Below are 115,343 nucleotides of genomic sequence, written 5' to 3'. Positions count from 1 at the left end.
TGCTGTTCTCATCCAGAAAAGCGGCAACGGGATAGCGCTCGATTCCAAGTGCTTGCTCCAGCTCCGGATCTTCTCCCCTAGCCAGCACACGCAGGTGAATCAACGAGCTAAGTGATTCAATTTCACGAAGGAAGCCCTCCAGCTCCAAGGATTTCTGATTCGAGGAATCAACTACAGTGACAATCGTCATCTCTTTTTTCAGACGCTGGAATACCTGTGTAAGCTGTTCTTTCAGCTCACCACTCAAATAGGTTCCATCCGAAGCAGAGGCACGATTCTCCCCCTTCTCTTTCTTTTGTTCCGGTTCCGGCTCAGGCTCAGCCGTTGCCGCATGATCCTCAAACATCGGAAGACCTAAGCGTTCCTTTTCCTTGGTAATATACTTTTCAGCCGAGGTGGCCGCCACTGCACCGTCAGCCACTGCGGTAACAATCTGGCGAAGCAGCTTCGGGCGCAGGTCACCGGCGGCAAAAACGCCAGGCAAACTGGTGTGCATGGCGTCGTCGGTCAAAATGTAGCCAAGCTCGTCCATATCCACCTGTCCGCGGAACAGCTCGGTGGCGGGGTCATACCCTACAAAAACGAACACACCGAAGGTTCCCTTTTCCCCAGCATCGTACACGTTGGTTTCTCCCGTAAGCTTATCCTTAAAGTACGCCTTGCGCAGCAAGGTATCTCCTTCCACCCTTTCCAGCAAGGTATTATACTTTACAGTAATCTTTGGGTGTGCAATTGCTTTCTCCGCCACCGTTCTGGCACAGCTGAACTCTTTACCGCGAACAATAATCGTAACCGATTTGGCAAAGCGGGTCAGATAAATCGCCTCTTCGGCCGCGGCAAATCCACCACCGATCACAAAAATATCGAGTCCGCTGAAAAATTCGCCGTCGCAGGTTGCGCAGTACGCAACTCCGTGCCCACTATAAAGCTCTTCCCCTTGAAATCCGCCATGGCGCGGGGACGCTCCGGTCGCAATGATCACCGCGCGGCTTTGGTAGGTTCCGGAGGGCGAATAGAGCTTTTTAATCTCTCCGGATAATTCGACACGTTCGATTTCGGCCGTTTCAATTTTAACTCCAAAATCCCGAACGTGATTTTTCATTTCTTCCACGAGTTCCGGACCGCCGGTTCTGCGGATGCCAGGATAGTTCACAACCTCCGCTGTATTACCCACCTGGCCTCCCGGATTACTTTTTTCCAAAATCAGCGTCTTGAGCTTTGCACGTCCCGCATAAACACCGGCAGCCAGCCCCGCACTGCCGGCTCCGATAATAATCAAATCGTAAATCGGATTCATATAGAAACTCTCCCCCTTTAAAAAAGGGCCGCCGCCATTCCGGCAGCGGCCTGATCGTTATTTGTGATTACAGCTTACCAACCAGATTCAGGCTGGGCGAAAGTGTTTTCTCACCGGGCTTCCACTTGGCCGGGCAAACCTGGTCGCCGTGCTTGTCGACAAACTGGGCTGCCTGCACCTTGCGTAGAAGCTCTTCTGCGTTTCGCCCTATCCCAAGATCATTCACCTCATAGGCTACGATCTTGCCCTGCGGGTTTACAATAAAGGTACCGCGCAGCGCCAAACCGCCAGATTCTACATAGATGCCAAGCTCTTTGGAGAGCGCCCCGGCCCGGTCGGCCAGCATCGGATATTGAATTTTCTGAATGGTCTCAGAGGCATCTGCCCAAGCCTTATGAACAAATTGGCTGTCGGTCGATACAGAATACACCTCTACGTCAATTTTCTGAAAATCTTTATAATGATCTGCCAGATCGCCGAGCTCTGTGGGGCAAACAAATGAAAAATCAGCCGGGTAGAAGAAAAGGATACTCCACTGACCCTCCAGTTGCTCACGGGTAATTTCTTTCAGCTCGCCCTGATGGTACGCCTGCAGTTTAAAGTCCGGTAGTTCACGTCCAATTAAGTTTGTCATATCAAATTTACCTCCGATACGTAGTATGAATTTTGAAACCGTTTTAGCGGTTATCCTTTACTAACACCTATTATACAGGAAGAAAATTTGAATTTCAATAGATTTATGATAATAATTATTATTTTTAATATACTTTTTTCCGTTTACGCTAAAAACTCCGCCGAGGCCTCCAAAAACAGGTCTACATCGCGCTCCGTATGAGCACCGGATACAAAGATAGGCTTGAACTGAGATGGCATAATAAAAATACCGTTTTCCAGCATATGAGAAAAGTAGCGGACAAACTGTCCTTTGTCACTATTTCTGGCATCGCTGGCATTTTTGACAGGGCCAGCCGTAAAGAGCAGGCTGTTCATAGAGCCAACACCGCTGACTGTATACTGTGGGAACAGCTCTCGCAGACCCGCCCTCAGCTTCTCCCCTTCTCTAGCCAGATTTTCATATAAAAGAGGCTGGGCCAATACCGCACTCAGCTGAGCAAACCCTGCCGCCATTGCCACCGGGTTTCCATTACAGGCATCCGTCTGGTACACAGGCCCCACGGGGGCCAGCTGCTCCATGATCGCCCTGCTTCCACCATATGCGCCCACCGGCAGTCCTGCTCCGATGATCTCCCCAAAAACAGTCATGTCCGGCTTTACTCCATAGTATTCCTGAGCGCCACCAAGAGCCAGCCGAAACCCGGTGACCGTTTCGTCAAAAATCAGAATGGCTCCGTTTTGATTGCAGAGCTCCCGCAGCCCCTGTAAAAATCCTGGTTCGGGCTCAACGATTCCCATGTGTGCCGCAAGCGGCTCTACCATCACCGCCGCGACCTGACCCTTGTTCTTTTCAAATAAAAGTTCCACACTGCTTAAATCATTATATTGTGCCAGAAGCGCCCACTGATCACAGCCGCAGAGAAAAGAAACCTCAGAGGAGCTCTCCCTGCTCTCCACAGCTTCAAAGCAGCCATGGCAGCACCCGGCGAATTTAATCAGGTGCTTTCTTCCTGTTACGCTGCGAGCCACGCAAGCCGCACTTAAAACTGCTTCGGTCACAGAGCTGACCATTCGTACCATTTGAACAGACGGAACAAGCTGAACCATCAGCTTTGCAAGCTTCAGCTCCGCTTCGGCACAGGCCTCATAATTCAGGCCATTCTGTACCGCCTCCAGCACAGCCTTTCTCACTAAAGGAGGATTGTGCCCCAACAGCGCGGCACCCCCGGAACACACAAAATCAATATAGACATGACCATCCACATCATAAACGCGAGATTCATCCGCACGACGGATAAACCGCGGCGTTTGCCCCATTTCCACAAACGAGCGCAGCGGGCTGTTTACCCCGCCGGGAATGTACCGGGCTGCTTCCTCAAACAACTGCTCAGAACGTGTCATAAAATTGCTTCTCCCTTCGGTCAGTCCCTGCCCTGCAGCAAGATTTCACTGCCAATTTCAAAATTTTTGCCTATCTAATTAAAGCAGATGTGAAACAGATAATGGCCATTTGCATATTACCCATTTTGATACCATTGTTTTACTTCTTCCGCCAGGCGTTCCCCTAGCTTTCTCGCCTCTCCCAGTGGGCCGGTCAGCTGCCGCTTGCAGCTGCGCTCCCCGTCGCTGTAAAAGCCGATCATCTGAATTTCTTCGTCTTGCACTTGCGCAAACGCGGCGGTTGAGTTATGACAGGTATCCGGAAACAGACTAATAAATGTACGCTCCGCCTTTGCACAGCACCGGCTGAGAAAATCATCTACCGCCGAAAGGTAGCAGTGAACCTCACCCTCTCTGGACACAATTGCAAGAATTCCCTGCCCCGCCGCCGGAACAATTTCCTGTTGCGTAAAAATCCGACTGCTGCGATTGCGGATTCCCAAACGGGAAAGCGTATCACAGGGCAGAATCAGCGCAGAATAATCTCCACAATCCAGACGCTTAAGCCTGCTTGGAACATCCCCTCGGATTGGAGCGATATCAAAACGGGGATACAATACCCCGGCCTGCATACGGCAATGAGCTCCCGATACACCGATCGGCCTTCCCATATCTGGGGCTTCCATCCCTTTGGGCAGAACCAGCGTATTCCTTACATCCGACCGCGCGGAATACGCTGCAACTGAAAGCCCAGGCATGAGCTGCTGCGGAAGCTCCTTCAGATCATAGATTGCCAAATCGATTCTGCTCTCCAGCAGCGCCCGCTCCAGTTCTCCAGCCTGTGCTTCCTCGCCGCAGGCTGTTTCTTCCGGCAGTTCCAGCACCTGTTCCTCTGCCGCAGCAATCGGTATCATGTCTGGCTGGCATGAGGAATCCACTCTCTTTATTTCCTGAATAATCCACCGTGCATGAATTACCGCAAGCGTATTGTCATGGCAGCCAATTCGTACTCTTTGCATCTGCACCCTTCCGTTCCCCCAAGATTTCTTCCAATACTGCAAAACAGACAGGCCAGTAGGATGAACAGGCCAATCCAATTCATTTGCACATCCAACCATTTTTTCAGCGCTTTTACGAACAGGCAAAGCAACACTGAACACCGGCACATGGTATGGATCACCTTGTTCCTGATTTTACTGGATGCTATGTGAAAAGTCAAGCAGAGCATGCTTTTTTCGGGGGTGTCTAGCTCTTTTACAGAAATTTTTCTTGACTTTTTACGGCAATTGGAATACCATAACATTAAAATTTTTTAATTAAATATTTTTAACTATTCTGCAGTTTTCAGAGAAGAGGTTACAATCATGATTTTTGAAAAAATCAGGGATTTAATCGTGAGCAGAACCACCCTCAGTGAAAGCGTTGTAACCATGCAGGCCAGCCTGAAGGATGACCTGGGCCTGGATTCGTTCGATCTTGCGGAGCTGGGGATGGAATTGGAAGATACCTTTTCCGTCACCATATCAGACGATGAACTCGTCGGCTTTCATACTGTAAGCGATATTGTTACATTTATGAAAAACTACACAAACTAAGCAACAGATAATTTTGTTTTTATGACCGAAAGAAAGGAATAAGCCATGAGTCACCATTCCCCTCATTCGAAAATGACCTTATTCTCGATGCTTCGCCTGCCTACCCAAAAGGGCCGGAAGGAATCGAGTGAAAAAGAAGTTTCTGGCTTTACGACCTGCACCGGCTGCAAAAAAGAAATCTCGCGGGCGCATTTAGCAGAACGGCAGATGGTCTGCCCTCAGTGCGGGCATCATCTTCCAATCTCCGCACAGGAACGCCTAAGCCTGCTTGCAGACCCGGGAAGCCTACAGATTCTCGATCTGCCCGTCTGCCCGGAAAACCCTCTGGATTTCCCCGGGTACCCGGAGAAGCTGGAAGAAAACCGGCAAAAAACGGGGCTGCCTGAGGCAGCCATGTTTGCGTCACTGGAAATTGACCGCCAGCCCGCTGTTGTGGCGGTGCTGGACAGCCGCTTTTTTATGGGCAGCATGGGTGTTCAGGTGGGCGAAATCGTCACTAGCGCCGTGGAATATGCCCGCGAGGAGCAGCTTCCCCTGATTATCTTCAGTGCCAGTGGCGGAGCGAGAATGCAGGAAGGCATTCTTTCTTTGATGCAGATGGCAAAAACCAGCGCGGCTCTGGCCCGCTTTGCAAAGGAAGGGGGCCTGTACATTTCATACTTGACACACCCGACAACCGGAGGAGTCAGCGCAAGCTTCGCGGGCCTCGGTGACATCACCCTCGCGGAGCCCGGCGCTCTGATCGGGTTTGCCGGCCCCCGCGTAATTGAGCAAACCATCCGCCAGAAGCTGCCGGAGGGCTTTCAGCGCGCAGAATTTCAGGAGGAGCACGGTTTTGTAGACCGCATTGTGCCTCGCGGAGAAATGAAGTCTACCCTGGGCTTTCTCCTGCGGATTCATCAAAAAGGAGGGATGCCCGCATGATCAAAGAGATAGAGCTTCAGCTGGATCAGCTGGATCAGGAGCTTTCTTCCCTACGGGAGAAATCTAAAATTCCCCAGCTGCGCATTTGGCAGCTGGAGGGCGAACGCAAAAAGCTGCTCGGAGCCTACCCTGCGCTTGCCCCGGCCGACAAGGTTTATCTGGCACGACGGCCAAAGCGTCCCGGCATCCGCGATTACACTGCGGCGCTGTTTCAGGATTTCTTTGAGCTGAGGGGTGACCGCCTGAACAAAGACGATAAGAGCATTCTGGGTGGCGTGGCGTTTTATCATGGGATTCCCGTAACGGTGATCGGCCACTGCAAGGGAAAAAACCTGAACGAAAACCTGTACTATAATTTTGGGATGCCCGGCCCCGAGGGATACCGCAAATCTCTGCGCCTAATGAAGCAGGCGGAGAAATTCGGGCGCCCAATTATTACCTTTATTGATACTCCCGGAGCATTTCCGGGTTTGGAAGCGGAAACAAACGGCCAAAGCGAAGCGATTGCGCGCAATCTGGCCGCAATGAGCCAGCTTTCAGTTCCTGTGATTGCCGTCGTCACGGGAGAAGGCGGCAGCGGCGGCGCTTTGGCGCTCGGCGTGGCAAACCGCCTGCTGATGCTGGAAAACTCCGTATACTCCGTCCTTTCACCGGAAGGCTTTGCCTCCATTTTGTGGAAGGATTCTACACGCAGTGCCGAGGCCAGCGGCATGATGAAGCTGACCGCTCAGGATCTGCTGCGCTTCGGCGTGGCGGATGAGATCGTACCAGAGCCGCGCGGCGGCGCCCACCGGTCCCCAGACGCAGTTTACACTGCTCTGGACGAGGCTTTGCTGCGAAATCTGAACGAGCTTCTGCCGCTCAGCGGAGAACAGTTGGCCAATCAACGATATAACAAATTTAGAAAAATTGGCACGGCAAAGGAGGCCCTATGACCGGAATTCATATTTTAGGAACCGGGCGTTGTGTTCCGGAAAAAGTCGTTACAAATGACGACATCAGCAAGCTGACAGATACAAACGACGAGTGGATCTCCACCCGCACCGGAATCCGTCAAAGGCATTTTGTGCAAGGAGAAAGCAATGCGGATCTGGCAACTGCCGCCGCTATGAAGGCGATGGAGCGTGCCGGTGTTCGGCCGGAGGAAATCGGTGCCTGCGTGGTTGCCACCTTTACACCCGATCACATGTCCCCCTCTGTGGCCACACAGGTGCAATGCCGCCTTTCTTTGCCCGAGGACTGCCCTTCCTTCGACATCAGCGTGGGCTGCACCGGCTTTTTGTACGGCCTTACCGTCGTTCGGGGACTCCTGCTGCAAAGCGGCTACTCCCGCGCGCTGCTGATCGGCAGCGAGGTCATTTCCAAAGTGCTGGATTTTGATGATCGGAGCACCTGCGTTTTGTTTGGCGACGGCGCGGGCGCAGCGGTGATCGAGCTTTCAGAGGATCACTCCTTTACCAGTGTGCTTGGCTGCCGCGGCGATGACACGATGCTGGGCTGCACCAACGCATCGGGAGCGGAAAGCCACCGCATTTTCATGAACGGGAGCGACGTATTCCGCTTTGCGGTAGAAACGGTTCCCCACTGTATTGAAGAAACCTTGCAGAAGGCACAGCTTTCCGCTGACCAAATAGATTATTTTGTCTGCCATCAGGCAAATCAGCGCATCATTTCCAGTGTGATCCGAAAAACACATCTTCCCGAAGAAAAATTCTATATGAACGTACAGAACTACGGCAACACCTCTGCCGCAAGTATCCCCATCGCTCTGGATGAAATGGCAGAGCAGGGACTGCTTTCGCCCGGCACCCGGACACTTTGTGTCGGGTTCGGGGCGGGGCTGACTTGGGGCGGAGCAGTTCTGGAATGGTAAAAGGAGGAACCCAAATGAGACTCAACAACTGGCTCGGAATTGAATTTCCGTTTATACAGGGTGGCATGGCCAACATCGCCACCGGTGAATTTGCCGCTGCGGTTTCGAACGCTGGCGGACTTGGCTTGATCGGAGCTGGCGGCATGAATCTGGATTCCTTTCGGGAAAATATCCGGATCTGCAAAGGAAAAACCGATAAGCCCTTTGGGGTGAACATCATGCTGATGCACCCGCAGGCCAAAGAAATGGCGGAGTTGGCGGCGGAAGAAAAAATCCCCGTCATTACAACCGGCGCGGGCAATCCCAGTGCCTACATTTCCATGTGGAAGGACGCCGGTGCCAAGGTCATCCCCGTCGTGCCCGGTGTGGCTCTGGCCAAGCGGGTAGCAGACTACGGTGCCGATGCCGTCATCGCGGAGGGAACCGAGAGCGGCGGTCACGTTGGTGAACTGACCACCATGGCGCTGGTGCCGCAGGTAGCGGATGCCGTGAATCTGCCCGTGATCGCTGCGGGAGGCATCGCCAGCGGGCGTCAGCTTCTGGCCGCATTCGCGCTGGGAGCTATCGGCGTACAGCTTGGCACCTGCCTGCTTGTCAGTGAGGAATGCCCCGTCCACCCTAATTACAAGGCGGCGATTCTCAAGGCCAAGGATAACGGCACCACTGTTACCGGCCGTTCGGCAGGCGTTCCGGTTCGCCTGCTCAAAAATAAAATGTCCCGCGAATACCTGAAAAAGGAGATTGCGGGAGCGGATAAGATGGAGCTGGAGCACTATACGCTCGGTTCTCTGCGCCGTGCCGTGTTTGACGGCGATGTGGACAACGGTTCCCTGATGGCCGGCCAGGTTGCGGGGCAGCTGCACGAAATCAAGCCCCTACGCCAAATCTTTGAAGAGCTTTACCAGGGGTATCTCGATACCCTTACAAAGCTGGAACAGGAGCGCTAATATGGTTCTGGTCAAGGAACGGCCTTTGCTGCTGCCCATCATTCAGGGAGGCATGGGGATCGGCGTTTCTCTGGGTAATTTGGCAGGCCACGTGGCAAAGTATGGCGCGATGGGCGTCATCAGTGCCGCCAACCCCGGATTCTCGGCGCCGGATTTTTGGAAAAATTCTCTGCAGTGCAATCTTACCGCTTTAAAGGAGCAGATCCAAAAAGCAAAGCAGATTGCGCAGGGCAGCGGATGGGTGGCCATCAACGCTATGGTGGCTACCACCCACTATGAAGAAACCATTCAGGCCGCTGTGGAAGCGGGTGCAGACGCGGTGATTTCCGGTGCGGGTCTCCCCTCGGATTTGCCTGCCTACGTCAAAGGCAGCCAAACGGCGATTGCTCCCATCGTTTCCAGCGCAAGGGCCGCACACACCATCTGTCGCCTATGGGATAAACGGCACAAGGTCTGCCCCGACTTCATTGTGATTGAAGGGCCGATGGCTGGAGGGCACCTTGGCTTCCACGCGGAAGAACTGGAAAACGGTACCGCCCAAACTCCAGAGCAAATTCTGCCGGAGGTTCTCGCGGAAATCGCACCGTATGAGGAAAAATATCAAAAACAAATCCCGGTATTTGTAGCCGGTGGCGTTTATACCGCAGAGGACATTACCCGGTTTTTAAAGCTGGGCGCTGCGGGAGTGCAGATTGGAACCCGTTTTATTGCCACTGAGGAATGCGATGCTTCAGAGCGCTACAAAGAAATATTGGTGGACGCGACAAAAGAGGATATCTGCCTGATCAAAAGCCCGGTGGGCATGCCGGGCCGCGCGCTGAATTCTCCGCTGATTCAGCGTCTGCGCAGGGAGCTGCGTATTCCGGTAGAGAAATGTACTGACTGCCTGCACCCTTGCAACCCCGCCACAACGCCGTACTGCATCACCAAAGCGCTGTCGGAGGCCGTGCGTGGCAACTGGGAGGAAGGCTTATTCTTCTGCGGCAGCAATGCCTGGCGGCTGGATCGCATCCTGCCGGTACAGAAGCTGCTGGAAGAACTGAAACAAGGATGGAGGGAATTCCAATGAAATTGGCTTTTTTATATGCGGGTCAAGGGAATCAGCACGTTGGAATGGGAATGGATTTATATGAACAATTCCCGGCGTTCCGTCGCTTTTATGATACTGACGCCGCCGGTTTTAACATTAAGGAGCTGATACAGAACGGCCCGGAGGAAGAACTAAACCAAACACGCAATACTCAGCCGTGCATGGTAGCTTTTTGCTCCGGCATCACTACTCTGCTTGAACAGGAAGGCATTGTACCTGAAATGGCGGCCGGCCTAAGCCTTGGGGAATACTCCGCTCTCACGGCAGCCGGTGTGTTTGACCCCGACACCGCAATTGCTCTCACAGCGTTCCGCGGCAAAGTGATGGAAACTGCCGTGGGCGACCTGCCCTGCGGCATGGCTGCAGTCATGAATCTGGAACGCGATGCGCTGCAAAAAGTGTGCCGTGAGGCGTCTGCTCTGGGCGTAGTAGAGATCGCAAACTACAACTGCCCGGGTCAGATGGTGATTGCCGGTGAAAAAGCGGCGGTGGAAAAGGCAAGCGAGCTGGCGCTCGCGGCCGGAGCCAGACGGTGCATTCCACTTCACCTGCCCGGCCCGTTCCACAGCTCGCTGATGCACCCCGCCGGGGATGCGCTGGCCGGTTACTTTCAAAACATCCATTTTGGCGGCATGAAATATCCCATTATCTTTAATGTGACTGCAAAGCCCTTGCAGACAGGGGAAAGCATTCCCACCCTGATGGAGCGTCAGGTGCAGAGCAGCACCTACTTTGAGGATTCTATTCGCTACATGGAGCAGGCCGGAATCGATACTGCCGTTGAAATTGGCCCCGGCAAGGTCTTGGCCGGTTTTGTACGCAAAACAACCAAGAATATGAAAACGTACTCGGTAGAAGACGCAGAAAGCCTACGCGCCACAATTGACGCACTGAAAGGAGCCGCACAATGAGCCAGATTGTCAGAACCGCAGTCGTCACCGGGGGCAGCCGCGGAATTGGCCGCGCCGTTTGCAAGCGCCTCGCCTCCGAGGGCAAAAACCTTGTGATAAACTATGCGGGAAACCGCCAAGCCGCTGAAGAAACCGCCGCCGAATGCCGCGAACTCGGCGCAGAGGTGATTTTAGTACAGGCAGATGTTTCCAGCGTTGCAGGATGTGAAGAAATCTTTTCCAAAGCACAGGAAGCCTTTCAAACCGTAGATATTCTCGTTAACAACGCTGGCATCACCCGCGACGGGCTGATCCTGCGCATGAGCGAGGAAAGCTTTGACGAAGTAATCAACACCAATCTTAAGGGTGCATTCCTGTGCATGAAGCTTGCTTCGCGTATTATGATGAAGCAGCGTTGGGGGCGGATCATCAATATGAGCAGCGTCGCGGGCGTGCGCGGAAATGCCGGGCAGATCAACTATTCCGCCAGCAAGGCCGGGCTAATTGGCATGACGAAATCATTGGCTAAGGAGCTGGCCGGACGCAGCGTGACGGTAAACGCCGTCGCCCCCGGTTTGATTGAAACCGATATGACCGGCGTTCTGCCGGATGCGGTAAAGGAGCAGCTGGTGCAGGGAATCCCCATGTCGCGTGCCGGCAAGCCCGAAGAAATTGCCGCGGCCGTTGCCTTTTTTGCAAGCGAAGAAGCCGGGTACATCACCGGACAGGTGCTTTGCGTAGATGGTGGAATGGCCGTTTAACATTATTAAACAGACTTACCGCCCATGGGCGGACATTTTCAGGAGGTTACTATGACAGAACGACGCGTTGTCATTACAGGGCTGGGGGCGGTTACCCCCATCGGCCTGAATGCAGACGAAACCTGGTACTCCGCTAAGGCCGGAGTATGCGGTATTGCGCCAATCACTCTGTACGATACATCCAATCAAAAAGTCAAAATTGCCGGCGAGGTGAAAAACTTTCAGCCGGAGCAGTATATCGACAAACGGGAAGTCAGAAAGCTGGATCGCTTTACCCAGCTGGCAATTGCTGCGGCCGATCAGGCCTTTGCGGACAGCGGACTTTCGATGGAACAGGAAAATCCCTATCGCTGCACCATTTCCGTATCCAGCGGAATCGGCGGGCTCGGTACCATTGCAACAGAGCATGCACGCGGCGAGCAAAAGGGGTTTGACCGCGTTTCGCCGTACTTTATTCCCATGTCTATCGCCAATATGGGTGCTGCACATATTGCCATCCGTTCGGGCTTTCGCGGCATGGTGACCTGCCCGGTCACAGCGTGCGCAGGCGGCACCAACGCTGTTGGTGATGTGTTCCACCTGATTCGCAGCGGGTCTGCAGACGTTGCCATGTGCGGCGGTGCGGAATCCTCTATCACCCCGCTGGGCATCGGCGGATTTACCTCGATGAAGGCGCTGGCGGAATCCAATGATCCGGGCCGTGCTTCGATCCCCTTTGACAAAGAGCGGTCTGGCTTTGTGATGGGCGAGGGCGCGGGGATTCTTGTACTGGAAAGTCTGGAGCACGCACAGGCGCGCGGCGCAAAAATTTACGGAGAGGTAGTCGGCTACGGCGCAACCTGCGACGCTTACCACATTACCGCGCCCGACCCCGACGGCGAAGGCGCTAAGGAGTGCATGCGGCAGGCCATTGCCGACGCAGGCATTCAGCCGGAAGAGATCGACTATATTAACGCACACGGCACCTCTACCCCACTGAACGACAAAAGCGAAACGGGAGCTGTCAAGGCGGTATTTGGCAGCCATGCACACAAGCTGATGATCAGCTCCACCAAATCGATGACAGGCCACCTGTTGGGAGCCAGCGGAGCGGTGGAAGCGATTTTGACCGTTCTTGCACTGAAGGAGGGCTTTGTCCCCCCCACCATCAACTATCAGGTACCGGATGAAGAGTGCGATTTGGACGTTGTGCCTAACACAGGCCGTAAAGCTGATCTGCGCTATGCACTCTCGAACTCTCTGGGATTCGGCGGCCATAACGCCAGCCTAATTTTCAAACGTTGGGAGGAAGAATAACATGCAGCTCGATTCCAATCAGATTCAGGAAATTCTACCCCACCGCTACCCGTTTCTGCTGGTGGATAAAATTGTGGACGGCGAGCCCGGGGCATGGGCCAAGGGGATCAAATGCGTTACCGTAAATGAGCCGTTTTTCTGCGGACATTTTCCGCAGAAGCATGTGATGCCCGGCGTTCTGATCATTGAGGCGCTGGCCCAGGTAGGTGCGGTCGCAATTTTGTCCGTAGAAGAAAACCGAGGAAAAATCGGGTTTATGGGCGGCATTAAAAACGCCCGATTCAGGCAACAGGTGGTGCCCGGCGACGTGCTGGAGCTGACCTGTGAGCTTACCCGCCAGCGCGGGCCGGTTGGCTTTGGAACCGCAACGGCCACTGTAAACGGTAAGGTGGCCGCTTCCGCTGAGCTAACCTTTGCCATTGGGGACTGAGTCCTTTTAAGAACAAAAACGATGTAATGTGGCGCGGGCTGCCCGGTATCACCCACAAAGGAGATCACGAATGCTGGAACAAGCTTTTTCAGACGTATATACGAAATTTAAGCTACAATTTTATCGAAAGGTGTTTTCCCGGTTCGAAAGCCGCGAAGCAAGCCTGACCACAGTGGAAACCTACTGCATTGAAATTATTCATGCGCTGGAGCACCCAACGGTCAATGAATTTGCCTCCTTTGCTCAAATTTCACCCCCAAACGCGGCTTATAAGGTAACGAACCTGATTCAAAAGGGCTACCTAAAAAAAATACGCTCCAAAATGGATAAACGGGAGTATTTTTTAGAGGTCACCCCAAAATATTTTGAATATTACAACCTGAATCACGGCTATATTCTGACCGTGATCGAACGGATTCAGGATCGTTTTACGCCGCAGGAAGTTTCTTTACTGGAACACATTCTGACTGTGATGTATGATGAGCTGATGCCGGAGGTTCCCCTCCCCCGCAGAAACGAAGAATAACCTGAATGGCTGCATCACAATTCACTCGCGGGCATTGATTTTTTCCCTATTGTTTTCTCTGAAAAAGCGGCGTTAGCCGCTTTTTTTCTTATGCATTTGTTTGACCGTGGCTAGACTGGCGTGCTATAATGGGTTTTATATTATTTCCCGGAAATCTGGGAGAGCAACTACATAAATTTTAAATAAAGGCGCGAAATGATGGAAGAAACTTTAAAAATTGAACAAAGCATCTTAAAAAAATACCGCAAAGAAATCTGGCACCGCATGATTGGCGGAATCAAGGATTACCAGCTGATTTTGCCGGGCGACCGGATTGCCGTGTGCATCTCCGGCGGCAAGGACTCCATGCTCTTGGCCAAGTGCCTGCAAATGCTGCAGCGCCACACAGAGATTCCGTTTGAGCTGGAATTTTTGTCGATGGACCCCGGCTACAATGAATACAACCGGCAACTGATTGCTCAAAACGCCGAACAGCTCGGCATTCCCCTAACGCTGTTCTCTTCCCGCATTTTCGAGATTGTGAGCCATTCCGGCGGCAACCCCTGCTATTTGTGTGCCAGAATGCGGCGGGGCCACCTGTATGCCAAGGCGAAAGAGCTTGGCTGCAATAAAATTGCACTGGCGCATCATTTTGATGATGTGATCGAAACCACGATGATGAGCATGCTGTACGGCGCGGAAATCAGGACGATGATGCCGAAGCTCCCCAGCACCAATTTCCCCGGCATGGAAATCATCCGCCCGCTTTATCTGGTACGCGAGCGCGATGTTCTGGCATGGAAACGTTATAACTCACTGGAGTTCGTACGCTGCGGGTGCCCCTTGTCCGAGGCGACCCCCGTTTGCACAGAAAAAGAAAACAACGGTTCGAAGCGAGCAATGGTGAAAGAACTGATCGCTCGTCTGCGCAAGGACAACCCTCAGGTAGATATCAATATTTTTCGCAGCATGCATAACGTAAATCTGGATACTGTCCTTGGTTACCGGCAGGACGGACAAACCCACAGCTTTCTGGATGATTACAGACAATCGGCCAGCGACATACAAACCGAAGGTGACTCAGCGGAAGAATAGTGAAAACTGCTGATTATTTTAAGAAAGAAGGATTCTTTTGAAATACATAAAATATTATCTCCTGCAATTGATGATGATTGCTACTATGTTGGTGTTCGCATTCGCTTTCGCTCAGTTTGCTATGGGGCGCGATACCTCTATGGGGGTAATCTCCCTGTACATTGCGCTGTCTGTTTTCTATTTGTTTTCTTACTTTTTTCTGCGTCGCAAAATTCGCCAGGGAGGAAAAAGTGCCGAAGACATTTTTCACTTGCTGCAAACCGAAGAAATTTACAATATGCTTCATATCTTTAATGAAAAGGTCGGAATCGCGTTCACCTTTATCATGGCTCTCGGCAGTGTTCTGGTATATTTTTTAAAGCATTAAAAAATGGAAAGAGAACAACATACTATTCAGTACGATAACCATGATCGAATGCATATTATGTACATCATTTGGACAAGAGCCCTGCGGCTCTTGTCTTTTTTGATAGATGATTTTCATTCATTTGCATCCCGACTTGAATCAAACATATATGTAATTTGCAGCAGTGTAGACAGAAGTCGATTTCTGCGTTATACTAACGACAAACACAAGCAAAAGGAGTTGACCGCCATGGGAACGATTCCCACCCTGGAGCAGGCACAGGCTCTGCTGGAAGAGTATAATCAGGATGAATTTCATCTTCGCCACGCGAAAATTGTATCCGGCGTGATGGGGTATTTTGCACAAGAATACGACCCGGACAATGTGGAATTCTGGAAAGTGGTAGGATTACTTCACGATTTGGATTTTGAGCAATACCCGGAGCAACACTGTATAAAATGCCAGGAGATCATGCGGGAACGCAAACTGGATGAACGGCTGATTCGCGCGGTGGCCAGCCATGGGCATTTCATCCGTGTGGATATTCCCCCGGAGCACATCATGGAAAAGATTCTGTATGCAACCGACGAACTCACCGGCCTGATCGGCGCAGTGGCAATTATGCGGCCCTCTAAAAGCGTTTCGGATTTAGAGCTGAAATCGGTCAGAAAAAAATTCAAATCCACCGGCTTTGCGGCGGGATGCTCCCGCGACGTGATCGCAAGGGGAGCCGAAATGCTCGGCTGGACTTTGGATGAGCTGATGGAACGCACCATTCTTGCGATGCGCAGCCTGATGGGGACGATGGATATTTAATGCTTGCTTTCAAAGTGCCTGATTCCGGTACAGAATAAAGCTGCATACGCAATCGATCAAAAGCAAGGTTCTTCCCCCGCAGTTTCTCTGCATAGGAAGGGCCTTTTTGCTGCTAAGATTCCAGTCAAAAAGACATATTCAGGAGATTACAACCTTGTTCCATCATAATTTTACAGAATTCATAAAGCCTGACAGGCTGTTTCAAGCAGCCTGTCAATTGAATAATTTCTCCAATAATCGTATAATGATTCCAGGAATCCCCAAAATAACATGGAAACGGGCGTTTCTCTTGCACAGATCATGCGCCCCGGCAGAAGGAGCATCGTCATGACAACATTTGAAGAACTTTACAGCAGATTGGTCAAGGCCTCCGTACAGAATCATCTGGATGAGGAACTGGAACAGGTCAGGCAGGATGGATTTGACCCCCATCAGTTGGATTGCCTGCTGAATCCGTCGAAATACGCACCGGTCATTCGGATTGGCGACTGCGATTGTAGTGAAAAATCAAACGCATCCTGCTCAGGAAAATGCCTGTTTGATGCGCTGTACCGCGATGAAAACGGAAACACCTCCATTAACAAGGATTTGTGTGTCGGCTGTTCCGAATGCGTCAACAACTGCCACGCCAAAAAGCTGACGGAAAGCCGCGACATTCTTCCCGCGATGGCCGCCGTTCAAAACGCAAAAACACCGGTATATGCAATGGTGGCACCGGCTTTCATCAACCAGTTCAGCAGCGATGTTACTCCTGGCAAGCTGCGCAGTGCCTTTAAGAAAATCGGGTTCGACGGCATGGTAGAGGTAGCACTGTTTGCGGACATCCTCACGCTGAAGGAAGCTCTGGAATTCGACAAAAACATCCAGAAGGAAGAAGATTATCAGTTGACCAGCTGCTGCTGTCCCATGTGGATTTCAATGATCCGCAAAGTGTACAACCAGCTAATTCCCCATGTGCCGGGCGCTGTGTCTCCCATGGTGGCCTGTGGACGAGCCATTAAGACACTATACCCGGGTTCGGTAACCGTCTTTATTGGGCCTTGTCTGGCCAAAAAGGCCGAGGCGAGAGAGCCTGATGTATCGGATTCCACCGACTTTGTTTTGACATTTCAGGAAATTAAGGATGTTTTCGATTTTGCCGGGATTGATCTCATATCTATGCCCGAGGATGAACGTGACCATTCTTCTCGCGCGGGCCGTATTTATGCCGGCACCGGCGGCGTCAGTGAGGCGGTGCAGAGCACGGTAGCACGCCTGAACCCCGACCGTAAGATCTCTGTTCGTGCGGCGCATGCCGACGGTGTGCGCGCCTGCAAAGAGATGCTCAGCAGCGCTCTGGAGGGCAAGCTCACCGCTAACTTTATTGAGGGAATGGGTTGTGTCGGCGGCTGTGTCGGAGGGCCCAAGGCGCTGATTCCTAAAGAGGAAGGCCGAAAGAATGTATTTGAATACGGCAACACCGCTACCTACCCCACCCCCATCGACAATCCCTATGTCATAGAGCTTCTGCATCGCTTAGGATTTGATACGGTTGAAGATCTGCTCGAAAAGAGCGATATTTTCACGCGCCAGTTTTAAAACAATAAAAACCTCCACAAATCCGGAGCCGGAAATGTGGAGGTTTTTTCCGCTGTCAGGCGGAATCGTTAGCATGTTTCAAAAGGAAAATTCAATTTATAGTAAGCCTTACAGAAAGGCACTTGAAATTTGTCTGCCAGCCTGCGGACCGGTATTCCGACCAACCGCAGGCGATAAATGCAGTATTTTTTTACTGTCCTTAGTATATCGGTAAGTTATGTGAAAACTATGAACCCAATCAGAACAAATCAAAAACAACCTGTTCTAAAAATAAAAATACAGCCCAAAGCCAATGGCCTCGGGCTGTTGCACATCATTTCTTATTTATTGCACTGACCCATGTACTGGAGCAGCAGTTCAAACAAATCGTTGCAGTTCATAACGCAAATCTCCTTTATTATCGGTTATAGAATTTCATCTGACTTTTTTCGATCTTATTTGCCACACTGGCCCATATACTGGAGCAGCAGCTGAATCAAATCCTGACAATCCATCATCCACATCCTCCTTTTATTCGAGTTCATTCAAAATTCGAAACGTTTTTTGAATGTGGCTAAAGTGTAACACTCTTGTAACCTTTTTTCAAATGCAATTTCTGACATGGAAATAAAAACAAAATTTGTTATTTTGTATTATCAGATTTTTTGAAGTCATCCCCGGTAAGTCCTTCGCGGGCCAACATGACCTCTAAAACGGAAATATCGGAGGAAATATCCATTGTGGCATCCCCAAACAAACTATCCAGAAGATTTTCAAAGGCAGTATTAATCGTATCCAAACTCTCGCGAATCTGCTTTTTGGCAGAGGTAATATTCTCCCCCTGTACGGGCTGGCTATCGAAATGGCAGTAAGAATGAATCAGCTTTAATGTAGTCGGAAGATAATAGTCATTAAATTTACGGATCTGCGATTCCTTTTCCGGATGCTCTTCCACATAATTCAGTATTTTTTCCGTGACGCTCTCCAAACGGGAAATTTTCAGAAGGATTACTTCATCCGTAATAAAAATTTTCGCCTGACTGATCTGATTCAGCAATTCTCGTCCTTTAGAAGGTGCCGTACCTGCTTCCTGCTCTTCTTTCTGGTAATTCCGGCGTTCGCGCTCTTCCATAGACTGCTGCGCATGAAGATATTGCTGGTATGTTTCCTCCCCTAGCATCAGGCAGGTTTTCTGATCGTCCAAATATCCATCAGGCAGCATATTGGAACGGATCATCTTTTCCAGATCTTTCACCACAAATGCCGGGGTCTTTCTCACCAGCTTGGCCAGCTGATCAACAGAACAGAATTTCGCGTTGCCAACACCGCTTAAATAACGAACAATACGGTTTAATCTTCCGCGGATCCTACAGCCCTGCGTAATCATCCATGCGGAAATCCCACCAAACGGTATTGTTGTGGAGAGGGTAGCCCATATTAAATACGCGGCCTGCCCCGTTGCGGCCATTGTTATGACGCCAACCATCAAAAGAAGGGAAGTAAGAGCAAAGACTCCTCCAAATATCAAAAGGAGAATGCTGGAAACCTGCTTCCACGGGAAGCGAGAATCCGAATACCGCAGGGGGCGAATATCAGCCTGAACGGAAGGATCCGAAGAAATAGGCGGCTGGGGGGACCTGTGCCGGCTTCTTCTGCTCCGGCGTCGGGAACTCCCCTCGCCTACCGCATCATGAAAGGTGTCTTTCACCTCTTGCTTTAAATCCCGAAATTCTTCTGAATGAACCACATCACTCACACTATTGCTGATTTCTCTGCCCAGCATTGAAAAAAATCTCTCAAACATCTTAGATTCCTCACTATGTAGTTCTTAAAAGGTTATTAAGTATATTATACCTGAATCCTATCTAAATGACAACTAATCATCTCCGACGCTTTTTTCTATTTTTCCAAATTATAAATATAAATCCGCCATATTTCTTCCTCCAAGTTTTTTCAAAAAAACTAAAAATAAATTAAAAAAAGATATTGACAGAATGAATAAAACCAGATATAATAACTATCGTTGTCCCCGCAAATAGTTCCGTGTACTTACACGGCTCGGTAGTTCAGTTGGTTAGAACGCTAGCCTGTCACGCTAGAGGTCGACGGTTCGAACCCGTTCCGAGTCGCCAGTTTGCTGCTATGGCTCAGTTGGCAGAGCACGTCCTTGGTAAGGACGAGGTCACGCGTTCGAATCGCGTTAGCAGCTCCAATAAAATCCCGCTTAGTTTAAAGGCTAGGCGGGATTTTTTGTTGTTCATTTTCATTTTGTAAAATGCTGATTTTGGCAAGGATAATTCCGCGGCGATGCTCCACATCGCAGCCCACGGCTGCCGGCTGATTCTGCATTTCGGGCCGGTATAGATTCTCAACGCTTGTATAAAAGCTGTTGCAGTCTGAATGTAATATCATTCAATCCATACCCTCACCACCAAACACATGTTCTGTTTTTATCTTCATTATAGAACGTGTGTTCCGTCATAGCAAGAGGAAAATAAAAGCAAAATCCCGCTGTCCTATCTGGACTGCGGGATTTTATAAAAAACAATAACACAGACAAAATAGGCCTGTATTTGAACGCTACCTCTTCTAGATGAGGGGTTTTGGCTATTTCTTAATCAGAGAAAAATCGGAAGCATTTTCATGATTGATTGGCTGCTCCCTCTGCCGCCGCTTCGGTTTCCTCTGCATCATCAGCAACCACTGCCCTTACCGCCTTAATAACAGCGTAGACTTCACCTTCCGGATCGATCGTCCGTACTCCCTCGGGAAGATGGAAGTCGGCGGCAGTAACGCCTTCACCAGCCTTTTTATCGGAAACCTCAACCACAATTTCATCTGGAATCAGTGCAGCCTTACCTTCTACTTCGGCTTCGGAACGATACACCTGCAATTGCAGAAGATTGTGTTCCAAATCACCATGGCCGTGGAACTGAATTGGGAGCTGCATTTTAATGTCCTGATTCTCGGAGGTCATCTGAATGGACACATGAAGGGGCTTTCCGTCTACCGGGTTCCGCTGAAGCTCTTTCATAAATCCAAATTTCTTTTCACTGCCCAGCATGACCCATAATTTCGTGCTTGTGCCGTGCCGCGCGATCATTTTGTTCAGGTCGGTGCTTTCAAACTGCACAGGAGTGGATGCGGTGCCAGGGCCATTGAGGACCCCCGGAATAAAGCCTTCTCTTCTCACCTTTTTGGGCTTTTCTTCTCTAATGACTGCTTTTAAAGCAATCTCTTCCATAATAAAAACACTCCTTTTCTCATAGCATCATTCTTCGTCACCTTGATTTTATACCTATCCCGAAAAAAGTCAAACGCAGACTGTCCCACTAAAGTTGTGAGAACGGAACCAAACGCTCCCATGACCCAGATCAGGCACCAAATACGGCCATTTCCATCTGATTTTCCCGAAATCCCGGGCAGAATCGCGTCTGACCCATTTTTTACCTTTACACTGTCAGGAAAAACTTGTGTTATTTCATAGTGCCTGAACAATTGCGAGCTTTTTCTCAGAGAAAACTCACTGAATTCTAATTAAAGAATACCCCATTTAAACCGATATGATTTTTAGAAGGATTTTTACTCTATTTCAGTACAAAGGATAGTGATTGTTAATGAGTATTTCTGCAATTTCAGGTACAAGTAACTATACTACCACGACCAGCAGCAGCCAGAGCGAAATCAACAAGCTGCGCGCGGAGGAGAAGCAGCTGCAGCAGGAACTGACCCAGCTACAAAGCAATGTTTCGGGGGATGATTCCGAACAGGTTCAACTGCAAATTTCGACTGTACAGCAGCAGATTTCTCAGGTTGAGCAGCAGATTCAGCAGCTGCAGAACCAGTCTAACAAGCAGGCACAGGACAAACAGCAGACAACGCAGGCCAAATTTAATGTTGGTGATACCGCAAGCTTTTCAAACGACCACCTAATCGATATTACCGTATGATCAAATAAAAAGCCTTCTCTCTCAAGACCGGGTGAGAAGGCCTTTTGTTTTGGCCGGAGCTGTTTCCAACGCAGTCCAATTGATTCAAATCACAGAAAAAAAGCAGGCATCCTTTTGATGCCTGCTTTTTTGGAGAGTAATCTTTTAGAGGTAAATGAAATGATCTTGTGAATCCCCTCACCTCGCAAGCCAAAACGAAGCTTCGGGCGGCTAAGAGAGAACGGAAACTGTTATAGCAATGTTTGAAAAATTTTCTCGGAGGGGCGGGCGATTACCGTGGTGGAAAGCAGAAGCTCTGTTTCCGCCGTCGCCGCCGCAACCGCAGTTTTCACCGCTTCTACATCTCCTGTGAGAAGAACGACTCCCTTCCCTCCGATAGCATAGCCTATTTTTACTTCAATCAGTGTAATGTTTGCGGCCTTTGCGGCAATATCTGCCGCGCGGATACCCGACGTTACCGAGTAAAACTCCATTACGCCAATCGCCTTGATTGCTTCCACCGGATTCGTCAGGCCGATAGCGGGAATCAGCTGAGAATGAATGTTGGGAATCATCAAGCTGTCTACATAATATTCCTCCGCAGCTTGAATTCCTTTTTCCATAGAGGTTTTCACGTCGCTGGTACTTCCACCGATAATCACGATGTACTTACCGGGACACACCGTGGAAGCTTTCACCAATTCGGCGTTGGACACCTTGACCATCTGATCACTGACTTCGATTCCGCGGGCAATGCTGGAAAGCTCAATTGCTCCAATTGCTTCTTTCATTGTTCTTAAGCCTCCCTATCGCGGCGAATGCATGCGCCGTCCGCATTGATTTCTGTTACGATTCCGCTGATACTGGCGTGAATATTGGCGGAGAGTCCCTCCGGGGCGGCCGATGCCAGTAAAAAACCCTTATGTACCGTTTCTCCGACCTGTACAGCTGGAACGGCAGGCTTTCCAATATGCTGCCGGAATGAAATCCATACCTGCTCCGGAAAAAGCTCCGTACAATAGTCGCCAGCGTGCAGGTGATAATACTCTGAAAGCCCCAAACGAGCCACCAAGCGATCAGTCGGTACTTTGCCATACAAAGAGCCGTCTCTGGCCTTTGGAGAAAGATTACGCGGCGTCTGAATTTCCTGCTCGCGCAGCCGGCCTTTCAGGTAAGCGTTTACCTTGCGGGGCGAAAGCCCCATAGGACAGGAGAACATTTCGCACACACCGCAGTCGCAACAATTGGCAGCCTGCCCAAACACCTTTTGGTACTCGTCCTTATCGGTAATCAAATCCTCGCGAAACAGGTTACGCATCATTAAATGGGGCTGAATCTGATGCCCAATGAGGTACCGTGGGCACAAACTGGTACACATCCGACACTGAACACAGGCGCTTTTGGCCTGCACTTTCATTCTGTGAAGCGACAGCGCCGCCCGGCACGCGAGATAATGCTCCCTTGGCAGAACAATCAGATTCCCGGTTGTTTTCGTAACGGCCAGATGATCGATTTCGGCGGGGTCAGTCACAACGCGCCCCATCATAGGGCCGCCGAGTATCACGATATAATCCTGAAGCCGCGGGCGAGCACTGCTAATACATTCGCGCAGAGGGGTTCCCAGCGGAACCTTACGCATCACTGGGCGCTCCACCTCGCCAACGACAGACAAATATTTTTCGGTTACGGGAATTCCCTGCAAGGCGTCGTGAATATTCAGAAGAGTTCCCACGTTATCCACCACGGCACCCACATCGAGCGGGATTCCGCGCTCGGGAACCGAAGTGCCACACACCTGCTGAATGAGTACCTGCTCATCCCCGGCTGGGTAAAAGGACGACATCTCAAACAGTTCGATCTGCGCACCGGATGCCGCGATAGACTGCCGCAGCGCAGCGACCTCTTTGACATACTTCTTTTTCAGGGCAATCACGGCTCTTTTTGCTCCGACATGGGAGGCAACTTCGACGACCGCCTGAACGATCTGATCCGGGAAGGTGCGCATCAAATACTTATCTGTTTCGATCAGCGGCTCGCATTCCGCGCCGTTTACCACAAAACACTCCGCCTTGGCGGCAAGCTTCACATGTGTAGGGAATCCGGCTCCGCCTGCCCCTACCACACCCGCAGCCTTTACCGCTTCGATCAAATCCATACTATCACCATCCTGTTTCACTAATACTGATCTTCCATGAACATCACGCAACAAAACTCGTTCTCTCTTCCCCGCGTTTGGCGGTGAGAGACAACTATTCTGGTCCGTGATTCATACTACAGTACATTGGTATTGATTTCTTTATCGTCTACAATACCGACTACGGTCGCATCCACTGGGACATCCGGACGGCCAATCGCGGTTCGGGCAGAGCTTCCGCTGACGATGAGTACCGTTTCCCCAATTCCCGCACCAATGCTGTCTACCGCAATAATGGGGGTACCGGGCTTCCCTCCCTCCAGTAAATCCAGAGGGCAGACGACCAGAAACTTTAATCCCCTCAGGCTTTCTTCCTTACGGGTCGACCAGATATTCCCAATCACCTTTCCTACCAGCATAAAAAGCTCCTCCCGCTCCCATTGAGGGGTTATTTTTCAATACAGTTCATGGCGATCCCCGCCGGTGTGACCAGAAACGGGTTCTGCGGCTTATAGGTTGGGATTCCGGTTTCTTTTTCAAATACCGCTTCCACCCCGGCCAGGCAGCAGGTTCCGCCACACAGATAAATCGCGCTGACAGCTTCTTTACTCACATACTTTTTTACGATGGCCGCCATTTTCTCGATCACCGCTTTCACGACAGGGAAAATCTCCGCATGGCGGGAGGAATCGAGTTTAATGGCCTCCGCCTCCGCAATCGGGATTTGGTAGCTGCCGGCCAGCACAAGGGTCAGGTGCGTGCCGCCTGTCGGCTCATCTTCGATCTGAACCACCTTGCCGTCCTTCAAAATAGCAAGGCCCGTGGTGCCGCCGCCGATATCCACAACTACTCCTTCAGAAACACGGTAAATGGTGTTTGCGGCTGTCGGTTCATCAAGGACATTAACAACCTGCATTCCCGCACTTTCCGCAACATAGGTGTGCGTTTTCAGGCTACTGTCGGTTCCGGCCGGCATGGCGATGGCACATTGCTCCAGAGTTTGGCCCAGGCGGGCCTCCAGCTTTTCTTTCAGTTCGCGTACAACCCGGCAGGCGCCAACATAATCTACCACAACACCGTCGCGTAGGACGCTTGCCGCTCGTTTTTCACAGGCGATCGGGTGATCCTCGGCATCCAGTACCACAAGCACGATATAAGCGGTGCCCAAATCCAGCCCTACCTTCAGTTTACCGGGGCAGGGTTCAAAGGTTTCTGTTTCAGAGCGCTCTACCTGCGCAATATATTCATTGATTCTTTCAAGTTCCAACAATGCGGGTACGCCTCCGTTTCCGTTGATTTCTCTCCCCACTCAGCGGATATGCAGCGCATCTGACATGACGCAGCGGCGCTTCCGGCAGAAGGAGCGGGCAGTGGTCAGGCCTTCACCCGTTGGGCCCGCAATCGTAAAGGTGGTGCAGCCTTCCCCGCCCACGCCAATTCCGGCATAGGACGGCGCATTTTTGACAAAGATCGTCGTTTGCAGCAGCTTTGCCATCTTGGTCAGCTTGTCGATATTTTTTGAATGCATCATGGCGGTATGGCGGTTGCCGCGCTCGGCCACCAGCGCGATTTCAATGGCCTCATCGACATCCGCAGCGCGGACAATCGGCAGAATCGGCATCATCAGCTCTTCCATCACAAACGGATGATTCTTCTGTGCCTCCATAATAATCACACGCGCGTTTTCTCCGCCGCTGATCCCCAGCTTATTCAGAATATAAGGCGCGCTCTTTCCGACAAACTCCACCTTGGGGCCACCTTTTTCGTTTGTGACCAGCTGAAGCAGGCGGCTGATGGTGCTTTCTTCCTTAATCTCAAACGCACCGGCATTTTTCATATGCCAAATCAGGCAGTCCGCAATCGTATCGACCGCAATAACCTCTTTTTCCGCAATGCAGGGCAGGTTGTTATCGAAACTGCAGCCGTCAACAATGTCTTTGGCCGCTTTCTCAATGTCTGCCGTTTCATCCACAACAACCGGAGGGTTGCCCGCGCCCGCTCCAATGGCTTTTTTGCCGGTAGACATAACCATTTTTACGATCCCGGGGCCGCCCGTGGCGACCAGAACCCGAATTTTCGGATGCTTGATCATCAGATTGGTATTCTCAACGGAGGGTTCCCTCACCGTTACAATGAGATTCGCGGGAGCGCCGGCCTTTTCCAGTGCCTGATTCAGGGCAGTTACCAGCACATGGGTCACATTCTTGGCTCTGGGGTGGGGACTGAACACAACGGTATTGCCGCCCGCAAGCATCGCGATGGAATTGCAGATGATGGTTTCGGTTGGATTCGTTGCGGGAGTGACCGCGCCAATCACGCCGAAGGGGCAGTATTCCACCAGAGTCAGGCCGTGGTCTCCGGTCATGGCCTCGGTGATGAGATCCTCGGTTCCGGGGGATTTTTTCGCTGCCAAACTATTTTTGATCAGCTTATGTTCATAATTGCCCATGCCGGTTTCTTCTACCGCCATACACGAAATTTTCTGGAGCAGTTCCGGCTCCAGCACCGTCTGGCGAATCACATCGACATATTTCTGGCGATCCTCCATGGAAGAAAACAGGTATTTTCTCTGCGCCGCTTCGCTGGCCACCACCGCGTCATCCATGGAATCGAAAATCCCATTGCTACCGCAGGCCCCATTCTTCTCACACGCCGCGCTGCCTCCGGTTTTCATTTCTTCCATGACCAGACGAGCCACCTGCTCGATTAATTTATCATCTAATTTCATAGCTGTCAGCTCCTTATCGTAAACTCACTCTAAAATCGATTCATCAAAAAGTAGACATTTGTTTTTAAGTGAATCAATTATACTTTCCTATTCAGCGGCATTTGCGAATGAGGACAAAATCATTATTTTTGAGTCCGCAAGCATTTGCCTCATCGGTATCCACATGTATTTCCAGCGCAGATTTCTCTGAAACGCGGACCAGCACATTCCCGAGCACACAGCGCCTTTCGCCGCAGGTTTCTACCTCGACGATTTCTTTATCAAAAATTCCCATACGCTCCGCAATCTCCGGCGTAGCATGGATATGACGCAACGCCACAATGGCGCCGCAGGGCAACTCTAGCGTTCCCAATGGGCCGCAAAGCTGCAGGCCGGGCGTGTTTTCCAGCTGACCTGATTCACGGATGGGGGCCTTGACCCCCAAACGAAAGCTGTCCGAAAGAGAAATCTCTACCTGACTCTTAGGGCGTACCGGCCCTAAAATACGAACGTTCTCAAAGCTGCCCTTCGGCCCGATGATCGTAACCGTTTCTTTGGCCGCAAATTGGCCGGGCTGCCCCAGCTCCTTGATTGAAGTCAGCTGATACCCTGAACCGAACAGAGCTTCCAGATCCGCCTGGCTCAGATGCACATGACGGTTCGATACCCCTACCGGCACCATACAGGTCTGCATTTCGCGCAGCCGCTCCAAAACAAGCTTTGCAATGGTTTCCACTGTTTGATCTGTGTGCTTCAACCCTTGCACACCTCCCTGCTTTCGATTCCGGCCCGCCGCTAAGGTGCGGTCGGGCCGGTCATTCCTCGCCGCAGCTTACGGCAGTATTTTTTCTGTGTCTGCATGGGGCCGCGGAATTACATGGCGGGAAACAACCTCTCCCACCGCGTCAGCCGCCGCTACGCCGGCATCCACCGACGCTTTAACCGCGCCAACATCTCCGCGCACCATTACCGTGACTAAGCCGGAGCCAATTTTCTCATAGCCGATCAAAACAACATTTGCTGCTTTCACCATTGCGTCTGCCGCTTCGATCGCGCCGACAAGACCTTTGGTTTCGATCATGCCTAATGCTTCATTTGACATACTGCATTCCTCCTGTACTAAAAAAATGATAGTTCCTTTTTGACAAAACCTATCTTTATGCAAACAATCCGTTTACAAGGAACATGCTAAGCATGATTGTAAAGGCCGGCGGGTCAAAATGGGTATCGCAGTGGCTGTTAAAGGTTTTAGCCAGTGTATCACCCAAAACCGTGCAGAAAATGGCCACCAAAACGCCGATCCATACATTCCCGGTTATCACGGCCGCCGAAGCTGCCGGCAGAGTGATGTGGTGAGATGCCGGAGCCGCAAAGCCCGTCTGAACAAAAATTAAGCTGACCGCACTCAAGCCAAAGCAAGCAATCGGGAACATTGCCATCGCCTCTTTGGAAGCACCGGAAGAGAGAAGAGAAACCGCCACACCGCTGACCGCAACGCCGATACCTAAACCCAACACAATGTTATACACCAGCGAGCTGCCCGTGGGAACCCACGCTCTCTTTTCCGTCCCTTCATATTTGCCGAACAGGCCAGTGGTACCAAACACCAGGCGTGTAATAATTGCAAGTGTAATCACTGTGATTGCGGGCAGATCCGTTCTCAGATGAAGTATATTACCGTAGAAGAACTTGATGATATAGCCCATCATTCCAAACATTCCACCTACACAAAGCACAGCAGAATTACCCGTGCCGTTGAGGGAATACAGGATATCCGCGCCATTGGGAATCAGCTTCTTTTTGCCCGCAAAGGCTGCCGCGGCAACACCGCCTGCAAAAGCAACATGTGGCCCCAGCATTGCACCAAACGTAATACTGCCGACAGAAAGCTCAGCAATCCCTGCCATTCCCATCAAGCCACCTGTGACCGCAAATACACCTGTTAAAATAAATACCGGCAGCGCTCCCAGCATTGCGCCTAAAACTCCTCCGCCAAACGCTGCAACCAGCGCGAATAAATCCATACCCTTCAACCTTTCCTTTTTGAATTAAATAAATCTATTACTGATACAAGTCACCGCTTTTTTTCGTAACGATTCCGTTCGATCTGTTTTTTCCCACTGAAATCCCTGATCTTCGCGGCCAAAATGCCCATAGGATGCTGTTTTTAAAAACTGAGGCTTGCGCAGCTGAAGCTGCTCAAGAATCTGCGAAACCGAAAAAGAAAACTCTTCTCTGATTATCTCATTCAAATCATTGAGAGGAATCCGCTGTGTACCAAAGGGATTTACCGTAACCGCCTCGGGCTCCGGCAGGCCGATGGCGTAAGCCAGAGAAACCTCGCAACGCTCCGCCAGACCAGCGGCCACAATGTTCTTTGCCGCGTAGCGGGCCATATAGGCTGCAGACCGGTCTACCTTTGTCGGGTCCTTTCCCGAAAAAGCTCCTCCCCCATGACGGCCCGTACCACCGTACGTATCCACCATGATTTTTCTGCCGGTCAGGCCGACATCAGCCGCCGGGCCACCCGTAACAAAGCGTCCCGTGGGGTTAATATGTATTTTTGTATGATAGCTGAGCAACCCGGAATCAATCACGGAATGAATCACTTCATTTAAAATTGCGTCCTGTAAGTAATCATACCCGATTCCGTCGTCGTGCTGTGCCGAAACAATAATACTGGTAATTTCGAGCGGCTTTCCCTCCGAAGAATACCGCATGGTCACCTGGGTTTTTCCGTCTGGATACAGCCAGGGCAGCAGCTCCTGATGGCGTACATCCGCCAATCGTTTTGCCAGCTTATGGGCCAGCTCCGCCGTAAGCGGCATATAGCTCGGAGTTTCATTGCACGCATAACCGTACATGATTCCCTGGTCTCCGGCGCCAAGGCTTGTGCTGGTGCCGACCGGCTGATTTTCCCCGTCCACCCCTCTGGCAATGTCCGCAGACTGGGCGTTCAGATTTGTTAAAACCATACAGGTGCGGTAATCCATTCCCTTTTTCTCATCGGTATACCCAACGCTCTGCAGTATTCTGCGGGCCACATCCTCCACATCCACCTGTTCACTGGAGGTCACCTCGCCGGCGATCATGACTACGCCGGGTGATACCATGGTTTCCACCGCAACCCTGGCATTGGGGTCCTTGGTCAGGTAGGCATCCAGAATTCCGTCGGAAATCTGGTCGCACACCTTATCGGGATGCCCCTCTGTCACTGATTCTGAGGTTACCAAATAATCGCACATCACTGTCACCTGCCCCTTGTGCCGCTACCGTTCGGAGGATGCTCCGACGGCTTTTTTATATTGATAGACGGTTATGTTCTCATACTTCTTAAACACCTTGCTGAAATAGCCGCTTTCATTGTAACCCAGACGAAACGCCACATCCGCAACGGTAAGGTCTGTGGCCTGGAAGTATTCCTTCGCGAGCATTAGCTTCCTTAAGTGCAGATATTCCATCACGCTGACGTTGAGACAGTTCTTGAAAATACGGCTCAAATACCCCTGGCTGACCGCGCAGTTATCAATGATTTGCGTCAGTCCGATTTCCTCCTGAACGTGCGCATTGATATAAGAAAACACATTCTGAAGCAGCTCATACTTGCGAATGCTGATCTGCTGAAAAATATAATTCATAACGTGGAACAGCCAAACCTCCATACCGGCAGGTGAAGCAAGGGAAGCCTCGCTGAGCGGAAATAGCTCCGCACAAGGAACAGGGCGAGCCGAAACACGGCCCAGGTGATTAAACACATTCTGTCCCAACTGCTCTGCGGCCGCTTGTACCTGCTCATGGTTTGATCCGCAGCTCCGGTACAGCTCCTGTACGATCTCTGGAACCTGGTAATACATCTGCTTAAAGTCCTTTTCCTTCAAAACCTTTAAGGTCATATCCAAGTATATCTGCTCCGGCTGGCTGCTTCGGCTGTGCTTTTCCAGCAGGGTTCGGATCGTACCACAGGAAACAGGCTTTGAAATATACTCTTTTACCTTGGCACGCAGCGCTTCAATAGCAAAATCAAAATGATTATACGAAGACAATATGTAGATTGTGATTTCAGGATTGTTGGCATAGATTCGTTTGCTGGCCTCAATTCCAGACATGCCGGGCATCATAATGTCCATAAAAACAATATCCGGCTTTTCTTTTCGGCACAACTCCACTGCATCTTCCCCATTGCTGACGGAAAACGCGACCTCAAAGCCGGGTACCTTCTCAATCATGATCTGCAAAGCATCCCGCATCAACTGTTCGTCATCTGCAATCAATATCTTATACATGATCAATTAGCCTTTTCATCAAAGTTTTTCGGGTAGCGTACGGTACTGGTGGTTCCAACGCCATCTACACTTTTGATTACAGCATCGTACCCGGAGCCAAAGGAATTAACCAACCTTTGCCGGGAAAACGCGATACTGGCCTCGATTGCGCCGCCCTCATAAAAACCCTTGTACTGCTTAAACAGCTGGGCAATTTTCTTGTCGCTCAAGCCCGGGCCGTCGTCCTCAACCTGGAGCACCACGTCATCTTCCTGATACCGGGCGCTGATTCGCAGCGTACCAGGCTCCCGCTTTTGCCCAACCCCGTAAAAAACAGCTCTTTCCACAAACGGGAGTAAAATTCTGCTTGGAATCTTCTGCATGTTCAGTTCTTCTGACATATCGAGTACATACTGCAGTTGTTCGCCCATTCGTTCTTTCTGGATTTTCAGGTAGCGCTCCAGATTCTCAATTTCATCCGGCACAAAAACATTGTCCTTTGTTTCGGAAAAATTGAATTTCATAAACTCCGCAAACAAATTAATCGCCCGGTTGGTACGGGGGGCATCCTCCACCACAGAAAGATTGGAGATCGCATTCAGGCTCTTGAATAAAAAATAAGGATTCATCTGTGTTTTCAATGCGGCCAGCTCGGCCTCCATCTCTTTTTTCTGTTCATTGAGTGCTTCCAGCTCTTTATCCAAATTTTCCTTCTGCACTAAGCGGGACAATTCCTTTTCCGCAAGCTGGTTCACAATGAGTGAAACCAGATTAGCAATATGGAAAAACTTTTCATAGGGATAAACGGCGATCGACTGAAACAGCTCGTTCATCTCCGGGTCTTCTCTGTGATTGCGGGTATGATGCAGAACACTTTCCAGCCGGCAAATATCAGTTGGGGCATCCTCGCAGCGGATCTGACCGCCGATAAATCCCCCCAGATAGTGACCCCGCACAATGATCGGGATCGCAATCTCGATCAACCCGCACGGACAAAAATAGACATAGGTCTTTTGTGTTACCGCTGCCTGAATCGCACCAAACGCATCGGACGACATACAGATTCGTTTGGCGTTTTCATCCCTGCGAACCTGCCGGCAGAAAGGAGTAAAGGAAGTCATCTCTGTAATCGGTTCACCCCGGTAATCAACGGTTACAAAGGCAAGGCCGGTCGCTTTGGATATTTTATCCTGGATGTTTTCCAAAACCTTGATGCCAAAGAGACGTGCAATGCTAAAATTGCTGATGGAACCTTCCTCTTCAGAAATCGCATGGAAGCCAGGTTGAAGATTAGATTCAAATAAATTTTCCATACTTTACATCCCTTCCTTCAAGAATATATAAAACAAAGCTTTTAGCTTCATTATAATATATTCTTGTCTGATAAGGAAAGCCTAATAGACCGAATTTAATATTTTAACCACGTCTTCCGCTGCGATTTTTGTCGGATTTGACGAAACACACCAATCCCTCAGAGTGTTCAGAGCGAGTGTTACCATAGAATTGTCGTATTCTGCCCGGGAGATCCCACAGTCTCTGACCGTGCCGGGCATTTTCATCCGGAATTTTAAATCTTCAATATAGCGAATCAGATCCCAAACCGCATCCTCGTCTTTCTTTGCTCCCGCAGAAATACCTGTGCGCCGTACAAGGTCTGCATACTGGAAGCAAACCGCCGGGTCTTTGCTGTTAAACAGAATCACCTCCTTTAATACCAATGCGTTGGCCAGCCCATGCGGAATATGGAACACGCTTCCCAGCTGATGCGCCAGACTGTGGGATAATCCCAGCCCGGCCTTATCGAAAGCAATTCCGGCGAAGGTAGAGGCTTCGTGCATCCGGGTTCTTGCTTCCAGATCGCTTCCGTTGCTATAACAGGCTAAAAGCGAAGAATGAATGAATTCAACCGCTTTTTCCGCCAAAGCGTCACTAAACGGATTTGATTTTACTGCTACATAGGCTTCGAGCGCATGAGTTAAAACATCAAGGCCAGTATTAGCCGTAACATTCGGTGGCACCGACAGGGTAAGCCGTGCATCCAAAATTGCTTCGTCCGGAACAATAGCATCATCCACAATTATGTGCTTGATTTTAGACTCCGGATCGGTCAGCACCGTAGCGGAGGTTACCTCCGACCCGGTGCCGCTGGTAGTGGGCACAGCAATCAACTTTACGTCTGAACCGCCGGGCATCTGCTTTGAAAAATACAAAACACCCTTTGCGGTGTCGATTGCAGAACCGCCACCCATAGCGATCATTACCTGCGGCGCAAAGCGCTGGAACTGAACCAGAGCCTCTGCCACCGTGTCCATCGGCGGATCCGGAACAACCTTGTGGAAAATTTTGACCTGACAGGAATCATCTACAGACTCTAAGAGCTGCCTGACTCCTCCGCTGCTCAATAAGAATTCATCGCAAACCAAAAAGATTTTTTGATTCCGATAAGCGGAAAGCACCTGCAAAGAACCGATTCCGCTATGAATTTTCGTTTTCAAAAATATACTGTGCAAGGTGACCTCCTGTTCTTTCAGCGAATAGAAAATGCATTGGCTAGAGTACATCTCCGCCTTCTGCAGAAATGCCGGGCAGTTGTGGTTCCCTCTCCGGTTGCGGTGGCAATGGTAAAACTGGTATCGCCTTCCCCGTCAAATCCAATGCCCGCCAGAGCGGAGCTGTTTTTGACAAACACCGCTGTCTGCAGCTTTTGTGCGGCATAATTGAGGCGCTCGATCATCCGCGAATGGATGGTTGCCGTATGGCGCAGTCCCTGCTCGATCTCACAGGCAAATTCCACGGCCTGCTCGAAGTCCTTCGCACGCACCAGCGGAACCAACGGCATGAGCATTTCCTCCGTTACAAACGGGTGCTGGCGAACTGTATCCACCACAATCAGCCGTACCGAATCGTCGCATGCCATACCGGCTGCACGAAGAATCTGCGCCGCACCTTTGCCTTCCAGAGTTTTGTTCGGAACCATTTCCGGCGTTACCGCAGCCAGGGTAAGCTGAAGCATCTCCTGCTGATCGCTGACACAATGAACATGATTTTTCTTCAGCTCCCGAAGGAATTCGTCCGCGACCGAGTCGACAATGACCATGCATTTTTCTGTGATGCAGGTCAGGTTATTATCAAAGGAAGAGCTGAACACGATATCGCGCGCTGCCTTTTTCAGGTCCGCTGTCTCATCGATGATGGCCACCGGATTGGCCGGGCCGGCCCCGATCACCTTTTTCCCGCAGAACATCGCCTGCCGCAACATCCCCATTCCGCCGGTGGCGATCACCAGTGATATATCAGGATGCGTCATCAGCTCACGCGTAACCGCCATGGAGGTTTCGCTTAATGTGGAAACCAGATTATCAATTCCGCAGGTGCGGCTGATGGATTGACTAATCAGTTCTGTTACAAACTGAGAAACCTCAAGCGCTCTGGGATGCGGCACGTGAATCACCGCATTGCCGGCCGCGAGAAGACCAATTGTGTTGCAGATCAATGTTTCGCAGGGATTGGTACAGGGCTGCACCGCGCACGCAACGCCATAAGAGGAAAGCTCATACAGCGTCATTCCGCAGTCGCCGGTTTTCACTTCGGTAATCAGGTCTTCGGTGCCCGGTGTTTTTTGAAGGACAAGCAAAAGCTTCTGTTTCTTATCCTCGGCAATCCCCATGCCGGTTTCTTCCACCGTCATTCGCGCCAGATCACCCACTTTTGTAAGCAGATCCGCTCTGACAGCATCGATCACCTGCTGACGCTGATTTAAGGTAAGCAAAGAATACTGCCGGTATGCGCTGGCCGCGACTGCAACCGCATCATCCACGGAACAAAAAACACCGCTTTTTAATGTTCGGCTGTTTTTCAGGTAATCCTGGTAAATTTGGCCTACAAGAGCTTCCACTTGCTCTGCGTTCATCTACTCCCCTCCTCTGGCTGTTGTAAATTGGGATCCGCCGGTTTTTTCTTATTCTTGGCGGGACGTCCCGGCGATCTTGCCTGCCTGCCCTTTTTGGCGGGGGCTTCGGAATGCTTTTCCGGCACAGGACTGGCTGCGGAATCGCCCTGCGGCAGAGCTTCCATCTCTGCGGGCGGCGCGGCCTCTTTCACAGAGGACATCTCCACCGGCAACACTGGCTGCACTGTAAGTTCCGCCTTTTCGGATTCTTCCGTCCGCGCGCTCACTTCGAATTCTGTTTTCTCCGAAACCGCTTCCTCCAATGGAATTGCCGTTTCCTCCGGTAAAGCTTCCGTCAGCACCATATCTGCCGCCGGTTCTGTAACAGCCGGCATTTCGCTATTCTCGAGTAAATCGGTTTTTTCCATTTGTGCCAAGGGCTCGCTCCGCGAATTCTCCGGCGTCATATCTTCCGGAGGGGAGGGCTCACCCGGTTCAGAATCATCCGGAGGCGGCTTTTGCTCCGGCGCGGAGACCTTGCAGAACAGCTCACCGATGCTTGGTGCCGGACGCGGAATCACTTTAAAAGACACCAGCTGACCATTTTGCTCCGCCACGGCCCTGCCGGTCTGCACAGACGCGGTGACCGCTCCCACATCGCCGGAAACCTTAATCGTAATCCAGCCGAAGCCCCTTGCTTTTTCAATGCCAATCAGCCCCACATTTGCGGTTTTTACCATTGCATCCGCCACGGTAATTGCTCCGGCCAGCCCTTTGATTTCTACCAGACCCAATGCGTCGTTCATTTGGCCACCTCGTTTCCTGTTCTTTTAGATTACCCTCGGATGATCTGAATTCCCATTTCTGCGGCCTTTTCCTTTGCCAGCATGGTAACGATATCTCCTTGATGCAGAACCAGCCTTCCCTCCGTCAGGCTGAGGGCCAGATCCGCCTCTGTAATAACCCTTTTTTTCATGTTCTTTTCCGGTTCCGGATTCAAAGCCGGTTCTCTGTACGGCTGCGGCACAGTAAGCCGGTCGGTAAGCTTTATTCCAAAATCCGTTAAGGTTCGGATATACTGTTCTATTTTGATTCGATATGCTTTAGGTTCTTTGCCGCTGAACGGCTCCATCCCGCTTGAAAGCATTACCACTTTTTGCCCCAACGAAAAGCACCGCCCGATCCATCGTGTTTCGAAGGAATCCTCCAGGCACAGCGCCGTTTTTGCTACCAGAGCCCTGTTGGGGAACGGAAAAACCGTAATGAATTCGTCCCGCTGCTCTTCCCATGCCTGTTCCTGTTCCAGAACCAAACTGCCGGGAAAGAGTGCTTTGAGCTTTTGTATGTAAAAATCATTGTATCGTATTTTAGGCAGTACAAAAATCGCCTGCAAATTACCGGGAAGCAAAAGGCTGCCCAGTTTTTCAAAAGTATCGCTCTGCCAGCGTTCCGGCAGTAGAAGATAACAGACCTTCTGCTGTGGAAGCTGAATGAGACGCTCTTCTTCCAGTTGCCTGATTACCTTTAAAACCATCTGCTCGAGCAGCTTATGATCCAACAAAGGTAACAACCCCTTTCAGCAGATTGAATTTTTATTTCACGGCAATCTATGCGGACGAAAAACGTAAAGATCGGGTGCTTTCCGTCCGCATCTGCCGTGGAAATCAGCTAACTATTATTTGGAAGCCATTGTGGGAATAATCTTTTCCGTATCGGAATGCGGACGCGGAATTACGTGGATGGAAACAACCTCACCAACCTGTCTGGCGGCGGCGGCTCCGGCGTCTGTGGCGGCTTTTACCGCACCGACATCACCGCGCACCATCACGGTCACGAGTCCGGAACCGATCTTTTCGTATCCAACCAGAGAAACGTTAGCGGCCTTTACCATGGCATCGGCTGCTTCAATCGCTCCTACCAGTCCTTTGGTCTCAATCATGCCTAATGCATCAGAATTCATATGGATCCTCCTTTGTTATCATCCGGCTGTTCTGCCGGCGCTTAAATGTACGGCTGCGTTGTAGATTTGACTTCGCTGCCCAAAGCGCCCAGCAGCTTTTTCCCTACCTCAATCGCCGAGCGGACTGCCTGACGCACTGCACCGGAATCGCCGGTAAAGGTGAGAATAACTTCGTTTGAATAGCTGGTGCCCTGCGAGGGAGAGCTGTAACCGACGACTTCAACATTTGCGGCCTTTACGGCAACATCGGCCAAAACCGTGGCGATTGCCGCGGGCCCGGCGCACACCATGCCGAACGCTCTGCCAAGCGGGGTGCCAAAAGCCTTTTCGAGGCAATAGCTGGCTCTTGCCGTGTACTGGAATTCCAGATGCCCGGCCTCATTTCCATACACATCTCCAAAGTACTTATCCAGGCTGGCCAGAGCAATCTCAACCGCTCTTCTGGCATCCGACACATCATCAGCGCCGATGTAAATCAAACTGCCGTGGCCCGCTCCGCCTTTGGTATCTCTGGGAAGCTCGATGGAGATAACCTCCGTATTGGTTGCTTTTACGGCATCATCAACCGCCATAATCTGAGGGCCTGCGCCCACTCTTCCGCCGATGATTCCGATGGAACGGTATTTACCCAGATGCAGCTTTTCCACCAGCATTGGGTCTACGCTTGCAATCACCAGACCAATCGTATCACCGATGGCGGTTCCGACAAACTCCGTCACCCCCAAAGACCCACAGCAGGACGGCGCGGATTCCTCCGGCTTCTGCTTCAGCTCCTCAGCGACCTGATTGATCACTTTCTCAATTAATTGCTGATCCATTGTCTATCCTCCGTTTCTCATAAATTTGCTATCCGCCGATAACACAGTTCAGACCGCAGCCTTCCACAATCTTTTTTAGCTGCTCAACCTCTTCCGTAGACAGCGACGCCTTCGAATCCATTTGATACTCTCTTCCCAAAAGCCCGTATTTATTTTCCCCATACGTATGGTAGGGAAGCAAATGGAGCGTTTTTACCTGGTGCAGGGTAAGGACAAATTCGCAGATTGCACTGATCCCTTCGGGACTGGCATTCACTCCCGGTATGGTCGGCACCCGCACCACCGTCTCTGTCAGTTCAGAAATACGCCTTGCATTCTTCAAAATGATCTCATTGGAAACCCCGGTCACCCTTCGGTGAATCTCATTATTCAGGGATTTGATGTCCAGAAGGGCCAAATCGATGAATGGAAACACCTTTTCTATGGCTTCGGCAGAGGCATATGCAGTAGTTTCAATGGCTGTATGCCATCCTTTTGCGTGACAGGCCTTCAGCAGTTCGACTGCAAAACCGCTTTGCAGCAGGGGTTCCCCACCGGACAATGTAATTCCACCCCCGGACCTGCGATAATTAATCTCATCGCGCCTTAGCTCCTGTATCACCTGCTCCACGGTCAGGCGCTGACCCTTCATCGTCAGCGCACCGGCCGGGCACACATTCACGCATTCCCCGCAGGCAACGCATTTTGTGTGATTTATAAGCCCTGTATTTTGAGGATCGATCGCCCCATGTTTACAGGCCTTGATACATTTTCCGCAGTGGATGCAGAGAGAAGCCTGGTACATCACTTCCGGCTTCGCGTTCTGCGATTCAGGATTGCAGCACCACAGGCAGGACAGCGGACAGCCTTTTAAAAATACGATCGTACGGATTCCCGGACCGTCATGGATGGAGTATCGTTGCATATTAAACACGGTACCGGTGGCACTGTAATCGATTGGTGAAGGCATTCTCACAACTCCCTTGGCTTTATTGGCATCTGTGTGATGCTTTCCCGCGCAGCGCTTTCTCAAATTAACCCGACTGCCTGCCGATTAGAAAGTATGCGCCGTGCGGTTGATGATGTCATCCTGCACTTCTTTAGCCAGAACAACAAACTGAGCGCTGTAACCTGCAACGCGGACAACCAAATCTCTGTATTTTTCAGGTTCCTTCTGCGCAGCCAGGAGCGTTTCCTTATCGATTACGTTAAACTGAACGTGCATTCCCTTATGGTCAAAGTAGCTTCTGACCACAGAGGCAAAGTTCTTTAGTCCGTTATCACCCGCAACAGCGGAGGGGAGGAACTTCTGGTTGTACAGTGTGCCGTTGGAAGCAACAAAATGATCCAGCTTGGCAACGGAATTGGAAGCCGCCGTCGGGCCCTTGCAATCCTTACCGGAACGGGGAGAAACACCGTCTGCCAGAGGCTGCTTTGCCAAACGTCCGTCAGGCAGCGCTGCAACATCTTTACCGAACAGCACATTGGCGGATACCGGGTATACGCCGGCCTGGAACTGGCCGCCGCGAGGATTGCGGTACTTCTCTACCTCAAAGCAGTAGATCTGCGCACATTTGCGGGCAACCATGTCAACGTTGTCATCGTCATTGCCGAAGCTGGGCGTGCTGTCCAGCAGGCGGCGCATATGATCGTACTTGCCGGGATCGCCTGCACTCTCAGAGAAGTCCATTGCAGAGATTTTCTTCTGAATATCCGCCAGATTAATGGAGCTGGCATTGCCAAGAATCTTCTTGACTGCCTCGTATACCTTCAGTTCGGTCTCCTGGCTGGCGTTGCCTGCCGAAACGGCGGGTGATGCGCTGACCGGGTAGCCAAAGTTGGCGTCAAGCGCCTCCTTAAGCTGATCCATGGTAACGTCCTTATCCTCAAATACATGTTTCTGAATTGCGTATACGGAATCTCCCGTATCTGCTACGCCGAAAGCCTGTGGGCCGGTGAAGTTATAAATTGCACCGCCCTCCTGAAGAGATTTTCCACGGCCGATGCAATCTTCCACCAATGCGGAAAGGAACGGCAGCGGGGCTCTCTCTCGGTGCGCGATGTCGACGCAGTTGTCGGCCTCGGCCAGATAATGAACAAAATAAGACATTTGCTTTTTAAACGCGGCAAAGAAATCATCCATGCTCTTCCAGGATGTCATGTCGCCAGTAACCGGGCCAAGCTGCTTACCGCCGGCCTTTCCGTTGTTGAGAGTGATTTCCAATACTTTTGCTACATTAAAGAATGCAGCGTCGTGCCAGCCTTCGGTCTTGTGTGGGCACTGGGGCTCAACACAGCCGATAATGCAGTAATTTCTGGCATCGCGCAGAGTAACACCGCGGTTGACCAGAGCGGGAACGATGACTTCATCGTTGTACATGGCGGGAACGCCCATGCCGAGACGAGCCAGCTCGCAGGCCCTGTACAGGAATTCATCCGGAGTGCCCTGCCATACGCGGATGGAGAACGAAGGGGCAGGAAGACGAACGTGTGCGCAGGCTTCCATCGCCATATAAGAGATTTCATTGGTGGCGTCAAGACCCTCTTCGTTCTGGCCGCCGACACCAAGGTTCTGGAACACCGCGTAACCGGCGAATGCCTGAGCGGAAACCTCATCGCGGGTTTTATTGACATCGTTGAGCTTGATCCAGATACAGTCGATCAACTCCTGTGCGAATTCGGGGGTTATGTTTTTATCTGCCGCGTAGAAAGGATACATGTACTGGTCAAAACGACCGGGAGAGATTGAGTGGCCGCTGGATTCGATCTGCAGCATCATCTGTAGGAACCAGAACGCCTGGCAGGCCTCATAGAAATTGGTTGCACCGTATTCCGGCACACGCTCGCAGTTTTTGGCGATCTGCAAAAGCTCCTCTTTTCTGGTGGGGTTCTGCTCGGTTGCCGCCAGCTCTCTGGCCTTTTCCGCGTAACGATGCGCAAAACGGATTGCTGCGTTGTACGAAATAATCACAGCTTTGTAGAACTGCTCTTTGCGCACATACTCTGGGTCTGTCCGGTCAATGTGCTCCATCGCCTCTACTACTTCTGTAATGATGCCGCGAAAACCGATCCGCATTACCTTACCGTAATCGACGCAAACGTGTCCGACACCGCCGTAGAAATAGTTGCCTACTGTAAAGACGCCCGATGCAATTGCATCCTTGGCCTCCTGCGACATATAAGAGTCTGCCAAAGCGCTGGTGGTTTTTCCCTCCCAATACTGAAACGCTTCGTGCAGCTCAGCCGCAGTTTCTTTCGGAATCTGGAACGGGTCGGCGATTCTGCTCCCCATGGTTTCAAATTCCTTCTCCACCCAATCGTAAGAAAATTCGGGGCAAATTTCAGTGGAACGAGGATTTTTCGTGATGGCACCGACGACCAGTTCATCATCGCGAATGGTAATTGGCAGCCGATTGAAAATCTTCTCAACCGCCTTCGCTCTCCTCAGAATGACCGGAAGACCTTCTGTCTCTTTAAAAGACTCGGTTACCAAGACCGCTCTCTCCGACTCTACATAAGGAGTCGCGTCCAGAATCATCCTTTTCAGCTTCTCTACCCTTTGTGTGGGCTGTGAAAAACCTTTCGCTAGCATTTTATAACCTCCTTATAAATTCATGGAATCACGCATGACCTGCATATTAATGCTGTGTTTTGTGTCGCTCTCATTATAACGGATACGAGCTTCTTCTCCCTAACACAATCCAGACATAAATCTGTAAAATACAAACTAAAAAATACGATCTCACAGAACAAATTTAGTTTTTTTGTTCACATTTACAAAGAAAGGAACCGCTGTGCCAAACCGGCCTAGCAGTCCCTCTATTCGACTATTCCTCTGGTTTTACAGCCTGTCTACCAAAAATCATGCAAACCCTAATTCCTTGATTGAAAAGTAGTATTTGCGCCGCTTCAACACAAAAAACCCGAGACCCCAATGGCCTTTAAAAACGCGCGTAAAATCGCCGGATGAGCCGGCCACGCGGGCGCGGTGATTAGCTGATCGTCACAGTAAACCTGGTCGGATTCCATTGCAAAATAGGTTCCCCCGGCCGCTTCGATCTCTGGCTGAATCGCGGGGTAGGCCGTCAGGCCGCGCCCACGCACGACTCCGGCCGCGGTCAAAATCTGAATTCCGTGGCAAATAGCGGCTACCGGCTTCCCCTGACGCAAAAACTCCCGCACAAGCGCAATTACCTTTGGGTTCAAGCGCAGATATTCCGGGCACCGGCCGCCGGTAAGATACAGCCCATCGTAATCCGCAGCATTGCAGGAATCAAAGGTAGCATTGAGCAAAAAGCGGTGCCCTGGCTTTTCCGTATAGCTTTGGTCACCCTCAAAATCATGTATGGCCGTTTTAATGTAATCTCCCGCCTGTTTTCCCGGTGTGACCGCGTCGGCCTCCACGCCGAAGGTCAATAGGGTTTGAAAAGGAACCATAATCTCATAATCCTCGGTAAAATCCCCAGTCAAAATAAGCGCTTTAGAATTTTTTACCAATTATTTTCTCTCCTTTCCGTTTATTCTTCCGGTGAAATTAAAACTTTGGGTAGTAAAATTCAGACCTTACAGGAATGAGGCTGCTCTGCCTCCAAATAATGCAGAACCTCTTCGATTCCTTCGCCGGTAAAGGCACTGACCCGAAACACGGTTTTGCACCCGGCCAGACGCAGCCAGGACTCCGCGAGGTCGGGGCGCGCATTTTCCCGGTCGATCTGCGTGACAATCCCGATCACTGGGCGGGTGGCTCCGGCCGCAATATTGGGGCTAAACAGAGAATAATCCTCTGTGGAGCTGAGCATCAGCGCGATGACATCCGCCTCATAAGAATATAAAATAAGCGCCCGAGCCAGCTCCCTGTTTTCCGCATACTCCCCGGGGGTATCAATCACCACATCGTGGTGGTTGACTGCCTGCGTTTTTTGGTACTGCAGTTTGTGACCGCGCAGCGCCTGCGTCAGCGTGGTCTTCCCGCATTCCGCCCTGCCGATCAGAATAATTCTTTTCAATGTAAACACCTATGCCTTTGTCAGATTGCACACGGTAAATCCCATAACGTTTTCCGTATATTCCAGCACTGATTCCAGGGCCACCGATACATCGGACATTCTGCCAGTAATAATCAGCGTTCCGCTGAAACGGTCAATAAAGCCGATTTCGATCGCAGATTTTTTCATGCAGATGTCCGCCACAATAATTGCGGTTTCGCTGGGTGACATGGTAATGATTCCAACCGCCGCATGCTCGTAATCCATCCTCGGGTCCAGACCCAGCTTTTGATAGATGACCGGATCGGGGCTGCAGATAATGTGCGCCATGGTAATCTGCTTCCCGGGAACAATCTCCTGAACGATGCGTGTCAGATGATCGCCGCCCGGCGTTCTGAGTTCCTCCAGCTTCACGCACATTCCCCCTTTGTATATTAGCTAAATGCTTCCCCACCTGTATGAAAGAAAACGAATGAAACCAAAAGAATATAAAATAAGAAAAGGCTGCTCCGAAACAGAGACAAACGTCTCCTCCTTATAATTGACTCATACCATAAATGATTGCAGCAAATGGCGCTTTCCATTGAAAAACAAGGCCGTGGCCCCGACTTTCGAATACAGTTTTCCGTTACTTTATCATAGCATTCCTCTCTCATTTTCCGGTAACGAAATTCAGACTAAAATCATGTAAAATCAAGATATGCAAATGGTGCGCTCAAAAGGCTTTTTTGAAACCGATTCGGCCCGCTCTAAATTTTTTACTAAGGGTACGAAAGAACGAATGTGTTATCTTTCGCCAACTAATAGTCAGGCCGGATAAAAAAGTGTGATAAAAAAACAAACGGCCGGGAGAGGTTCTCATGAACCCTTCCCGGCCGTTTGTTTCTCATTTCTTAAACAGAGAGAAAAAACCGCCCCAAGGCTTAGCTTTACTCTCCAGCCGCTGCAAAGACTCTTTCGCATTTTCATAACCAAGCTCCACAGACTTTTGATACATTTCAATCGCTTTGTTTCTATCCTTTTTCACACAGATTCCATTCTCATAGAAAGCGCCCAGCCGGCAATAGGACCTTGCGTTCCCCTGCTCTGCCGCCATAAGATACCACTCCATTGCCTTGGCAAAATCCTTAGGCACACCAAGACCGTTTTCATATAAATTACCTACGCTGAACATGGCGGTTTCATCACCCTGCTCCGCTCCCAAGCGGTACAGCCGCATTGCCTCAACGTAATCTTGCTCCACACCCTCGCCGGTTTCGTAGCAGTCCGCCAGGTTGCCAAAGGCGACGTCTTTGTTCTGTTCTACAGCCTGCCGGAACAAGGTAACTGCTTTTTCCAGATCCTGCTGCACACCCTTCCCATAGCGATATGCCCGCCCAAGATTCACTATCGCGCCACTATGCCCGGCCTGAACCGACTGCTCAAACAGCTCGAAGGCCTTTCGGTAGTCCTGTTCGACTCCCTCACCGTTTAAATATCGGATTCCAAGAGAATTCAGCGCACAGCTGTCTCCCTGCTCTGCGCCCAGCTGATACCAATAAATTGCTTTCTCCAAACTCTGCTCGATGCCACGCCCAAATTGATAGCACTGGCCCATCCAATACTGCGCACGGGGATGCCCCTGTTCGGCGGCTTTGGAGAACCAATGAACCGCCTGGACCCTATTCTCCTCCACCCCGGTACCAAAGTAATAGCAGTCCCCAAGATTAGACTGCCCGCGGGGATAACCCTGCTCCGCAGAAAGGCGGTACAACTCCACTGCTTTGGCATCGTCCTTCTCTACGCCTACGCCGTACTCGTAGCACCAGCCAAGGTCGCATTGTGCTATCGGGTGATTTTTATTCACAGCGATCTGGTAAAGCTCCACCGCACGTTCCGGGTTGCGTTCAACTCCCCAGCCGTGCTCATAGCACACACCCAGCAGGTGCTGTGCCCGGGTATAGCCCTGCTCGGCCGCTTTCGAATACCAGTAAACGGCTTGTTCGTTGTTCTCCTCCACACAGATGCCATGGTAATAAAAGAAACCCAGGTTGCACTGTGCGCGAGCATTCCCCAGTTCCGCCGAAAGACGGTACAGTTCCATTGCCTTATCTTTATCCTCTTCGACGCCTTCACCGCACTCATAGCACAACCCCAGCTCACACTGCGCGTTGGAATTTTTCTGGTCCGCGGCAAGCCGGTAAAGTTCAACCGCACGCTCCGGATTTGTTTCTACGCCATAACCGTTAGCGTAGCACAAGCCCAGCATGTACTGTGCCCGGGCATAGCCCTGATCAGCCGCTTTGGTAAACCAGCTGACTGCCTGCTCGTAGTCGGTTTGCTCCATAACGCCATAATAATAGAAATTACCCAAATTGCACTGCGCCGGAGCATGGCCCTGCTCTGCAGCCTTCTGATAAAACTCTTTTGCACGCTTCAGATCACGTTCTACTCCGTACCCATTCTCATAGCATTCCCCAAGCAGACTCTGTGCGCGCGGGTAGTTTTTATCTGCCGCTTTGGTGAACCAGAGAACCGCTTCCTCGTTATTTTCCGCTGTTCCAATACCGACATAATAGAAAAAGCCGAGATTGCACTGTGCCGATGGGTAACCCTGCTCCGCTGCAAGGCGATACAGCTCCATCGCCTTTGCCTTATCCTCGTTCACCCCGAAGCCATTTTCGTAGCACTCGCCCAACAGGCACTGCGCACGGGCAAAATCCTGCTCCGCCGCCTTAGAGAACCAGCGCACAGCCTCTTCATAGTTCTCTTCCACTCCTATTGAGCAGTAATAGCAAAAACCCAAATTGCATTGTGCCGGCAAAAAGCCACGTTCCGCCGCAAGACGGTATAGCTCAACTGCCTGTTCTTTGTTCTGTTCTACCCCATTTCCGTATTCGTATAGAACGCCCAGTGCGCACCACGCGTCGGGGTACTCCTGCTCGGCCGCAGCTTTGTACAGCTCTGCCGCGCGTTGCGGGTTCCGCTCAACACCATAACCGTTTTCATAGCAATTTCCTAGCAGATGCTGCGCACGCGGGTAGCTCTGCTCTGCCGACTTGGAAAACCAATGAACAGCTTCCTCATTGTTCTCTTCCACCCCTGTGCCAGTATAATAGAAGTAGCCCAGATTGCACTGCGCAGGCGCATAACCCTGTTCTGCCGAAAGGTGGTATAACTCAGCTGCCTTCGTTTTATCCTCCTCGACGCCTAACCCATTTTCATAGCATAAACCAAGCAGGCACTGTGAGCGGGGATGCCCTTTTTCGACTGCCATGGAAAACCAGTGTACAGCCTTTTCATCATTTTCTTTCACTCCGGTACCGTAAAACAAATAACCCAAATTGCACTGCGCGGGTGCGTAGCCCTGTTCAGCCGAAAGCAGGTAAAGTTCTTGAGCTTTTTCCTGGTCCGGCTCCAAGCCGCATCCATTTTCATAGCATTCACCCAAAACGCACCACGCCTGAGGATATTTCTGTTCCACTGCCATAGTCAGCCATTCCACCGCCTGCTTTTCATCCCGTTCCACGCCAAGTGCATACAGATAGATGATGCCTAAGCGGGTTTGTGCCGGGGGGAAATCCTGCTCTGCCGCCTCGCGGTAAAGCTCAATCGCTTTGTCAATACTTTTTTCCACGCCATATCCATACTCACTGCATTCCCCCAGCAAAAATTTTGCACGGGGATATTCCTGCTCTGCCGCCTTTGTAAACCAGGCAATCGCCTGATCGTTGTCTTCTTCTACTGCAATGCCGTGATAATAGAAAAAGCCCAGATTGCACTGTGCAGGGGCATACTCCTGCTCCGCGGAGATGAGGTATTGCTCCATCGCCTTGTCTTTATCCATTTCAACGCCTTGACCGATTTCATAGCACAGCCCCAGTGCGCACTGTGCAGACGGGAAGCCCTGCTCCGCTGCTTCACGGTACAGAGCAACCGCTTTTTCGTAATCCTTCTCTACACCGATCCCGCTTTCATAGCACGCGCCTAAATTGTACTGGGCAGAAACATCCCCCTGTTCTGCTGCCTGCTGAAAATAAAAAAAAGCCTTGTCATCATCTTGTTTTGCGCCGCCTGTTCCACGGTAGTAGCGTAATGCAAGCTGATGCTTTGCATCCAGATCGTCGTCCTCCGCTCTTGCAATCAGTTCCTGCAAATCCTCCTGTTGTTGTTTCACCGTTTCCGCAGCACTGCGGATCAGCTTGGGATCAATAAAGACAAATTTGTATGGGTCCTTTGACTCTGCTTCACCGTTCTGCGCCTGATTTCTTTCATCCTGCATAAAATAACTCCTTTATTTGCTTGCAACAGCTTTATTTGCTTCTAAATACAATACTTTTTCTCTCGTTTATTTACAGAAATCTATGTATGTTCCAGTTGTTGTTGTTTTTAGTATAGCATAATTGTCGTATTTTGTCATTACAGAGCAGGTTCGGCAGTTCTAAAATACAGCCAATCTGATCAACCTTTAAACAGATGAATGGAATCTGCTCCCCCAAAAAATGCATCATGGCATAAAGATTACGTCTGCCTCATTCAGGCAAAAAAGCAAGGCATTGTTTCTGCGTAACAATGCCTTGCTTTTTAAGTTTTACTAACCGGTAAATTTTCTGAATCAAACTACCTGTTTTTACTCCAGCTGAGCTCTTGGCAGGCACTCACCGCTGCTTCGGCAATTGTGGTATCTTCCTCCACGGTTCCGCCGCTGATTCCAACCGCACCTACTAACCGGCCGGCCCGAAATAAAGGCAGCCCGCCGCCAAATACACAGTATCTTCCGCCGAACATGGTATGAAGCCCGTACAGCTTCCCTTCGGGGATGGTGCGCTCATGGAGGCTCCCTGTGGGAAGCTCCAGTGAAGCCGAAGTGTATGCCTTGCTATAAGCGGCATCAACGCTAATTAAAACCGCGCCGTCCATTCGCAGGTGCAGAATCAGATTCCCACCGGCATCCACAACGGCGGCGGAAACAGGCACTCCCACCTCCTTGGCCTTTTCGCGGGCAACTTTTATCATCTGCTCTGCCAAATCAAGATCGATTCCGCGCTCACCGTACTCTGCCAGCTGACGCATGATTTCTTCCTTTAGTTCTTCGTGCAGCATGTTCTCCCTCCCTTTTCATAACGAAGCTTCCATAAAAACATGGAACCATTACAGATGAGTATACTGCTTTCTTCTGGGATCATCATAGCTGATTCGAAGAGATCTGTCCAGCATAAAACAAACCAAATCAATAAAAATTTCTGACCAAATTGGTATGATAAAAGCCCAACGGATATTCACCGGCTTTTCTCCCGCCGTTAGGGTCGCTGCGGTAAAAGACCTGCGGCTGGCTGTTCCACAGCTGCTCCATCGCCCCCCTTTGCGTCGACCGGTAAAAAGACTGCCCTGCAAAGCTCTGTTCCTTGTTTCTGTTGTTCAAAACATTCAATATCTTCACCCTTTTCCTGTTTTCCATAAGATGCCCATATTCCAATTTGTTACTATAAAAACACAAAAAGGCACACGACAACGTCGTATGCCCTTAATATTATTCTTCTATGATAAGGAACATTATCGCTGCACAACCGGCTCCGCCAGACAGCGCCCATGATAAAATACGTACAGCACCAGCTCAATGCAGGACCGGATCGCAAAAAACAGTTCAGTTTCAAAATTCTGACCAAGCTCGAATTTCTGGTGAATCCGCTCATGCATATGTTCATAAATCTCCTGCACCGTCAAAGGGACCTCTATTTCCGATACATAATCAAGATCTTTAAAATATTCCATATGATTGCCCATAAAGAACAACAAATCCTGCTCGTATTGAATATGCTCCGAAAGAGTGCCGCTGAATTCAGAGCTGTGTGCCAAGCAGAAAAAATCGGAATAGTAGTGGCACAAAACTCCCAGCTTTCTAGACAGCTGGCGGTTTTTATCCTGCCATTCCAGGCGGCAGGTACGGCCAATTTTTCGCTTCACCATATCCTTGCAGTAACGTACGCGATGCGGTCTGAGGAATGAAAGAGAATGATCCGGGCTGGTATTTCCCTTTAGAAAGCTGGCTCTGTCTAACCGAACACCATATTTCTCAGATACATACTCATATACAATCAATCCGATTAGCACATGATTCGGGCTATTCATCCCGGGAACTCCACTCCTTTTTCAATAAATGAGGTACACTGTCATTCACTATACCACACTTATTTCAAAAGTAAAATATATTTTTCAGAATTCCAAAACTTGCTTTATCAAAATTTGAATAAAAAGTTATTTTTTAGTCATGCAGTTCTTCCCTTGACTTCTTTTCTTTGCCCGATATAATGGAAATAGATATAGAATCAGGGGGATCATACATGCAAAAATCGCGCATGCTGCATAAAGAAAAATTACAGATGCTTCCAAACTTCTTTTTCTCCATCTTAGGGGGAGTCATCTGCGCTGCCAACCTGAACACCATTATTGTTCCGCTCAAGCTGTATAACGGCGGATTCGTGGGCATTTCGCAGGTTCTTTCCGACCTTGCGATCAACGTTCTGCACCTGAATATTCCTCAAACCTTTAATCTGGCCGGTGTGATGATGCTGGTTTTGAATATTCCACTCATGCTGCTCGCCTACCGGGAAATCAGCCGCACGTTCTTTTTGAAAACCATGCTGACCGTCGCGTGCCAGTCGGTGGCGATGACAGTCATTCCGGTTCCAACCTCCCCACTTATTGAAGATTACCTGACGGCCTGTATCATCGGCGGGCTGATCGCGGGTTCTGGCATTGGCTTGACTCTGCGTTCCGGTGGTTCCGGCGGTGGAACCGACATTATCGGCGTGTACTGTACCAAGAAATTCCCCGACATGAGCGTTGGCAAGCTTGCCATTTCGGTCAGCAGCGTTGTATTTCTGTACTGCCTGTTCCGCTTTGATGTGGAAGTGGTGGTTTACTCCGTTATTTTCTCCGCCGCAACCTCTCTGGTGGTGGACAGAACCCATTATCAGAACATTAAATCGAGCGCCATGATTTTCACAAAGCACCCAGAGGTAGCCGATACCATCGTTCAGCTGCTGCACCGCGGCGTAACCTGCTGGCAGGGCTATGGCGCTTACACGCATGAGCAGTCGTATATCTTTATGACGGTGGTTTCAAAATTCGAGATCAACCGCATGAAGCGGATCGTTCGCGACATCGACCCGCAGGCCTTTATCATCATTAACGACCGGCTGGATATCAGCGGTAATTTTATCAAACGGCTGTAACGGGAATTTTTCCCTTCCCCGTACATCTCAGCAAGAGGATGTAGACTCCCGTTTTTACAATCAACAGATGAAAAAAATTATGCACAGACTGTAAAATGGCTACAAACAGCAACGGCGGTATGCTCCCACAGAGGACAGCATACCGCCTGTTTTTATTCGAAATATTTAAAGATTCCCCTTCGGCACATCATCTTGGCAACAACTTGGCTCAGTTGGCCTTGACTGAATTTATCATTCCAAATCGGCAATCAGTTTCGATAACTCCTCATGAAAACGCCCAATATGAATTCCGTCTACAAATTTATGATTCAACTCAATTGAAAGATTCAGGTGTTTACGGCCAGCGTGCTCTGTATATTTTCCCCAGGCAATGCGAGGAACCGCATCATCCAGATTCATATCGCGTTCATTCGTCAATGCCGTCATTTCTACCCAAGGCAAACAGGAGAAGTAAATAAAATCATTGGTGTCATCCTCTGAACTGATAAAACAATTCTGTGCACGACTTCTTTCCGCAGCCGCGCTGCAAAATTCTTTCAAGCTTCCCTTGCAGGGAATAGTTACAATATAGAAAAGTTCACTTCCGCTTTTCAGGTCTGTAAAGCTCGGAATTCTCTCTTCGAGAAGCTGTAATTCTCCATCCTGTATGGTATATCTGAAAGCATCTATATTGTTAATGGCTTTCGTGCAAAGATAAATCAAAGCATAATAAAACGATAGTTTTTGCTTCTTCACATGATCGTAGAGGGGTGTAACGTCTACTGTAAACGTAACCATATAAAATGGATTGGATATTGTTGAAAAGAAATCAAAAATTTCTTTTCGCGCCCATGCACTTTTCTCTACCTTCATTTTTTACTCCTTCTAAAACAAATTCTTATGTTTCGCTCTGTCTCCCATTGGTTTAACATACCACTATATTTTTATAATAACACATCACACATATTGCAACAATCCATTTTTGTTCTCCATACGAAAGAGAAGAGACTCTCCCTAAAACCGGCGGAACTTCACCGCGCCTTAGGGAGAGTCTCTTTTTCATCCTCTGATAACCGAAGTTACAGAGTACCGAAAATCCGGTCGCCCGCGTCGCCAAGACCGGGAACAATGTATCCGGATTCATTCAGATGATCGTCAATGTGCGCACAGTAAATCGGCACATCGGGGTGAGCCTTGCACAGAGCCTCAACACCTTCTGGCGCTGCAATGACGCACATGAATTTAATGCTCTTGGGGTGGCTGCGCTTGATAATGTTAATCGCATCCACAGCAGAACCGCCGGTAGCCAGCATGGGGTCAAGCACAATCACGTCGCGCTCGTTGGTATCCTGCGGAAGCTTGCTGTAATATTCCACCGGCTGCAGAGTCTCGTGGTCGCGGTACAGGCCGATGTGGCCTACCTTCGCGGCGGGAACCAGCTCAAGTACAGCGTCTACCATGCCAAGACCCGCGCGCAGGATCGGCACAAATGCCAGCTTGCGGCCAGACAGTACTTTTGTGGTAGCCGTAGCAACCGGGGTTTCTACGTGTGTGTCTTCCAGAGGAAGATCGCGTGTGGCCTCGTAGCACATCAGCATGGCAATTTCGCCTACCAAACTGCGGAACTCCTTCGAGCCTGTGTTTTTATCCCTCAAAAAGGTCAGCTTGTGCTGAATGAGGGGGTGTGTCATTTCAAATACCTGACGTTCCATCCGTTTTCTCCTTTACAGCTTTTTTCCGTCTTCAATTTCTTTAATCTGCGCGATTCTTCTTGCGTGGCGTCCGCCTTCAAACGGAGTTTCCAGAAAAATCTTCGCCAGCTTAACCGCCATTTCCTCATCGATCACACGCCCGCCCATACACAGAATATTGGCATCATTATGCCGGCGGGTGGCCTCGGCGCAGAATTCGTTTGTACATACCGCCGCACGGATTCCCTTCACCTTATTGGCTGCAATCGAAATGCCGATTCCCGTACCGCAGCACAGAATCCCTTTCTCTGCTTTTCCCTCGGCTACATCGTAAGCCACTTTAGAGGCAAACAGCGCATAATCCACCGATTCTTCGCTGGTACAGCCATAATCCTGATACGGAATAGAATTTTTCTCCAAGTAAGCTTTTACTGCTTCTTTCAGGCGAAATCCACCGTGGTCCGCTCCCAGTACTACCATGCTCAGCCCTCCTTTTGATTTTCTTGCCGTTTTTTGAGTTCCCGCTCTGCCTGAGGCAGGCGCAGGTATACAGGCAGCAGCTCTGAAGCAGACACCGCTTCGCCCCGCTGCCAGGCGCGATAGGCCGCCCGGCCTACCCCAAACGCACGCTGATACAACGACGGATCCGGCGGCAAAACAGCAGAAAGCTCCTGAAACCCGTTCGTATTATAGCACAATTTCGCTCCATCTCCAACAAGAAATAAAGGCCGGCTATAATTTTTACATTCCTCGCTGAGCGCCTCCACAGAAATGGCACGATCCGGCGTCAGACGCTGAAAACCATCCTGCTCCAAACGGAACACGGCGTTGTAAACCTGCCCACGGCGCGCGTCCATCACCGCGCAGACCGTAGCCCCGGGCAGAGCAAAATTATAGGCCATCGCCTCCAGAGTAGAAACGCCAACACACGGCTTTTCACTGGCCATCGCCATTCCCTTCATGCTGGCCACTCCAATGCGAACCCCGGTAAACGAGCCCGGCCCGGCTGCCGCTGCGAACAGGTCGATTTCCTCCACGGAAACGCCGACACACTCCAACACCTGCTGCACCATCGGCATCAGCGTCTGGCTGTGGGTAAAGCTGGTGTGAATAAAAAACTCTCCCAACAGGTGGTCGTCCTCCAGTACCGCGGCTGAGGCTGCAACGGCGGTGGAATCTATGGCAAGTATTTTCATAGCTCTAATCCCTCAATTCGAAAAATGCGCTCCTGCTCCGTTTTCCCGACGGACAGCTCAATCATGATTGCGTCGGGAGGAAGAGCGCCTTCTATATTTTCACTCCACTCAATGACCATCACCGCTTCGGTATCCAGATAGTCGAAAAAGCCGGTGGATTCCAGATCCTCCCAGCTTTCTACCCGAAACATATCAAAGTGAAAGACAGTCAGACGGCCGTGATATTCGTTTACAATTGAAAATGTGGGGCTGCTGATCCCGGAAGAAATCCCCAGACCCGCTGCAAGGCCCCGCGTAAACGCTGTTTTCCCCATTCCCATACCGCCAAACAGCGCCAGTACCTCTCCGCCCTTCAGCTGCTGAGCGATGCGGCAGCCCAGTTCCTCCGTTTGAGCGGGTGAGTCTGTGACAATCTGCAAAATAGAGTCCTCCTTAACGATTCCAAAAGGGCGGCCCAAAACAGCGCATCCTGATCGCAGGCCAGCCACTGATTTAATACCGCATTCTCTGCCAAACACAAAGAATAATCAAAGGAATTATACCACATTCAGGAGCCGGTTAAAAGTATTTGCTTGAACTTTCGCTCGGTTCATCCTATAATAAGACTCGAGGTGAAATTATGTCCAGAACTCTAGATTCGTTTCAATTGTATTTTCGACGAACAAACAAGCTCTTGTGGCTGTTGATGATAGCGATTTCTGTTTATGGGCTTCTTCTGGTGGCCAGTGTGACCCGCGCATTCAGCGTTAACTACTTTAATACGCAGCTAGTTGCTGTGATTTTAGGATATGTTGCCGCTATTATTCTAACCCGTCTGAATTACCGGGAAATTTCGAATTACTGGTACCTTGTGGCGGGCTTTTGTATTTTTCTGATTGTCTATACGCTGCTTTTCGGGCATTCCGCTTCCGGCTCCTCCGGCGTTGACGCGAGGGCGTGGATCAAACTGCCGGGCGGTGTTACCTTTCAGCCGTCTGAACTGGCGAAAATCGGTTTTATGATTACGTTCCCGAAGCACCTTTCCGTTTTGGAGGAACGCGGTTTGCTGAAGAACCCCTTATATGTGGTTTCTCTTGGTGTACATGCCCTAATCCCCATGCTGCTGACACAAATGCAGGGCGATACCGGCGCGGCAGTCATCTTCTTCTGCATGTTTCTTGCCATGTCCTTTGCGGCAGGAATACAGCTGCGCTACTTTGCGCTGGTCTTCGGCGCCATGCTGATCGGCGCACCTCTTGCGTGGAAATATGTTCTGGCAGATTACCAGAAAACCCGCCTGATTAACCTAATGAATCCGGAGGCTGACCCGCTCGGTGCGGGCTTGCAGCAAATTCAAGGCAAAATCTCCATCGGCTCGGGTCAACTCTTTGGCCGCGGGCTGTTCGAGGGTCCACGAGTGGCCCGCAACAGTGTCCCTGTTCAGCAGAGCGACTTCATCTTCTCCGTTGCGGGGGAAGAACTCGGATTTATCGGTACCTCACTCGTATTGATCCTCATTCTTGCGCTTTTGATTACCGTGCTGTACTGCGCCAGAAAAGCCAGCGATCCGCTGGGCTCGTATATGTGCTTCGGCTTTTTCGGTATGATTGCGTCGCAGACGATTTTCAATGTGGGCATGTGCCTGAGCCTGCTGCCCGTTATGGGTGTTACCCTCCCGTTCTTTAGCGCTGGAGGCTCTTCCACTGCATGCTTTTACCTTGGCTTTGGGCTGGTTCAGAGCGTGTATTTATTCCAACATGATACTGATAAGGTAAGACTCAGGCTTTGATGTGAATTGTGACCTTCCCTCCGCTGAATACAAGGAAGAAGGTTGGCAATATTTCATAGCGGTTGATATTCAATAGAATCATAGTAAAAAAACCTGCGCCCCAACAAATCGGGCGCAGGTTTTTTATTACTCTGATTCAGAAAGAAACTCCAAGCCCTCCAGATGAAACGGGGGAATATATGTTTTCTGAGCGGAAGAACGCTCCTGCACAAAACCGTCCAGCCCGCACTCCATCAGATATTCCTCTACCTTATGGAATTCTCGCGCGGTGATGGGACGGTTAATCTCCGGGTACTGCTCCGCCTTTCCGCAGGGAACATACTGCGCCATTAGACTGACTGGCACGCCGGTGGGTAAATGCTCCTTCAGCCAACCAAGCACCGCGATCGATTCCCGCGTATGGCCCGGCAGAATCAGATGGCGCACCACAGTACCCTTGACGAGAAGCCCCTGTTCGTCAAACCGGGCCTCCCCGGTTTGGCGCACCATTTCCAGAATCGCCCGCTTTGCGTAGTCCGGGTAATCAGCCGCGCCGGAATACCGTGCGGCTATTTCGGAGCTTACATATTTCAGATCGGGCAGATACACATCCACCAAACCCTCGAGCATTTTCAGTGTTTCAACGGTTTCATAGCCGCTGCTGTTGTATACCACAGGTACCGGCAGCTTTTGCAGTTTGAGAGCCTCGGCAATCGGCTGCGCAAACTGCGTGGGGCTGACCAAATTGATATTGTGCGCCCCTTGCTCGACCAGCCTCTGAAATACCTCGGCCAGCTGCGTCACGGTCAGTTCTTGCCCAACCTCCCGCCGGGTACTGATATCGTAATTTTGGCAAAAAACACAGCCTAAGGTACAGCCAGTAAAAAACACCGTACCTGAGCCGCGCGTTCCACTGATGCAGGGTTCCTCCCAAAAATGAAGCGCCGCACGCGCCACAACGGGATGACTTCCCATATGACAGAAGCCGCCGCCTTTAGACGGCTCCCTGCGCACCCCGCAGCGTCGGGGACACAGCGTACATTCCTCAAGAGTCAAGGGGCTGCGCCTCCCTCAGGCACATCATTGCCACCATACCGCCGCGCTTTTCTCCCATCAGCCGATGAGAGAAAAACAACTCTGGGTGGCACTTCGTACACACCTCGCCCACCGAAATATTCTCATCCGGAATACCAGCCAGTACAAGAATCCGCCGGTTGCACTCCCACAAATCGAGAAGATACTTCCCGTTCTCCTGCTCAGCCAACAGCTCTTCCGGCAGAAGATCGTCATGCTGCATTACCTGCTCGCGCACCGTTTCGTCCACCTCATAGCAGCACGGCCCAATGGAGGGCCCAATCCCCGCCAGAAGATCGTGTGTACTACAGCCAAACTGCCGGCACAGAGTTTCGGTCATTTTTTCACCGATCCGCTGTACAGTACCGCGCCAGCCGGCATGGGCCAGGGCAATCACGTTCCTCGTGGGATCAAAAAAATACAGCGGCACGCAGTCAGCATAGCTGGTCACCAGTGTGATGCCGGGAACATCGGTGTACAGGCCGTCCACACTTTCCATGTCACTGGGTTTTGTGATACCGATGCCTTTTTCCTGCTCCGTCACATAGCGAAGAACGGTATGATGATCCTGTGCGGAAGCAACGAGTCCGTTAAAGTCATACCCTACTGCGCTGCAAATGCGCCGGTAATTTTCAAGGATATTGTTCTCCGAATCCCCTCTGCGGAAATTCAGGCTCTCAAATTCCCCCTCGCTCACTCCACCAACCCTGGTGGAAAAAGAGTGCAGCAGCTGCGGGTATTGCTCCAGAAGCGGAAAGGTCAGGTATTCCACACCGTCTGTCTCGTGCAGTTCCATTTGATTTAGCATACCGTTTCCCTCCTGTGTTCGTTTTGTTTTCAGGATTGCTCCTGTATGTTCTGAGAATCCAGCGTTAAATCCGCCGGTTCCTCTCCATCTTCCGCCAGTTCCTCCTGCGGTTCTTCCTGAAACGGAAGGTTCTTTTTCTTAACAATCAGGCCGTCGTATTTCAGCTTAAACTGAATGCGACCGGTAAAGCGGTAGTCACAGTGCGGGCAGTAAAAATCGGCGCGGAAGCTCTTGTTGCGCACCATCCAGTCATCCAGCTGCTCCGCCTCAAGGCCGCAGCGGTCACAAAGGATGCTCATATCTGCCTGCCGCACAAGGGGATGCTCCCAATCGGACAGAATGACCGTTTTAAAGGTGAGCCGCGGATAAAAATCAGGCTCATCCGAATCCTGAATCATCGATTCGAAAGCCTCTTTCTGATACAGCACCCGAAAGCACTCCAGTGAAAGCACGCTGTCGTTTAAAGCACGGTGATGTTCCGATTCTTCCTCATCGATTCCCAGCAGCTGCGCGCAGGTGGAAAGGCCCATCTGCATACTGCCGATGCCCGGCAGCCGCGATTCGCAATAGCGCTGCAAATCCACATATTTTTTCAAAAAAGGAATGTGACCGTCACCGCAAAAATAGCGGCAATTCTCAATTAAAGCCAAAAGATCGGAGGTTCCCCACGTCAAAAGCACTGCATCGCCCGCCCATTTTTTGAACCGGCTGACCACCTGCATAAAGAGCATGCCGTCCTCCAGATCTTCGTTGCGCAAACGTGTCAGGCTGCGGATTTTTCCGCTGATTTTCTTGCCCACCTGAGGACGGACAAATGCGTGAAAGGTATCCACAACCGTCAGGGTTTCATCCACCTTGACGGCTCCGAATTCGATGATTTCATTGATATAGCCCTTTAGCCGGCGGCTATAGGTACCGTTCCATTCCAAATCCAATACAATCAGCTTCATTGGCTTCTCCGAGCTTGACGGACGGATGTATCCGTCCGTTCTCCGGCGCTTTCTTATTTATTTCGATTGGCCTGCTTCATACGCTGCTCTTTGTTCAGAACCATTTTGCGCATACGAACAGACTTCGGTGTAACCTCAACAAGCTCGTCCTCCGCGATGAATTCCAGAGACTGCTCCAGGCTGAGTACCGTAAAGGGCGTCAGCTTCAGCGCGTCGTCAGAACCGGAGGCACGGGTATTTGTCGCATGCTTTTTCTTGCAGATGTTAACAGCAATGTCCTCCTGCTTGGGGCTGGCACCAACAACCATTCCCTCGTAAACCTCTACGCCGGGGCCGATAAACAACCTGCCACGATCCTGGGCGGCAAATAAACCGTAAGCCGTGGAGGGGCCGGTTTCGTGCGCAACCAGCGAGCCTTGGGCACGCTGTACGATGTCGCCGCGGTACGGCTCATAGGAATCAAACACATGATTCATAATGCCGTTGCCGTTCGTGTCTGTCAAGAACTCCGAACGATAACCCATCAGGCCGCGGGCGGGAATTTTAAATTCCATGTGTGTCACGCCGCTTTCACGGGTGCCCATATTAACGATTTCAGCCTTGCGGGAGCCGAGCTTTTCCATAACCGCACCCACGTACTGATCCGGCACCTCAATCATCAAAAGCTCAATCGGCTCACAGCGCTTGCCCCCAATCGTCTTGTAAATAACGCTTGGGCGGGAAACCTGAAACTCGTAATTCTGGCGGCGCATCGTTTCAATCAAAATAGAAAGGTGAAGCTCACCACGACCGGAAACTTTGAAGGTATCTGCGGAATCCGTTTCCTCCACACGCAGGGCCACGTTCGTTTCCACCTCTTTGAACAGGCGGTCACGCAGGTTGCGAGAGGTAACAAATTTGCCCTCTTTGCCCGCAAACGGGCTGTTGTTGACCATAAACATCATCGAAACCGTCGGCTCGTCTATTTTGACGAACGGCAGCGGCTCCACGCAATCCGGCGCACAGGCCGTTTCGCCGATATTCAGGTCTGTAATGCCGGAAACAGCCACGATATCACCCAGTGCCGCTTCGGTCACTTCCACTCGTTTCAGGCCCTCGAACTGATACAGCTTCGCAATGCGGGAATTGCGGTTTCCGTCCTCATGGCCACACAGTACCACGCTCTGGCCGTCACGGATTCTGCCGCGCTCCACACGGCCGATGCCGATGCGCCCGACATAATCATCATAGTCAATATTCGAAAACAACACCTGCGCCGGGCCCTCCAGGTCTCCCTGCGGAGCCGGTACAAACTGCAGAATCGATTCAAACAGGGGAACCATGTTCTCTCCGGGCTTGTCCGGGTCCAGCGTTGCGTAGCCATCGCGGCCCGAGGCGTATACCACCGGGAACTCCAACTGGCTTTCATCTGCGCCAAGCTCAATAAACAGGTCGAGAACCTCGTCCACAACCTCCAGCGGGCGCGCGCCGGGACGGTCGATCTTGTTAACAACGACCACCGGTTTTTTGCCAAGGCCAAGTGCCTTTTTCAGAACAAAGCGAGTCTGAGGCATACAGCCCTCAAAAGCATCCACCAAAAGCAGAACGCCGTCCACCATCATCAGAATGCGCTCTACCTCGCCGCCAAAGTCAGCATGGCCGGGGGTGTCTACAATATTGATCTTTGTTCCGTCGTACATTACCGCAGTATTCTTAGAAAGGATTGTGATGCCGCGCTCACGCTCCAGATCATTGGAATCCATCACTCGTTCGGCGACAGACTCATTGGTGCGGAAAATACCGCTTTGGCGCAGGAGCTGATCGACCAGAGTTGTCTTACCGTGGTCAACGTGCGCAATGATCGCAATGTTTCTTAAGTCATTTCTAATATCCATCCAATTACCTCTTTTGAAAAATTCACAAACATTTAATAGTATAACATACTTTCTTGTTTTTTCATAGAAAGCGCCGCAAGCAAATCCTACAAAATTTGAGCAAAAAATCCCCCTTCATTCCCGACGCTTTGTATAGTATCTTTCGTCTAGCAGAGCGATGCTATCCATATCAAAAAATACTGTACGGCGAAGAGATGCCAGCCAGCCTTTTTCTTTCTTTTCTGCAAAAGATTTCTATCGACCCGTGCAGCAAAAAGAATTATAAAACCTAGCTTCTGTAAAAAGCAATGCAGCGAAACTACGGCCTATGGAAAAAATGGCCACAAATTTCTTCGTGCCGAATTCTCTCTTTTAATTTCTATTCTGAAATCATAGGCCAAAGATAGAATTCCTTTATTGTATAAAAAATCGACATTTTTAGTATAGTGCATATTTATTCTCTTTTCTTATCCTTTCCCTGCATACGAAACCGCAATGCAGGTCATTCCTTTGGTTTTGTATCAAAGAAATCCACGAAAAACCGGGCAATACTGACCAATACCTTTCTCTGCAACACCGTTAATCTTGAGAGAACGCAAGGTTGTTTAAGACGCTCTTTCGACGGAACCTAAGAAATCCGGTTGTTTTTCTCTATGGATAATGATACAATAAATTTGAATTTTCATTATAAAAAGGACTGAATATCGATGCATCACCTGAAACAACACCAAGGGGAACTGATGCTCTCGCTTTGCGCTATCATATGGGGAACCTCGCTGATCCCGCAAAAGTTGGGGACACTGTATCTGGGTCCCTTTTCGTTTGGAGCTGCACGTTTTCTAATGGGGGCAATTATATTTTTTCCTCTCAGCTTACTATTGAAACGCATCAGCCGGGAAGAAAAAAAGACCTTTTTGCGCAAAGACCTTGTAATCGGTGGCGGCCTCTGCGGCACTGCCATGTTTTTGGGCGCATACTTTCAACAGCTGGGTCTTGCCCACACCACTGTGGGAAAAACCGGGTTTATCACATCAATGTACATTGTACTCATCCCTTTGTTCGGTTTGTTTTTCCACCGTAAAACCGAGCTGAAAACATGGATTTGTATTGCGTTGGCCACAGTGGGGCTGTACCTTTTGTGTATGTCTGAAAACTTCAGCATCTCAAAAGGAGATTTTTATGTTCTGATCAGCGCAGTGTTCTGGTCGATTCAAATCACTTTGGTCGATACCTATTCCAAGAAAACCGACAGTCTGGAGCTGGTGCTGGTAGAATTTATGATTTCGGGCCTTTTTTCCCTTTTCTGCGCATTACAGCTCGAATCCCCAACCACTCAGGCAGTAACAAGCAGCATCGGCCCGATTCTGTATACGGGAATCATGGTGGTGGGGGTCGCATATACCCTGCAGGCCCTTGGGCAAAAAACAGTTGCTCCGGCGATTGCCGGTCTGATTCTCAGTATGGAATCCCTTTTTGCCGCGGTGGCCGGCGCAGTGGCGTTTCAGGAAACCATGAGTCTGCGGGAAATCAGCGGATGTGTTTTTATGTTCTGTGCGCTCATTCTCACCCAGATCAAGCTCCCCTCTTTCCGGATAGGCCGTAAGGCAGATGCCGAGGCTACTCCTTCAGAAAAATCTAAAAAGCAGGCTAAAGGGAATTTTGAGCCCCCGCCTTTTCAGGTCTGAAAGCCAATTTTGTATCCCTGCGTTCAGGGATACAACCATAAAAAAAGAAAGCCAATCAGTGTTGATTGGCTTTCTTTTTACTGGAGCGGATGACGAGGCTCGAACTCGCTACCTCCACCTTGGCAAGGTGGCGCTCTACCAGATGAGCTACATCCGCAAACAAACTGCGAGAGTTATTATATGACAGAATTCGCCTTAAGTCAATACCTTTTTCCAATTTTTTTATTTTTCTTTTTCTCCCGTTCCTTTCTGCCTTTCTATTCCTTCTCTAACCAAAATGTGATATAATGAATTACATTTAAATTCTATGACATGATTCCTTTTTGAAACAGTGGAAAAGTATATCGTGTCTTTTTTTATTGGTCCTGCCGGCGCAGCCACACACGAACACTTGCTTTTTTTTGCAAAGAAGTGCCTGTTCCCCGTGGGATCGGTGCAACAGTACAAAGGAGTATATCATGGCTTTTTCCATTCATCCGGGCGCATGGAAATCGGTTTTTGCCGTTCCCAGCACTCTTGTCGATTCCCATATTAAAATGGCCAGCCCGAACCAGCTGAAGGTTCTTCTGTGGGCGCTTCGTCATTCAGAAGAATCCTTTACGCATGAGGTGATCGCCGCTGCGCTGGGCATCACCACCCCCGACGTGCAGGACGCCATGCAGTACTGGGTACAGGTTGGTCTTGTAACGGAAACAGGGTCGGAACAGACTGTGCAGCCTGCCGCTGCCGCAGAGTCTGTCCCGCACCAAAAGCTTCCGCTTGCCGCCGCTCCCATTGCAGAGAGCCTTCCCCCAGCTCCGCCGCGCCGCATCCCCAAGCCGGACGGGCTGTTTATCGCGGAACGGATCAATCAGTCGGCGGAAATCCGTTTTCTGATGCAGGAGGCTCAGCAGCTTTTAGGGCGCCCCCTCTCCCCGGGGCTTTCTTCCACCCTGCTGGCGATTCACGATGATTACGGGCTGCCCGTAGACGTTACTCTGATGCTCCTGCAGTTCGTTAAGAGCAAGGGCAAAGACAATACCAGCTATATCGAGGCAGTTGCCCGTGACTGGGCCGAGGAAGGCATTTCTTCTCACCGACAGGCGGAAGAAAAACTGCGTAAGCTGGATGACATCAATAAAGCCTGGAGAAAGATCGAGCAGGAGCTGCGCCTCTCTCCCCGCTCCCCGAGCGCCCGAGAAGAGCGATATTCGGATCGCTGGCTATTGGAATGGAAGTTTTCCCCCAAGATGGTACGCGAAGCCTACGACCGCAGCGTGGACGCCATCGGCAAGCTCAGCTTGAGCTATATGAACAAGATTCTGGAGCGCTGGCAGCGCGAGGGGATTACAACGCCCCAACAGGCCGCGATGGAGCAAACAGAAAAAGTAGCTTCGCAAAAGCACGGAAAGCCACAGCAGCAAACCACTTACGACATTGAGGAATATGAGCGTATGAGCGCTCAGGTTCCTGATATATTGGGAAAGGAATGATGCGTCGATGGCCTATGGAAAGGATATTTACCAAATCGCCTTTGGTATTCTGAATGACCGTCGTATGCGCGAAAACGACGCCGCAGAGGAGCGCCGCAACGCTTTCTATGCCATGTATCCCCGCGCGCAGGAGATCGAACGGCAGCTAACCGCAACGGCCATTGGAGCGGCCAAGGCAGTGCTGAGCGGCAGTGACACCGTAACGGAGCTTACACGCCTGAAGGAGAAGAACCTCTCTTTACAGCAGGAACTGAACCAGATGCTGCGACGCGCGGGACTGGAACCGGATTATCTGAAGCCCCACTATCAGTGTGAAAAGTGCAGTGATACCGGATACGTAGACGGCAGAATGTGCAGCTGTCTGCGAGATCTGTTGCGCAAGACCGCCTACCAGCGACTGAATGAAATGACGCCGCTTTCCCTTTGCACCTTTGAGGGGTTTTCTTTGGCGCACTACCCTGAAGCTCCCCAGAACGAAGGAGAAATCGCGCCCAAAAAGCAGATGGAGAATATCTTTCACTTTTGCCGCACCTACGCGCGCGAGTTTTCTCTGAAATCTCCCAGTGTGATTCTGCAGGGCGGAACCGGCCTGGGCAAAACCCATTTGTCCCTGGCTATCGCGCGCGAAGCCGTGGGAAAAGGGTTCGGGGTCATTTATCTTTCCGCACAGAATATGGCCACCAGCCTGGAGCGGGAACGCTTTGGGCGAGCGGAAGAAAATGAGGATACCAACGCGCTGCTGTTAAGCTGTGATCTTTTGATTCTGGACGACCTTGGAACAGAGTTTTCCACTTCGTTTACCGATGCCGCCGTTTACAACATCGTTAATACTCGGCTGATGGCCGGGCGGCCTACGATCATCAGCACCAATCTTTCTTTATACGAGCTGCAAAAGCGTTATTCCGAGCGTTTTGTTTCTCGGATTATTGGCAGCTATGTTCGCCTGACCTTTTTGGGTAAGGATGTTCGCCAGCAAAAACGGATGAAGGGCGGCTAAAAACAAAATCAGCACGCATTCCACAAGAATAAAAAAGTGCCTCTGCTTCTTACCCCTCAAACAATGTAATATATACTAAAATAGAAAGCACTCTATCGGTCAAATAAATGATTCTCCTGTTCCCGAGTCCTTTTCTGACGTTCTTCATTCAGATATCTATAAAATCTGCCGATATTGATAGATATAGGGATGGGATATTACTAAAAGGAGTTGAGAATTGTGCGTATACAGTCATATCATCCATACGCCTCAGGCAATATCTCTGGCACAAAAAGTATAGGCGGCATATCTTTACCGGATTTTAATGATCCACTGTTTCCCACTAAAGCAACAGCTTCAATTGATGAAGATAAAATAAAAGAAGCTGTTATGAAACAAGCCCAAGAAGACCAAGCAGCTGGTACGTTTCAAACATCAACAGGCTTTAAAAGCCTGAAAACAAGCTACCTGTCCATAGTGTCGCCTGACAGAAAAGGAATCATTACAGAAGGCTTAAAGATGATTACAAAAAAAGTACCAACCGTAGAATCCCTGAACCTGATCGATATTTTATTTGGAAAAGTTTCTTATAAATCAGAGTCTAAATCAATATCGTATGCAGAATTCTACGATAGCAATGGTGAATTGGTTGCCACTTATTCAAACACAGGCTGGAATTGTTATCAGACAAAAGCGGAAGCTGCGCAGGAAACAGAGATATGTATGATTTATAACGAAGCGTGGAATAACGCAGCAAAAGCTAATTTGAACACAGGTAATACAATGCAAGGTAACATTTCAAACGGATCATTTAACATCTCTGTTTAAATTCCAGCGGGGATACTGCACGGCAAGAGGGCTAATTCTTTGGGCGGCGCTACACAGGGAATTGCTTATGTAGACTGCCAAATTGATCTGGGTGCAAACAGCAGAATGAAACACCCACTCCATGAAAAGCAGGGGCATCTTTGCAGCAGGCCAAGCTTTCATGGAAATTTTAAAGTCACTGAAAATAGTTGCAAAAAACGCTTTGCCGGCTGGCAAAGCGTTTTTTATTATACTTTTTAATGTTCTGCAATCGCAGCTTCATACACTCGCTCCATTTGCTCCACATTCTTTTTAAAATCGAACAGACGAAGTACCCGTTCCCGGCCCGCCACGCCCATCTGGCTTCGCAGTGCGGTATCCTGATACAACCTTAGCAGATGCTCCGCCAGCGCTTCCACATCCCCACAGGGAGCCAAAAAGCCGGTGACGCCATCCTCCACGGTTTCCAGAAAGCCGTCTACGTTGCTGGCCACCACGGGAACCCCGCAGGCCATCGCCTCCACCGCCGAAACGCCGAAGCTCTCGGAACGGCTCGGCAGACAAACCACATCCATACCACTCAGCGCCTTTGGAACCTGTGTATTGGGAATCACGCCGCACAAGCTTGCACACTCCGAAATGCCGAGAGAATCGATCAGCTGCTGCAGCTCCTCCTGCCGGCTTCCCTTCCCGTAAATCTTAAGGGAATACGATTCTTGTGGTGCCTTCTGCACAAACAGGGCAAACGCGCGGATCAGATCATCCATACCGTAAACATCCTCCAGTGCTTTCACCGCGCCGACACAAAAGCCGTCATGCTCCTGCGGCTGCGGGGAAAATAGAGAACAATCCACACCAAACGGGGTAATCCAGATTTTGCGCTGTTCCCCAAAGACACGGCGTACCTGATCGGCCATCACTTCGCTGGTAGAAGCCACAACATCCGCGGCTTTCAGGTTCCCCGCCACCAGGAGCTTATGTACCAGGCTTTTGAGCGGAAACTCATATACATCGCTGCCCCACACAGACAGCACAAGAGGATGAGAACGCGCCATACGGGCCAGCGTACCGTAGCCGCTGGCATAGTGGGCATTGATCACATCCGGCGCAAAGTCCTCCAGATCGCGGCGCAGCTCGCTGCCATTTAGAAAATACCCGGCAAACCCACTTTTGCCCAGGTACACCACTTCCACCTCGGGGTTCAGATTCTTCTGGCGGTTTTCATGCTCCGGTAGCGAATAAAGGCGCACCTTGTGCCCCCTCTTACTCAACGCATTCACCCATTTGACTGTGTGGCTGGAGCTGGCCGCCGACACAAACGCTATTTTCATGCCTGCTTCTCCCCCTGACTGCCGCCCAAATCTGCAAGGACGGTTTTCGCCCGGTCTGTCCAGAGATTGCCCTGCACCGCCTCCGCGGCGTTTTTCGCGCAACGGGCATACAGCTCGGTATCTCTGAGCAGTTCCGATACTTTCTCCGCAAAATCCGCGGGGATGTTTTCACACACCAACCCCAGCGAATATTTCTGAATAAATTTTTCTGTTTCCGTACAGTTCACCGCAACCATCGGCAGACCGTATTCCAAATATTCCATCAGCTTGACGGAAAACGCAAAATCATTATACGCATTCTTTTCAATGGGGTAAAGAGCCAGATCCGCCTGCTCGTATAGCGGGGCCAATTCCTTCGCACCGGAAGCATGTACCAAATTCAGCCAAGGCTTACCCCTGTATTGCTCCCCGATATAAGCGACCCCCTGCGGCCGGCAGACCAGCGTGAGGGGAAACTCATCCCCTTCTCCATTGAGCAGGTCAAAAGCCTTCAACAGCGTATCCGTACCGTAGCGTTTAGAGACTCCACCCACATAGATGCTGCGCTTACCCGGCAGCTTCCCCAGCTTATTACTGCGGGCACCCATGCAGGCCGGCGGCAGAAACGCAACGTGCGGAAAATTAAAATACTGCGCCATGCTTTCTGTCGGCAGATAAACAAGGTCGGTATTCTTTTTCAGAAAACGAACATCGCGTTCCGACATCCACGCAATAACATGCTGCTTGAGGCTCTTTCTGCCAGAGAGAAATACCTCGTCAAAGCGGAAGGCGGCATCCCGGTAAAAATACCCCACTGGAATCCCCATCCGGTGCACCCGGCGGATCAACTTCCGGTCGAAGCCATGAAAGATCGGGCCGGAGGGGCTTTCCACATAGCAGAAATCGGGGCGGTGTGTGTCGAGCCAGAGGTTCATCTCTTCCACCACATGGCGGCGCTGTTCGCGGCGATTTTGCTGCGCCTGCAGGAGCTTCACCTCACAGCCAAGGGACAGAAATGCCTCATACATCATCTGCGGACGAACGGACGAGCCGGACTGAAAATCCCCAAAATCAATATAAGTCAAATATAAAATCGTCATGATTTTCCCGCCACTTTCTTTTCTTTTCCGTCCAGCTGATCCATCAGCTTGAGTAAGCCCGCCGGCGCACGGGGCGACAGGCGTTCCCAAATCCATGGTGCAAAATGTCCGGCCACCAGGAAGAACAACAGTACATAGACCTGAAAGTTATAAAGGAAGTCTACGAATCCGCCCTGTGTAGCCAGAGCCAGACGGCTGGTCAGCATAGCGGTGAGCGCCAGCTGATACGGGGTTTTGCGCAGACGGGTAAACACATAAAACAGAAGCCCTAGTAATAAGCCCATATACACGACGGAGAGAACCATTCCCCAGAATCCAAAGTTTGCATAGGCTTCGCCGATATAAAAGGCATTCATTACGCCGCCGGTTCCATCGTACACCTTCTCCGAACCATAAAAATCCATAACCAGCTTGGCGGAGCGCACATGGCCGCCCTCGATGCCCAGAAGGTGCATCGCCGTGGGAGACAGGCTGCGGCCACCCAAAAATGGGAAAATTGTCGGGAACAGATCAAAATGCATGGTCAGTGTGCCCACCTGAGTAAACAACGTGCGGCCGATCGGGCCATTATAAAAGTTGCTGTCGCCGGAGGTAAAGCTGTATCCCATCCGCCCGTAAATAAATACGATAAACAGAGCCATGGCCGCGCCAAAACCGAACACCACCCTGCGGGAGATGCCGCCGCGCTCATACATAAGAATCAAAAGCAGCACAAACAGATAGAACAGCACCGGAGATTTTTCAAAATTAATCGTTGCGGACACGATGGCCGAACCCACCAGAACAGCGGTAAGGGCCCACCACCAGAATTTTTTGAGTACCACCGCATAGGCAAAAGCAATATACGATAGCAGCGGCAGAAAAAGTCCCAGCAAAAGATTTTTGACGTAGCTGTTAATGATAATAATCTGTGAAATCCGCTGGCGCTCCACACCGAATTCAAAACCGGCGGGAGTACGCACCAAGCGCAGCAAGGGGAAATACCCGATTTTAATGATATAAATCAGCAGCAGCACACAGCAGAGAAAGCCAATCGCAGAAATCACATAAAAGGCCAGTCTCTCATGCTTTACCTCAACCGACTTTTTCAAATAACTCTTATAGCGCTGTTTGATGTCGATATGAAAGCACTGATACAATGCGATGATGGTTAAGGGGAATAGAATCGCCGAAAGCAGAACGCTGTAAAACATCAGGTCAAAGCTGTCGCTGACCGTAATATACTTCATCGTATAATGATTACGGTCCCCCAAATACACCATTGCTGCACCGATATACGTCTGCAATAAAAACAGGTACATCGTATAAGAAATCAAATTGATTTTTCCAATATTCAGCGTTGCCGATGCCTTTTGAAATAAGATCAGCGAAATCGCAAGGCCAAGGACAACGATAAGCTCTTTCCAGATCATTCGTCGGTCTCCTCAAAGCCATATTTTTCGTTCAGCAGGTACTGTTTGGTGATTAGATCGCCATTGCGGAAACGACCCTGCAAAAAGCGGATCTTCGAACGGTCAAACTCTGGATCCAAGAAAATGGAGTTGAATTGCGGCAGCTTTTCCAACACGGAAACATCCTTAATATCGGTGTACTGCATTTTCAGAACCTGAAGCTCGGTATTGCTTTTCAGCGGCTCCAGGGAAGAAATGTTGTTCAGGCTGATTGTCAGCTCCAGCAGCCAGGGATATTTCGAGGCAAAGCTGATGTCCGTGAGGCAGTTGGACGCCACACTGAGCTTTTCCAACACAGGAAGTTCGCCCAGATCGCCGATCGTGGTCAGGGAGTTGCTCTCGAGGGAATATTCATACAGCTCGTCCATTCCGGTCAAGGGCTTGGCCACCATCAGGCGGTTCGAGGTAAGGTTCAGAATATTCAGCTGCGACATTCCCGAAAAAACGCTGTTGTCAACAATGCGGTTACGCGACAAATTCAGGCTCTTCAGATTCGTCAGCTTTGTGATATCCGCAGTAACACCGGTGATCGAGTTGCCGGACAAATTCAGCTCAGTCAGATTTTTCAGCGTGTACAGCGGAGACATATTGCGAATATAGTTGCCGGCCAGAGTCAGCCGCTGTAAAGTCTGGATTTTCCCGAGGGGAGTGACATCTGCAATCTGGTTATTGGAGAGATCGATCTCCTTCAAATAGGGGATGTCCTGCAAAGCGCTGACATCGGTAATCTTACCGGAGGAAATGGTCAACTTGGAAAGGCCCTTAAAATATTTCAGATCCTCAATATCCTTTACCGGAACATTTTGAATCGTCAGAATGCTGATCTTCTCTACATCCACATCGTAAATATCGTCCGTGGGGCGCTCGAGCAGGTTGCGTACCTCGTGCTCCAGGTTTTTATCGTGAAATTCAATCTTAACAGCATCCTCGTTGATTACGTCGTCATTCATCAAAACGTTGTAAACGTTCTGGTAGGTGTTAATTCCCAGAAAAAACAAAGAAACCAACAGCAAGGCCAGCGTGTAGGAGAAGGGCTTGTTGCTTTTCATATAGCTTGTCATCTGTCTGCCGCGCTCTTTTAGGCGCAGCTTGCTCTGTTTTTGTTGCATTTCAGTTACCTCTCCACTTTTCACTTATTTTGCGTTTCTGACAATTGTCTGGCAGAAGCGGTAAAAAATCAGATAAGCGCCCGCCATCGGCAGTGACGCAGCCAGCAAATACTGCTCAAAGGTCATCGGTATTACAAGAGTCAGCAATGACGGAACCGAAACGGTAAAGAGCAGGAAGAACTGCCAAACCATAACCGCCTTCTGCCGTCCCAGCGCAATCGCACTGTTCGTCACCGGATTAACAATGAAGCGCACCATAAACAACGGAATCAGATATTTCAGATAATCTGGCACCGGCGCCCATTTAGGGCCAAGGAACCACGGGATGATGGGATCACCCCACAACAGCAGAATGCCAAACGGGAAAATGGATAGAATCGTCAGCCATTTGGTTACCGTCGCAAAGGTTTTGCTGAGCTTTTCGCCATTATGCCTGTCCTCAGAAGCGCCGCGCAGGAACACCTGCGACACAGCGTTGGAAACAAGCACCAGCGGCTGGCCCAGCAGCGTATTAATTTGGCTGTAATAGCCGTTCATAATATTGCCATACTGCATCGGAATAAACAGTCCCATCATGCTTTGCGAAAAGCTGTTGACTATCGCACTGGGCAGCATAAATTTTGGGAACGCCGCATTCTTGCGCGCAACACGCTTTAAAAACTCCAGATTCAGCATGTAGCGGTGAATCCGCCCCTTGAGCGTCATCATCATGCGGAAGTTACCGAAGAAATAGGAAAGGAACTGGCCGACAATCATTCCCCAGTAACTCGCACCGAGATACCCCAGAACGATCTGCGTTATCAGCATAACCGATACACGGATGATGTTTGAAGCCGAAATAACCTTATACTTTTCATGCCTTACATTAAAGTAGTTCAGCGCAGTCGTCAGGCCGCAGATCAAAGTAGTCAGCGGTACCATCCATAAAGTATTTTCAGCGCCGCCCGTCAGGTTAAAGCGCTGCGCCAACGGCGGAATAATCGGCCACATCAACAGGCTGAGTGCCGCGGAAAACAGTACTGCAAGAAAAGCACTGAGAACAAAGGCACCGCCTGCTTCCTCGTCATTATCCGCAACCACGATGGCGTAATCATAACGAAAGCAGGCGATCTGCTGCGTGATATTGGTAATTACTACATATACCCCATAAATTCCCCGTACCTCAGGCTCGTAAAGGCGGCCCAAAATTGGCATGAAGAGAAACGGCAGCAGTACCTGTGCCACGGCTGTGCCGCCGGTAAGGACTGCTACGTTTTTTAAAAACCGATTCTTCTTCAGGGAATTCATCTTAGATTTCACAAAAGACAAGACACGGCCCCCTGTTTACTCGATGTTATCTCCCAATGTGCCAAGATTCTGCGCCTTGAGATATGCGTTGATAAAACCATCCAGATCGCCGTCCATAACGGCAGAGATATTACCCATTTCGAAGCCGGTGCGGTGATCCTTGGCCATCGTGTAGGGCATAAAAACATAAGAGCGGATCTGGCTGCCCCAGGCAATTTCCTTCTGATCGCCCTTAATATCCTCAATCTTTTCCAAATGCTCGCGCTCTTTGATCTCGACGAGCTTTGAAATCAGCATTTTCATCGCGACATCGCGGTTTTGATACTGGCTGCGCTCTACCTGGCAGGAAACAACAATGCCGGTGGGCTTATGCGTCAGACGGACGGCAGAAGAGGTTTTGTTAACCTTCTGTCCTCCCGCGCCGCTTGCGCGGTACACCTGCATTTCAATATCATCCGGGCTGATCTCCACAGAGGTATCGCTGTCGATTTCAGGCATGACCTCAAGCGAAGCAAACGAAGTGTGACGGCGGCCCGACGCATCAAAGGGAGATACGCGCACCAGCCGGTGAACGCCCGCTTCACTTTTTAAAAAGCCGTATGCATTTACACCTTCAATCAGAATCGAGGCACTTTTCAGGCCGGCCTCTTCTCCATCCAGATAGTCCAGCGTTTTAACCTGAAAGCCGTGGCGCTCTGCCCAGCGGCCGTACATGCGGAACAGCATGGAGGCCCAATCCTGCGCTTCTGTTCCACCCGCTCCCGCGTGAAAGGTTAAAATTGCGTTTTTAGCGTCGTATTCGCCCTTGAGCAGGGTAGTCAGACGAATTGCTTCCAGATCGGACTGTATTTTCTGATATTCCTGCTGAGCTTCCGGCAGCAGGGAGAGATCCTCTTCCTCATTTGCCAGTTCGACCAAAGCCAGAGCATCCTCCAGCGAAGAACACAGCTTTTCGTAAGTCGCGATTTTATTCTTCAGCATGCTGGAGCGCTGAAGAATTTTTTGGGAACGCTCCATGTCGTCCCAAAAGCCCGGCATCGCGGCCCGCTCATCCAACTGCGAAATCTCTTCCTTCATGCTCTGCAGCCCCAGCGCATCCGCTAAATCGTTAATGTCTGGCCTGAGTTTTTCCAGTGCCAGCTTTAATTCCTCAAATTGCAGCATCCGTACCATCCTTCTATCATAAATCAAAGTTTTGTTTCTGCACAATAATAAAATATTATAAGTTATTTTTGTTCAAATGTAAAGAAAAACCATCTCTTCTCCCCTTGAGAGTCTGTGAACGTACTGAAAACTTATGCAAGAAATGATTGCAGTTTGCTTCAGAATTAGGTACAATAATTGTATTAAGGATTCAGATCCTAATCGCCGGGCTTTGGACCATTGGCGATGTATTACAGGAGGCTTTCAAGCATGAAGTATACTGGCATCAAATGCCCGGTCTGCGGCATTCCCTTTCAGGAGGACGATGACATTGTTGTCTGCCCGGACTGTGGGGCGCCTTACCATCGGCACTGCTATGAAAAAGAGGGCAAATGCCTGTTTTCAGATACGCACCACACCGGAACGCACTGGACTCCTCCCGCGGAGGACTCCACTGCCCACAAGCAGGACCCGGAGATTGTCTGCCCGGCCTGCGGCAGAAACAACCCATCGGACGCCTTATTCTGCAGCCGGTGCGGTTCTTCTCTGAACCGTCAGGGAGCGGCTCCGCATTCGGGACAGGAGCCCTTGCGGAATGATCCGCCCGGCTACCAGAATCCGTACCAGAATTCAGGGTACCAGAATCCAGGCAGTCCGGCTTTGCCGAACGCACCCATTGACCCCACGCAGGACGATTCGCCGTACCAGAGTGCGCCGAACCCATTCTCACCCATCACCATCCGGGCCGACGAACCGATTGAGGACGACATCACCGCAGGGGAAATCGCAAAATACGTTCAAAATAATTCCTCTTATTTTCTCTCTGTCTTTTTTCACAAGAAGAGGACAAACCATGGGCATTTCAGCTTTTCGGCCTTTCTATTTTCAGGCGGGTGGATGCTGTACCGCAAAATGTACCGGATCGGTACGATCCTGACCGCGTGGATGGCCGCATTGTTTGTGATCAGCACGTTTGTATCCTTAAACTACTCCTCTCCCCTTTTGATCAATCTGTATGAGCAGGCAGGAATCAGCACCAGCGTATATCCTTCTTATGAAGAGCTGATGAAAGTGACTGAGCTGGTATATCAGCTTGACCCGGGCAGTATTTTTCTACTGTTCACCCCTCTTTTTACGCTTCTGATTCAGGCTGGAATTATGATGTACTGCGGCTTTGCCGGAAACCGCCTGTATTACCGGCACTGCGTGGAGAATATCCACAGGCTGAAAACGGAATACCCCGTGACGGCTGAGTATGACAAAGCGCTACAGGAAAACGGAGGCGTGAATGTTTCGCTGGCCTTATGCCTGCTGATCTGCTATTCTATTATTATTTATCTCCCAAATTTCTTTTCATAAAATTATGATTACCGGTAGGAGGGAATTCTGTGAAAATAACAAAAGCTGTCATTCCCGCTGCGGGACTTGGCACGCGTGTTCTTCCTGTCACAAAATCTATGCCGAAGGAAATGCTCCCTATTGTGGACAAACCGGCGATTCAGTATATTGTTGAAGAAGCCGTTCATTCCGGCATTACTGATATTTTGATTATTACCAATCGCGGCAAAGGGTTGATTGAAGATCATTTTGACCGTGCCCCGGAGCTGGAAGCTCATCTCGCGCAGGGCGGTGCGGACAAAGAGTCTCTCCTCAACAGTATTGTGGAGATCTCCCACTTGGCCAATATTCACTTTATACGCCAGAAGGAAACTCGCGGGCTCGGCCACGCAGTAAACTGCGCGCGCTCCTTTATTGGAAATGAGCCGTTTGCCGTACTCTACGGCGACGACGTCATTATTGGAGAAGACCCAGCATGCGGCCAGTTGATCCGCGCGTATGAGGAATTTGGCAAGGGTGTGCTGGGAGTAAACAAGGTATCACCCGAAGTAATCAGCCGATACAGCTCGCTGAAGGTGGAGCCCGTACGCGACCGTCTGTTCCGCTGCACCGACATGATCGAAAAACCCTCTCCCGACAAAGTGTTTTCATACTACTCCATTCTGGGGCGCTGCGTTCTGCCGCCGGAGATTTTCGATATACTCGACCAAACCCAGCCCGGAAGCGGCGGAGAAATTCAGCTGACCGATGCAATGCGCGTGCTGGCCCGAACCCAGGGGATGACCGCGGTGGAGTTCACAGGCAAACGCTACGATATGGGCAACAAGCTCGGCATTCTACAGGCCACGGTAGAGGTGGCGCTTAAGCACCCGGAGGTTGGGGACGGCTTTCGCGCTTATTTAAAGGAGATTGCAAACACTTTGTAAGCGGCTCTTCCCTATTTCCCAACTTATTCCTACAAAGCGAAAAAATAGCTTGACTCGCCTGAGTCACGCTGATATAATTAATCTGTTAGGCCTGCCCCAGCGGGCAGTGCTTTTCATATCCTTGCTCCAGCGTTTTGTTGGGGCCAAAGTCCAGAAGGAGGTGCAAATAAAATGCCAGATGTAAAAAACAAGTATGAAACCGTATTCATGTTGTCCACAGCACAGGGTGAAGAGGCCGTTCAGACAAATGTTCAGAAGTTTAAGACTCTGATCGAAAACAATGCTACGATCGATAATGTGGATGAGTGGGGCAAACGCCGCTTTGCGTATCCCATCGAAAAGCAGACTGAGGGTTACTACACCTTAATCAGCTTTACCAGTGGCCCCGAGTTCATCGCGGAACTGGATCGTATCTACAAAATTACCGACGGAGTTCTTCGTTCTCTCATTGTCAAAAAAGAAGTAAAGAAAGAGAAGCCGAAAAAGGCTGTTGAAGTCCAGAAAACTGAAACTGCTGAAAGAGAGTGATCGATATGCTCAATGTGACTGTATTAATGGGCAGGCTGGTTGCTGACCCTGAGCTTCGTCACACTACCAGTGACATTGCTGTCACCAGTTTCACGATTGCGGTAGATCGGTCTTACGTCAAGTCCGGCGCTGATCGCCAGGCAGATTTTATCGATATTGTCGCATGGCGTTCCACTGCGGAATTTGTATGCAAGTACTTCCGCAAGGGACAGTTAATTGCAGTTCAGGGCTCGATTCAAACTCGCAGCTATCAGGACAAGGACGGAAACAAGCGTAAGGCTTTTGAAATCGTTGCGGATAACGTGCATTTTGCGGAATCCAAACGCGATGGCGGAGCTCCTGGTTCCGGAAATGGCTCTTACAGCCGTTCCGACGCACCGATGGCCTCTGCCCCCGCCTACACCAGCGGAAATACCGGTGATTTTGAGGAAATCCCGACAGACGACGATCTGCCGTTCTAATTTTCTCGCGTATTTACTTTATTTTTTGAATGAGAAAAGGAGGCTTTTGGCATGGCTGATAGAAATGATCGGCCCGAGCGCGACAATCGTCGCGGCGGACGAAAAGGACGCAAAAAGGTTTGCAGTTTTTGCGTAGAACGAATCGACACCATCGATTATAAGGATGTAGCGAAGCTGCGCCGCTTTATTTCGGAGCGTGCGAAGATTCTGCCCCGCAGAGTCACCGGCACTTGCGCACATCATCAGCGTGAACTGACTGTTGCGATTAAGCGCGCACGTCATATCGCTTTGCTGCCTTTCAGCAGCGACTGATCTAACAAGATTCAGAAAGAGGAAACGGAAAATCCGTTTCCTCTTTTTTATGTTCTGAACGCAATTTTTACTTTTTAGTAGAAAAAATAAATAGCTAAAGTAAAAAAGCTTTCTTTAAAATCCACTTAACAGGATTTTATAGAAAGCTTTTTTCTCGGATTTTAATACACCTTCACTCCATTTGCGAAGGACTTAATCGTCATCACGCCGTCATCTGTTGTAAAATACAAGGTTCTACCGTAGTTCAGACCGGTATCCTGCGCCTTGATGGGAATCTTCTCGTAAGCCAGCATAGCTCGAACAGCCATGACATTTCTCTGGCCAATATTGCCAAAGGCCGAATCTCCCGAAACCTCGAACATCTTGGCTCCACCGGCAATCTTGGCTGTCAGCTGGGCGCGATAAGCGCCCAGCCGTTCCATTTCCCGAAGCATTTCAGTGATACAGGTATCAGCAAACCGATATTTGTTTTCTTTTGGATTCGCTGTGGGGTATTTTGGCAGCATGATGTGACCCAACCCGCCAATTTTGCGCAGAGGATCATACAGGCATATTCCCACGCAGGAACCTAACGCATACGTGACAAGCTGCTCACCGCCTTTCACCACTCTCATATCAGAAATGCCGATGGTTATCATGTTACTCATAATTGGATCCCTAATTTCTGCATTAATCTATCCAGTGATTCCATGCTCGGAATCAGCATCATGTTGGAGGTAATGTCGTTCGCTGAGCTGAGAAAATCTTCCTGAATAAAGATAATCTTATCCGAGACCGTGCGCATTTCAATGGCAGGTACACTTAGCAAAGCACCAGCCATATCTACCGCAATAGCCGGAACGGAAGATTTGATGGACATTTGAGACAAGGTGCTGATCGACCCAAGGTAAGCCGAAATCATGATGTTGCCAATCTCGGAGATCGCGGAAAGCTGCATTTCTGTGAGTGCGGCATAGCTAACCTGTTTTTCCCCCAGCAAGCTTTCCAGTACGGCTCCCGCAAAGGACTGCCCGACGATAAACATCATTAGTCCGTCAATTTCTCCCGAAATCTTTGCAAGAATCCCAATCACCGGGTTCTCCGGGCCGCCGAGGGCGGTGGCCGCATCACTGATATCCAGAATGCGGACTTTCGGCACAGACATGTTGATTTCTGAGTTCAGCATTTGAGAGAGCGAGGTAGCCGCATTTCCAGCACCGATATTTCCGATTTCTCTTAGTACGTCTAGGTGTATTTCATTTAATTCGTCGATACTCAACATAAACTCCAACTCCTTTCGCCGCCGGAGGGACACTGTACTGCCCTGAAAGCGGGATCCATTTTCATTAATTTTGGTTTAGCGCTTTACAGTGTCCGGTGTATCAGTCGGCACAGCAGGCCGCCATTCAATCTTCCCATATGTAAGATAAAATTTTGCGCAGCTTGTTTCTTTAATGATATTGTAGGTATAACCCGCAATCTCCATCTTCACGCCGGGATATACCATTCCTTTGGCGATGACGGAATAGCTCAAAAATGAATTTAATGAATCTTCCGATTCCTGGAGCTGTTCTTTCAGTTCTTCAATTTTTTTGGAAAATACAATTTTTTTTGCTTCCGCCGCTTTTCGTACCTGTTCAAATCCAGAACCATCGTCCGTAGGATTTTGCTGAATAAACTGCTGATGAATCTGCTCATAACGATCTTCAAATGCTTCCTGCTCCTGGCTCGCTGTCTCCAACTCATGATTCAGCACCTCCGGATCCTTCAGCTTTTTTGAACTCTGGGTCAAAAGGGCATTTAGCTCCCGGGAATCGATCCGCACCCGGGTAACACTGCCGGACTGATTCCCGATGTTCTTGGCAAAAACGCCACACCCCACCGTGCAATCACCGCCGACTAATGTAGCCACGTCTTTGTTTAGGATCAGTGATCCACCAGCCCGGATATTGCTGCTCATAATGATACTGGCGTAAATCTCATGTGTCGCATCCAAAATAGCGTTCTCAAAAAACTTGCCAGAAATATTACCGCCAGCTTTCAGGCTGCCTCTTCCCCCGCCGTTCATTCCCTGGGAAATGACGATGTTCCCGCCCGCCTCCAGATGTGCGTGCTCCACGATTCCGCGAACCGTGATATCGCCCCCCGCACTGACAAAAAATCCGCTTTTTACGTCACCCTGTATCAGGACGGAACATTTAGCTGAAACATTGCCGGAATCTCGGCCAACATCACCCTTGACAATAAAAATCTCATTGACATTAATCGCATTTGGCAGCATTTCAATGCTGCCGTCCACCGTGGAAATCAACGTAAGTCCATCCTCTGAAACTTCCGTATTCACGCCCACTGGCAAAACAGGAACCGCCCCCTTGTGGTAAGGTATAACCTTGCCGAAAAGATCCATGCCGTCGCTTCCCGGCTTTGGGGGTACCAAGGTACAAAGATGGTCTCCCTTTGAGATGTTTTTCACCAGCCCAAGTTCACGGTAATCCAGAGTACCGTCTTTCCGCTGGATAGGACGAAGAACCTTATCGGTTTCAAAATTAAAATCGATGCGGCCGTCGCTTTCATCCTTTACCTGCTTGCCGACCGCGCAAACCAGAGGCTTCGTAAAATCGGCCAGCCTGCAATATTCCCTGATATCTTCTTCCAGAACACCGTAGCTGATTTTATTCTCCTTTAATAGTGCTAAAATTTCTTCAGGAGTTACCGTCTGGCCAGGGTCATGAAGCGCTATCTCTAAAACAGCACGCATACGGTTCAAAGAAACATTTAAATCGAGCGACGGCGGCTCTGGAGGGAGAAGATCTTCGAGCTGATCGGTTTCCGGGGCTTGTTCCTTTACTTCCTGCTCCATCTGCCCTGTCTCAACAACCTGCTCTGGTTCGATCACCTGCTCCGGTTCGATCATCTGCTCTGGTTCGATAATTTGTTCCAATTCGATCACTGACTCTGGTTCGATCACTGGTTCCGCTTCTTCCGGTTCAGGCGGCTGCTCGGTCGCATTTTCTGCCGGTTTCAAAGCATCTTGGCCTGTTTTTTCCTTTTTGTTCCAAAACTTTGCCAAACTCTTAGGAAACACAATCATCACCCTTTTCTGACAGTATATAGTAATAACACTTTAAAATGCTATTCATTTTTATATTAAAACCACTTTAAAGTGAATTGACTATAAAATCATCTCAGACTGTTGACAGTCTGCATAATTTCATCGGAAATCTGCACCATTTTGGAGTTGAGCTGGAAAGCGCGCTGAGTTTCCAGTATTGTTGCCATTTCGTCCGGCAGGCTTACAGAGGAATTCTCAAGGTAGCCCTGCTGCACCTCCGCGTTCTGTACCACCTGAGCCCGTCCAGAAGTCTCTGTTTCCACAAAATAGGTTCCAGCCGCTCTCTGCAGGCCATCGCAGTTAGAAAAAGTAAACACCCCCACCGGAGCTGCCTTTTTTTCATCTGTCACCTGAATCGGCTGACCGTTTGCTCCCAGCACATAGCCGCCGTCAGAAGACACCAGATAATTGGTACCGCCCTGCATGGAAAGATGAAAATTACCGTTGCGCGTATATTGTACCGTATCCCCGGAACGAATCGCAAAAAACTGGTATGCTTCCGGGAGGGCATAGTCGAGTGAACGCGAGGTATTGTTCAGCGCACTGGCGGCAAAGAGGGTATCAGTCTTTGCGAGCTTTGTTCCGTGACCGGAGACAAGATCGGAATCTGTATCTTCGGCCGCATGGATATTCGTATACACCAAATCGGCAAAGGCACCCTTCTGCGCCTGAAAGCCGGTGGTGGAAACGTTCGCGATATTGTTGGCCGTTACGTCCATCCCTTTTTGCAGCTGAATGGTACCGGTAGCCGCCGTATAAAATGCATTAATCATGGCTCTCCCCTTTTCTGAATCAGCCTGTTCAGTAACAGGCTTCAAAAGCGATTGCTTCAACAAATTGCGCTTTATATTTTACCGATTTCTGTCACAGCGCGGGACAGAATCTGATCGTACATTTTTAGCGCCTGTGAGCAGGTCTGGAGTCCTCTTTGAATCGAGATGGCATCGGTCATTTCCTGAGCGGCATCTACATTCGAGCCCTCAACATATTTCCATTTCAGTTGGGGATTCTGCATTTGCTGTGCCCCTCCAGCCGCGGTAAAGGATGCCTGCCCAGCAGATTTCAGGCTATTGTAATCCGCAAACTGATAAACGGCCAAAGACCCAACCTGAGTGCCCCCTACAGAGATATTCCCCTGCGCGTCAGCGTTAAACTGGTCTGTTCCCACACGGATCGGGCCGTTTTGACCCATCACGCGACCGCCAAGGTCTTTGCTGACCAGGTAGCCCTGCTCATCCACATTGAAGCTGCCGTTACGGGTATATACCAATCCGTTGTCCTTTTGAATTGCAAAAAAGCCCTCGCCCTCAATAGCGAAATCCAGTGTGCGGCCGGTTTCCTTCAGGCTCCCCTCGGAATGAATCACGCTCGTCTTGTCTGCCGCGGTCATCATGCTCATTTCACCGATCGGCACATTGCCCTGATTATTCAGACGGTGAATCACCATGTTTCCGAAGGTGGATGAAGTCACTACGTTCCTTTTGTACCCGGCCGTCTCCACATTGGACAAATTATTACTGACTGCCGTCAGCTTTCTGGACTGGGTCAGCATTCCGGAACCCAGTGTGTAAAACCCTCTCACCATAGGAATCGTCTCCTTTACGAATTGTATTCCGTCAAAAAGCGCTTAAGCTTTTTTAATCCGTTTGAGTGAATCTGCGACACGCGGGAATCGCTGATCCCCATCACCGCCGAGATTTCTTTGATCTTCATTTGTTCCTTATAATAAAGTGAAATGACCATTTTTTCTTTCTCATTCAGCTTATCGATGTATTCCGCCAGAACAACCTGCAACTCCTTTTCGGCCACAACCTGCTCGGGCCCCTGAATGGAGTCGCCGGACACGCTGAATCGTACATCCTCCACGCCCTTTTCGTAGATCATCTCCTCAAAAGAAAGCATGGAGAGCGCACAGGTTTCCGCCTGCATTTTCTGGTACTCCCCAACAGAAACGCTTAGGTGCTCTGCCATTTCGTTTTCTGTTGGATAACGCCCCAGCTCATAGCTGAGCGCATTTTCCGCATCGCTGATATTTTTGGCGATCCGTTTCAGGCGCCGCGGAAAGCAATCCTGCTTGCGTATGTAATCGATCATGGCACCGCGCACCTTAATAGAAGCATACGTTTCGAATTTGACTCTCTTATCCGGATCAAATTTTTCCACTGCGTCCAACAGGGCGATCAGGCCCTCATTGACCAGATCATCCATATAAGTGAAATGCTGGTAAGCCCCTACGGTCTTCAGGGCGATACACTTGACGATGTACCCATAGTGGATTACGAGCATATTGCGAACATCTTCTTCTTTATTCTGAAAGTATTCCTCCCACAGGTCTTCTATCGTTTTTTGTTTACTGATGACACGTTCCATCCAGCTATTTCACCTCCTTGATCGGGTATCGGCACCGGGACGAACCACTGGTTTATGGTTCTAGCGTAATGTTCGCCACGGCCTGTATCTGCACGTCGGAATTCAGTTCACTGAAAGAAAGCACCACCGCGCCGGGGTAAAACTGCTCCAGCAGCTTGCTAAAATAAATACGAACAACCGGCGAGGTCAGGATGATCGGTACATTGATGACGGCCTTTACCTTCTTGATGTTGTCAAGCAGCTTTGTAATAATTGTCTGTGTCGTCTGAGGGTCCATTGACAGGTACGAGCCCTGATCGTTGCGGGTGATGGAGTTCGCAATCACGCGCTCCACCTCGCTATCCAAGGTAATAACGCGAATCTGACCGCCGTCGGACCATTTGCGGGTGATGGTTCTCTTCAGTGCCTGACGCACATATTCGGTCAGAACCTCCGTTTCGCGCACCGTAGCGGCATAATCAGAAAGTGTGCTGAGGATCGTTTCCATGTCTCGGATCGGCACGCCCTCTTTGAGCAGAGCGCACATCACTTTCTGCAAACGACTGTAAGAAACCAGATTCGGTACTACGTCGTCCACCAGGGCAGAATCGGCCCGCTTTGCGGATTCCAGCAGCTGAATGACATCCTGACGGGTGAGAACCTCATAGGCGTGCTTGCGGATCGTTTCCGAGAGATGGGTAACAACAACGGAAAGGGGATCAATAACGGTGTAACCATAGATTTCAGCCATTTCCTTTTTATCTGTTGTAATCCACTTGCTGGGGATTCCATAGGCAGGCTCGATAGTTTCGATGCCGTCGATTGTCCCGGTCAGATTGCCGGGGTCCAGTGCTAAGTAATAGTCGATCAGGACCTCTCCCTCGCTGACAATTTCCCCCTTGACCTTAATCACATACTGATTGGGGTTGAGCATCCCGTTATCCCGCAGGCGAACGGCCGGAATCACCATACCCATCTCAATGGCAAACTGTTTGCGGAACGTGACCAAACGGTCAATAAAGCTGCTACCGCTGCCTTCGTCCACCAATGGGATAATGCTGTACCCAAACTCCATCTCAATCAGGTCAATTTGCAGCAAACCATATATGTTATCAATATTCTTGTAATAAGCGGTTTCATCTTCCATTTCGGGCCCACCGCCGGCTGCTCCAGGCCCGGTGCCCACTGCGGCCAGCTCAGTCTCCTCTTCCGACTGCCGGGCCCGCCTGCGAAGCATAATTCCAAGGCCGACCATGGTGCCGGAGATCAGCAGAATCTGAATCTTTGGCATACCGGGAATGAGGCAGAGAAAGGAGATCGCGGCCCCGGCGATCATCATCACCAAAGGCTGCGCGGAAAATTGACGGGTCACATCCATGCTCAGGCTGGAATCGGACGCCGCGCGGGTAACGATCATGCCGGTTGCGGTGGAAATCAAAAGTGCGGGTAGCTGAGAAACAAGACCCTCACCAACGGTGGCTATCGTGTAGGTCGTCAGCACCGTGCCAAAATCCTGTCCCCCCTGCACCATGCCAATAACGGTGCCGCCGAGGAAGTTGATAAACGTAATGACAATGGATGCGATTGCATCACCCTTGACAAACTTGGTGGCACCGTCCATGGCACCGTAGAACTCCGCCTCGCGCTGAATGTCGTTTCGGCGGGTCAGGGCAACTGACTCTGAGATTAAGCCAGAGCTAAGATCCGCATCAATTGCCATCTGCTTACCGGGCATTGCGTCCAATTTGAATCGGGCGGAAACCTCGGAAACGCGTTCCGCGCCCTTCGTAATAACCAGAAAATTGACCAAAACGATAATCAGAAAAATGATAAAACCGACGACAACGTTACCAGCCAAAACAAAGGTACCAAACGTTGAAATCACCTGCCCGGCATGGCCGGACTTTGTCAGAATTAAACGTGTGGAAGAAATATTCAGTGAAAGCCGGAACAGTGTCGTAATCAAAAGCATGGACGGAAAAACTGAAAACTGCAGTGAGTTTTTCACGTACATGGTCATCAGCATGATCAGAATTGACAATGTAATGTTCAGAATGAACATCATGTCCAAAAAGAATGTGGGAAGAGGTATGATGATAAAAGAGATAATAATGATAACAAAAATTGCTACAACGTTATTTAGAACCTTCAATCTCTGCTGAACCTCTTTTCATGGAATACACCCAAGCCATAATTTCTGCCAGAATCACATAATATTCTGCCGGGATGGGCCGGTTCACTTCTACCTCGCGGTACAGTGCCTGAGCCAGGGGCTTATTTTCCGTCATGGGGATATGGTGCTTTTCGGCAATCTCGATAATGCGCAGCGCCGAGTAGTCCTGCCCCTTTGCCACCACCATCGGGGCGGCGTCTTTCTTTATGTCATAACGAAGAGCAACGGCAAAATGCGTTGGATTTCTGACAATCACATCCGCCGTGGGAACCTGCTGCATCATGCGCTGCATCGACATTTTTCTGCGGCGCTCACGCTGCTGGCTCTTGACGTATGGGTCACCCTCCATCTGCTTGTATTCTTCTTTTAAATCCTGTTTCGACATGCGGATATTACGCTCGTACTCCCACCACTGGTACAGGTAATCCAGCGCGGAGATTGCGATAAACGCAACGGAAAGCTTTAACACAATGCTCATGATGTTGCTCAGAATAAACAGAACTCCCTGATACACATCCGCATACATCAGCTTCGTGAAATCATTGGAAATGCTTAAAAGAGAGGTATACAACAAGTAGAGCATGACAGATATTTTTACAATAGATTTGATCAGCTCCACAATGGAACGTAGAGAAAAAATGCGTTTCAAGCCCTGCAATGGGCTAATATTAGAAAATTTAAATTTAATTTTTTCTCTGGAAAATCTCAACCTGGTCTGTACGCCGGTACCGACAATCGCCGCCGCAATGGAAGCGAGCATCATCGGGCCCGCCAAAGAAAAAATAGCCTGAATGCAGTCTTTGGCAATATCGATTACTCCCGCCTGCGTCATGGTATCCATGGAAGAGATATAGGAAAAATAGCGGGTCAGAAACTGCTGCATAAACTCGTATGTATGCGGCAGGGTCGCACGCAGGATCATAAAAATGACCAGCAGGCTCAGAGCGCTGACAATGTCTGTGCTTTGAAAAATGTTACCTTTTTTTTGTTCGTCCTGCCGCTTTTTCGGAGTAGCTTTTTCGGTTTTACTGCTATCCGGCACTGTCATCCCCCCTTTTACATCACTTGCAGGATCAGCGGGAATGGCGCTGCGCTACATCAACATTCGGTAGACTCCGCCAATCTGATCAAACATCAGATCGATCATCCTTTCAAGGAAGGACGCCAAAGGCCCGGCCATCAGAAAGAGAAGCCCAAAACCTAAAAGCATTTTAATCTGTATGTTTATCATAAAAATATTCAGCCGAGGCACGGCCTTCGTAACCAGGCCAACCGCAAATTCCGTAATCAACTGCGACGCCATGATCGGCAGCGACATTTTTATCGCATAAATTAGAATCAGGCGGAACAACTCCACCAGATGGGAAAAAATCTGCGGATCAATGGCAAGCTCTCCGTACGGAACCACCACACAGAGCTGTACGAACACCTGAATCAAGGTCAGGTGCGCACCGGTGGAAAAAAAGAGAAGAAAGAACATCGCGTTGATAAAGGAGCCAGAAATCGGCATGGAAACATTGCTTTGCGGATCGTAAATCTTAGACATGGAAATACCGATCTGCATATCCATATTTTCACCGCTGATCAGAATCACCGATAAAAACAGCTGAATGATAAAACCGATTAAAAAGCCCAGCAGCAGCTCACGCAGCATGGTGACAAAGAAGATGAGAAAGCTCGAAAGCACCACGGTACGCACCGGAACCAACTGGTAAGAAAACAGCGACAGCATGAGCGTAAGGCCCACCCGAATAATCACCGGGATGCTGGTTCGACCGAAAATCGGGCTGAATACCACACAACCCGACATGCGCATAAAAATTAGGAGCAAAAGAGTTACGTTGTAATTGAGAGTAACAAGATCTAACATTCCGAACCCTTTCCGCCCCATCCTCAGCTGAGGTTTGCGATCAAGCTGAAAATGTAAGTAACAAAATCGCTCATGACCTCCATCATCCACGGCCCCAGCAAAATCAGCACCACGGCAATGATCAAAAGCTTCGGAACAAACGAGAGTGTCTGTTCGTGAATCTGTGTGGCCGCCTGAAGCACCGCTATCACCAGGCCGATCAGCACGCTGGAAACCAGAATTGGCATCGCGAGCTTCATTGTGGCGAAAATCGCCGCCTGAAATACACCGATAATCTCAGATGTCGTCATGAAATATATATCCTTCCGAATAGTGTGGCACGTGCGCTACATGTTAAAGCTGGTAACCAAAGTCTTAAACAGCAGACCCCAGCCGTCCACCAGCACAAATAACAGCAGCTTAAACGGCAGAGAAATGATGGCTGGCGGCAGCATGATCATACCCATGGACATCAATGTGCTAGAAACCACCATGTCGATGATCAGAAACGGGATAAAAATCAGAAAGCCGATCAAAAAGGCCCGGCGCAGCTCGCTGGTCATAAACGCGGGAATCACAACCGTAAGGGGTGCTTCCTCCGCGGATTTGATCTCTGTTTTAGAGAGATTGAGAAACAGATTCAGGTCATCCTTTTTCGTCTGCTTGAGCATAAAAGCCTTCATCGGTACAGAGGCTTTCTGAACGAACTGCTCCTGCGTAATTTTCTCCTGCTTGTACGGCTGATAAGCGTCCTCGTTAATCTGCGTTAATACCGGCGACATGATGAACAGCGATAAAAACAAGGCCATTCCAATCAGCACCTGATTTGGGGGCGTCTGCTGCAAACCCAGCGCGTTGCGCAGAAACGACAGCACGATGATGATCCGCGTAAAGCAGGTTGTCATAATTAGAATGGACGGCGCGAGTGCCAGAATCAAAAACATCTGGATCATCTCAAGCGTATCCACCCCGTTGCCGTTGATCTGAATTCCGGTGGCAGCAGCGGAGGCCTGAACCGGGAGAAAAGCCATCAGCACCAGCGAGAGCAGCGCCGTTATCAACAGTTTTTTACGGCTCTTCGTCTTCACTGTTTTGGCCTCTGCCCTTTGTTTTTCTGGCTTCGGCAATTCCCCTGTACTCATCAAACGATTTCACGCTCCATCCGTTTTTCGTGGCCTGTTGAAACAGATTCAAAAAGCCGGCCGCCGGCCTGCTCTCTTCCCCCAGTTTCAGATCATCGGCCGAAAGTTCCTGTAAAATCTCTACGCTCTGGCTGGAAAAGCCGATTAAGTAATACTTACCGCCGATCTGTGCCAGAGCCAGGCCCTTGTCCTGCGACAGAGGAACCTTTTCCAGAATTTTAATATTCTGCGAATTAGAAAATGTATTGATCTTCTTTGCGGCGTACTTGCTGAACGCATAGCAGCCAAACAAAATGATCGCTATGCCAAACAGAGAGAACAGCAAAGAAAAAAAGTCGTCACCCATGCGCTCTTCCCCTCTGAAGGCTCAATCAGCCTAAAATGCTGTTAACAGTCTTCATGATGCGGTCCGGCTTAAAGGGTTTTACAATAAAATCCTTTGCGCCAAGCTTGAGTGCGTCGACCACCATAGTCTCCTGTCCCATAGCCGAACACATAACTACCTTGGCGCTGCTGTCCATTTCGCGAATACGGCGGAGTGCCTCCAGTCCGTCCATCACTGGCATAGTGATATCCATCAGAACCAGATCCGGATTCTCCGCTGTGTAAGCAGCGACAGCTTGCTCGCCGTTGCCGGCCTCTATGATCTCGGTGTAGCCATTCTTTTGCAAGGTGTCTTTAATCATCATACGCATAAACGCAGCATCATCCACCAGCATAATTTTCTTTCCCATGATTCGTTCCTCCTATAAAATGAAATCCTTATTCTTTATTTTAATGCATTAATAATATCAACATTACTTGATATTTCGGTAATACGAACTCCATAGTAATCATCCACTACAACAACGTCGCCCTTCGCAATCTGCTGACCGTTGACAAAAATATCCACCTGGGAACCGGCCTGTTTGTCCAGCTCTAAGATTGTACCCGAGGTGAAATCGAGAATTTCCTTGATTTTTCGCTTGGTACTGCCGATTTCTACCGTTACCTCAAGCGGCACAGAGAGAATCATATTAAGATTATTGGACTGATCGCTTGTTAAAATGGTTTCCTGCTCATCAAAGTTCTGATAGGATGCATTCTGGATCTCATACGCCGGGCTCTCCGGCTGGCGCATATTCCCGCCACGGATTACCGGCACAGGCGGAGCCATGGGAACAGGCGGCGCACTGTAAGCCGCAGCCGGAACACCGTAAGCGGTTTGCACAAAGCCAGCCTGCTGCTGATTGGGAGGGGCTACGTAGGCCGACTGAGCCGGATAGGCCGCCGATGTGGGGGGTGCTGCAGCCGGGGGCGGCGTGGGTTCCACCGGAGCTGCCGGAGCCGGAGCCACCGGAGCCACCGGAGCCACCGTCTGAGGCGTCTCTTCCAGAGAGGAACTGCCGAACCCAAAGCTGGAAATCAGGTCTTTCGCCAGGCCAAGGCTCATTAAACTGATGAATTCACTGTTCGTTAAATCGCCGATCATCAGGTTAAAATGGATGGCGATGATTGGCTCGTCGTCATTGAAGTATTTCTGCTTGAACTGCTCGGCATTCTCAATTTTAAAGGAACTTGGCGGCGATATGTTAATCGGGCGGTTCAAAAGCTGCGAAAGCGCAGTGGACGAAGCGCCCATCATTTGATTCATTACTTCACAAATTGCACCGAGGCTCATTTCATCCAGGACAAAATCTTCCTCAGAGTATTCTGTTTGCAGCAGCAGACCGACAATGATACGAACATCTGACTCTTTGAGAACCATTACATTTGTTCCGTCCAGACCGCTGACATAATTGATTTCGACTGCCACTGCAGGCTCAAGGCCCTTAAACTCAAATTCCTGCGCCGTGACGACGGTTACCCGGGGTGTGGTAATGTTCACGCGCTGTTCCAACAGAGTAGAGACTGTAGTTGCAGACGATCCCAGGCTGATATTCATGATTTCGCCAATACTGTCGACTTCCATTGGCGACATCAGTTCCTCGTGGTTAGACCCGTTAGGCTCCATAGAAATCACCTTTCCATTTGAAAATTATAGAATTTGATCAATTTTCACCGCATATTTTTTCTTTTTGGTTCCAATTACCCCGGTAAACCATGGGAGGTTTTCCACACAGACCGTGATCTGGTTTTCTTCAAGCGGCGTATTTAGGGTGATCACATCCCCAACCTGAAGGCCTAAAAAGTCCTTCAGTGTTATTTGCGTTTTTCCAAGCATGGCCGAGACATAAAGCGGCGATGCTTTCAGGCCTTTCATGATGATCTCTTTGCGTTCCTGCTCCACCTCAGGGTCATCCTTACGTGGAATTTTAATGTATTTGGAGTTAAAGACTTTAAAAATCTCTTCCAGAGAAGCGGCTGGCAGACATATGTTCATATTTCCCTTTAAATTATCCTCCAGTGTGATTTCAATAACCACAATGGCGACAGATTCATCGGGCTGTATCGACTGCATTAAACGCGAATTTGTTTCGATCACATCGAGCGTATGATCAATTTCAATGTAATTGGACCAGGAATTCCTCAGCAGAGTAAGCATCTGTTTGAATAAATACTCCATGAGCGCAAGTTCAATTTCCGTATAATCCCGGTCTACGTTGTACCCAGATCCGTTCCCCCCCAGCATACGATCAATAATCGAAAACGAAATCGGGCGCGACAGCTCCAGCAGAATCTGTTTGTCGTCGATGCGGTGGTCCTGATTATGCATACCGATCATCGCGACCAAAACAGAATCATTGAGCGCATTGTTGAATTCCTTATAGTCCTCTTCCTCTACTTGCAAAATTTCCATCTGGCACGAGATGCGAAGCATACTGGCCAACTGCAGGCTAAGCATTCGCGCAAAGTTATCAAAAATATTATCCAATAACTTCAGCTGCTCTCGCGAGAACTTTTTGGGCGACATAAAGTCATATTCTTTTACTTTTGGGCCGCTTGATTGGGTTTCAACATCTTTAAAATCGACATTTCCACTTTGCAAACTGCCCAGCAACTCGTCGATTTGCTGCTGCGACAATATTTCCGCCATAGTACCACCAATCCCTCGTCAAGTTAAAATCTGCTCGTATAGTAATCTATAATGAAGTCCTAACCCTCGCGAAACACCCGAGGACAGCTCCGGAGGACCCGGACGGCTCTATACTGGGAGCCGGAATGTATCACACTACGAAGTACGAATGACGTTCTGGAAAATCTTTCGATTGTAATCAATCACCTTTATTACGATTTCTTCCGGTTTTTCCTGAACAAGAAAATATTTACCCGTTGTCGTTGTTACCTTTGTTTCCGGAATCAGTTCAATGGTTTCGATCAGGCTACTGTTGAGTACAAACGTTATGCCATTCATATTCGTCAGCTCTATCATACCGCACATCCCTCTTTGAATTGAACCGCCGTTCCCGAACCGGCTTCCGGTTCAGGAACGGTGGTCATTTTCAATTATCGTTTGAGATTTACTAATGTTTCCAGCATTTCATCGCTGACTGTAATCATTTTGGAGCTAGCCTGGAATCCTCTTTGGGTCATGATCATATCGGAAAACTCATTTGCAAGGTCTACGTTGGAGGATTCCAAACCGCCACTTTTCAGGGAGCCGGTATTGTCCTCGCCCGGTGTGGTATAGGTGATAACACCGGTGTTATTAACCGCTTTGTAATAGGAGTTTCCTTCATGCTGCAGAGCGTCGGGGTTCGGAACGTTTGCAATGGCAATTTTACCGATGATCTGAATCGTGCCGTCGGTCGCCTCACCAGTGATTGTACCGTCTGAGCCAACCGCAAGATTCTTCATCTCGCCCTTGTCATTGATGATTTTTTTCAGGTATTCCGAACCGGAACCATCCCCTTGAAAGGTAGCCTCTTCGGCAATTTTTCCGGTGGTCGCTTTAATGGCTGTGGTATCGGCATCCGCAACCTTAATCAGGGAAGCATCCAGAACATCAGACAGCTTTACATAAGTGCCGTCACTGTTTTTCAGAATTGCGGGGTCAGTACCATCCATCAGTGTGCTGGTCCACGTTGTGGACTTTAGTGCGGTCTCCAGGCCTTGTTTTGTCATGTCTGCTGTTTTTAAAGTAACTGTAATCGTCTTTTCGGTAGGGTCAACCGCAACGGCCTGCGTTGCGGAAGCACCGCCGTCAACCACCTTAAAGGTATACCCTTCGAGGTAGCTGACATCTTTTCCGTCGACTACCTTGCCGCCGTTTTTCGTACCGTCGGCCTTCAGCCCAAAATCGACCTTTGCGCCGCCAACGGAAACCGTGCTCTTTAGCTTATCTACGGAATAGCCGCAAATAAAGTTACCGTTGCCGTCGGTCAGGTTGCCGTCACCGTCAAACCCAAAGGTACCCACCTGAGTCAGGCGCTCGTTGCCGGCGCCGTCCTGAACAACAAAGTAACCTTCACCATCGATATACAAATCCATCGAGCTACCCGTTGAAGCATAGCCGGTACGAGTATTCAAAATATCGACCGATCCGACCGAAGCACCGTAACCTACCTGAGAAGCATTACTGCCGCTGCGCGTTCCGCTGGCCGAAGTGGAAGATGAAATGGTCTGATAGTACATATCACGAAAGGTAGTACGCGAAGATTTATAGCCATAGGTATTTACGTTGGCAATGTTATTTCCGATAACATCCATTCTGGTCTGATGGGCTTTCAGACCAGAAACAGCAGAAAAAAGTGATCTTAACATAGAAGTAACCTCTCTAATCTTTCTATTTGGTGAGCCGTCGGGCTTATCTATCGGTCAAAGCCCGGTAACTTCCTCTGCGAGGTCCGGTTACATTACAACGGCTCCGTCAATGTTGGTAAATACGTTATTTGTCATTTCCTGATCGTTCATCATGGTGATGACGGTACTGCTCGGTACATTTACAATAAATGCTGTGCTTCCATCCAAAATCAGTGCATCATGCACACCCTTCGCTCTGGCTTTTTCTACCGCACCGCTGAGCTGTGTAATTCGTTCGGGCGAAAGCTCAATGGAGCGAGACTCCAGTCTTTGAACCGCGTGCTTTGAGAAATTCAACTGGCTGTTCTTTGAAAGAGACTGCCGCACCAGTGCAGCAAATTCACTGTTTTGGGGATTTTCCTGCGTTTTCTGCACCTGCGACGGCGATGTGTTTGTCACACCGTAGCTTGGCGGGATCAACGCGGAATAGTTTTTCTTAAACTCTAACTCGTTCATAGCGACTCCTTTTTGACAGGTTCAAAAAGCAGTTCATCCTGAGGCATTCTAGTTCGAGGCACCTGATGAATCAGTTTTAGGATCGGGGCTTTGGGAATCCGAATCCTGAGAAAGAACCTGACGTACCGCGGAAAGTGTATATTTCTGGCCATCGACAACCACCATGGCCTCACCGGAAGCAAAGCTGCAGGAAGAAACCGTTCCCGTACTCTCCACTACCTTCCCAGACTTATCGTAGCCGCTGACCTGAACCTTTTTGCCCACCAGAGAAGCTGCGTACTGATAAGAGCCGTAGCTCGCATCATTAACCACTTCCATAATGCTGGAAAGCCCGTATGCGGTGCCGTTGACCGTAACGGTCGTATCTCCGGATGAGAAATCGGCCTGAGTAACGATTCCGATATCGGAAACATACTGACCGGTCGTATCATACTTTGCGGCGCTGACCTTTTTTCCAATCAGCGAGCTGCCGTACTGATAGCTTGCATACTGATTCAGATTCTCCAGCGCCTGCAAGGATGTGAACTGGGCCATCTGAGCCACAAACTCGGTATCTTGTGTCGGGTTCAGAACATCCTGGTTCGAAAGCTGTGCCGCAAGCAGACTTAAAAACTGATCGATGCTGAGGGAAGCCGCAGAATTCGCACTGCTTTTTGTAGCGGATGCGCTGCTGTATTTGTTGATTTGGCTGATATCCAATGCGACACCTCCTTTATAGGATGCTGCTCTGTTCCTTCATCTGCTGAAGAACACTGAGAAAATCTTCCGTTGTTTCCTGATTCTGATCCTGATGCCGCTGCCCGTGCTGCTCGTCCTGCTGCTGACTGGAGGATTCCTGTTCCTGCTGATAATAAGCGGGAGCGTCCTGCGGCGGCTGTGTCACCTGAACGGGCTGACCTACGGCTGACTCCAGCAAAGAACGGATTTCGCCGGAACCGGATGCCAGCAGGCTCTGCGTTCTGGGACTGTCCGCGAGAATATCCACCACGAGCAGGCCCTGCTCCATTTTCAGAGAAACGGAGATTTTGCCGAGATTCTGCGGGGACAACTCCATTCGGAAGCTGTTATTTTTCGCTTGAACATTTTTGACGATCTGCTCCGTCAGGTGAGCGGCTGTACCGGCAGAAAGCTTTGACGAGGCGGAAGCATGAGCCGTGGAAGAAGCGGAAACGGAATCGTTCTGACTGATGAACATCGCCGCAAAATTGCTGTTCTGTTCGGAAGTGCTTCCCGTTGTATCGGCTGTTTTTTCCTGCGTATGACCGGATAAGGCGGAGTCGAGGTTATTCTGCTGGGTCTGCGCTGGAACGGGCATTGTCACAGCCGTACTGTGAGTATCTGCGGAAAGAGCGGAACTCTCCTGACCCGCGCTATTCCCTTTCTGCTCGGTTTTGGAAGAAGCGGAAAGCAGGTCGGCAGTTTGCACCGCAAGCTGCGGAAGCGCCTTTTCCTGCACGATCGGCTGTGCGGGCATTTCCTCCTGCAATGGAGTGAGAAGCGGCAGCGTTTGCGTCTGCCCCTGCTGTGTCTGCTGTGTCTGTTGTGTCTGCTGTGTCTGCTGTGCGATCGGCGAATTCGTCGTCTGGGCAGCAGACTCAGAGTCAAGCGTCTTCGGGGTCATCTGCTGCAAAAGAAGCTGCTGCAGTGTCACTCCTGTTTTTTCCGTTGTGGAACCAATGGCCGTGAGAGCCGTCAGCGCTGTTTCAGAGGAAGTGGAAGATATCTGCTGAACCGCTGTGGTAAGAAGATCTGCAGAAGCTGCTGTATTCTGTTCCTCGGAAGAGGAATTTCCCATCAGAAGCCAAAGCATCAGCGGAGAGACAATGCTGTTGTTCTGCTGGCCGGCCTCAGGCAGTTTTTCTTCCTCAGACCCCTTCTCTTCGCCGACCGTCTGCGAATTCGCTGTTCCATTCTCATCTTTGGATGGAAGAGAGCTTTCCGCTTTCTTCAGAGCGGTTTTAAAGCTGCTCTGCTCCGGCTGTATCTTCTCCTTTGGCTCTGCTTTTGGAAGGCTGACTTGCTGTACATTAACCTGTTGTACCATTCATTTTCACCTCCTTTTAAATAAGATTCTATCATAAGTTTGAAGCTGCTTTTCAGAAAAGAATTGCAATTACAGCAACCGCCAAACCGATGATTCCATGTTCTCTCAGGTGCTGAAAGCTTTGCTTTCGCCTGCGCTGTGAGGTTGCGATATCAAATAAACTTCAGACAGCATCAGGAAACTTTAATCCCCTGCGAAACGTACTCCTCAATTTCCAGCTCCTGCTGCCTGCGGCAGCCGGCGGTGTACTCATCGAGCTGTTTGTCACGCAGCTTTTCCAACCCGGATATTTCCTGATTTGTCTGAACGACGCTTTCCTGTTTTTCTTCCACCTTGTTTCGCAGGTCAACCCGCTGCGTTTCCAGGCGGCGGATATCCAACTCCGTTGTGCGGAAGTACATTTTATAAACCGCAAGATCTCTGGCGTTCAGGCCGGAAATCATGGCACGGGACATTTCTTGATTCAGTTGAGATAATTCGAGTTTCAGACGCTGAATCTCGTGATCAAGTTCGCGCAGACTGGCCCGCAGAGCAGACAGCTCCTGCTTTTTTACATCCAGCTCCTGCTCATGAAAGCGGAGGACTTTTTCCAATGTGAACACAAATTTTTTCATGCTTTGCTACATCTCTTTCATGAGTTTAACGGTATCCTCAAAAGAAAAACACACATTGACCTGCTGGCATAAAAACTGATTGACGGAATCCGTTTTCTTGACCGCCTCATCCAGACGGAAATTGAGCCCCGGCTTATACGCTCCAATCGAGATCAGATCTTCGTTTTGCCGGTAAACAGAGAGCCAGTTGCGGATTTTTGCCGCTGCCTGGCGGTGATCCTCCGGCACGATGTCGTTCATTAAACGTGAAATGCTGGCGTTGACGTCGATGGCCGGGTAATGATTTTTGTGTGCCAGTGCCCTGCTGAGCACGATATGTCCATCTATAATACCACGCACGGTATCGGAAATCGGCTCGTTGGTATCGTCGCCCTCTACCAGAACCGTATAGATGCCTGTAATGGAGCCTTGCTTAAAGTTGCCACTGCGCTCTAAGAGCTTCGGCAGCTCCGCATAGATGCCGGGTGTATACCCGCGTGCTATGGGAGGCTCACCGGCCGCAAGGCCGATTTCGCGGTGGGCCATAGCAAATCGGGTCAGGGAATCCATCATCAAAAGAACATCCTTGCCCTGATCCTTAAAATATTCCGCGACGGCGGTAGCCACCATCGCACATTTCATGCGGTACATCGCCGGCTGATCCGACGTCGCCACCACCAGAACGGAACGCGCGAGCCCCTCGGGGCCAAGATCCTTTTCCATGAACTCGGCAACCTCACGCCCGCGCTCACCGACCAAAGCAATTACGTTGACGTCCGCGGTAACGTTTTTGGCGATCATCCCCATCAGTGTGCTTTTTCCAACACCGCTGCCCGCGAAAATCCCCATTCTCTGCCCTTTGCCGATGGTCAGCATCCCGTCGATTGCCTTGATGCCAAAGGTGAGCCGCTCGCTGATACGGGGACGCTCCAACGGATTGATGTAAGCCGAATCGACTCCATAATGTTCCCCCATTGGGAATTCTCCCTTGCCGTCGATTGGGTGGCCGGTCGCATCGATGATCCGGCCAATCAAAAAATCGCCGACCGGAATCCACAGCTTTCGGCCGGTAGAGCGAACTAAGCTGCCAAGGCCCACACCCTTCACGTCACCATACGCCACCAGAAGCACGTTCCCGGTTTTAAAGCCGACTACCTCTGACAGAACCGGAGGGGAGTCCTGCGCTCCATCTATGGTGCAGATATCGCCGACGTTCGCAGAAATGCCGCTGACTTCAATCATTGAGCCCACAATATTGGTGACTTTTCCCTTGCAAACCACGGAATCCATCTCCAATAGGCGCTCCATCTGTTCGTCCAGCGTCATTTACTCTCCTCCAATCTAAAAATTATTGCATTCATTTTTAAGTTTCTGTATTCTTCGCCCACCAAAGATAAGAGAAGAATCTTTATGTTCACTGAAAGCTAGTATTCATGAAATACTATAAATGAAGTTCGTAGGAAATTTCTTTGAGCTGTGTCTGCACTCCGGCATCCAGCTGACGGTCTGGCAGATCGATCTGGCAATCTGAATCCTCCAGCGAAGCGGAAGAAACAATGCGCAGATTCTTCGAAACCGACTGCAACCGTTCCATCAGCTGAGAATCAGACTGGAGCAGCTCTGCGGTTTTGGGAGAAACATGAATGCACGCCCATTCCTGATCGTGATATTCCTCCAGAACGCCGGAAACAATCGCAGGAACCGCAATTCCGTCGCTGATCTCCTGGTGCAGCACCTTGCGGGCAATCTGCATTGACAGCGTTTCAATCCCCGACTGAAATTTCTCCAGAATCTGCAATTTGCTCTGTTCAAGGTCTTCTATCAGACGAGCAAGCTCCTCGTGCTGCTGATCGGATTGCTCTTGCAGCTCGCGGATTCCAGCCCCGCGGCCTTCTTGCAAACCCTGCTCAAAGCCCCGCGCATAGCCTTCCTTACGGCCCTGCTCAAAGCCTTCGGTGCGGCCCCGGGAACAGCCCTCCTGAAACCCCGCGGCTTTGATGCGGGACGCTTCCTCATTCATTTGTGCCGCGGAATCCCGAAGTTGATTCATAGTATAGCTACGGGCATTTTCCATGATGTTCTTCGCCTGCTCCAAAGCCTCCTGCAAAATGGCTTCCTGACTCTGTCCGGCATTTTTGCACACCGTGGAAACCTCTACCGCCTCATTGTGCTTTTGGCTTGAGGCCAGCTCCGAGAGACTGGCCGCCCGCATACGAGAATCGGTATACTGCGTAACTTTGATGACGTTAGGCAATAAACTCATCCTTTCCGCCCTTTACAATCACTAACTCGCCTTCACTCTCCAAACGGCGAATAACACCAACAATGCGCTGCTGCGCTTCTTCCACGTCACGCAGCCTGACATTGTGTGTATACTCCAGGTCGGAGCGAACGCTCTCGCTGGAACGCGAAGACATATTCTTGAAAATGGTTTCTGCCACCTCTTTGTTGGCTCCCTTGAGAGCAAAAACCAGATCCTTGGAATCCACCTCGCGCAAAAAGCGCTGAATAGACATATCGTCCAGAGCGGTGATGTCTTCGAATACGAACATCCTCTTGCGGATTTCTTCGCACAAGGCCGCATCCTTGCGGGTCAGCTCGTCGAAGATATACTTCTCGTTCGCTCTGTCCATATTGTTCATGATATCCGCAATGTAATTGACGCCGCCAATTTCGGTGAAATCCAAAGACATAAGCGAGGAGAATTTCTTTTCAAGGTTCTGTTCCACAATTTTGACAATCTCCGGAGAGGTTCGGTCCATCATCGCGATTCGCTCAACAACCTCAAGCCGGACATCCTTGGGCAGTTCCCCAATCACACTGGCCGCCTGATCCGCACTCGTATAAGAAAGAATCAGGGCAATTGTTTGCGGGTGCTCGTTCTGAATGATCGCGATGATGTTTTTATAGTCCGCCTTGCGGATAAATTCAAAAACCTTTGTCCTTAAATTGCGCGTAACCCTCTCCAACAAAGAAGTGGCCATCTGTGTGCCATACGCCTTTTCCAGAACGTTGCGTGCATATTCCACGCCGCCTTCCGTAATCACCTTTTGCGTCAGGCAGACCTGATAGAAGTTGTCTAGCGTGTCCTCCACGTCCTGAGCGGAAAGCTGGTCGAGCCTCGCAATTTCAAAGGTGAGCTGCTCTACCTCGTCTTCTTTTAAATATTTATAGATTTTCGAAGCATTTTCAACGCCGATTGAAACAATAACAGATGCGGCTTTCTGAGGTCCTGCCAGTTTCGTCTCACTCATTAAAGTCATCACCCCTCAGCCATGTTCTAATCAACTGGGCCGCAATTTCAGGATTTTGAGCAGCAAAATCTTTCAGCTTGCCGCGCAAAACTTGCTCTTTGCCCGACTGTACTTCACGGGATTTTTCCAGAGCTTCCAGAGCTTCTCTTTTACTCCGAAGCACATCCTCGGCTTCTTTTTTCGCCTTTTCTTTCGCCACGGCTTCCGGATCCACCTCCGCAACTTCCTCCGGATTCTGACCGCTTACCGGTGTCAGCTCATAGAAGTCCTCAGGCAGCGGAATCTCTTCGCCTTCGGCCGCCACCATTTTTCTCTTTCTAGCCCTTGAAACTGTCAAGAGAACGACAATCAGGAGAAGCAGAGCCGCCGCACCGATTCCGACAAAGATCAGAATTCGGGTCATTTCAGGAGTAATCAGCCCATTCGACGCTGTTTCTGTGGTTGTCTTCTCCGCAAACGGAGCATTGTACACCACCACCTTGGAAGGATCAATTGCGGCGGCATGCGCCACCAACGACGCAACCTGCGTGCGCTGGGTATCGTTCATCATTTCCTGATTGATAACGACCGAAATGGTCATGTCCTTGATGCTTGCCGCATCCCCTTGGACCTGCTCTTTTACTTGGCTGACCAGATATTTATACGAATTTTGATCCTTTGCATATATCGTGTTGCCATCCACCGTTACACCGGGATAAGTAGTAATGTCAGAGTTGGTTTCTGCGCCAGCTGCGCCGCCTGCGGCGCTACTTGCGCGCTCTTGCTCCGTCGCTTGAGACGATTCGCCGACCACGCCTGTATTTCCGGTTTCTGATGATGGCTTATAGGTAATGATCTCCTGTACTTTTTTATCAACATCCATCACGCTCTTGGCAGTGATTCCAACATTACTGGCTCCGAAAACAGGGCCAAGCACCTTCATCACGCTGCTTTCCACATCGTTTTCATAAGCCTTTTCGATGGTTCTTTTAAACTGGGAAAGATCAACCTGGCTGCTGCCGTCGCTGGTGCTTCCCAGTTCCTCACCGCTGGAGGTATCAATCACCGCTACATTTTCCACGGTCAGGTTAGGTACGCTTTTGGAAACCAGCTGCTTGATGCCGTTGACCTGCTTGGAATTGAGCGAATTATCTCCGTACAGAGTAACGGAAACAGACGCTGTGGCTTTTGCGGAATCCTGACTCCAAGCATAGCTGTTTTCTTCCGGGATACTGATGGTCACGTTGGCATTCTTCACACCGTCGAGTGTTTTAATGACTGCTTCCAGCCTTTGATTCAGCTGATATTTTTCAATCGTCTTTTTTTCGTAATCCGTGGTCATCACATCGGTATTCGAAGTAAAGAAGTCGTAATTTGGTGCGGATTTCGGATAACCCATATTCGCCAAATCCATGCGAAGCGCGTTTTCCTCATCCTTCGGCACCAGAATCGTGCCGTTTTTTTCCTGATAGTTGATATTGCGATTCCCAAGCTCAGTCATCACCTCAACGGCTTCTTGATGCTCCAACCCTGGGTAAAGCACAACAAACGGCTGGCGGTTCAGTAAATATGCGGCCAGCACGGCGATCAATACGACTCCCGCTAAACCACTGATCCAAATAATTTTTCTTTTTTTGGTTTGACTGTTCCAAAAAGTTTTAATTGGTTCAATATATTTTTTTAGTTGCTCATTCATGGTTCACCCTGACAGACGCCTTTCCAAAACAAATGTAGTATTAAATGCGACCGAAAAGTCCGGAATACTAAACACTCATTCTCATAACTTCGTTATAAGCGTCCAGCGCCTTATTTCTCAGCTGAACCAAAAGCTGAACAGACATAGTTGCCTTTTGTGATGCGATCACGATATTATGCAGGTTATCAGATTGGCCGGTAGCCAGCTTATACACCTCATTCTGAACGGCTTGATCCGTTTCCTTCACATTGTTTACCGCGTCCTGAAACAGAGATTGAAAAGGCAGTTGCGCCTTATCCACGGCCGTAGTGGCCTGATCAAGTGCCTCCAGAGATTTGATCGGCTGTATCGGTGTTATCATCATAGTGCTTTATCTCCCCATCTCCAAAGCTTTCGCAGCCATATTTTTCACAGCATTGAACATTGTCAGATTTGCTTCATAGGCCCGGGTAGCCGCCATCATGTCCACGGTTTCCTTCGCCGGGTCCACGTTCGGCATCATGACATAGCCTTCAGCGTTGGCATCCGGGTTTGTTGGGTCGTACACCGGCGTAAGATCACTGGTATCTTCCGCAACCTGCGCAACCTGCACTCCCTGGCCGGCCCGCTGCTGAAGCTGGCTTTGAAAAATGCGGTGAAAACGGGACTGATCTTCTCCCTGCGTCTGCAGTACAACCAGCTTTCTGCGATACGGTCCGCCGTTTTCCGTACGTGTAGTTGACGCATTCGCCATATTTTCCGATATAACGTCCATTCTGAACTGTTCCGCCGTCAAAGCAGACGCACTGATATCCAAAGAACTTAAAAAAGCCAAACACATTCAGTCCTTTCTGCAATTTGTTAGCCCTTACCGTCTGTAATTACATAACGCAGCCGCGAAAAATAATCAGAAAGTTCCCGCATCGAATACATGTAATTAAACTGTGTTCTGGCTATTTCGGTATTCTGCTGAACCACGTCCACATTGTTGCCATCCATTCGCTGAGATAAAGCCTGTGAAACCGTTACCTGCGGCTGTGTATCATCAATCGCGTGCAGCATCTCCGATTTTTTTTGCTCTGATTGGGAAGAAAGGCTCTTCTGCAGTTCTTCTTCAAAGCTTACCTCCTTGCTTTTATAGCCGGGGGTTTCCCAATTCGCCAGATTACCGGAAATTGCCTGCTGCCGCAGCCAAAGCCCGTCCAAATCTTTAGTTAGAAGATTTATTGGAACACTATTCAGCCAATCCATTATGCATCTCTCACTTTCCGAGCCGATTTTATGAAAGCACTCTAAAAAACCTCAAAAAAAAAAGAAGAACAATTTGAGTCTTATTCATCTCCCAGTTTTGTATAAACTGTTAAGTTTTTGTGACTGGATTTAAACTAATTATATACATCGATTAGACAATAGTCAACTTATTTCTGCAAAATTTAACTTATTATTCCTACATTTTTTCCAAGTATTTTTGTGAGCAAAAGTATACTAATTAATGTATAAAGAGAAAGAAAAAAGGAGACATGATTAAAAATGCAATACTAACCTAATAAAAATACGGCCATTGCTGTTGGAACCCATGAAAAAATAATCTTCGACTTCCAAAAAAGTTGCTAAACTGTTGTATCGTTGTGCCGATATTATTGGTATGAGGTGAAAATGATGAGAATTGAGAATCAAGGATACGTGTCAAATACGGCTAACAGCGGCTATGTGAATAAAATGGCACAAAACAGCGAGCTGAACCGCCAGCAAACTAACGGAGCAAAGCTGGATAAAATCTCTGCTTCGTCCAGACGCGACACCATTGAAATTTCTCAGCGCTCTCAGGCGGAGCGCCCCACTCTTGTACAGGCCAAGGAGCAAATTGTTACTAGCCTGCATCAGGAAAAAAGCGCAGAGTATCTGGAAGAACTGAAATCCAGGATTGCGTCTGGAGACTATAAAGTAGACTCTTACGAGTTGGCCGGTCTTTTGCTGGATCAGAATGTCTGACTGGCCGGATCTTTCTTTTACAATAAAACAGCCTTCAGGGCCGTTGTACCCCAACAGCAAGGAGCGATAGAATGGATCGGGCATTATCGGAAGAATTCGTTGACTTTCTAAGCCGTTATCTGGTGCTTTTTCAGGAGTTTTTCGCTTTGGAAACGCAAAAATACCAGGACATTTCTCAGGGGCAGATCGACAAGCTGAACGATCATGTGAAAGCAGAAGAAGTGTTTATGCTGAAATCCAGAGGGATGGAAGCTGAGCGTGAACGGCTGATGCAGCGGACTCAGGTTTCAGTGTCTACCTTCCGCGAGCTTCTTCCCCACTTTGATCCCGACGTGCGGAAGCAGGGCGAAGAATTGTTCGACGACTTCTCCGCCATGATTATGGAGCTGAAGGAAATAAATCTGCGCTGCAACTACCTGACTGAGCTGAGGCTGCGACGAGTGGATGCGGCGCTGAAGAAAATAAAAAAACAGCCTGAACTGCAAAAAAAATATGATGCAAAGGCCAGGGAAGAATCGAATTCTACCGGCTTTATTTCAAAAAAAGTATAAGGATAAGGAGCGCAAGATTATGGCGTCTAGCTTTTCTTCTTACTATGTGGCACGAAGCGGTATCCAAAATGCACAGTACAACCTGCGGATTACCGGACAAAATATGTCTAACGTAAACACTACCGGTTACACCCGGCAGCGTTTGGATTCTTATGCGGTCGCTTCTTCCGGCAACAACATGCGGTATGCCAACGCAGCAGATCTGGCGATTGGCGGAGGCGTAGAGTCCAGCGGCGTTTCTCAGCTGCGCGACCCCTATTTGGATGTGCGTTATCGTCTGGAAAGCGGAAAGGTTTCGAAATCCGGCACGGAAGTAAACACACTGAGCAGCGTGGAAGATATTTTTGATGAGATCAGTACAGACGGTATTAACAGCCAGATCACTGATTTAATTAAGCAGCTGAATACTTTGGCCGGTTCTCCCTCCGACACCAACCTCGAAACCATTGTGAAAAACTCTTCCCTTCTGCTGACGCAGGCGTTTCACAATGCCGCCGAGCAGCTGTCACAGGTGCGCAAGCAGGAGACAGATTCCTTTTTAAGCTCCGGCGTCGACCAAGCCAACAGTCTGTTGCAGAATATTGCCGAGCTGAACAAGGAAATTAAAAGCTGCGACATTTCTCAGGTTCCGGCTCTCGAGCTGCGCGATCAGCGCAACAGCTTACTGGATCAGCTTAGTCAACAGTTCAACATTCGGATTTCGAGTTCCTCCGTTTCGATTGGCGCTGGACGAACTGTGGAAGAAATGCAGGTAAATCTTGTCAGCGGAAACTCCAGTGTTCCGCTCATCAACAACGACCAGTACGTTCAGTTTGAGGCTGCTCAGAATGAGGATAAGATTGAATATTCCGGAGATGGTGCCGACGGAAACTCTTATGTATATAAGACAAAGAACCTGAATGTTTCCGTACATATGCGGGACTTTAACGGTGAGATGATAGAAAATACCGATGGCACAACTCATGTTTTTAATGACGATCTGACCACCGGCGTTTTCGGCGGATACCTTTCCATGCTGAATGACAGCGGTGAATTCGACGCCCATTCAGGCGGCACGATCCAAATGGGCAGTCCGTCTGTAGACGTAACCACAGATGCCTTGCCGACTACTACCCGCGGAATCGGCTACTATGAAAAGATTGTAGACAAGCTCGCACAGGATCTGGCCAAAACCATGAACGACGTCAACGCGGTCACTACGACCATCACCGACCCGAACGATTCCACAAAGACGACCACCACCACAGTTGCAAAGCCTTTGTTCTCCTCCAGCGACGGCACGGGAACAGCCATCACCGCGGCAAATATTTCGATTTCTGACGAATGGAGCAAAGCGACGGGAAACTACATCACGGCCACAAAGGATGAGACGTTGGAAGGTGTTGACAACTCCAAGAGCGGAAAAAACATTCTGTACATGGTGCTTCAATTCTCCAAGGAAAAGACATTTTCTACCGATGATGGGATTTCACTGTTTACCACTTCCCCGAGTTCCTATGTATCGAAGGTGTCCACTACCCTTGGTCTCGATATTAAAACCGCTACCAGCGCGAACAAAACATATACATCAAATCTAAATAACATCAGTACCCAAAAAGCTTCGATTTCTGCTGTGGATTTGAACGAAGAAGGGATTAACCTGGTGATGTACAATCAGGCCCTTACGGCTTCCTCTCGATTTATGACAACAATGGACGAAGCAATGGACACCATCATCAACAACATGGGTGTTGTTGGCCGCTGATATTAAAAGAATGGAGGGTAACGCATCATGAGAATTACAATGGGCATGATTGCCGGACAATATTCGAAAAATTTGAATACCTCGCTGAGTAACTTCAACGCAGCGGCCCAAAAAGCGACCACATACCGCAGCTTTGATAAAACTTCCGAGAATCCGTTTGCCGCGACAAAGCTTTACCGGCTGCGCCGGGAACAGGCTGAAAACGAAACCTATCAGGATTCTTTGGGCGATGTAGACAGTCAGCTAATGACGGCTCAGAGCGCGATGCAGTCTGTTTACAGCATCGTCAGCAGTGCGGAAAGCGGCGACGTCATTCAGGCCATCACCGGCACGATGTCGAAAAGTGACCGCACGATCATCGCCGATAAAATGCGCCAGATGCAGCAGGCGTTCCTCTCCCCCCTCAATACAAAGTTTGCAGAAAAATATGTATTCGGTGGCACTGAAATGTCCGAGGCACCTTTTTCCGTTAACGATGATGGAGCCCTGTTATACCGCGGAATTAATGTAAATACCGGCAAGCTGGAGAATGGCCCTGCGGCTAATTTTAACGGGACGCTGATTGAACTGAATCTGGATGGCAGCACGCTAAAGGATTCTGCCGGCAATGCGATTGCTTCGGTAGAAGGCGATACTGTTACAACGGTAGATGGTTTTGTCTTAAAAGTAAAAGGTACAACCGCTTCTACCGATCCCACTAAAATTTCCGTTTCCACCGCAAATAAAATGATTACGATCGAAACCGATCTTTCCAAAGTGAAAACAAATCAGGATTTGTTAAACCTGATTAAAGGATATCAGGATATTGATTTCTCTAATATTCGTATTACGGGCGATATGAACCGTTCCGTTTCCATTCCAAATGGTGCCGGAGGCTATCAGGAGATCGTTTCCTCCTCTCTGACCAGCTCCATCGGTCAGGACGGGCTTGCCTCCCTTGCAAACGAAGAGGTACTCGTCAATCTGGGAATGGGTCTGAAAACCACCGCTGGAAACGGCAGCACCACAATCAACTCACAGAGTGCGTTTAATTCAGCGATTCCCGGCCTTTCTTTTATGGGGTATGGGCAGGATAGTAACGGGGTTTCCAGCAATCTGTACACTTTGATGGGTCAGATTGCGGATCAGTTGAAAAGCGACGATTTTTCCATGGACAACATTCAGCCTTATCTCGACCAGTTTGGTAAGCAGGGAGATGCTCTGCTTGGGAAAATTACGGAATCCGGTTCCAAATCGAACTTCTTAACCACAATGAAATCAAACCTAGAATCAATGGGTGATGCCTTGCTGGAGCGCTCGCAGGACATTGAGTATGTAGACCCGGGTGACGCCATTATGGATTACTACATGCAGCAGTATGCCTATAACGCGGCTCTCTCGATGGGTACAAAAATACTGAGTAAATCATTTATTGACTATATGACCTGACAGGAGTAAGCGAATATGGAAAATCTGGAATCCCGCAATATCATTACTTTTCCAGAGGGCCTTTTGGGCTTTGAGGAAATTCATGAATATCTTTTGTTCCATGAGGATGAAGACAATGTTCTGTGGAGCCTGACGGCCGCCAACGACAGCCAGATTCCATCGTTTATTGTCATGGACCCCTTCACGCTCAGTGAAGCGTATAATCCGAGCCTTTCCCGAAAGGATTTGGAAGTGCTGGGCGACCCTCGGCCGGAGGACTTGTGCTTTTTGGTAATTACAGTGATTCGTTCTCCCCTTTCAGATTCCGTGGTGAACCTGAAAGCCCCGATCGTGATCAACATCCACAATCAGCAGGCAAAGCAGGTGATCCTAGAGGATGCGGAGTATCCTCTGCGCTACCGGCTTTTTGCCGACCGCTAACGCGAAGGAGGGAACCGCTTTGCTGGTAATTAGCAGAAAAGTATCGGAATCCATCCTCATCGGCGACAATATTGAAATTCATATTTCAGAAATCAGCGGCGACCGGGTGAAATTGGCGATCAATGCGCCGAAAGAGGTTCGCATTACCCGAAAAGAGCTGCTGGAAACCGCTTCCTTAAACCGTGAGGCGGGTGAGCGCCCTCAGGCCCAGACTTTGGCTGAGCTGAAGGATCTTTTAAAACAAAAATAATTTAAAATTTCTAAATTAGGTGCTAAACTTTTCCAAATCAGCACCGAAATATAGATTAGAACCAAAAAACGAAAACGCTTCTTACATTGGTATCTCTTCTGTTCGGGCAGGGCCCGCCCGGCAGAATGATGCATAAATTCAAAGGTAAGGACATGGATGTCCTTTTCTTACAGCCGCAGGAAATTCTCCCGCGGACAAAACAAAATTTCAGGAGGAAAAAATTATGCGTATTCAACACAATATTTCCGCGATTAATGCGAACAGACAGTTGGGCATCAACAACAACACCGTTGCGAAGAACTTGGAGAAGCTCTCTTCCGGTTACAGAATCAACCGTGCGGGCGACGACGCTGCCGGTCTTGCGATTTCCGAGAAGATGCGTTCCCAGATCCGCGGCTTGGATCAGGCGAGCAGCAACGCCAACGACGGTATTTCTTTGGTACAGACAGCTGAGGGCGCTCTGAATGAGACCCAGTCCATTCTGCAGAGAATGAAGGAGCTGGCTACCCAGTCCTCCAACGGTACCTACCAGAACGATGTTGACCGTGAGAATATCACCAAAGAAGTGGAAGCTCTGAAGAGCGAAATCGACAGAATTTCCACCTCTACTAACTTCAACAAGATCAACCTGCTGGATGGTTCTTTGAGTAATGCCAAAGGTGCTACTAGCATTAAAACTCTAAATGCAGGAGCTACTGCTTCTACTACTTCTTCTGTTAATGCTACGGCACAAACTCAGACAATTACTATCGGCGCACAGTCCACTCCTGTTGCTGGTGAGGCAAGTACTTTTGAGATGACTTATCTGGACGCTGATGGAAAGGCACAGAAACTGAGCCTTAGCTACACCTCAGGAGCAACTGCGGCTGCTTCCGCGACAGATATTCTCTCTAAGCTTAATGCAAGTACCGATGCTGCTGCAAAATATCTGGTTGATAACTTTGATATTACTAATTCTGGAGCCAATATCACTTTTACTGCAAAGGAAAAAGGAGATTCCCAGTTTGAGATTTTGAAGACTGCCCAGACTGAAATAACCGCTGCTGTTACTGGTGGAAGTGCGGGTTCTGTAACCATAGGTAAAGACGCTGCGACAGAAGTTGCGTTAGGTGGTGTTACAGTAGCTAAGTCCGGTGATTTCACTATGGAAATCGACGGAAAGAAATTCCAGTTACTGAAAACAGGTGAAAAAGCAGAATCCGGTTATATTGGTCTTTATACAGATGATGGTAAGACCATTAATGCTGATTCAACTTCTTCGATTGCAGCACAGTTGAAAGAGCATGGCATCGATGCTTCGATCAAATCTGGTACTAATACTACTTTAGTTATTTCCAAGCCCTCTACATCTGAGGCTGGTGCTAAGGCGCTGACCTTGCAGATCGGTGCTTCTGCTTCGGCTGATCAGCAGGTTTCTCTGAGCATTGGTGATATGAGCGCTAAGGGATTAAGTATTACAACCGTCGATGTTTCTTCTCAGGATAACGCTCTAGCTTCCATCCAGACCATCGAGAGCGCGATTAATAAGGTTTCCGGCACTCGTGCTGACCTGGGTGCTCTGCAGAACCGTTTGGAACACACCGTGAACAACCTGGGTGTAACCAGCGAGAACCTGACCAGCGCCGAGAGCCGCGTCCGCGACGTGGACATGGCCAAGGAAATGATGGAGATGACCAAGAACAATGTTCTGACTTCGGCTGCGCAGTCCATGCTGGCTCAGGCCAACACCCAGCCCCAGAACGTTCTGAAGCTCCTCCAGTAATTTGAATCTCTTTTCGAACTTGATTTTAGCTTGCCCGGAAACGGGATATGAGAAGGCAGACAGCTTAAAGCTGTCTGCCTTCTTGATTTTTCACTTCATATTATCATAAGCCATTAAAAAGCGCGCAGGATTTTATTCCCTGCGCGCTTTTTAATCGCATTGTGCCTGATTCCGCCCGTTCTGCTTAGCCAGATACAGCTTTTTGTCTGCCCGTTCTAACAGCACGGCCGGGTGCTGTTCCAGCTGTGGTTGTATTGATGCCGACCCTAAGCTAATGGTGTGCGAACAAAGGCTTTGAGTTCCAACAGCGGAAAACAAAATTTGGCCTACACTGGTTACTAATCTTTGCGCAAGGGGTCTCGCTCCTTCCGCGTCCATACCAGGCAGCAATATGGCAAACTCGTCACCACCGTACCGGTAAAAGAAATCCGTCACAGATTCCAGCTCTTGTTTTAGAGTTTGCGCCACTGTTTGCAGCATAAAATCTCCATGCCGATGACCATACGTATCGTTATACTCCTTAAATTTATCAACATCCAGCATCATCATACTCAACCAGCTACGCTCACGCACCGCGCGGCTCCATTCATACTGCACCTGAATATCTAATGCACGGCGATTGGCAATCCCGGTCAGGCCATCCAACAGGCTAAGCTGCTCGATTGTCTGAATCTGCTTAATAATGTGGATTTGTGTATTCACGCGCGCCAAAACGATAGCGTTCTTAAAGGGGCGCTTAATATAATCCACCGCCCCTAGCAGAAAACCTTTTTCCTCATCCTCATCACTTTCAAGCCCTGTGATAATAATCACTGGAATATTCTGGGTATCTTCGGATTGTTTCAACGTCATAAGGACGTCGAAGCCATTTGCATCTGGCAGGATGATATCAAGCAGAATCAGGTGCGGCTCAAACGTATGCACCTTCACCCGCGCATCTTCCGCTGTGGTAGCTGTTTCAATTGTATAACTGCCCTCCAAAATTCTTCGCAGAATCATCTGGTTGAACAAACTGTCTTCAACGATCAGTATTTTATATTTTATTTTCCCAATGCCCTCATCAAACACGTTTTTTCCTCCGCGTTATCCCGTCCTCATGTATATCCGTCTCTTTAGCTGCTGGATTGATACTAAAAATGCTTTAAACATTGTATCAGAAATATTCCACCTTCACAAGGAATGTTTCGCAATTTATTTATAAATTTTTGACCTAAATATTTTACATTAGAATAATTGATGCACCACTCAAAAGTTTTAACGCTGAATTATCATTTTTTTATAATTCTTACAAACAATTTGGTAAGGATGAAAAATTTCTTTCAATTTAAAAATCAATTGTTTTGTTATTTATCTTTTTTCAACGCTTGTCTTAATATATTTTTACAGATTGTGCCCTCTTGTTCAAGTTTTCATATGATAGTATGTACCCCAATATTTTAATCAAAATCTTTGGGTTACTTTATAAAAAATGAGGGTAGCATACATGAAAAGTTTTGATCCTGAAATGAGAATATACAGAGGTTGTAATCCTTGCCAGCCAAGCAATGTAATATGCTGTTGCGGACTCACTCGACCGGCGCAACGGGCGCGATAGGCCCCGCTATTTAAGGAAAATGCGGCGTTATCTAAAAAAGTTTTGACTTACTAGGGTGATGTGTAAAGTTTTTGCGAAGTTTTGCTATGTGGTAGAACTTACACCCGGAATAAAGATGCAGTGGTCGCAAAAGACTGCTCTGTGAGATGACCGCCCATTATAAGGAGAGGGGAAAAAACTCTTGCTTATATTTTATAAGAGCTTTATAATAAATATAGATTATATATGACATGGATGTGCTAGATTCCTTTTTTTGCAGGGATTTAGGACAAGGCGCAAATGGTGAAAACGATGTCGGTCCTGCGAAAGCTCGATACCTGTTTGATGCTGGATGTCACGGAATTAATTGATTATCTCCGCGACGTGGACAAATTGTCCCCTGTGGATGCTCTAAAATATTGATTCATAGACGGTTTCTGGCTGGCGATCCACCCCTCCGAAACCGAGCCAAAATTAAAGGTATACCTTCTGTTTAACTGGCCGAAAACAGAAAAGAAAACGCTAGACCGATTAACCGTTTAAAAAAAGAATGAAATGGTTCATTGGCAATTAGTTAAGGGAAGTGGATCAAATAGCCAAGGAGTGGAAAATATGAATATTATTCTGTTGTCCGGCGGTTCGGGGATGCGGCTTTGGCCGCTGTCAACCAGTGCCCGTTCTAAGCAGTTTTTAAGGCTTTTGCACGATGAGAACGGCAGACCTGAATCAATGGTGCAGCGGGTTTATCGTCAACTTTCGAATGCCAAGCTGGAAACGAATCATATCTTGATGGCGACCGCCGCTGTCCAGCAAGACGCGATCCTAGGGCAACTCGGGAATCGGGTTGAAATTGTTGCAGAGCCGCAGCGCAGAAACACCTTTCCCGCCATTGTGCTTTCAGTTGCTTATCTCCACTTTGAAAAAAAGTGTTCTCCAGAAGAAGTTGTTGTGGTTATGCCAGTAGATACTTATACAGAACCGTCGTATTTTGATGTCCTTCGCCAGATGGCGGAGGCCGTCGACAGCAACCTTGCCGATTTGGTGCTGATGGGAATCAAACCACGGGAACCTTCCGAAAAATATGGTTATATGCTTCCGAAATCCGGACAAGCAGCCGGGGTAAGCAAAATCGACCGATTTGTGGAAAAGCCGACTGAGGATGTTGCACGAGAGATGATTGCGAACGGTGCAATGTGGAACGGCGGCGTATTCGCCTTTCGGCTTGGGTATTTGATGAAAATTGCCGAAGCGGCAATCCATCCGGCTAGCTTTGAGGATATTCGATCGCGGTATGATGAGTTGACTAATGAAAGTTTTGACTACGCCGTGGTAGAAAAGGCTAAATCTATCGCTATGATCCCCTTTGATGGACTTTGGAAAGACCTCGGCACATGGAACTCTTTAACGGAAGAACTCTCTACAAACCAAATTGGAAAAACTATTTTGGGCGAAGATGTACAAAACACCCATGTCATCAATGAGTTGGATATTCCAATTGTGACAATAGGTACCAACAATCTTATTGTGGCAGCTTGCTCCGATGGAATTTTGATTGCGGACAAAGAAAAAAGCGCTTCTCTTAAGGAATACGTTCCTCTCTCCCAACGTCCTATGTACGAGGAACGCCGTTGGGGCGAATATCGCGTTATTGACAGTACCGAGCTTTCAGACACTGCCAGTCTGACTAAGCATCTGTTTATCAAAGCTGGTGCAGCCATCAGCTACCAGCGCCATGCCATGCGTGATGAAATATGGGTCTTAATTGACGGTGAGGGCAACCTAGTGCTGAACGGACAAAGAAAACGAGTCAGCCGCGGAGACGTGGTGCAGATTGAGAAGGGCTGTCTGCACGCATTTTTAGCCGCTACGGATGTACAAATCATTGAAGTGCAAATCGGAACGGAGCTTACCGAAACAGATATTGAGCGCTTTGACTGGAATTGGTGAGCATGCCGGGTTTCGTGAAGCTTTTGCCAGATAAAATGTATGAGGCTGTAGCAAAACGAAAATTGCTACAGCCTCAATTTATGTTCTGAAGCCGGTTGGGGCTTTGCTGAATTTTATTAAATCCGCACACTGTCGTCTGCAGGTATGATCTTTTCGACAAACACCTCATCTATTTTCGGCTGCACATCCCTTTATACCGTGTCTTGAGCATATGGTGTTTGTCAAAGTTTAAATGGATAAAAAAGCAGAGCCATGCGAATGTTTTTACACTCGCTTTGGCTCTGCTTTTTTCAGCTTATTTTAACAACTTCTCTTTTTGGACAGACTATCTGCTGCCATCATCATTGTTGAAATCATCCTTGATTTCGTCGGGAACCTCTTGCAAAGCTTTTCCGGCATCCTTGTTGATCGTTTCCATCTTCTTTTTAGCCCTCTCAAACCGACGAGGGGTTTTGGAGACTCTAATAATCAAAAAGATGATTACTAAGACAAGAATCGAAATAGCGAGAAGTCCACCCCGTGAAACACCAGTGGCCCGAACAATTTTGCCGAGGAAACGGTCAATGCTAAACGGAAGATTTTCCGTCGTCTTGCCGACGGCACTGTTAACAGCCGTAACGTTGGTCACTTCTTGCTTTTCATCAACCAACGATATCGTACCGCTAAGTTCATTCAGAGTCTTGCGTTCCGAAATAAACTCCTTTAGAATGCCTTCCATGCCGGATGGGCAAGTGATGACATAAACCTTTCGATAGAAGTTCCAAGGAGAACGTACCACCTGTATTACAATTTTATTTTGCAGCGCTTCTGCTGAAACCACAGCGTCTTTGGAAAGTACAAACCCGTCTTTCTGCGGCACAACACTCAGAAGTTTGGATATTTCCTCCGGGATTTGAATATTATCATTGGTACCAAGGATTAAAATATCCGCCGACTCTTTCTGTTGGGAGTCGAGATTATTTGCGTACTCCCAACGGTATGCACCGGAATTTTGCCCAGCCCGACAAACCAGCCCGGTTGCGACTTCCATCATCGTCTTAGAAGTATTTGAGGGAGTATAAAGAATCGCATTAGGCCAACTTTCACCCGAAATCCCTCCAAAGCTTAAAAACGGCTGGATTGTGGGAGAAATTCCAGCCTCCCCCGGTTGGAAGTAAACCACAGAATCTTTGTCGATCACCGTCCACGCAACATCATAATAATCCTTCGAGCAGTCTATTTTGCCTATATAGTTGTAGCACTCTATCTTGACATCAAAGGAACTTTTGTCCAGCGCTGCAGATGGAATTTTAACCCGGATCGAACCGCCCTCTGCATTGGAATCTGAAAGCTGAATACTGCCAACCGCTTCGCCGTCCACATGCACGGTGAGCAGAGACGTATCCCCCACAAGTGCCTTTGAATGACGGAAATGAATCTCCAAATAGGAATCTGATCCACTTCGAATACCCTGAGGCTGTCTTAGTGTATAGTTTACTTCCTGATGGAACGCTCCCGCCAGACTAGAAGTGTCATAGCCAAAATCAGAGAGTTTGTAGTACCCATCCTCATTTTTAACAAACCCTGTTCCGATATTACGTACATCAGTAGAGATTACGGCGGTATTGTCAGAAAGTTGAGCGAGATAGTCATTGTGAGTAAAAAAAGCAGCCGTTTTGGACAACCCCGTCGCATCTGCTCCGTAGAGAGACAGGTCAACATACTTATCGTTTCTTGCGATAGAAAGATATCCATTCTCCGCTTTTAAAGAAGGGATCACCGCCATATCTTTAGGCATTTGCGAGCCAAGCCCGATACGAATGCGATTTTGCTCTGTCGTGGCGGAACTGCCTTGTGATACGACAAAACTGGCGGTGCTTTTTGACGGATATGCCGCACCAATGGCAGAGGCAGCCGTCAGCATGGCAGAGCGAACATTCGAATCGCCTCCGGACGGAAGAATAAACTCGGCGGAGAGTCGATCCCCTTGATCAACCTTATCAAATATGTAGGGCAACGCAGTACCGAGAACCGGATCACCCATCTGCAGAACATCCAAATTCAGCCGGGATGTTGTTTCCAGCCTTACCCAGTTGGCGGGGTTATCGATGTCGGCGCAATCCCCAAGAATGGTTCGCTGCGCGGTTACGATCCGAAGCTCATTGAGGGTACCGTCTGTCTTCAGTCCCTTTACAGGGAGGGGCACAGTCCACATTCCACCCTGCTTTTTTACAATATCTAAAATGCGTGCGGAAGCGATCTGCTGATTCCCCAGCAACAGCGTCACTGTGGAGCGGTCATCGATCAGCGTCTCAGCAGCAGTCATGCCTAAGGAAAGACTGCATTGCTCCCCCAGCCGTGTTCCCTTTGGTATCCGAAACCAAAATGAAGTAGTGTTGTGCGGTAGATTCAAGGACTGTGGCTCGGCAAACAGCGGAGCCGAAACCTTTTGCGTGCTTGCAGAAGGCACTGTTGTTTTAAGGGCGGCATAGACTGTGCTTGCTCCAGAAAACAGAAGAAAAGCTGACATTAACACAGACAAAAAACGAGATATTCCCTTCAAGCGATTTCGTTTCATGCTCTATCCTCTTACTTTCTAATTGAATTACTTGACTTGTTTTCATCGTTCCTGCCCTCAATTTGCTCTACGGTCACTAGGTGTTCAATGAATTGCATCTGATCAACATTAGACTGTTCAGTCAGACCATGGAGGGTCTTTTCCCAATAATGAGGCTTTACGATCAATTGAAACAATGCTTTATAGGCCGCAACGCTCATCAAAACCCAGTATAGCGGGGTCAGCAATCCCGACCGAATCAGCCCATAGGAAAAAGGCTGGTCTTTCTTAATCGCGCAGTCACGGATGACATAATACGTACCAACGATATTCATGTAGATGAAGATAAAGTTGCCAATAATCAACTGAATCACCGAGATATAGTAAATCGGCCCCGGGAAAAACATCTGTACCCACGCTGGCTGAAGGATCAGCCAGACCACCATCATTCCCCAGAAGATGGGGTTGAGCAGCGGAAGTAACGGAGTTCCCAAAATCATGGCCAGATACCCGAGCATCCCCCGGAAACCTATCTGACGGTAAAATTTAACCGGCTGACGCATATGTACGAAGAAGGTCTGCATATAGCCCTTGATCCAGCGAGAACGTTGGCGAATCCAGTTGCCAATGTCGCTGTTGGCTTCCTCCCAAGTGCGGGAATCCAAAATAGCGGTTTTATACCGATATTTGTAAAGCCTGATACCCAGATCTGCGTCTTCGGTTACGTTGAAAGGATCCCAGCCGCCTACCCGCTTCAAAAAGCTCATCTTGAAGTGGTTGGAGGTGCCCCCCAACGGGATGGGAATATCCATCTGCATAATGCCTACCAGCAGAAGTTCAAACCACATGCTGTACTCCTGTGTAAACAGTCTGGTAAGCAGATTTTGCCGACTGTTGAAATAATTGAGCTTAGCCTGGATGCACACATATTCCTCCGGCAACTGTTGAAAAGCCAAATAAGCTTTTTTGAGCTGATCCGGCTCAGGTCTGTCCTCCGCATCGTAGATGACCACATATTCCCCCTTTGCTTGCAGCAACCCGTAGTTGCAGGCCTTGGGTTTCGTTTGTGGCTTGGATGCAGGTACAATGATGGGGGTAAAGTAGCTGGGCAACCGCATTGCATGAACCACCGCAATGGTTTCGGGGTCATTTTCCTCCAGCAAAATCCGAACGTCTAATTTATATTTTGGGTAGTCAAGATTTTGGATTCTTTTCAAAAGATCAGGCAGTACCTCTTTTTCCTTATAAACCGGAATGAGCAAAGTGTATACCGGCAACTCGGCCTCATGCACAGCGGCCACCTCTTCCGCTGAAAAGCGCAGCTGTGCATTATGGCGGGCGCCTTTAATTACAATCCAAAATTTTGCGATCGCCATCGAAAGATAGGCAATTTGAAAAACAATCACCAGTGTGAGCAGGGTAGTAAACCAGTTTGCCGTTAGTGCCAGCAAAAACACAGCGAAGAGCGCTAACAGCACAACCAACTGCGTGGTGGTAAAGGTTTCAATTGCGGAGTTTTGTGGCTGTTCATCATAAAGAGCGAACACGCTTCCAAGAATCTCCTCGCGGCGATAAGCCTGCTCCCAAAATTGCAGCCGCTCCGCGTTGGTCATAAGAACCTGCTCAATGGGTTTTCCCAAATAAGCTTCAATGTCCTTGACGGCATCTTCACCCAGCTTGGCCTCTACAGCTACAACAGTATACTGCTTTTCTTCCCGAATAATGATGGCGGCGTAACGATTGGCCATTTTGTAAGGCAGAGCACGCACATCTGCCAAGCGCACATTGCTGCCCAGCCGTCCTATTTCTCCTTGTGTTGCCAAAACACGGTATAGCTGCTCCTCCGTGACATATTCTAAAAAAAGCAGAATCTCTCCCAATCGCCCGCCGCTGCGCTTCTGAGTTTCCAGCGCGGTATCCAGTTGTTCCTGCGTAATGATGCCCAAACGCAGCAGCTCATCCCCCAGCCGACCTTTGGGCGCAACACGCTGTGCCAGCGTGGACTCCAACTGCTGGGGAGTCAAAAAGCCAAGGGAAACGCAGATCGTACCCAATCGTCCGCCATATTGTTGTTGGTAGCGAAGCGCCTCGGCTAATTGCTCACGGTCGATATAGCCGTTGCCGATCAAAACTTCGCCCAATGTCGCGCCGGGACTGGTGAAGATAAAACGAAAAAGCTGCTCTCTGGTAATGATTCCATGATTGACCAGAGTTTCGCCCAGCAAGGTGTCCTCCTGCTTTTGCCACAAAAGCGCATCAGCCAACTGTTCCTCGTTGATAAGGCCAGCTTTCACCAATCGTCCGCCAAATCCATTCAGATTTTTCTCCACTCAAACACCCCCTTTCATTTCAGCACTTTGTAGATTTTATAACCCTCTACAGAGGCCACTTCTTCGCACCATTCCTCCCCATGCCAATAAAGGTTGGGATAAGCGATATTCAGGGCATCCATATTGCCATAGCTCCCAATCTGCGGAACAATGACATAATCAATATTATACCCCACAGGGTCCGCCACCGCCTGCGCAAATTCCGGAGTACAGCTGATCACCAGATTATCCACGTTATCCACGTTCATAACAGCATAATAGGTCAGATAGGAATCCATCAGGATTCTTTTATCCCTTAAATTGGTATTAATATAATCTGCAATCTGCTCGGTGTGCGCCGGAACCATATATAGAGTATCCTCCCTCATAAGGGAAGAATGTTCAAATGCCCAGACAAAATAAGCACTATTAAAAGCCAGCACTACACAAAGAATAACAGTGGCTATCTGTCGCGCCGCCTTTTTTAGCACAGAAAGCTGATAAGGCACCCACGCTACGGCCAACATCAAAGGATAGCAGAGATACCGCACATAGCCACCCGATGAGCCCTTGGCAATCATAAAAAACTGAAAGATAGAAAGCCCCAGCGTTACTGCCATAATGATAGCAGTATCGATGCTTAGAAGGGTTCCTGATAGAAACCGTATTAAAACCAGCCCGGCAAGAGCAAACAGAAATGGCCAGATTCTAGCCCACACATAGGGTATCGCCCCAACCAAGCCACCATAATCGGTGTAATAAGCCGAATAGGCATTCATCGAGTAACCCGAGTTCAAAAAATATAAAGGATTCCCGGTAATGGTCCAGTTAAATAAAATCCAGACCAATACCGTGTAAATGATCGGCAGGAAGGTGACCCACATAGTTCCTTCCACATAGAAAAATCTTTCTTTCCAGTTTCTTTCTGGGTAATATCTCTGCTCCCTCTGACTGAACAGCATATGGAGGAACATCCCAAAACCAAGAGTCAAAGCGAAGGGAATCGC

The 115,343-nt window shown here is 49.5% G+C and carries 116 protein-coding genes and 3 tRNA genes (2 of these 119 cut by a window edge); 38 read left to right on the top strand and 81 right to left on the bottom strand.

The annotated features are described in order from the left end of the window. The 4 genes from QOS46_RS03690 to QOS46_RS03675 all read right to left on the bottom strand — a co-directional run. On the bottom strand, window positions 1-1,297 hold the 5' portion of the coding sequence (locus QOS46_RS03690; RefSeq protein WP_283607380.1) for an FAD-dependent oxidoreductase. It extends 386 nt beyond the left edge of the window; only the first 1,297 of its 1,683 coding nucleotides appear in the window; it begins with the start codon at window positions 1,295-1,297; its stop codon lies beyond the left edge, outside the window. Window positions 1,298-1,364: 67 nt separating this feature from the next. Beyond that, the gene (gene ahpC, locus QOS46_RS03685; protein WP_283607379.1) at window positions 1,365-1,931 is read right to left on the bottom strand and encodes an alkyl hydroperoxide reductase subunit C; all 567 of its coding nucleotides are present in this window, start codon (window positions 1,929-1,931) and stop codon (window positions 1,365-1,367) included. A 143-nt stretch (window positions 1,932-2,074) separates the two neighbouring features. After that, window positions 2,075-3,313 (bottom strand): glutamate-1-semialdehyde 2,1-aminomutase, encoded by a 1,239-nt coding sequence (locus tag QOS46_RS03680; protein WP_283607378.1) that lies wholly within the window; start codon window positions 3,311-3,313, stop codon window positions 2,075-2,077. Between the two features lie 116 nt (window positions 3,314-3,429). Continuing rightward, window positions 3,430-4,311 (bottom strand): type 2 periplasmic-binding domain-containing protein, encoded by an 882-nt coding sequence (locus QOS46_RS03675; protein WP_283607377.1) that lies wholly within the window; start codon window positions 4,309-4,311, stop codon window positions 3,430-3,432. Between the two features lie 345 nt (window positions 4,312-4,656). Between QOS46_RS03675 and QOS46_RS03670 the strand changes: the two genes are divergently transcribed. The 15 genes from QOS46_RS03670 to QOS46_RS03600 all read left to right on the top strand — a co-directional run bounded on the left by QOS46_RS03670 (window position 4,657) and on the right by QOS46_RS03600 (window position 17,438). Beyond that, on the top strand, window positions 4,657-4,887 hold the full coding sequence (locus QOS46_RS03670) for an acyl carrier protein (RefSeq protein ID WP_283607376.1): 231 nt from the start codon (window positions 4,657-4,659) through the stop codon (window positions 4,885-4,887). Between the two features lie 87 nt (window positions 4,888-4,974). Next, complete coding sequence (gene accD / locus QOS46_RS03665) at window positions 4,975-5,811, top strand: acetyl-CoA carboxylase, carboxyltransferase subunit beta (RefSeq protein ID WP_408611471.1); 837 nt, start codon at window positions 4,975-4,977, stop codon at window positions 5,809-5,811. Then, window positions 5,808-6,746 (top strand): acetyl-CoA carboxylase carboxyltransferase subunit alpha, encoded by a 939-nt coding sequence (locus QOS46_RS03660; RefSeq protein WP_283607374.1) that lies wholly within the window; start codon window positions 5,808-5,810, stop codon window positions 6,744-6,746. Before accD ends, QOS46_RS03660 begins: the two co-directional genes overlap by 4 nt. After that, window positions 6,743-7,684: a beta-ketoacyl-ACP synthase III gene (locus tag QOS46_RS03655; protein WP_283607373.1), complete on the top strand. Its 942-nt coding sequence runs from the start codon at window positions 6,743-6,745 to the stop codon at window positions 7,682-7,684. Before QOS46_RS03660 ends, QOS46_RS03655 begins: the two co-directional genes overlap by 4 nt. A gap of 14 nt (window positions 7,685-7,698) precedes the next feature. Continuing rightward, on the top strand, window positions 7,699-8,631 hold the full coding sequence (locus tag QOS46_RS03650; protein ID WP_283607372.1) for a nitronate monooxygenase: 933 nt from the start codon (window positions 7,699-7,701) through the stop codon (window positions 8,629-8,631). Window position 8,632: 1 nt separating this feature from the next. Next, entirely contained in the window at window positions 8,633-9,700 is a 1,068-nt protein-coding gene (locus QOS46_RS03645; RefSeq protein ID WP_283607371.1) for an NAD(P)H-dependent flavin oxidoreductase, read from the top strand. Next, window positions 9,697-10,632, top strand: coding sequence for an ACP S-malonyltransferase (gene fabD, locus QOS46_RS03640; RefSeq protein WP_283607370.1), 936 nt, complete (start codon window positions 9,697-9,699; stop codon window positions 10,630-10,632). The genes QOS46_RS03645 and fabD overlap by 4 nt, the downstream gene beginning before the upstream one ends. Further along, window positions 10,629-11,372: a 3-oxoacyl-[acyl-carrier-protein] reductase gene (fabG, locus tag QOS46_RS03635; protein WP_283607369.1), complete on the top strand. Its 744-nt coding sequence runs from the start codon at window positions 10,629-10,631 to the stop codon at window positions 11,370-11,372. Before fabD ends, fabG begins: the two co-directional genes overlap by 4 nt. A 51-nt stretch (window positions 11,373-11,423) precedes the next feature. Further along, window positions 11,424-12,668 (top strand): beta-ketoacyl-ACP synthase II, encoded by a 1,245-nt coding sequence (fabF, locus tag QOS46_RS03630; RefSeq protein ID WP_283607368.1) that lies wholly within the window; start codon window positions 11,424-11,426, stop codon window positions 12,666-12,668. A 1-nt stretch (window position 12,669) separates the two neighbouring features. Then, window positions 12,670-13,098, top strand: coding sequence for a 3-hydroxyacyl-ACP dehydratase FabZ (gene fabZ / locus QOS46_RS03625; RefSeq protein WP_283607367.1), 429 nt, complete (start codon window positions 12,670-12,672; stop codon window positions 13,096-13,098). 70 nt (window positions 13,099-13,168) lie between these two features. Continuing rightward, window positions 13,169-13,624 carry a MarR family winged helix-turn-helix transcriptional regulator gene (locus tag QOS46_RS03620; RefSeq protein ID WP_283607366.1) on the top strand — a complete coding sequence of 152 codons (456 nt, stop codon included), beginning with the start codon at window positions 13,169-13,171 and terminating at the stop codon, window positions 13,622-13,624. Window positions 13,625-13,822: 198 nt separating this feature from the next. Next, on the top strand, window positions 13,823-14,698 hold the full coding sequence (locus QOS46_RS03615) for a tRNA 2-thiocytidine biosynthesis TtcA family protein (RefSeq protein WP_283607365.1): 876 nt from the start codon (window positions 13,823-13,825) through the stop codon (window positions 14,696-14,698). Window positions 14,699-14,735: 37 nt separating this feature from the next. Beyond that, the gene (locus QOS46_RS03610; protein WP_283607364.1) at window positions 14,736-15,065 is read left to right on the top strand and encodes a hypothetical protein; all 330 of its coding nucleotides are present in this window, start codon (window positions 14,736-14,738) and stop codon (window positions 15,063-15,065) included. Window positions 15,066-15,293: 228 nt separating this feature from the next. Further along, the gene (locus QOS46_RS03605) at window positions 15,294-15,860 is read left to right on the top strand and encodes an HDIG domain-containing metalloprotein (protein ID WP_283607363.1); all 567 of its coding nucleotides are present in this window, start codon (window positions 15,294-15,296) and stop codon (window positions 15,858-15,860) included. Window positions 15,861-16,130: 270 nt separating this feature from the next. Further along, window positions 16,131-17,438, top strand: coding sequence for a [Fe-Fe] hydrogenase large subunit C-terminal domain-containing protein (locus tag QOS46_RS03600; protein ID WP_283607362.1), 1,308 nt, complete (start codon window positions 16,131-16,133; stop codon window positions 17,436-17,438). A 622-nt stretch (window positions 17,439-18,060) separates the two neighbouring features. Here the strand turns inward: QOS46_RS03600 and QOS46_RS03595 are convergent. Then, window positions 18,061-19,221 carry a 5-bromo-4-chloroindolyl phosphate hydrolysis family protein gene (locus tag QOS46_RS03595; protein ID WP_283607361.1) on the bottom strand — a complete coding sequence of 387 codons (1,161 nt, stop codon included), beginning with the start codon at window positions 19,219-19,221 and terminating at the stop codon, window positions 18,061-18,063. 251 nt (window positions 19,222-19,472) lie between these two features. Between QOS46_RS03595 and QOS46_RS03590 the strand changes: the two genes are divergently transcribed. Further along, window positions 19,473-19,549 (top strand) — tRNA-Asp (locus QOS46_RS03590). 4 nt (window positions 19,550-19,553) lie between these two features. Continuing rightward, window positions 19,554-19,629, top strand: a tRNA-Thr gene (locus QOS46_RS03585). 17 nt (window positions 19,630-19,646) lie between these two features. Here the strand turns inward: QOS46_RS03585 and QOS46_RS03580 are convergent. Further along, window positions 19,647-19,829: a hypothetical protein gene (locus tag QOS46_RS03580; RefSeq protein WP_283607360.1), complete on the bottom strand. Its 183-nt coding sequence runs from the start codon at window positions 19,827-19,829 to the stop codon at window positions 19,647-19,649. A gap of 229 nt (window positions 19,830-20,058) precedes the next feature. Continuing rightward, window positions 20,059-20,661 (bottom strand): 50S ribosomal protein L25, encoded by a 603-nt coding sequence (locus QOS46_RS03575; protein ID WP_283607359.1) that lies wholly within the window; start codon window positions 20,659-20,661, stop codon window positions 20,059-20,061. A 373-nt stretch (window positions 20,662-21,034) separates the two neighbouring features. Here QOS46_RS03575 and QOS46_RS03570 point away from each other — a divergent pair, with 373 nt between their 5' ends. Then, on the top strand, window positions 21,035-21,367 hold the full coding sequence (locus QOS46_RS03570; protein ID WP_283607358.1) for a FlxA-like family protein: 333 nt from the start codon (window positions 21,035-21,037) through the stop codon (window positions 21,365-21,367). A 230-nt stretch (window positions 21,368-21,597) separates the two neighbouring features. On the opposite strand, the gene QOS46_RS03565 is transcribed toward QOS46_RS03570, so the two are convergent. From QOS46_RS03565 to QOS46_RS03440, 26 genes are all read right to left on the bottom strand, one after another. After that, window positions 21,598-22,137: a BMC domain-containing protein gene (locus QOS46_RS03565; protein WP_283607357.1), complete on the bottom strand. Its 540-nt coding sequence runs from the start codon at window positions 22,135-22,137 to the stop codon at window positions 21,598-21,600. A gap of 5 nt (window positions 22,138-22,142) precedes the next feature. After that, window positions 22,143-23,501, bottom strand: a complete 1,359-nt coding sequence (locus QOS46_RS03560; protein ID WP_283607356.1) for a 4Fe-4S dicluster domain-containing protein — start codon at window positions 23,499-23,501, stop codon at window positions 22,143-22,145. Window positions 23,502-23,617: 116 nt separating this feature from the next. Then, window positions 23,618-23,899 (bottom strand): EutN/CcmL family microcompartment protein, encoded by a 282-nt coding sequence (locus QOS46_RS03555; RefSeq protein WP_283607355.1) that lies wholly within the window; start codon window positions 23,897-23,899, stop codon window positions 23,618-23,620. A gap of 29 nt (window positions 23,900-23,928) precedes the next feature. After that, entirely contained in the window at window positions 23,929-24,750 is an 822-nt protein-coding gene (eutJ, locus tag QOS46_RS03550; RefSeq protein ID WP_283607354.1) for an ethanolamine utilization protein EutJ, read from the bottom strand. A 39-nt stretch (window positions 24,751-24,789) separates the two neighbouring features. Continuing rightward, window positions 24,790-26,208, bottom strand: coding sequence for an aldehyde dehydrogenase family protein (locus tag QOS46_RS03545; protein WP_283607353.1), 1,419 nt, complete (start codon window positions 26,206-26,208; stop codon window positions 24,790-24,792). Between the two features lie 91 nt (window positions 26,209-26,299). After that, entirely contained in the window at window positions 26,300-26,944 is a 645-nt protein-coding gene (locus QOS46_RS03540) for a phosphate propanoyltransferase (protein WP_283607352.1), read from the bottom strand. Between the two features lie 75 nt (window positions 26,945-27,019). Then, window positions 27,020-27,289, bottom strand: coding sequence for a BMC domain-containing protein (locus QOS46_RS03535; protein WP_283607351.1), 270 nt, complete (start codon window positions 27,287-27,289; stop codon window positions 27,020-27,022). Between the two features lie 55 nt (window positions 27,290-27,344). Beyond that, window positions 27,345-28,211: a hypothetical protein gene (locus tag QOS46_RS03530; protein ID WP_283607350.1), complete on the bottom strand. Its 867-nt coding sequence runs from the start codon at window positions 28,209-28,211 to the stop codon at window positions 27,345-27,347. A 24-nt stretch (window positions 28,212-28,235) separates the two neighbouring features. After that, a complete protein-coding gene (gene metK / locus QOS46_RS03525; protein ID WP_283607349.1) occupies window positions 28,236-29,432 on the bottom strand; it encodes a methionine adenosyltransferase in 1,197 nt (398 codons plus the stop codon). Between the two features lie 24 nt (window positions 29,433-29,456). Beyond that, a complete protein-coding gene (locus QOS46_RS03520; RefSeq protein ID WP_283607348.1) occupies window positions 29,457-30,470 on the bottom strand; it encodes a response regulator transcription factor in 1,014 nt (337 codons plus the stop codon). A gap of 2 nt (window positions 30,471-30,472) precedes the next feature. After that, the gene (locus tag QOS46_RS03515; protein WP_283607347.1) at window positions 30,473-31,762 is read right to left on the bottom strand and encodes a sensor histidine kinase; all 1,290 of its coding nucleotides are present in this window, start codon (window positions 31,760-31,762) and stop codon (window positions 30,473-30,475) included. Between the two features lie 81 nt (window positions 31,763-31,843). Beyond that, window positions 31,844-32,959: a 1-propanol dehydrogenase PduQ gene (locus QOS46_RS03510; RefSeq protein WP_283607346.1), complete on the bottom strand. Its 1,116-nt coding sequence runs from the start codon at window positions 32,957-32,959 to the stop codon at window positions 31,844-31,846. A gap of 17 nt (window positions 32,960-32,976) precedes the next feature. Beyond that, window positions 32,977-34,359: an aldehyde dehydrogenase gene (locus QOS46_RS03505; RefSeq protein ID WP_283607345.1), complete on the bottom strand. Its 1,383-nt coding sequence runs from the start codon at window positions 34,357-34,359 to the stop codon at window positions 32,977-32,979. Beyond that, window positions 34,356-35,144: a BMC domain-containing protein gene (locus QOS46_RS03500; RefSeq protein WP_283607344.1), complete on the bottom strand. Its 789-nt coding sequence runs from the start codon at window positions 35,142-35,144 to the stop codon at window positions 34,356-34,358. Before QOS46_RS03500 ends, QOS46_RS03505 begins: the two co-directional genes overlap by 4 nt. A 29-nt stretch (window positions 35,145-35,173) precedes the next feature. Next, entirely contained in the window at window positions 35,174-35,899 is a 726-nt protein-coding gene (locus tag QOS46_RS03495) for a hypothetical protein (RefSeq protein ID WP_283607343.1), read from the bottom strand. Window positions 35,900-36,013: 114 nt separating this feature from the next. After that, window positions 36,014-36,298, bottom strand: coding sequence for a propanediol utilization microcompartment protein PduA (gene pduA, locus QOS46_RS03490; RefSeq protein ID WP_009063953.1), 285 nt, complete (start codon window positions 36,296-36,298; stop codon window positions 36,014-36,016). Between the two features lie 41 nt (window positions 36,299-36,339). Next, window positions 36,340-37,116, bottom strand: a complete 777-nt coding sequence (gene pduB / locus QOS46_RS03485; RefSeq protein ID WP_283607342.1) for a propanediol utilization microcompartment protein PduB — start codon at window positions 37,114-37,116, stop codon at window positions 36,340-36,342. Between the two features lie 28 nt (window positions 37,117-37,144). Continuing rightward, on the bottom strand, window positions 37,145-38,065 hold the full coding sequence (locus tag QOS46_RS03480) for a glycyl-radical enzyme activating protein (RefSeq protein WP_283607341.1): 921 nt from the start codon (window positions 38,063-38,065) through the stop codon (window positions 37,145-37,147). An 84-nt stretch (window positions 38,066-38,149) separates the two neighbouring features. Beyond that, window positions 38,150-40,687, bottom strand: a complete 2,538-nt coding sequence (locus tag QOS46_RS03475; RefSeq protein WP_283607340.1) for a glycyl radical protein — start codon at window positions 40,685-40,687, stop codon at window positions 38,150-38,152. Between the two features lie 317 nt (window positions 40,688-41,004). Next, window positions 41,005-41,592 (bottom strand): DJ-1/PfpI family protein, encoded by a 588-nt coding sequence (locus QOS46_RS03470; protein WP_283607339.1) that lies wholly within the window; start codon window positions 41,590-41,592, stop codon window positions 41,005-41,007. 59 nt (window positions 41,593-41,651) lie between these two features. After that, window positions 41,652-42,101: a EutP/PduV family microcompartment system protein gene (locus QOS46_RS03465; protein WP_283607338.1), complete on the bottom strand. Its 450-nt coding sequence runs from the start codon at window positions 42,099-42,101 to the stop codon at window positions 41,652-41,654. Between the two features lie 9 nt (window positions 42,102-42,110). Further along, window positions 42,111-42,494, bottom strand: a complete 384-nt coding sequence (locus QOS46_RS03460; RefSeq protein WP_283607337.1) for a BMC domain-containing protein — start codon at window positions 42,492-42,494, stop codon at window positions 42,111-42,113. Between the two features lie 472 nt (window positions 42,495-42,966). Beyond that, complete coding sequence (locus tag QOS46_RS03455) at window positions 42,967-46,341, bottom strand: SEL1-like repeat protein (protein WP_283607336.1); 3,375 nt, start codon at window positions 46,339-46,341, stop codon at window positions 42,967-42,969. Between the two features lie 338 nt (window positions 46,342-46,679). Next, the gene (locus tag QOS46_RS03450) at window positions 46,680-47,162 is read right to left on the bottom strand and encodes a GlcG/HbpS family heme-binding protein (protein ID WP_283607335.1); all 483 of its coding nucleotides are present in this window, start codon (window positions 47,160-47,162) and stop codon (window positions 46,680-46,682) included. Between the two features lie 127 nt (window positions 47,163-47,289). Continuing rightward, window positions 47,290-47,499, bottom strand: a complete 210-nt coding sequence (locus QOS46_RS03445; protein ID WP_283607334.1) for a hypothetical protein — start codon at window positions 47,497-47,499, stop codon at window positions 47,290-47,292. A gap of 113 nt (window positions 47,500-47,612) precedes the next feature. After that, window positions 47,613-48,188: a zinc dependent phospholipase C family protein gene (locus QOS46_RS03440; RefSeq protein WP_283607333.1), complete on the bottom strand. Its 576-nt coding sequence runs from the start codon at window positions 48,186-48,188 to the stop codon at window positions 47,613-47,615. A gap of 212 nt (window positions 48,189-48,400) precedes the next feature. Here QOS46_RS03440 and QOS46_RS03435 point away from each other — a divergent pair, with 212 nt between their 5' ends. Further along, window positions 48,401-49,294 carry a YitT family protein gene (locus QOS46_RS03435; RefSeq protein WP_283607332.1) on the top strand — a complete coding sequence of 298 codons (894 nt, stop codon included), beginning with the start codon at window positions 48,401-48,403 and terminating at the stop codon, window positions 49,292-49,294. Between the two features lie 231 nt (window positions 49,295-49,525). Here the strand turns inward: QOS46_RS03435 and QOS46_RS03430 are convergent, their stop codons facing one another. The 5 genes from QOS46_RS03430 to tsaE all read right to left on the bottom strand — a co-directional run bounded on the left by QOS46_RS03430 (window position 49,526) and on the right by tsaE (window position 52,579). Then, the gene (locus QOS46_RS03430; RefSeq protein WP_283607331.1) at window positions 49,526-50,146 is read right to left on the bottom strand and encodes a CatA-like O-acetyltransferase; all 621 of its coding nucleotides are present in this window, start codon (window positions 50,144-50,146) and stop codon (window positions 49,526-49,528) included. Between the two features lie 206 nt (window positions 50,147-50,352). Next, the gene (gene upp / locus QOS46_RS03425) at window positions 50,353-50,985 is read right to left on the bottom strand and encodes a uracil phosphoribosyltransferase (RefSeq protein WP_283607330.1); all 633 of its coding nucleotides are present in this window, start codon (window positions 50,983-50,985) and stop codon (window positions 50,353-50,355) included. Window positions 50,986-50,997: 12 nt separating this feature from the next. After that, on the bottom strand, window positions 50,998-51,444 hold the full coding sequence (rpiB, locus tag QOS46_RS03420; RefSeq protein WP_283607329.1) for a ribose 5-phosphate isomerase B: 447 nt from the start codon (window positions 51,442-51,444) through the stop codon (window positions 50,998-51,000). A gap of 2 nt (window positions 51,445-51,446) precedes the next feature. After that, window positions 51,447-52,160: a tRNA (adenosine(37)-N6)-threonylcarbamoyltransferase complex dimerization subunit type 1 TsaB gene (gene tsaB / locus QOS46_RS03415; protein WP_283607328.1), complete on the bottom strand. Its 714-nt coding sequence runs from the start codon at window positions 52,158-52,160 to the stop codon at window positions 51,447-51,449. Further along, window positions 52,157-52,579, bottom strand: a complete 423-nt coding sequence (gene tsaE / locus QOS46_RS03410) for a tRNA (adenosine(37)-N6)-threonylcarbamoyltransferase complex ATPase subunit type 1 TsaE (protein ID WP_283607327.1) — start codon at window positions 52,577-52,579, stop codon at window positions 52,157-52,159. Before tsaE ends, tsaB begins: the two co-directional genes overlap by 4 nt. 200 nt (window positions 52,580-52,779) lie before the next feature. Between tsaE and QOS46_RS03405 the strand changes: the two genes are divergently transcribed. Further along, window positions 52,780-53,928, top strand: a complete 1,149-nt coding sequence (locus QOS46_RS03405) for an FtsW/RodA/SpoVE family cell cycle protein (protein WP_283607326.1) — start codon at window positions 52,780-52,782, stop codon at window positions 53,926-53,928. A 126-nt stretch (window positions 53,929-54,054) separates the two neighbouring features. Here the strand turns inward: QOS46_RS03405 and QOS46_RS03400 are convergent, their stop codons facing one another. Genes QOS46_RS03400 through typA form a run of 4 tightly spaced genes read right to left on the bottom strand, consistent with a single transcriptional unit; the run spans window position 54,055 to window position 58,613 of the window. Continuing rightward, a complete protein-coding gene (locus QOS46_RS03400) occupies window positions 54,055-54,963 on the bottom strand; it encodes a radical SAM protein (RefSeq protein WP_283607325.1) in 909 nt (302 codons plus the stop codon). Continuing rightward, entirely contained in the window at window positions 54,953-55,789 is an 837-nt protein-coding gene (pgeF, locus tag QOS46_RS03395) for a peptidoglycan editing factor PgeF (protein WP_283607324.1), read from the bottom strand. Before pgeF ends, QOS46_RS03400 begins: the two co-directional genes overlap by 11 nt. Window positions 55,790-55,818: 29 nt before the next feature. Next, complete coding sequence (locus QOS46_RS03390; protein ID WP_283607323.1) at window positions 55,819-56,739, bottom strand: exonuclease domain-containing protein; 921 nt, start codon at window positions 56,737-56,739, stop codon at window positions 55,819-55,821. Between the two features lie 53 nt (window positions 56,740-56,792). Beyond that, a complete protein-coding gene (typA, locus tag QOS46_RS03385) occupies window positions 56,793-58,613 on the bottom strand; it encodes a translational GTPase TypA (protein ID WP_283607322.1) in 1,821 nt (606 codons plus the stop codon). A gap of 686 nt (window positions 58,614-59,299) precedes the next feature. Between typA and QOS46_RS03380 the strand changes: the two genes are divergently transcribed. Further along, window positions 59,300-60,277, top strand: coding sequence for a DMT family transporter (locus QOS46_RS03380; protein WP_283607321.1), 978 nt, complete (start codon window positions 59,300-59,302; stop codon window positions 60,275-60,277). Between the two features lie 81 nt (window positions 60,278-60,358). Here the strand turns inward: QOS46_RS03380 and QOS46_RS03375 are convergent. After that, window positions 60,359-60,434, bottom strand: a tRNA-Gly gene (locus QOS46_RS03375). Window positions 60,435-60,735: 301 nt separating this feature from the next. On the opposite strand from QOS46_RS03375, the gene QOS46_RS03370 reads away from it, so the two are divergent. From QOS46_RS03370 to QOS46_RS03360, 3 genes are all read left to right on the top strand, one after another. Continuing rightward, a complete protein-coding gene (locus QOS46_RS03370; protein WP_283607320.1) occupies window positions 60,736-61,749 on the top strand; it encodes a DnaD domain protein in 1,014 nt (337 codons plus the stop codon). A gap of 7 nt (window positions 61,750-61,756) precedes the next feature. Then, window positions 61,757-62,746 carry an ATP-binding protein gene (locus QOS46_RS03365; protein ID WP_283607319.1) on the top strand — a complete coding sequence of 330 codons (990 nt, stop codon included), beginning with the start codon at window positions 61,757-61,759 and terminating at the stop codon, window positions 62,744-62,746. A gap of 219 nt (window positions 62,747-62,965) precedes the next feature. Next, window positions 62,966-63,553: a hypothetical protein gene (locus QOS46_RS03360; RefSeq protein ID WP_283607318.1), complete on the top strand. Its 588-nt coding sequence runs from the start codon at window positions 62,966-62,968 to the stop codon at window positions 63,551-63,553. Between the two features lie 236 nt (window positions 63,554-63,789). Here the strand turns inward: QOS46_RS03360 and QOS46_RS03355 are convergent, their stop codons facing one another. From QOS46_RS03355 to prfB, 6 genes are read right to left on the bottom strand one after another with little or no spacing between them, the layout of a single operon-like run. Beyond that, the gene (locus tag QOS46_RS03355; RefSeq protein WP_283607316.1) at window positions 63,790-64,863 is read right to left on the bottom strand and encodes a glycosyltransferase; all 1,074 of its coding nucleotides are present in this window, start codon (window positions 64,861-64,863) and stop codon (window positions 63,790-63,792) included. Beyond that, the gene (locus QOS46_RS03350; protein ID WP_283607315.1) at window positions 64,860-65,942 is read right to left on the bottom strand and encodes a glycosyltransferase family 4 protein; all 1,083 of its coding nucleotides are present in this window, start codon (window positions 65,940-65,942) and stop codon (window positions 64,860-64,862) included. The genes QOS46_RS03355 and QOS46_RS03350 overlap by 4 nt, the downstream gene beginning before the upstream one ends. After that, window positions 65,939-67,354, bottom strand: a complete 1,416-nt coding sequence (locus QOS46_RS03345) for an oligosaccharide repeat unit polymerase (protein ID WP_283607314.1) — start codon at window positions 67,352-67,354, stop codon at window positions 65,939-65,941. The genes QOS46_RS03350 and QOS46_RS03345 overlap by 4 nt, the downstream gene beginning before the upstream one ends. Beyond that, window positions 67,351-68,502, bottom strand: a complete 1,152-nt coding sequence (locus QOS46_RS03340) for a leucine-rich repeat domain-containing protein (RefSeq protein WP_283607313.1) — start codon at window positions 68,500-68,502, stop codon at window positions 67,351-67,353. The genes QOS46_RS03345 and QOS46_RS03340 overlap by 4 nt, the downstream gene beginning before the upstream one ends. 24 nt (window positions 68,503-68,526) lie before the next feature. Further along, a complete protein-coding gene (locus QOS46_RS03335; RefSeq protein WP_283610760.1) occupies window positions 68,527-69,801 on the bottom strand; it encodes a lipopolysaccharide biosynthesis protein in 1,275 nt (424 codons plus the stop codon). 24 nt (window positions 69,802-69,825) lie between these two features. Continuing rightward, window positions 69,826-70,953: a peptide chain release factor 2 gene (prfB, locus tag QOS46_RS03330; protein ID WP_283607312.1), complete on the bottom strand. Its 1,128-nt coding sequence runs from the start codon at window positions 70,951-70,953 to the stop codon at window positions 69,826-69,828. 249 nt (window positions 70,954-71,202) lie between these two features. On the opposite strand from prfB, the gene QOS46_RS03325 reads away from it, so the two are divergent. The 5 genes from QOS46_RS03325 to rpsR all read left to right on the top strand — a co-directional run bounded on the left by QOS46_RS03325 (window position 71,203) and on the right by rpsR (window position 74,497). Beyond that, window positions 71,203-72,291, top strand: coding sequence for an RING finger protein (locus tag QOS46_RS03325; protein WP_283607310.1), 1,089 nt, complete (start codon window positions 71,203-71,205; stop codon window positions 72,289-72,291). A gap of 29 nt (window positions 72,292-72,320) precedes the next feature. Then, complete coding sequence (locus tag QOS46_RS03320) at window positions 72,321-73,196, top strand: UTP--glucose-1-phosphate uridylyltransferase (protein WP_283607308.1); 876 nt, start codon at window positions 72,321-72,323, stop codon at window positions 73,194-73,196. A 171-nt stretch (window positions 73,197-73,367) separates the two neighbouring features. After that, on the top strand, window positions 73,368-73,724 hold the full coding sequence (gene rpsF / locus QOS46_RS03315) for a 30S ribosomal protein S6 (RefSeq protein ID WP_283607307.1): 357 nt from the start codon (window positions 73,368-73,370) through the stop codon (window positions 73,722-73,724). Window positions 73,725-73,729: 5 nt separating this feature from the next. Next, the gene (locus QOS46_RS03310; RefSeq protein ID WP_283607305.1) at window positions 73,730-74,185 is read left to right on the top strand and encodes a single-stranded DNA-binding protein; all 456 of its coding nucleotides are present in this window, start codon (window positions 73,730-73,732) and stop codon (window positions 74,183-74,185) included. Window positions 74,186-74,236: 51 nt separating this feature from the next. Continuing rightward, complete coding sequence (gene rpsR, locus QOS46_RS03305) at window positions 74,237-74,497, top strand: 30S ribosomal protein S18 (protein ID WP_283607303.1); 261 nt, start codon at window positions 74,237-74,239, stop codon at window positions 74,495-74,497. A 161-nt stretch (window positions 74,498-74,658) separates the two neighbouring features. On the opposite strand, the gene QOS46_RS03300 is transcribed toward rpsR, so the two are convergent. The 28 genes from QOS46_RS03300 to flgB form a co-directional block, all read right to left on the bottom strand. Continuing rightward, a complete protein-coding gene (locus QOS46_RS03300; protein WP_283607301.1) occupies window positions 74,659-75,144 on the bottom strand; it encodes a chemotaxis protein CheD in 486 nt (161 codons plus the stop codon). Next, window positions 75,141-75,758, bottom strand: coding sequence for a chemotaxis protein CheC (locus tag QOS46_RS03295; protein WP_283607299.1), 618 nt, complete (start codon window positions 75,756-75,758; stop codon window positions 75,141-75,143). Before QOS46_RS03295 ends, QOS46_RS03300 begins: the two co-directional genes overlap by 4 nt. 75 nt (window positions 75,759-75,833) lie before the next feature. Beyond that, window positions 75,834-77,501 (bottom strand): DUF342 domain-containing protein, encoded by a 1,668-nt coding sequence (locus tag QOS46_RS03290; RefSeq protein WP_283607297.1) that lies wholly within the window; start codon window positions 77,499-77,501, stop codon window positions 75,834-75,836. A 155-nt stretch (window positions 77,502-77,656) separates the two neighbouring features. Further along, window positions 77,657-78,361 (bottom strand): flagellar hook-basal body protein, encoded by a 705-nt coding sequence (locus QOS46_RS03285; protein ID WP_283607295.1) that lies wholly within the window; start codon window positions 78,359-78,361, stop codon window positions 77,657-77,659. Window positions 78,362-78,432: 71 nt separating this feature from the next. Further along, on the bottom strand, window positions 78,433-79,173 hold the full coding sequence (locus QOS46_RS03280) for a flagellar hook-basal body protein (RefSeq protein WP_283607293.1): 741 nt from the start codon (window positions 79,171-79,173) through the stop codon (window positions 78,433-78,435). A 14-nt stretch (window positions 79,174-79,187) separates the two neighbouring features. Then, entirely contained in the window at window positions 79,188-79,958 is a 771-nt protein-coding gene (locus QOS46_RS03275; protein ID WP_283607290.1) for a sigma-70 family RNA polymerase sigma factor, read from the bottom strand. A gap of 52 nt (window positions 79,959-80,010) precedes the next feature. Continuing rightward, a complete protein-coding gene (flhA, locus tag QOS46_RS03270; protein WP_283607288.1) occupies window positions 80,011-82,089 on the bottom strand; it encodes a flagellar biosynthesis protein FlhA in 2,079 nt (692 codons plus the stop codon). Continuing rightward, entirely contained in the window at window positions 82,073-83,158 is a 1,086-nt protein-coding gene (gene flhB, locus QOS46_RS03265; protein ID WP_283607286.1) for a flagellar biosynthesis protein FlhB, read from the bottom strand. Before flhB ends, flhA begins: the two co-directional genes overlap by 17 nt. Before the next feature lie 45 nt (window positions 83,159-83,203). Continuing rightward, window positions 83,204-83,980, bottom strand: coding sequence for a flagellar biosynthetic protein FliR (locus QOS46_RS03260; RefSeq protein WP_283607284.1), 777 nt, complete (start codon window positions 83,978-83,980; stop codon window positions 83,204-83,206). Window positions 83,981-84,003: 23 nt separating this feature from the next. Beyond that, complete coding sequence (gene fliQ, locus QOS46_RS03255) at window positions 84,004-84,270, bottom strand: flagellar biosynthesis protein FliQ (protein ID WP_283607282.1); 267 nt, start codon at window positions 84,268-84,270, stop codon at window positions 84,004-84,006. 36 nt (window positions 84,271-84,306) lie between these two features. Continuing rightward, window positions 84,307-84,990: a flagellar type III secretion system pore protein FliP gene (fliP, locus tag QOS46_RS03250; RefSeq protein WP_408611470.1), complete on the bottom strand. Its 684-nt coding sequence runs from the start codon at window positions 84,988-84,990 to the stop codon at window positions 84,307-84,309. A gap of 37 nt (window positions 84,991-85,027) precedes the next feature. Next, window positions 85,028-85,447 carry a FliO/MopB family protein gene (locus QOS46_RS03245; RefSeq protein WP_283607278.1) on the bottom strand — a complete coding sequence of 140 codons (420 nt, stop codon included), beginning with the start codon at window positions 85,445-85,447 and terminating at the stop codon, window positions 85,028-85,030. Window positions 85,448-85,472: 25 nt separating this feature from the next. Continuing rightward, window positions 85,473-85,835: a response regulator gene (locus QOS46_RS03240; RefSeq protein WP_283607276.1), complete on the bottom strand. Its 363-nt coding sequence runs from the start codon at window positions 85,833-85,835 to the stop codon at window positions 85,473-85,475. A gap of 35 nt (window positions 85,836-85,870) precedes the next feature. Continuing rightward, window positions 85,871-87,094 (bottom strand): flagellar motor switch phosphatase FliY, encoded by a 1,224-nt coding sequence (gene fliY / locus QOS46_RS03235; RefSeq protein ID WP_283607274.1) that lies wholly within the window; start codon window positions 87,092-87,094, stop codon window positions 85,871-85,873. A gap of 24 nt (window positions 87,095-87,118) precedes the next feature. Beyond that, window positions 87,119-88,117 (bottom strand): flagellar motor switch protein FliM, encoded by a 999-nt coding sequence (fliM, locus tag QOS46_RS03230; protein WP_283607272.1) that lies wholly within the window; start codon window positions 88,115-88,117, stop codon window positions 87,119-87,121. A gap of 135 nt (window positions 88,118-88,252) precedes the next feature. Then, a complete protein-coding gene (locus QOS46_RS03225) occupies window positions 88,253-88,453 on the bottom strand; it encodes a flagellar FlbD family protein (protein WP_283607270.1) in 201 nt (66 codons plus the stop codon). Between the two features lie 74 nt (window positions 88,454-88,527). Next, window positions 88,528-89,784, bottom strand: a complete 1,257-nt coding sequence (locus QOS46_RS03220) for a flagellar hook protein FlgE (protein WP_283607269.1) — start codon at window positions 89,782-89,784, stop codon at window positions 88,528-88,530. Window positions 89,785-89,871: 87 nt separating this feature from the next. Further along, a complete protein-coding gene (locus QOS46_RS03215; protein WP_283607268.1) occupies window positions 89,872-90,279 on the bottom strand; it encodes a TIGR02530 family flagellar biosynthesis protein in 408 nt (135 codons plus the stop codon). Window positions 90,280-90,327: 48 nt separating this feature from the next. Continuing rightward, on the bottom strand, window positions 90,328-90,978 hold the full coding sequence (locus tag QOS46_RS03210; RefSeq protein WP_283607266.1) for a flagellar hook capping FlgD N-terminal domain-containing protein: 651 nt from the start codon (window positions 90,976-90,978) through the stop codon (window positions 90,328-90,330). A gap of 13 nt (window positions 90,979-90,991) precedes the next feature. After that, entirely contained in the window at window positions 90,992-92,323 is a 1,332-nt protein-coding gene (locus QOS46_RS03205; RefSeq protein ID WP_283607264.1) for a flagellar hook-length control protein FliK, read from the bottom strand. Window positions 92,324-92,496: 173 nt separating this feature from the next. Further along, window positions 92,497-92,937, bottom strand: a complete 441-nt coding sequence (gene fliJ / locus QOS46_RS03200; protein ID WP_283607263.1) for a flagellar export protein FliJ — start codon at window positions 92,935-92,937, stop codon at window positions 92,497-92,499. Between the two features lie 6 nt (window positions 92,938-92,943). Continuing rightward, window positions 92,944-94,242 carry a flagellar protein export ATPase FliI gene (fliI, locus tag QOS46_RS03195; protein WP_283607262.1) on the bottom strand — a complete coding sequence of 433 codons (1,299 nt, stop codon included), beginning with the start codon at window positions 94,240-94,242 and terminating at the stop codon, window positions 92,944-92,946. A gap of 115 nt (window positions 94,243-94,357) precedes the next feature. Then, entirely contained in the window at window positions 94,358-95,179 is an 822-nt protein-coding gene (locus tag QOS46_RS03190; protein ID WP_283607260.1) for a FliH/SctL family protein, read from the bottom strand. Beyond that, entirely contained in the window at window positions 95,163-96,170 is a 1,008-nt protein-coding gene (gene fliG, locus QOS46_RS03185) for a flagellar motor switch protein FliG (protein ID WP_283607258.1), read from the bottom strand. Before fliG ends, QOS46_RS03190 begins: the two co-directional genes overlap by 17 nt. After that, window positions 96,163-97,845 (bottom strand): flagellar basal-body MS-ring/collar protein FliF, encoded by a 1,683-nt coding sequence (fliF, locus tag QOS46_RS03180; protein WP_283607256.1) that lies wholly within the window; start codon window positions 97,843-97,845, stop codon window positions 96,163-96,165. The genes fliG and fliF overlap by 8 nt, the downstream gene beginning before the upstream one ends. Window positions 97,846-97,912: 67 nt before the next feature. Continuing rightward, on the bottom strand, window positions 97,913-98,209 hold the full coding sequence (gene fliE, locus QOS46_RS03175; protein ID WP_283607255.1) for a flagellar hook-basal body complex protein FliE: 297 nt from the start codon (window positions 98,207-98,209) through the stop codon (window positions 97,913-97,915). 6 nt (window positions 98,210-98,215) lie between these two features. Next, on the bottom strand, window positions 98,216-98,659 hold the full coding sequence (gene flgC, locus QOS46_RS03170) for a flagellar basal body rod protein FlgC (protein ID WP_283607254.1): 444 nt from the start codon (window positions 98,657-98,659) through the stop codon (window positions 98,216-98,218). 26 nt (window positions 98,660-98,685) lie between these two features. Next, complete coding sequence (gene flgB / locus QOS46_RS03165) at window positions 98,686-99,075, bottom strand: flagellar basal body rod protein FlgB (protein WP_283607252.1); 390 nt, start codon at window positions 99,073-99,075, stop codon at window positions 98,686-98,688. Between the two features lie 405 nt (window positions 99,076-99,480). Here flgB and QOS46_RS03160 point away from each other — a divergent pair, with 405 nt between their 5' ends. The 7 genes from QOS46_RS03160 to QOS46_RS03130 all read left to right on the top strand — a co-directional run bounded on the left by QOS46_RS03160 (window position 99,481) and on the right by QOS46_RS03130 (window position 105,971). Then, entirely contained in the window at window positions 99,481-99,816 is a 336-nt protein-coding gene (locus tag QOS46_RS03160; RefSeq protein ID WP_283607249.1) for a flagellar biosynthesis anti-sigma factor FlgM, read from the top strand. A gap of 71 nt (window positions 99,817-99,887) precedes the next feature. Then, entirely contained in the window at window positions 99,888-100,367 is a 480-nt protein-coding gene (locus QOS46_RS03155; RefSeq protein WP_283607248.1) for a flagellar protein FlgN, read from the top strand. A 19-nt stretch (window positions 100,368-100,386) separates the two neighbouring features. Continuing rightward, window positions 100,387-102,111, top strand: a complete 1,725-nt coding sequence (flgK, locus tag QOS46_RS03150) for a flagellar hook-associated protein FlgK (protein ID WP_283607246.1) — start codon at window positions 100,387-100,389, stop codon at window positions 102,109-102,111. Between the two features lie 27 nt (window positions 102,112-102,138). Continuing rightward, window positions 102,139-103,539 (top strand): flagellar hook-associated protein FlgL, encoded by a 1,401-nt coding sequence (flgL, locus tag QOS46_RS03145; RefSeq protein WP_283607244.1) that lies wholly within the window; start codon window positions 102,139-102,141, stop codon window positions 103,537-103,539. Window positions 103,540-103,554: 15 nt separating this feature from the next. After that, window positions 103,555-103,959 (top strand): flagellar assembly protein FliW, encoded by a 405-nt coding sequence (gene fliW, locus QOS46_RS03140; protein ID WP_283607242.1) that lies wholly within the window; start codon window positions 103,555-103,557, stop codon window positions 103,957-103,959. A 19-nt stretch (window positions 103,960-103,978) separates the two neighbouring features. After that, on the top strand, window positions 103,979-104,209 hold the full coding sequence (gene csrA / locus QOS46_RS03135; protein ID WP_283607240.1) for a carbon storage regulator CsrA: 231 nt from the start codon (window positions 103,979-103,981) through the stop codon (window positions 104,207-104,209). Window positions 104,210-104,432: 223 nt separating this feature from the next. Next, the gene (locus QOS46_RS03130; RefSeq protein ID WP_283607238.1) at window positions 104,433-105,971 is read left to right on the top strand and encodes a flagellin N-terminal helical domain-containing protein; all 1,539 of its coding nucleotides are present in this window, start codon (window positions 104,433-104,435) and stop codon (window positions 105,969-105,971) included. A 150-nt stretch (window positions 105,972-106,121) separates the two neighbouring features. Here the strand turns inward: QOS46_RS03130 and QOS46_RS03125 are convergent, their stop codons facing one another. After that, a complete protein-coding gene (locus tag QOS46_RS03125) occupies window positions 106,122-107,039 on the bottom strand; it encodes a GGDEF domain-containing response regulator (protein ID WP_283607236.1) in 918 nt (305 codons plus the stop codon). Between the two features lie 805 nt (window positions 107,040-107,844). Here QOS46_RS03125 and QOS46_RS03120 point away from each other — a divergent pair. Together QOS46_RS03120 and QOS46_RS03115 are read left to right on the top strand one after the other, a co-directional pair. Beyond that, window positions 107,845-107,967, top strand: a complete 123-nt coding sequence (locus QOS46_RS03120; protein ID WP_283607235.1) for a hypothetical protein — start codon at window positions 107,845-107,847, stop codon at window positions 107,965-107,967. Window positions 107,968-108,156: 189 nt separating this feature from the next. After that, a complete protein-coding gene (locus QOS46_RS03115) occupies window positions 108,157-109,491 on the top strand; it encodes a sugar phosphate nucleotidyltransferase (RefSeq protein WP_283607233.1) in 1,335 nt (444 codons plus the stop codon). A gap of 325 nt (window positions 109,492-109,816) precedes the next feature. Here the strand turns inward: QOS46_RS03115 and QOS46_RS03110 are convergent, their stop codons facing one another. The 3 genes in view from QOS46_RS03110 to QOS46_RS03100 are tightly spaced (at most 14 nt apart) and all read right to left on the bottom strand, a layout consistent with a single transcriptional unit that may run on beyond the window. Beyond that, on the bottom strand, window positions 109,817-112,048 hold the full coding sequence (locus QOS46_RS03110; protein WP_283607231.1) for a cellulose biosynthesis cyclic di-GMP-binding regulatory protein BcsB: 2,232 nt from the start codon (window positions 112,046-112,048) through the stop codon (window positions 109,817-109,819). Between the two features lie 11 nt (window positions 112,049-112,059). Then, the gene (locus QOS46_RS03105) at window positions 112,060-114,357 is read right to left on the bottom strand and encodes a glycosyltransferase family 2 protein (RefSeq protein ID WP_283607229.1); all 2,298 of its coding nucleotides are present in this window, start codon (window positions 114,355-114,357) and stop codon (window positions 112,060-112,062) included. A gap of 14 nt (window positions 114,358-114,371) precedes the next feature. Continuing rightward, window positions 114,372-115,343, bottom strand: the 3' portion of a protein-coding gene (locus QOS46_RS03100; protein WP_283607227.1) for a dolichyl-phosphate-mannose--protein mannosyltransferase. It continues 576 nt past the right edge of the window; the window shows 972 of its 1,548 coding nt (coding positions 577-1,548); its start codon lies off the right edge, out of view; it ends in the stop codon at window positions 114,372-114,374.

This window comes from Faecalispora anaeroviscerum, from assembly GCF_947568225.1.
GTDB classification, from domain to species: domain Bacteria; phylum Bacillota; class Clostridia; order Oscillospirales; family Acutalibacteraceae; genus Faecalispora; species Faecalispora anaeroviscerum.
This window is presented reverse-complemented; position numbering and strand designations above follow the sequence as displayed.

Coding starts and splice junctions, on each gene's coding strand:
- QOS46_RS03120 (WP_283607235.1), top strand. CDS start 107,845: ATGGTGAAAACGATGTCGGTCCTGCGAAAGCTCGATACCTGTTTGATG.
- flgK (WP_283607246.1), top strand. CDS start 100,387: ATGGCGTCTAGCTTTTCTTCTTACTATGTGGCACGAAGCGGTATCCAA.
- QOS46_RS03440 (WP_283607333.1), bottom strand. CDS start 48,188: ATGAATAGCCCGAATCATGTGCTAATCGGATTGATTGTATATGAGTAT.
- flgL (WP_283607244.1), top strand. CDS start 102,139: ATGAGAATTACAATGGGCATGATTGCCGGACAATATTCGAAAAATTTG.
- fliF (WP_283607256.1), bottom strand. CDS start 97,845: ATGAATGAGCAACTAAAAAAATATATTGAACCAATTAAAACTTTTTGG.
- QOS46_RS03205 (WP_283607264.1), bottom strand. CDS start 92,323: ATGGTACAACAGGTTAATGTACAGCAAGTCAGCCTTCCAAAAGCAGAG.
- QOS46_RS03380 (WP_283607321.1), top strand. CDS start 59,300: ATGCATCACCTGAAACAACACCAAGGGGAACTGATGCTCTCGCTTTGC.
- fliE (WP_283607255.1), bottom strand. CDS start 98,209: ATGATGATAACACCGATACAGCCGATCAAATCTCTGGAGGCACTTGAT.
- QOS46_RS03110 (WP_283607231.1), bottom strand. CDS start 112,048: ATGAAACGAAATCGCTTGAAGGGAATATCTCGTTTTTTGTCTGTGTTA.
- QOS46_RS03645 (WP_283607371.1), top strand. CDS start 8,633: ATGGTTCTGGTCAAGGAACGGCCTTTGCTGCTGCCCATCATTCAGGGA.
- accD (WP_408611471.1), top strand. CDS start 4,975: ATGCTTCGCCTGCCTACCCAAAAGGGCCGGAAGGAATCGAGTGAAAAA.
- QOS46_RS03300 (WP_283607301.1), bottom strand. CDS start 75,144: ATGAGTAACATGATAACCATCGGCATTTCTGATATGAGAGTGGTGAAA.
- QOS46_RS03535 (WP_283607351.1), bottom strand. CDS start 27,289: ATGTCAAATGAAGCATTAGGCATGATCGAAACCAAAGGTCTTGTCGGC.
- QOS46_RS03505 (WP_283607345.1), bottom strand. CDS start 34,359: ATGAACGCAGAGCAAGTGGAAGCTCTTGTAGGCCAAATTTACCAGGAT.
- pduB (WP_283607342.1), bottom strand. CDS start 37,116: ATGGATCAGCAATTAATTGAGAAAGTGATCAATCAGGTCGCTGAGGAG.
- fabG (WP_283607369.1), top strand. CDS start 10,629: ATGAGCCAGATTGTCAGAACCGCAGTCGTCACCGGGGGCAGCCGCGGA.
- QOS46_RS03190 (WP_283607260.1), bottom strand. CDS start 95,179: ATGAGTTTATTGCCTAACGTCATCAAAGTTACGCAGTATACCGATTCT.
- QOS46_RS03455 (WP_283607336.1), bottom strand. CDS start 46,341: ATGCAGGATGAAAGAAATCAGGCGCAGAACGGTGAAGCAGAGTCAAAG.
- QOS46_RS03605 (WP_283607363.1), top strand. CDS start 15,294: ATGGGAACGATTCCCACCCTGGAGCAGGCACAGGCTCTGCTGGAAGAG.
- QOS46_RS03560 (WP_283607356.1), bottom strand. CDS start 23,501: ATGGATTTGATCGAAGCGGTAAAGGCTGCGGGTGTGGTAGGGGCAGGC.
- upp (WP_283607330.1), bottom strand. CDS start 50,985: ATGGAACGTCAGGTATTTGAAATGACACACCCCCTCATTCAGCACAAG.
- QOS46_RS03225 (WP_283607270.1), bottom strand. CDS start 88,453: ATGATAGAGCTGACGAATATGAATGGCATAACGTTTGTACTCAACAGT.
- QOS46_RS03600 (WP_283607362.1), top strand. CDS start 16,131: ATGGAAACGGGCGTTTCTCTTGCACAGATCATGCGCCCCGGCAGAAGG.
- QOS46_RS03240 (WP_283607276.1), bottom strand. CDS start 85,835: ATGGGAAAGAAAATTATGCTGGTGGATGATGCTGCGTTTATGCGTATG.
- fabZ (WP_283607367.1), top strand. CDS start 12,670: ATGCAGCTCGATTCCAATCAGATTCAGGAAATTCTACCCCACCGCTAC.
- fliM (WP_283607272.1), bottom strand. CDS start 88,117: ATGGCGGAAATATTGTCGCAGCAGCAAATCGACGAGTTGCTGGGCAGT.
- QOS46_RS03405 (WP_283607326.1), top strand. CDS start 52,780: ATGTCCAGAACTCTAGATTCGTTTCAATTGTATTTTCGACGAACAAAC.
- QOS46_RS03310 (WP_283607305.1), top strand. CDS start 73,730: ATGCTCAATGTGACTGTATTAATGGGCAGGCTGGTTGCTGACCCTGAG.
- rpsF (WP_283607307.1), top strand. CDS start 73,368: ATGCCAGATGTAAAAAACAAGTATGAAACCGTATTCATGTTGTCCACA.
- QOS46_RS03500 (WP_283607344.1), bottom strand. CDS start 35,144: ATGAACGACGCATTGGGTCTGGTAGAAATCAAAGGGCTGGCCGGAGCA.
- QOS46_RS03115 (WP_283607233.1), top strand. CDS start 108,157: ATGAATATTATTCTGTTGTCCGGCGGTTCGGGGATGCGGCTTTGGCCG.
- fliY (WP_283607274.1), bottom strand. CDS start 87,094: ATGGAGCCTAACGGGTCTAACCACGAGGAACTGATGTCGCCAATGGAA.
- QOS46_RS03390 (WP_283607323.1), bottom strand. CDS start 56,739: ATGAAGCTGATTGTATTGGATTTGGAATGGAACGGTACCTATAGCCGC.
- fliG (WP_283607258.1), bottom strand. CDS start 96,170: ATGAGTGAGACGAAACTGGCAGGACCTCAGAAAGCCGCATCTGTTATT.
- QOS46_RS03575 (WP_283607359.1), bottom strand. CDS start 20,661: ATGGAAGAGATTGCTTTAAAAGCAGTCATTAGAGAAGAAAAGCCCAAA.
- QOS46_RS03365 (WP_283607319.1), top strand. CDS start 61,757: ATGGCCTATGGAAAGGATATTTACCAAATCGCCTTTGGTATTCTGAAT.
- QOS46_RS03620 (WP_283607366.1), top strand. CDS start 13,169: ATGCTGGAACAAGCTTTTTCAGACGTATATACGAAATTTAAGCTACAA.
- QOS46_RS03670 (WP_283607376.1), top strand. CDS start 4,657: ATGATTTTTGAAAAAATCAGGGATTTAATCGTGAGCAGAACCACCCTC.
- flhB (WP_283607286.1), bottom strand. CDS start 83,158: ATGACAGTGCCGGATAGCAGTAAAACCGAAAAAGCTACTCCGAAAAAG.
- typA (WP_283607322.1), bottom strand. CDS start 58,613: ATGGATATTAGAAATGACTTAAGAAACATTGCGATCATTGCGCACGTT.
- QOS46_RS03430 (WP_283607331.1), bottom strand. CDS start 50,146: ATGAAGGTAGAGAAAAGTGCATGGGCGCGAAAAGAAATTTTTGATTTC.
- QOS46_RS03565 (WP_283607357.1), bottom strand. CDS start 22,137: ATGAAAGAAGCAATTGGAGCAATTGAGCTTTCCAGCATTGCCCGCGGA.
- QOS46_RS03350 (WP_283607315.1), bottom strand. CDS start 65,942: ATGACGATTTTATATTTGACTTATATTGATTTTGGGGATTTTCAGTCC.
- QOS46_RS03570 (WP_283607358.1), top strand. CDS start 21,035: ATGAGTATTTCTGCAATTTCAGGTACAAGTAACTATACTACCACGACC.
- QOS46_RS03325 (WP_283607310.1), top strand. CDS start 71,203: ATGAAGTATACTGGCATCAAATGCCCGGTCTGCGGCATTCCCTTTCAG.
- flgB (WP_283607252.1), bottom strand. CDS start 99,075: ATGGATTGGCTGAATAGTGTTCCAATAAATCTTCTAACTAAAGATTTG.
- QOS46_RS03545 (WP_283607353.1), bottom strand. CDS start 26,208: ATGAAATTAGATGATAAATTAATCGAGCAGGTGGCTCGTCTGGTCATG.
- QOS46_RS03615 (WP_283607365.1), top strand. CDS start 13,823: ATGGAAGAAACTTTAAAAATTGAACAAAGCATCTTAAAAAAATACCGC.
- QOS46_RS03580 (WP_283607360.1), bottom strand. CDS start 19,829: ATGATATTACATTCAGACTGCAACAGCTTTTATACAAGCGTTGAGAAT.
- QOS46_RS03435 (WP_283607332.1), top strand. CDS start 48,401: ATGCAAAAATCGCGCATGCTGCATAAAGAAAAATTACAGATGCTTCCA.
- QOS46_RS03245 (WP_283607278.1), bottom strand. CDS start 85,447: ATGGGTGACGACTTTTTTTCTTTGCTGTTCTCTCTGTTTGGCATAGCG.
- QOS46_RS03220 (WP_283607269.1), bottom strand. CDS start 89,784: ATGTTAAGATCACTTTTTTCTGCTGTTTCTGGTCTGAAAGCCCATCAG.
- fliJ (WP_283607263.1), bottom strand. CDS start 92,937: ATGAAAAAATTTGTGTTCACATTGGAAAAAGTCCTCCGCTTTCATGAG.
- QOS46_RS03355 (WP_283607316.1), bottom strand. CDS start 64,863: ATGAAAATAGCGTTTGTGTCGGCGGCCAGCTCCAGCCACACAGTCAAA.
- fabD (WP_283607370.1), top strand. CDS start 9,697: ATGAAATTGGCTTTTTTATATGCGGGTCAAGGGAATCAGCACGTTGGA.
- QOS46_RS03345 (WP_283607314.1), bottom strand. CDS start 67,354: ATGATCTGGAAAGAGCTTATCGTTGTCCTTGGCCTTGCGATTTCGCTG.
- QOS46_RS03450 (WP_283607335.1), bottom strand. CDS start 47,162: ATGCTGCACGAAGAACTAAAGGAAGAAATCATGCGTCAGCTGGCAGAG.
- fliQ (WP_283607282.1), bottom strand. CDS start 84,270: ATGACGACATCTGAGATTATCGGTGTATTTCAGGCGGCGATTTTCGCC.
- fliI (WP_283607262.1), bottom strand. CDS start 94,242: ATGACGCTGGACGAACAGATGGAGCGCCTATTGGAGATGGATTCCGTG.
- QOS46_RS03285 (WP_283607295.1), bottom strand. CDS start 78,361: ATGATTAATGCATTTTATACGGCGGCTACCGGTACCATTCAGCTGCAA.
- ahpC (WP_283607379.1), bottom strand. CDS start 1,931: ATGACAAACTTAATTGGACGTGAACTACCGGACTTTAAACTGCAGGCG.
- pgeF (WP_283607324.1), bottom strand. CDS start 55,789: ATGCTAAATCAAATGGAACTGCACGAGACAGACGGTGTGGAATACCTG.
- fliW (WP_283607242.1), top strand. CDS start 103,555: ATGGAAAATCTGGAATCCCGCAATATCATTACTTTTCCAGAGGGCCTT.
- QOS46_RS03295 (WP_283607299.1), bottom strand. CDS start 75,758: ATGTTGAGTATCGACGAATTAAATGAAATACACCTAGACGTACTAAGA.
- metK (WP_283607349.1), bottom strand. CDS start 29,432: ATGTGCGATTATTTGGTAACCTCAGAATCAGTGACAGAGGGGCATCCC.
- QOS46_RS03275 (WP_283607290.1), bottom strand. CDS start 79,958: ATGGAACGTGTCATCAGTAAACAAAAAACGATAGAAGACCTGTGGGAG.
- QOS46_RS03160 (WP_283607249.1), top strand. CDS start 99,481: ATGATGAGAATTGAGAATCAAGGATACGTGTCAAATACGGCTAACAGC.
- QOS46_RS03280 (WP_283607293.1), bottom strand. CDS start 79,173: ATGGTGAGAGGGTTTTACACACTGGGTTCCGGAATGCTGACCCAGTCC.
- prfB (WP_283607312.1), bottom strand. CDS start 70,953: ATGCTGCAATTTGAGGAATTAAAGCTGGCACTGGAAAAACTCAGGCCA.
- QOS46_RS03520 (WP_283607348.1), bottom strand. CDS start 30,470: ATGTATAAGATATTGATTGCAGATGACGAACAGTTGATGCGGGATGCT.
- fliP (WP_408611470.1), bottom strand. CDS start 84,990: ATGGCTTTTCTCCCGGTTCAGGCCTCCGCTGCTGCCACCGGAATTCAG.
- QOS46_RS03675 (WP_283607377.1), bottom strand. CDS start 4,311: ATGCAAAGAGTACGAATTGGCTGCCATGACAATACGCTTGCGGTAATT.
- rpiB (WP_283607329.1), bottom strand. CDS start 51,444: ATGGTAGTACTGGGAGCGGACCACGGTGGATTTCGCCTGAAAGAAGCA.
- QOS46_RS03475 (WP_283607340.1), bottom strand. CDS start 40,687: ATGCTAGCGAAAGGTTTTTCACAGCCCACACAAAGGGTAGAGAAGCTG.
- QOS46_RS03370 (WP_283607320.1), top strand. CDS start 60,736: ATGGCTTTTTCCATTCATCCGGGCGCATGGAAATCGGTTTTTGCCGTT.
- pduA (WP_009063953.1), bottom strand. CDS start 36,298: ATGAATTCTGATGCATTAGGCATGATTGAGACCAAAGGACTGGTAGGA.
- QOS46_RS03555 (WP_283607355.1), bottom strand. CDS start 23,899: ATGCTGGTAGGAAAGGTGATTGGGAATATCTGGTCGACCCGTAAGGAA.
- QOS46_RS03130 (WP_283607238.1), top strand. CDS start 104,433: ATGCGTATTCAACACAATATTTCCGCGATTAATGCGAACAGACAGTTG.
- tsaB (WP_283607328.1), bottom strand. CDS start 52,160: ATGAAAATACTTGCCATAGATTCCACCGCCGTTGCAGCCTCAGCCGCG.
- QOS46_RS03215 (WP_283607268.1), bottom strand. CDS start 90,279: ATGAACGAGTTAGAGTTTAAGAAAAACTATTCCGCGTTGATCCCGCCA.
- QOS46_RS03650 (WP_283607372.1), top strand. CDS start 7,699: ATGAGACTCAACAACTGGCTCGGAATTGAATTTCCGTTTATACAGGGT.
- QOS46_RS03515 (WP_283607347.1), bottom strand. CDS start 31,762: ATGGAAAATTTATTTGAATCTAATCTTCAACCTGGCTTCCATGCGATT.
- QOS46_RS03260 (WP_283607284.1), bottom strand. CDS start 83,980: ATGTTAGATCTTGTTACTCTCAATTACAACGTAACTCTTTTGCTCCTA.
- rpsR (WP_283607303.1), top strand. CDS start 74,237: ATGGCTGATAGAAATGATCGGCCCGAGCGCGACAATCGTCGCGGCGGA.
- QOS46_RS03155 (WP_283607248.1), top strand. CDS start 99,888: ATGGATCGGGCATTATCGGAAGAATTCGTTGACTTTCTAAGCCGTTAT.
- fabF (WP_283607368.1), top strand. CDS start 11,424: ATGACAGAACGACGCGTTGTCATTACAGGGCTGGGGGCGGTTACCCCC.
- QOS46_RS03680 (WP_283607378.1), bottom strand. CDS start 3,313: ATGACACGTTCTGAGCAGTTGTTTGAGGAAGCAGCCCGGTACATTCCC.
- QOS46_RS03595 (WP_283607361.1), bottom strand. CDS start 19,221: ATGTTTGAGAGATTTTTTTCAATGCTGGGCAGAGAAATCAGCAATAGT.
- QOS46_RS03655 (WP_283607373.1), top strand. CDS start 6,743: ATGACCGGAATTCATATTTTAGGAACCGGGCGTTGTGTTCCGGAAAAA.
- QOS46_RS03530 (WP_283607350.1), bottom strand. CDS start 28,211: ATGGATTTATTCGCGCTGGTTGCAGCGTTTGGCGGAGGAGTTTTAGGC.
- QOS46_RS03480 (WP_283607341.1), bottom strand. CDS start 38,065: ATGCCTTCACCAATCGATTACAGTGCCACCGGTACCGTGTTTAATATG.
- QOS46_RS03340 (WP_283607313.1), bottom strand. CDS start 68,502: ATGCAACAAAAACAGAGCAAGCTGCGCCTAAAAGAGCGCGGCAGACAG.
- QOS46_RS03660 (WP_283607374.1), top strand. CDS start 5,808: ATGATCAAAGAGATAGAGCTTCAGCTGGATCAGCTGGATCAGGAGCTT.